This window comes from Citrobacter telavivensis, from assembly GCA_009363175.1.
Classification (GTDB): domain Bacteria; phylum Pseudomonadota; class Gammaproteobacteria; order Enterobacterales; family Enterobacteriaceae; genus Citrobacter_A; species Citrobacter_A telavivensis.
On the sequence record CP045205.1, the window covers coordinates 3,395,248 to 3,509,977 of the forward strand.

General features: G+C 53.7%; 118 protein-coding genes, 1 other RNA gene, 1 pseudogene and 1 other annotated feature (1 of these 121 cut by a window edge). Of the genes and pseudogenes, 57 read left to right on the plus strand and 63 right to left on the minus strand.

Features of this window, described 5'->3' with window-relative positions; all coding sequences use genetic code 11:
* Positions 1–82: 82 nt before the first annotated feature.
* From ydiK to GBC03_18535, 10 genes are all read left to right on the plus strand, one after another.
* Positions 83–1,195, plus strand: a complete 1,113-nt coding sequence (gene ydiK, locus GBC03_18490; protein ID QFS72057.1) for an AI-2E family transporter YdiK — start codon at positions 83–85, stop codon at positions 1,193–1,195.
* A gap of 186 nt (positions 1,196–1,381) precedes the next feature.
* An RNA gene (rprA, locus tag GBC03_18495) (antisense sRNA RprA) lies at positions 1,382–1,489 on the plus strand.
* Positions 1,490–1,640: 151 nt separating this feature from the next.
* Positions 1,641–1,997, plus strand: coding sequence for a DUF1870 family protein (locus GBC03_18500; protein ID QFS74054.1), 357 nt, complete (start codon positions 1,641–1,643; stop codon positions 1,995–1,997).
* 129 nt (positions 1,998–2,126) lie between these two features.
* Positions 2,127–3,344 carry an MFS transporter gene (locus tag GBC03_18505; protein ID QFS72058.1) on the plus strand — a complete coding sequence of 406 codons (1,218 nt, stop codon included), beginning with the start codon at positions 2,127–2,129 and terminating at the stop codon, positions 3,342–3,344.
* Between the two features lie 246 nt (positions 3,345–3,590).
* A complete protein-coding gene (locus GBC03_18510; GenBank protein ID QFS72059.1) occupies positions 3,591–4,835 on the plus strand; it encodes an MFS transporter in 1,245 nt (414 codons plus the stop codon).
* A 174-nt stretch (positions 4,836–5,009) separates the two neighbouring features.
* Positions 5,010–5,933: an IS5 family transposase gene (locus tag GBC03_18515; protein ID QFS72060.1), complete on the plus strand. Its 924-nt coding sequence runs from the start codon at positions 5,010–5,012 to the stop codon at positions 5,931–5,933.
* 63 nt (positions 5,934–5,996) lie between these two features.
* A complete protein-coding gene (ydiB, locus tag GBC03_18520) occupies positions 5,997–6,791 on the plus strand; it encodes a quinate/shikimate dehydrogenase (GenBank protein QFS72061.1) in 795 nt (264 codons plus the stop codon).
* A 33-nt stretch (positions 6,792–6,824) separates the two neighbouring features.
* Positions 6,825–7,583, plus strand: coding sequence for a type I 3-dehydroquinate dehydratase (aroD, locus tag GBC03_18525; GenBank protein QFS72062.1), 759 nt, complete (start codon positions 6,825–6,827; stop codon positions 7,581–7,583).
* A gap of 145 nt (positions 7,584–7,728) precedes the next feature.
* A complete protein-coding gene (locus GBC03_18530) occupies positions 7,729–9,324 on the plus strand; it encodes an acetate CoA-transferase YdiF (GenBank protein QFS72063.1) in 1,596 nt (531 codons plus the stop codon).
* Between the two features lie 13 nt (positions 9,325–9,337).
* Positions 9,338–10,489 (plus strand): acyl-CoA dehydrogenase, encoded by a 1,152-nt coding sequence (locus GBC03_18535; protein ID QFS74055.1) that lies wholly within the window; start codon positions 9,338–9,340, stop codon positions 10,487–10,489.
* An 85-nt stretch (positions 10,490–10,574) separates the two neighbouring features.
* Here the strand turns inward: GBC03_18535 and GBC03_18540 are convergent, their stop codons facing one another.
* Positions 10,575–11,465 carry a helix-turn-helix domain-containing protein gene (locus GBC03_18540; GenBank protein QFS72064.1) on the minus strand — a complete coding sequence of 297 codons (891 nt, stop codon included), beginning with the start codon at positions 11,463–11,465 and terminating at the stop codon, positions 10,575–10,577.
* Between the two features lie 328 nt (positions 11,466–11,793).
* Here GBC03_18540 and GBC03_18545 point away from each other — a divergent pair, with 328 nt between their 5' ends.
* From GBC03_18545 to GBC03_18565, 5 genes are all read left to right on the plus strand, one after another.
* Positions 11,794–12,561 (plus strand): electron transfer flavoprotein, encoded by a 768-nt coding sequence (locus tag GBC03_18545; GenBank protein ID QFS72065.1) that lies wholly within the window; start codon positions 11,794–11,796, stop codon positions 12,559–12,561.
* A gap of 20 nt (positions 12,562–12,581) precedes the next feature.
* The gene (locus tag GBC03_18550) at positions 12,582–13,517 is read left to right on the plus strand and encodes an electron transfer flavoprotein subunit alpha (GenBank protein ID QFS72066.1); all 936 of its coding nucleotides are present in this window, start codon (positions 12,582–12,584) and stop codon (positions 13,515–13,517) included.
* Positions 13,518–13,573: 56 nt separating this feature from the next.
* Positions 13,574–14,863: an FAD-dependent oxidoreductase gene (locus GBC03_18555; GenBank protein ID QFS72067.1), complete on the plus strand. Its 1,290-nt coding sequence runs from the start codon at positions 13,574–13,576 to the stop codon at positions 14,861–14,863.
* The gene (locus tag GBC03_18560; protein ID QFS72068.1) at positions 14,860–15,153 is read left to right on the plus strand and encodes a ferredoxin family protein; all 294 of its coding nucleotides are present in this window, start codon (positions 14,860–14,862) and stop codon (positions 15,151–15,153) included. The genes GBC03_18555 and GBC03_18560 overlap by 4 nt, the downstream gene beginning before the upstream one ends.
* A gap of 86 nt (positions 15,154–15,239) precedes the next feature.
* On the plus strand, positions 15,240–16,868 hold the full coding sequence (locus GBC03_18565) for a medium-chain fatty-acid--CoA ligase (protein ID QFS72069.1): 1,629 nt from the start codon (positions 15,240–15,242) through the stop codon (positions 16,866–16,868).
* Positions 16,869–17,287: 419 nt separating this feature from the next.
* On the opposite strand, the gene ppsA is transcribed toward GBC03_18565, so the two are convergent.
* Positions 17,288–19,666, minus strand: a complete 2,379-nt coding sequence (gene ppsA, locus GBC03_18570; GenBank protein ID QFS72070.1) for a phosphoenolpyruvate synthase — start codon at positions 19,664–19,666, stop codon at positions 17,288–17,290.
* A 333-nt stretch (positions 19,667–19,999) separates the two neighbouring features.
* Between ppsA and ppsR the strand changes: the two genes are divergently transcribed.
* The 3 genes from ppsR to hemP all read left to right on the plus strand — a co-directional run bounded on the left by ppsR (position 20,000) and on the right by hemP (position 22,362).
* A complete protein-coding gene (gene ppsR / locus GBC03_18575) occupies positions 20,000–20,833 on the plus strand; it encodes a posphoenolpyruvate synthetase regulatory kinase/phosphorylase PpsR (protein QFS72071.1) in 834 nt (277 codons plus the stop codon).
* 156 nt (positions 20,834–20,989) lie between these two features.
* Positions 20,990–22,036, plus strand: coding sequence for a 3-deoxy-7-phosphoheptulonate synthase AroH (gene aroH, locus GBC03_18580; GenBank protein ID QFS72072.1), 1,047 nt, complete (start codon positions 20,990–20,992; stop codon positions 22,034–22,036).
* A 143-nt stretch (positions 22,037–22,179) separates the two neighbouring features.
* Positions 22,180–22,362, plus strand: coding sequence for a hemin uptake protein HemP (gene hemP, locus GBC03_18585; GenBank protein ID QFS72073.1), 183 nt, complete (start codon positions 22,180–22,182; stop codon positions 22,360–22,362).
* 4 nt (positions 22,363–22,366) lie between these two features.
* Here hemP and GBC03_18590 read toward each other — a convergent pair whose 3' ends face one another.
* From GBC03_18590 to thrS, 14 genes are all read right to left on the minus strand, one after another.
* Positions 22,367–23,809: a YdiU family protein gene (locus GBC03_18590; GenBank protein QFS72074.1), complete on the minus strand. Its 1,443-nt coding sequence runs from the start codon at positions 23,807–23,809 to the stop codon at positions 22,367–22,369.
* A gap of 61 nt (positions 23,810–23,870) precedes the next feature.
* On the minus strand, positions 23,871–24,584 hold the full coding sequence (locus GBC03_18595; GenBank protein ID QFS72075.1) for an EAL domain-containing protein: 714 nt from the start codon (positions 24,582–24,584) through the stop codon (positions 23,871–23,873).
* A 223-nt stretch (positions 24,585–24,807) separates the two neighbouring features.
* Positions 24,808–25,272 carry an endopeptidase gene (locus GBC03_18600; GenBank protein ID QFS72076.1) on the minus strand — a complete coding sequence of 155 codons (465 nt, stop codon included), beginning with the start codon at positions 25,270–25,272 and terminating at the stop codon, positions 24,808–24,810.
* A gap of 77 nt (positions 25,273–25,349) precedes the next feature.
* Positions 25,350–26,099: a vitamin B12 ABC transporter ATP-binding protein BtuD gene (gene btuD, locus GBC03_18605; protein QFS72077.1), complete on the minus strand. Its 750-nt coding sequence runs from the start codon at positions 26,097–26,099 to the stop codon at positions 25,350–25,352.
* Positions 26,099–26,650, minus strand: coding sequence for a glutathione peroxidase (locus GBC03_18610; protein QFS72078.1), 552 nt, complete (start codon positions 26,648–26,650; stop codon positions 26,099–26,101). Before GBC03_18610 ends, btuD begins: the two co-directional genes overlap by 1 nt.
* 63 nt (positions 26,651–26,713) lie before the next feature.
* Complete coding sequence (gene btuC, locus GBC03_18615; GenBank protein QFS72079.1) at positions 26,714–27,694, minus strand: vitamin B12 ABC transporter permease BtuC; 981 nt, start codon at positions 27,692–27,694, stop codon at positions 26,714–26,716.
* A 100-nt stretch (positions 27,695–27,794) separates the two neighbouring features.
* Positions 27,795–28,094: an integration host factor subunit alpha gene (ihfA, locus tag GBC03_18620; GenBank protein QFS72080.1), complete on the minus strand. Its 300-nt coding sequence runs from the start codon at positions 28,092–28,094 to the stop codon at positions 27,795–27,797.
* A 4-nt stretch (positions 28,095–28,098) separates the two neighbouring features.
* Entirely contained in the window at positions 28,099–30,486 is a 2,388-nt protein-coding gene (pheT, locus tag GBC03_18625; protein ID QFS72081.1) for a phenylalanine--tRNA ligase subunit beta, read from the minus strand.
* A gap of 15 nt (positions 30,487–30,501) precedes the next feature.
* Complete coding sequence (gene pheS / locus GBC03_18630; GenBank protein QFS72082.1) at positions 30,502–31,485, minus strand: phenylalanine--tRNA ligase subunit alpha; 984 nt, start codon at positions 31,483–31,485, stop codon at positions 30,502–30,504.
* 62 nt (positions 31,486–31,547) lie between these two features.
* Positions 31,548–31,671 (minus strand) — a sequence feature (Phe leader region).
* Positions 31,622–31,666, minus strand: coding sequence for a phenylalanyl--tRNA ligase operon leader peptide (locus GBC03_18635; protein QFS74056.1), 45 nt, complete (start codon positions 31,664–31,666; stop codon positions 31,622–31,624). (Overlaps the previous feature by 45 nt.)
* 119 nt (positions 31,672–31,790) lie before the next feature.
* A complete protein-coding gene (gene rplT, locus GBC03_18640; protein QFS72083.1) occupies positions 31,791–32,147 on the minus strand; it encodes a 50S ribosomal protein L20 in 357 nt (118 codons plus the stop codon).
* A 93-nt stretch (positions 32,148–32,240) separates the two neighbouring features.
* Positions 32,241–32,438, minus strand: a complete 198-nt coding sequence (gene rpmI, locus GBC03_18645) for a 50S ribosomal protein L35 (GenBank protein QFS72084.1) — start codon at positions 32,436–32,438, stop codon at positions 32,241–32,243.
* A 96-nt stretch (positions 32,439–32,534) separates the two neighbouring features.
* Positions 32,535–33,077: a translation initiation factor IF-3 gene (infC, locus tag GBC03_18650; protein QFS72085.1), complete on the minus strand. Its 543-nt coding sequence runs from the start codon at positions 33,075–33,077 to the stop codon at positions 32,535–32,537.
* A gap of 3 nt (positions 33,078–33,080) precedes the next feature.
* Positions 33,081–35,009 carry a threonine--tRNA ligase gene (thrS, locus tag GBC03_18655; protein QFS72086.1) on the minus strand — a complete coding sequence of 643 codons (1,929 nt, stop codon included), beginning with the start codon at positions 35,007–35,009 and terminating at the stop codon, positions 33,081–33,083.
* A gap of 362 nt (positions 35,010–35,371) precedes the next feature.
* Between thrS and GBC03_18660 the strand changes: the two genes are divergently transcribed.
* From GBC03_18660 to GBC03_18670, 3 genes are all read left to right on the plus strand, one after another.
* Positions 35,372–35,683: a hypothetical protein gene (locus GBC03_18660; protein QFS72087.1), complete on the plus strand. Its 312-nt coding sequence runs from the start codon at positions 35,372–35,374 to the stop codon at positions 35,681–35,683.
* Positions 35,684–35,710: 27 nt separating this feature from the next.
* A complete protein-coding gene (locus GBC03_18665) occupies positions 35,711–36,520 on the plus strand; it encodes a helix-turn-helix domain-containing protein (GenBank protein ID QFS72088.1) in 810 nt (269 codons plus the stop codon).
* Positions 36,521–36,641: 121 nt separating this feature from the next.
* The gene (locus tag GBC03_18670; GenBank protein QFS74057.1) at positions 36,642–36,749 is read left to right on the plus strand and encodes a hypothetical protein; all 108 of its coding nucleotides are present in this window, start codon (positions 36,642–36,644) and stop codon (positions 36,747–36,749) included.
* Between the two features lie 135 nt (positions 36,750–36,884).
* On the opposite strand, the gene GBC03_18675 is transcribed toward GBC03_18670, so the two are convergent.
* Positions 36,885–37,643, minus strand: coding sequence for a DUF481 domain-containing protein (locus GBC03_18675; GenBank protein QFS72089.1), 759 nt, complete (start codon positions 37,641–37,643; stop codon positions 36,885–36,887).
* A gap of 286 nt (positions 37,644–37,929) precedes the next feature.
* Between GBC03_18675 and pfkB the strand changes: the two genes are divergently transcribed.
* From pfkB to GBC03_18690, 3 genes are all read left to right on the plus strand, one after another.
* Entirely contained in the window at positions 37,930–38,862 is a 933-nt protein-coding gene (pfkB, locus tag GBC03_18680) for a 6-phosphofructokinase II (protein ID QFS72090.1), read from the plus strand.
* Between the two features lie 100 nt (positions 38,863–38,962).
* Complete coding sequence (gene ghoS, locus GBC03_18685; GenBank protein ID QFS72091.1) at positions 38,963–39,253, plus strand: type V toxin-antitoxin system endoribonuclease antitoxin GhoS; 291 nt, start codon at positions 38,963–38,965, stop codon at positions 39,251–39,253.
* Between the two features lie 106 nt (positions 39,254–39,359).
* Positions 39,360–40,220 (plus strand): phosphotransferase, encoded by an 861-nt coding sequence (locus tag GBC03_18690; GenBank protein ID QFS74058.1) that lies wholly within the window; start codon positions 39,360–39,362, stop codon positions 40,218–40,220.
* A gap of 42 nt (positions 40,221–40,262) precedes the next feature.
* Here GBC03_18690 and GBC03_18695 read toward each other — a convergent pair whose 3' ends face one another.
* Positions 40,263–40,799 carry a hypothetical protein gene (locus GBC03_18695; GenBank protein ID QFS72092.1) on the minus strand — a complete coding sequence of 179 codons (537 nt, stop codon included), beginning with the start codon at positions 40,797–40,799 and terminating at the stop codon, positions 40,263–40,265.
* A gap of 137 nt (positions 40,800–40,936) precedes the next feature.
* Here GBC03_18695 and hxpB point away from each other — a divergent pair, with 137 nt between their 5' ends.
* The 4 genes from hxpB (at position 40,937) to GBC03_18715 (ending at position 44,725) form a co-directional block, all read left to right on the plus strand.
* A complete protein-coding gene (gene hxpB, locus GBC03_18700; GenBank protein QFS72093.1) occupies positions 40,937–41,605 on the plus strand; it encodes a hexitol phosphatase HxpB in 669 nt (222 codons plus the stop codon).
* Between the two features lie 148 nt (positions 41,606–41,753).
* The gene (kduD, locus tag GBC03_18705; GenBank protein QFS72094.1) at positions 41,754–42,515 is read left to right on the plus strand and encodes a 2-dehydro-3-deoxy-D-gluconate 5-dehydrogenase KduD; all 762 of its coding nucleotides are present in this window, start codon (positions 41,754–41,756) and stop codon (positions 42,513–42,515) included.
* A gap of 95 nt (positions 42,516–42,610) precedes the next feature.
* A complete protein-coding gene (locus GBC03_18710; GenBank protein ID QFS72095.1) occupies positions 42,611–43,201 on the plus strand; it encodes a metal-dependent hydrolase in 591 nt (196 codons plus the stop codon).
* A gap of 132 nt (positions 43,202–43,333) precedes the next feature.
* Positions 43,334–44,725 carry a cation:dicarboxylase symporter family transporter gene (locus GBC03_18715; protein QFS72096.1) on the plus strand — a complete coding sequence of 464 codons (1,392 nt, stop codon included), beginning with the start codon at positions 43,334–43,336 and terminating at the stop codon, positions 44,723–44,725.
* 52 nt (positions 44,726–44,777) lie between these two features.
* Here the strand turns inward: GBC03_18715 and cedA are convergent, their stop codons facing one another.
* From cedA to osmE, 8 genes are all read right to left on the minus strand, one after another.
* Positions 44,778–45,032, minus strand: coding sequence for a cell division activator CedA (gene cedA, locus GBC03_18720; protein ID QFS72097.1), 255 nt, complete (start codon positions 45,030–45,032; stop codon positions 44,778–44,780).
* Between the two features lie 181 nt (positions 45,033–45,213).
* On the minus strand, positions 45,214–45,972 hold the full coding sequence (gene chbG, locus GBC03_18725) for a chitin disaccharide deacetylase (protein QFS72098.1): 759 nt from the start codon (positions 45,970–45,972) through the stop codon (positions 45,214–45,216).
* An 11-nt stretch (positions 45,973–45,983) separates the two neighbouring features.
* Positions 45,984–47,339, minus strand: coding sequence for a 6-phospho-beta-glucosidase (locus tag GBC03_18730; protein ID QFS72099.1), 1,356 nt, complete (start codon positions 47,337–47,339; stop codon positions 45,984–45,986).
* 118 nt (positions 47,340–47,457) lie between these two features.
* The gene (gene chbR, locus GBC03_18735; protein QFS72100.1) at positions 47,458–48,297 is read right to left on the minus strand and encodes a transcriptional regulator ChbR; all 840 of its coding nucleotides are present in this window, start codon (positions 48,295–48,297) and stop codon (positions 47,458–47,460) included.
* A 13-nt stretch (positions 48,298–48,310) separates the two neighbouring features.
* Positions 48,311–48,658, minus strand: a complete 348-nt coding sequence (gene chbA, locus GBC03_18740) for a PTS N,N'-diacetylchitobiose transporter subunit IIA (GenBank protein ID QFS72101.1) — start codon at positions 48,656–48,658, stop codon at positions 48,311–48,313.
* Between the two features lie 52 nt (positions 48,659–48,710).
* Positions 48,711–50,069: a PTS N,N'-diacetylchitobiose transporter subunit IIC gene (chbC, locus tag GBC03_18745; protein ID QFS72102.1), complete on the minus strand. Its 1,359-nt coding sequence runs from the start codon at positions 50,067–50,069 to the stop codon at positions 48,711–48,713.
* An 81-nt stretch (positions 50,070–50,150) separates the two neighbouring features.
* Complete coding sequence (gene chbB / locus GBC03_18750) at positions 50,151–50,471, minus strand: PTS N,N'-diacetylchitobiose transporter subunit IIB (protein ID QFS72103.1); 321 nt, start codon at positions 50,469–50,471, stop codon at positions 50,151–50,153.
* 302 nt (positions 50,472–50,773) lie between these two features.
* A complete protein-coding gene (gene osmE / locus GBC03_18755) occupies positions 50,774–51,112 on the minus strand; it encodes an osmotically-inducible lipoprotein OsmE (protein ID QFS72104.1) in 339 nt (112 codons plus the stop codon).
* A gap of 217 nt (positions 51,113–51,329) precedes the next feature.
* On the opposite strand from osmE, the gene nadE reads away from it, so the two are divergent.
* A complete protein-coding gene (gene nadE, locus GBC03_18760) occupies positions 51,330–52,157 on the plus strand; it encodes an ammonia-dependent NAD(+) synthetase (GenBank protein QFS72105.1) in 828 nt (275 codons plus the stop codon).
* A gap of 63 nt (positions 52,158–52,220) precedes the next feature.
* Here nadE and ves read toward each other — a convergent pair whose 3' ends face one another.
* The 7 genes from ves to astC form a co-directional block, all read right to left on the minus strand.
* Positions 52,221–52,796 (minus strand): environmental stress-induced protein Ves, encoded by a 576-nt coding sequence (ves, locus tag GBC03_18765; protein ID QFS74059.1) that lies wholly within the window; start codon positions 52,794–52,796, stop codon positions 52,221–52,223.
* A 167-nt stretch (positions 52,797–52,963) separates the two neighbouring features.
* Entirely contained in the window at positions 52,964–53,446 is a 483-nt protein-coding gene (locus tag GBC03_18770) for an ATP-independent periplasmic protein-refolding chaperone (GenBank protein ID QFS72106.1), read from the minus strand.
* Between the two features lie 344 nt (positions 53,447–53,790).
* On the minus strand, positions 53,791–54,759 hold the full coding sequence (astE, locus tag GBC03_18775; GenBank protein ID QFS72107.1) for a succinylglutamate desuccinylase: 969 nt from the start codon (positions 54,757–54,759) through the stop codon (positions 53,791–53,793).
* On the minus strand, positions 54,752–56,095 hold the full coding sequence (gene astB, locus GBC03_18780; protein ID QFS72108.1) for an N-succinylarginine dihydrolase: 1,344 nt from the start codon (positions 56,093–56,095) through the stop codon (positions 54,752–54,754). The genes astE and astB overlap by 8 nt, the downstream gene beginning before the upstream one ends.
* Positions 56,092–57,570 carry a succinylglutamate-semialdehyde dehydrogenase gene (gene astD / locus GBC03_18785; protein QFS72109.1) on the minus strand — a complete coding sequence of 493 codons (1,479 nt, stop codon included), beginning with the start codon at positions 57,568–57,570 and terminating at the stop codon, positions 56,092–56,094. The genes astB and astD overlap by 4 nt, the downstream gene beginning before the upstream one ends.
* A complete protein-coding gene (gene astA, locus GBC03_18790; protein ID QFS72110.1) occupies positions 57,567–58,601 on the minus strand; it encodes an arginine N-succinyltransferase in 1,035 nt (344 codons plus the stop codon). The genes astD and astA overlap by 4 nt, the downstream gene beginning before the upstream one ends.
* Positions 58,598–59,818, minus strand: coding sequence for an acetylornithine/succinylornithine family transaminase (gene astC, locus GBC03_18795; protein QFS72111.1), 1,221 nt, complete (start codon positions 59,816–59,818; stop codon positions 58,598–58,600). The genes astA and astC overlap by 4 nt, the downstream gene beginning before the upstream one ends.
* Before the next feature lie 445 nt (positions 59,819–60,263).
* On the opposite strand from astC, the gene xthA reads away from it, so the two are divergent.
* The 6 genes from xthA (at position 60,264) to GBC03_18825 (ending at position 66,455) form a co-directional block, all read left to right on the plus strand.
* Positions 60,264–61,070: an exodeoxyribonuclease III gene (gene xthA, locus GBC03_18800; protein ID QFS74060.1), complete on the plus strand. Its 807-nt coding sequence runs from the start codon at positions 60,264–60,266 to the stop codon at positions 61,068–61,070.
* A 24-nt stretch (positions 61,071–61,094) separates the two neighbouring features.
* On the plus strand, positions 61,095–61,754 hold the full coding sequence (locus tag GBC03_18805; GenBank protein ID QFS72112.1) for a TVP38/TMEM64 family protein: 660 nt from the start codon (positions 61,095–61,097) through the stop codon (positions 61,752–61,754).
* Positions 61,755–61,756: 2 nt separating this feature from the next.
* Positions 61,757–62,920, plus strand: a complete 1,164-nt coding sequence (locus GBC03_18810) for an ABC transporter substrate-binding protein (protein ID QFS72113.1) — start codon at positions 61,757–61,759, stop codon at positions 62,918–62,920.
* Positions 62,893–64,428 (plus strand): ABC transporter permease subunit, encoded by a 1,536-nt coding sequence (locus GBC03_18815; protein QFS72114.1) that lies wholly within the window; start codon positions 62,893–62,895, stop codon positions 64,426–64,428. The genes GBC03_18810 and GBC03_18815 overlap by 28 nt, the downstream gene beginning before the upstream one ends.
* Positions 64,428–65,057: an ATP-binding cassette domain-containing protein gene (locus GBC03_18820; GenBank protein QFS72115.1), complete on the plus strand. Its 630-nt coding sequence runs from the start codon at positions 64,428–64,430 to the stop codon at positions 65,055–65,057. The genes GBC03_18815 and GBC03_18820 overlap by 1 nt, the downstream gene beginning before the upstream one ends.
* Positions 65,058–65,147: 90 nt before the next feature.
* Positions 65,148–66,455, plus strand: coding sequence for a sulfurtransferase (locus GBC03_18825; GenBank protein ID QFS72116.1), 1,308 nt, complete (start codon positions 65,148–65,150; stop codon positions 66,453–66,455).
* A 2-nt stretch (positions 66,456–66,457) separates the two neighbouring features.
* Here GBC03_18825 and GBC03_18830 read toward each other — a convergent pair whose 3' ends face one another.
* Together GBC03_18830 and GBC03_18835 are read right to left on the minus strand one after the other, a co-directional pair.
* On the minus strand, positions 66,458–67,084 hold the full coding sequence (locus GBC03_18830) for a CDP-alcohol phosphatidyltransferase family protein (GenBank protein QFS72117.1): 627 nt from the start codon (positions 67,082–67,084) through the stop codon (positions 66,458–66,460).
* Positions 67,077–67,646 (minus strand): carboxymuconolactone decarboxylase family protein, encoded by a 570-nt coding sequence (locus GBC03_18835; GenBank protein ID QFS72118.1) that lies wholly within the window; start codon positions 67,644–67,646, stop codon positions 67,077–67,079. Before GBC03_18835 ends, GBC03_18830 begins: the two co-directional genes overlap by 8 nt.
* A 75-nt stretch (positions 67,647–67,721) precedes the next feature.
* Here GBC03_18835 and GBC03_18840 point away from each other — a divergent pair, with 75 nt between their 5' ends.
* The gene (locus tag GBC03_18840) at positions 67,722–68,186 is read left to right on the plus strand and encodes a pyrimidine (deoxy)nucleoside triphosphate diphosphatase (GenBank protein ID QFS72119.1); all 465 of its coding nucleotides are present in this window, start codon (positions 67,722–67,724) and stop codon (positions 68,184–68,186) included.
* Here the strand turns inward: GBC03_18840 and GBC03_18845 are convergent.
* Entirely contained in the window at positions 68,098–68,373 is a 276-nt protein-coding gene (locus GBC03_18845) for a DUF1496 domain-containing protein (GenBank protein ID QFS72120.1), read from the minus strand. The two genes, GBC03_18840 and GBC03_18845, sit on opposite strands and share 89 nt — an antisense overlap.
* A 238-nt stretch (positions 68,374–68,611) precedes the next feature.
* Here GBC03_18845 and GBC03_18850 point away from each other — a divergent pair, with 238 nt between their 5' ends.
* Entirely contained in the window at positions 68,612–69,955 is a 1,344-nt protein-coding gene (locus tag GBC03_18850; protein QFS72121.1) for an NADP-specific glutamate dehydrogenase, read from the plus strand.
* A 20-nt stretch (positions 69,956–69,975) separates the two neighbouring features.
* Here GBC03_18850 and topB read toward each other — a convergent pair whose 3' ends face one another.
* The 8 genes from topB to GBC03_18890 form a co-directional block, all read right to left on the minus strand.
* The gene (topB, locus tag GBC03_18855; protein ID QFS72122.1) at positions 69,976–71,922 is read right to left on the minus strand and encodes a DNA topoisomerase III; all 1,947 of its coding nucleotides are present in this window, start codon (positions 71,920–71,922) and stop codon (positions 69,976–69,978) included.
* A gap of 4 nt (positions 71,923–71,926) precedes the next feature.
* The gene (gene selD, locus GBC03_18860) at positions 71,927–72,970 is read right to left on the minus strand and encodes a selenide, water dikinase SelD (GenBank protein ID QFS72123.1); all 1,044 of its coding nucleotides are present in this window, start codon (positions 72,968–72,970) and stop codon (positions 71,927–71,929) included.
* Positions 72,971–73,119: 149 nt separating this feature from the next.
* Positions 73,120–73,392 carry a DUF202 domain-containing protein gene (locus tag GBC03_18865; GenBank protein QFS72124.1) on the minus strand — a complete coding sequence of 91 codons (273 nt, stop codon included), beginning with the start codon at positions 73,390–73,392 and terminating at the stop codon, positions 73,120–73,122.
* Positions 73,389–73,763 (minus strand): DUF202 domain-containing protein, encoded by a 375-nt coding sequence (locus tag GBC03_18870; GenBank protein ID QFS74061.1) that lies wholly within the window; start codon positions 73,761–73,763, stop codon positions 73,389–73,391. The genes GBC03_18865 and GBC03_18870 overlap by 4 nt, the downstream gene beginning before the upstream one ends.
* A gap of 7 nt (positions 73,764–73,770) precedes the next feature.
* Positions 73,771–74,652: an SIS domain-containing protein gene (locus tag GBC03_18875; GenBank protein QFS72125.1), complete on the minus strand. Its 882-nt coding sequence runs from the start codon at positions 74,650–74,652 to the stop codon at positions 73,771–73,773.
* Positions 74,653–74,707: 55 nt separating this feature from the next.
* Positions 74,708–75,568, minus strand: a complete 861-nt coding sequence (locus GBC03_18880) for an aldose epimerase (GenBank protein ID QFS72126.1) — start codon at positions 75,566–75,568, stop codon at positions 74,708–74,710.
* A gap of 11 nt (positions 75,569–75,579) precedes the next feature.
* A complete protein-coding gene (locus GBC03_18885) occupies positions 75,580–77,313 on the minus strand; it encodes a sulfatase-like hydrolase/transferase (GenBank protein QFS72127.1) in 1,734 nt (577 codons plus the stop codon).
* Between the two features lie 14 nt (positions 77,314–77,327).
* The gene (locus GBC03_18890; GenBank protein ID QFS72128.1) at positions 77,328–78,860 is read right to left on the minus strand and encodes a PTS glucose transporter subunit IIB; all 1,533 of its coding nucleotides are present in this window, start codon (positions 78,858–78,860) and stop codon (positions 77,328–77,330) included.
* A 157-nt stretch (positions 78,861–79,017) separates the two neighbouring features.
* On the opposite strand from GBC03_18890, the gene GBC03_18895 reads away from it, so the two are divergent.
* Positions 79,018–80,292 carry an anaerobic sulfatase maturase gene (locus GBC03_18895; GenBank protein QFS72129.1) on the plus strand — a complete coding sequence of 425 codons (1,275 nt, stop codon included), beginning with the start codon at positions 79,018–79,020 and terminating at the stop codon, positions 80,290–80,292.
* Here GBC03_18895 and GBC03_18900 read toward each other — a convergent pair.
* Complete coding sequence (locus GBC03_18900) at positions 80,283–80,834, minus strand: NAD(P)H nitroreductase (GenBank protein QFS72130.1); 552 nt, start codon at positions 80,832–80,834, stop codon at positions 80,283–80,285. The genes GBC03_18895 and GBC03_18900 overlap by 10 nt on opposite strands.
* A gap of 165 nt (positions 80,835–80,999) precedes the next feature.
* Here GBC03_18900 and sppA point away from each other — a divergent pair, with 165 nt between their 5' ends.
* The 3 genes from sppA to pncA are packed head-to-tail and all read left to right on the plus strand — an operon-like array spanning position 81,000 to position 84,582.
* Positions 81,000–82,856 carry a signal peptide peptidase SppA gene (gene sppA, locus GBC03_18905; protein QFS72131.1) on the plus strand — a complete coding sequence of 619 codons (1,857 nt, stop codon included), beginning with the start codon at positions 81,000–81,002 and terminating at the stop codon, positions 82,854–82,856.
* 57 nt (positions 82,857–82,913) lie between these two features.
* On the plus strand, positions 82,914–83,930 hold the full coding sequence (gene ansA / locus GBC03_18910; GenBank protein QFS74062.1) for an asparaginase: 1,017 nt from the start codon (positions 82,914–82,916) through the stop codon (positions 83,928–83,930).
* A 10-nt stretch (positions 83,931–83,940) separates the two neighbouring features.
* Positions 83,941–84,582, plus strand: a complete 642-nt coding sequence (gene pncA / locus GBC03_18915) for a bifunctional nicotinamidase/pyrazinamidase (protein QFS72132.1) — start codon at positions 83,941–83,943, stop codon at positions 84,580–84,582.
* A gap of 39 nt (positions 84,583–84,621) precedes the next feature.
* On the opposite strand, the gene GBC03_18920 is transcribed toward pncA, so the two are convergent.
* Positions 84,622–85,854: an MFS transporter gene (locus GBC03_18920; protein QFS72133.1), complete on the minus strand. Its 1,233-nt coding sequence runs from the start codon at positions 85,852–85,854 to the stop codon at positions 84,622–84,624.
* 85 nt (positions 85,855–85,939) lie between these two features.
* On the opposite strand from GBC03_18920, the gene GBC03_18925 reads away from it, so the two are divergent.
* A complete protein-coding gene (locus tag GBC03_18925; GenBank protein QFS72134.1) occupies positions 85,940–86,971 on the plus strand; it encodes an IS630-like element ISEc33 family transposase in 1,032 nt (343 codons plus the stop codon).
* A 20-nt stretch (positions 86,972–86,991) separates the two neighbouring features.
* Here the strand turns inward: GBC03_18925 and GBC03_18930 are convergent.
* The 8 genes and pseudogenes from GBC03_18930 to GBC03_18965 form a co-directional block, all read right to left on the minus strand.
* Positions 86,992–87,135 (minus strand): annotated as a pseudogene (locus tag GBC03_18930) (MFS transporter).
* A 190-nt stretch (positions 87,136–87,325) separates the two neighbouring features.
* Positions 87,326–88,084, minus strand: coding sequence for a DeoR family transcriptional regulator (locus tag GBC03_18935; GenBank protein QFS72135.1), 759 nt, complete (start codon positions 88,082–88,084; stop codon positions 87,326–87,328).
* Positions 88,085–88,220: 136 nt separating this feature from the next.
* On the minus strand, positions 88,221–89,204 hold the full coding sequence (locus tag GBC03_18940) for an aldo/keto reductase (GenBank protein QFS72136.1): 984 nt from the start codon (positions 89,202–89,204) through the stop codon (positions 88,221–88,223).
* A 9-nt stretch (positions 89,205–89,213) separates the two neighbouring features.
* Positions 89,214–90,161 carry a sugar kinase gene (locus GBC03_18945; protein QFS72137.1) on the minus strand — a complete coding sequence of 316 codons (948 nt, stop codon included), beginning with the start codon at positions 90,159–90,161 and terminating at the stop codon, positions 89,214–89,216.
* A gap of 4 nt (positions 90,162–90,165) precedes the next feature.
* Positions 90,166–91,002, minus strand: a complete 837-nt coding sequence (locus tag GBC03_18950) for a ketose-bisphosphate aldolase (GenBank protein ID QFS72138.1) — start codon at positions 91,000–91,002, stop codon at positions 90,166–90,168.
* Between the two features lie 79 nt (positions 91,003–91,081).
* Complete coding sequence (locus GBC03_18955; GenBank protein QFS72139.1) at positions 91,082–92,125, minus strand: alcohol dehydrogenase catalytic domain-containing protein; 1,044 nt, start codon at positions 92,123–92,125, stop codon at positions 91,082–91,084.
* A gap of 10 nt (positions 92,126–92,135) precedes the next feature.
* Positions 92,136–93,515: an MFS transporter gene (locus GBC03_18960; protein ID QFS72140.1), complete on the minus strand. Its 1,380-nt coding sequence runs from the start codon at positions 93,513–93,515 to the stop codon at positions 92,136–92,138.
* Positions 93,516–93,541: 26 nt separating this feature from the next.
* Entirely contained in the window at positions 93,542–94,618 is a 1,077-nt protein-coding gene (locus tag GBC03_18965) for a zinc-binding dehydrogenase (protein QFS72141.1), read from the minus strand.
* A 295-nt stretch (positions 94,619–94,913) separates the two neighbouring features.
* Between GBC03_18965 and GBC03_18970 the strand changes: the two genes are divergently transcribed.
* Entirely contained in the window at positions 94,914–96,167 is a 1,254-nt protein-coding gene (locus tag GBC03_18970) for a chitinase (GenBank protein ID QFS72142.1), read from the plus strand.
* A 164-nt stretch (positions 96,168–96,331) separates the two neighbouring features.
* Entirely contained in the window at positions 96,332–96,676 is a 345-nt protein-coding gene (locus GBC03_18975; GenBank protein ID QFS72143.1) for an HNH nuclease family protein, read from the plus strand.
* 53 nt (positions 96,677–96,729) lie between these two features.
* On the opposite strand, the gene GBC03_18980 is transcribed toward GBC03_18975, so the two are convergent.
* Positions 96,730–97,005 (minus strand): DUF1315 family protein, encoded by a 276-nt coding sequence (locus GBC03_18980; GenBank protein ID QFS72144.1) that lies wholly within the window; start codon positions 97,003–97,005, stop codon positions 96,730–96,732.
* 41 nt (positions 97,006–97,046) lie between these two features.
* Complete coding sequence (msrB, locus tag GBC03_18985; protein QFS72145.1) at positions 97,047–97,460, minus strand: peptide-methionine (R)-S-oxide reductase MsrB; 414 nt, start codon at positions 97,458–97,460, stop codon at positions 97,047–97,049.
* Positions 97,461–97,802: 342 nt separating this feature from the next.
* Between msrB and gapA the strand changes: the two genes are divergently transcribed.
* Positions 97,803–98,798 (plus strand): glyceraldehyde-3-phosphate dehydrogenase, encoded by a 996-nt coding sequence (gapA, locus tag GBC03_18990; protein ID QFS72146.1) that lies wholly within the window; start codon positions 97,803–97,805, stop codon positions 98,796–98,798.
* Between the two features lie 74 nt (positions 98,799–98,872).
* Entirely contained in the window at positions 98,873–99,757 is an 885-nt protein-coding gene (locus GBC03_18995) for a D-hexose-6-phosphate mutarotase (GenBank protein ID QFS72147.1), read from the plus strand.
* Positions 99,758–99,878: 121 nt separating this feature from the next.
* Here the strand turns inward: GBC03_18995 and GBC03_19000 are convergent, their stop codons facing one another.
* Both GBC03_19000 and GBC03_19005 read right to left on the minus strand, forming a co-directional pair.
* A complete protein-coding gene (locus GBC03_19000; protein ID QFS72148.1) occupies positions 99,879–100,733 on the minus strand; it encodes an aldo/keto reductase in 855 nt (284 codons plus the stop codon).
* 90 nt (positions 100,734–100,823) lie between these two features.
* Entirely contained in the window at positions 100,824–101,570 is a 747-nt protein-coding gene (locus GBC03_19005) for a MipA/OmpV family protein (GenBank protein QFS72149.1), read from the minus strand.
* Positions 101,571–102,014: 444 nt separating this feature from the next.
* On the opposite strand from GBC03_19005, the gene GBC03_19010 reads away from it, so the two are divergent.
* From GBC03_19010 to GBC03_19025, 4 genes are all read left to right on the plus strand, one after another.
* Positions 102,015–103,949 (plus strand): PrkA family serine protein kinase, encoded by a 1,935-nt coding sequence (locus GBC03_19010; protein QFS72150.1) that lies wholly within the window; start codon positions 102,015–102,017, stop codon positions 103,947–103,949.
* A 129-nt stretch (positions 103,950–104,078) separates the two neighbouring features.
* On the plus strand, positions 104,079–105,362 hold the full coding sequence (locus GBC03_19015) for a DUF444 family protein (GenBank protein ID QFS72151.1): 1,284 nt from the start codon (positions 104,079–104,081) through the stop codon (positions 105,360–105,362).
* A 137-nt stretch (positions 105,363–105,499) separates the two neighbouring features.
* The gene (locus tag GBC03_19020; GenBank protein ID QFS72152.1) at positions 105,500–106,990 is read left to right on the plus strand and encodes a diguanylate cyclase; all 1,491 of its coding nucleotides are present in this window, start codon (positions 105,500–105,502) and stop codon (positions 106,988–106,990) included.
* Between the two features lie 41 nt (positions 106,991–107,031).
* A complete protein-coding gene (locus tag GBC03_19025; GenBank protein QFS72153.1) occupies positions 107,032–107,535 on the plus strand; it encodes a YbaK/prolyl-tRNA synthetase associated domain-containing protein in 504 nt (167 codons plus the stop codon).
* 4 nt (positions 107,536–107,539) lie between these two features.
* Here GBC03_19025 and GBC03_19030 read toward each other — a convergent pair whose 3' ends face one another.
* On the minus strand, positions 107,540–107,644 hold the full coding sequence (locus tag GBC03_19030) for a hypothetical protein (GenBank protein QFS72154.1): 105 nt from the start codon (positions 107,642–107,644) through the stop codon (positions 107,540–107,542).
* Positions 107,645–107,851: 207 nt separating this feature from the next.
* On the opposite strand from GBC03_19030, the gene GBC03_19035 reads away from it, so the two are divergent.
* Positions 107,852–108,298, plus strand: coding sequence for a DUF441 family protein (locus tag GBC03_19035; GenBank protein ID QFS72155.1), 447 nt, complete (start codon positions 107,852–107,854; stop codon positions 108,296–108,298).
* On the opposite strand, the gene GBC03_19040 is transcribed toward GBC03_19035, so the two are convergent.
* A complete protein-coding gene (locus GBC03_19040) occupies positions 108,279–109,073 on the minus strand; it encodes a helix-turn-helix domain-containing protein (protein ID QFS72156.1) in 795 nt (264 codons plus the stop codon). The two genes, GBC03_19035 and GBC03_19040, sit on opposite strands and share 20 nt — an antisense overlap.
* A 99-nt stretch (positions 109,074–109,172) precedes the next feature.
* On the opposite strand from GBC03_19040, the gene GBC03_19045 reads away from it, so the two are divergent.
* A complete protein-coding gene (locus GBC03_19045; protein QFS72157.1) occupies positions 109,173–110,354 on the plus strand; it encodes a CynX/NimT family MFS transporter in 1,182 nt (393 codons plus the stop codon).
* Positions 110,355–110,390: 36 nt separating this feature from the next.
* On the opposite strand, the gene GBC03_19050 is transcribed toward GBC03_19045, so the two are convergent.
* Complete coding sequence (locus tag GBC03_19050; GenBank protein ID QFS72158.1) at positions 110,391–111,098, minus strand: hypothetical protein; 708 nt, start codon at positions 111,096–111,098, stop codon at positions 110,391–110,393.
* Between the two features lie 154 nt (positions 111,099–111,252).
* Here GBC03_19050 and GBC03_19055 point away from each other — a divergent pair, with 154 nt between their 5' ends.
* Both GBC03_19055 and GBC03_19060 read left to right on the plus strand, forming a co-directional pair.
* A complete protein-coding gene (locus GBC03_19055; protein QFS72159.1) occupies positions 111,253–111,762 on the plus strand; it encodes a DUF523 domain-containing protein in 510 nt (169 codons plus the stop codon).
* The gene (locus tag GBC03_19060; protein QFS72160.1) at positions 111,746–112,093 is read left to right on the plus strand and encodes a DUF488 family protein; all 348 of its coding nucleotides are present in this window, start codon (positions 111,746–111,748) and stop codon (positions 112,091–112,093) included. Before GBC03_19055 ends, GBC03_19060 begins: the two co-directional genes overlap by 17 nt.
* Here GBC03_19060 and GBC03_19065 read toward each other — a convergent pair.
* A complete protein-coding gene (locus GBC03_19065) occupies positions 112,079–112,390 on the minus strand; it encodes a hypothetical protein (protein ID QFS72161.1) in 312 nt (103 codons plus the stop codon). The two genes, GBC03_19060 and GBC03_19065, sit on opposite strands and share 15 nt — an antisense overlap.
* 188 nt (positions 112,391–112,578) lie before the next feature.
* Here GBC03_19065 and yoaK point away from each other — a divergent pair, with 188 nt between their 5' ends.
* Positions 112,579–112,677, plus strand: coding sequence for a YoaK family small membrane protein (gene yoaK, locus GBC03_19070; GenBank protein QFS72162.1), 99 nt, complete (start codon positions 112,579–112,581; stop codon positions 112,675–112,677).
* Between the two features lie 3 nt (positions 112,678–112,680).
* Positions 112,681–112,755, plus strand: coding sequence for a hypothetical protein (locus tag GBC03_19075; protein QFS74063.1), 75 nt, complete (start codon positions 112,681–112,683; stop codon positions 112,753–112,755).
* A 62-nt stretch (positions 112,756–112,817) separates the two neighbouring features.
* Here the strand turns inward: GBC03_19075 and GBC03_19080 are convergent, their stop codons facing one another.
* The gene (locus tag GBC03_19080; protein ID QFS72163.1) at positions 112,818–113,066 is read right to left on the minus strand and encodes a GlsB/YeaQ/YmgE family stress response membrane protein; all 249 of its coding nucleotides are present in this window, start codon (positions 113,064–113,066) and stop codon (positions 112,818–112,820) included.
* Between the two features lie 462 nt (positions 113,067–113,528).
* Here GBC03_19080 and GBC03_19085 point away from each other — a divergent pair, with 462 nt between their 5' ends.
* Positions 113,529–114,730: the 5' portion of a formate dehydrogenase subunit alpha gene (locus tag GBC03_19085; protein QFS72164.1), read on the plus strand. The gene runs 946 nt beyond the window's last position; only the first 1,202 of its 2,148 coding nucleotides appear in the window; the start codon lies at positions 113,529–113,531; the stop codon falls past the right edge of the window.

Below are 114,730 nucleotides of genomic sequence, written 5' to 3' on the forward strand. Positions count from 1 at the left end.
GAAATTGCTCATCATTATGAGACGTGTTTCACACGGTCGTGTCGCGTCAACGATCTGACGCACTACATAGGTGAAAGAGTTTATGGTCAATATTCGTCAGCCCAGGGATATCGCACAAGTGCTGCTGTCGGTGCTGTTTTTAGCCATCATGATTGTGGCGTGTCTCTGGATTGTTCAACCTTTTATTCTGGGCTTTGCCTGGGCCGGGACTATCGTCATTGCGACCTGGCCGGTTTTACTGCGCCTGCAAAAATTACTCTGGGGGCGGCGTTCGCTGGCGGTTCTGGTGATGACGCTCTTATTAGTGCTGTTGTTTGTGATCCCGATTGCGCTGCTGGTCAACAGTCTCGTTGATGGCAGCGGCCCTCTGATTCACGCCATCACAAGCGGTGATATGACGCTACCGGATCTGGCCTGGCTGAACAGCATTCCACTGGTCGGCGCGAAACTGTATGCCGGCTGGCATAACCTGCTGGATATGGGGGGGACGGCGATCATGGCGAAGGTCCGTCCGTACATTGGCACCACGACCACCTGGTTTGTCGGTCAGGCCGCTCACATCGGTCGCTTTATGATGCACTGTGGCCTGATGCTCTTATTCAGCGCCCTGCTGTACTGGCGCGGTGAGACGGTGGCGATGGGTATTCGTCATTTTGCCTACCGTCTGGCCGCAAAACGTGGCGACGCGGCGATGCTGCTGGCCGCACAGGCAATCCGCGCGGTGGCGCTGGGTGTGGTCGTCACAGCGCTGGTGCAAGCGGTGCTGGGCGGCATCGGTCTGGCCGTTTCCGGCGTACCTTACGCCACACTGCTCTCCGTGGTGATGATCCTCTCCTGCCTGGTACAACTGGGGCCGTTACCGGTTCTGATTCCAGCCATTATCTGGCTTTACTGGACTGGCGATACCACCTGGGGAAGCGTGCTGCTGGCGTGGAGTTGCGTGGTCGGGACACTGGATAACGTGATTCGCCCGATGCTTATCCGTATGGGTGCAGATTTGCCGCTGATCCTGATCCTCTCTGGCGTTATTGGCGGCCTGATTGCGTTTGGCATGATTGGTCTGTTTATCGGTCCGGTACTGCTGGCCGTTTCCTGGCGACTGTTCTCGGCCTGGGTCAACGAAGCGCCTGTGCCGGGCAGCAAACCAGAGGAACTTCTCGAGGAACTGAGCGAAATCGAAGGCCTTAAAAAATAACACGATAGCAGGCGACTCCGGTCGCCTGATTGTTTAATCTCGCTAATCAATCACGTACTTCTGCTTATCTGTAGCGCCTGTTACCGCTTCGTCATCCCTGATTTGTGTCGCAAATTCTTTACAGTTTTTAAACTATTGAGACGAATCTGATCGACGCTAAAACGCCCGATACCCTACTATTAGGTCACGGTTATAGATCAAGACATTGATTTATAAGTATGGAAATCCCCTGAGTGAAACAACGAATTGCTGTGTGTAGTCTTTGCCCATCTCCCACGATGGGCTTTTTTTTATCCTGAAATCGCCTCCGTCACTTGCCTGCAAGTAATATTCACAGACCGATAACAAAGAATATTGCACAAGATATTGTGACTCTCTTCATGCCGAAATCTGTTTAATAGTGTTATTTATGCCTTATTGTTTTTTAATATGGGGTCATTCAATGATGAACGCTTATGAACTACAGGCATTACGTCAAGTTTATGCAATGACCATTGAAGAGTGCGTGTCATGGATTGCGCCAGATTATAATGTCACCAACTGGCAGCAGTGGGAAAATGGCGAATGTGAACTGCCTCCCGCGATTGTTGCAACACTACTGGAAATGCGCAGAAAAAGAAAACTACGTATTAATGCCATTATAGAGAAGATAAACAATCGCATTGGCAATAATACCATGCGTTTCTTTTCTGATTTAACCGATTTCCAGTCAGTCTACCGTGATGGCACTTTTCTTGACTGGAAAATTTATCAATCCGTTGCTGCCGAACTCTATGCCCACGACCTGGAACGATTGTGTTAGACCACATATTTCCTGCCACCGGCGATTCATACTAAGAAACGTTAAATAAACAGATCGATTGTACTTTTAAGGCACGGGTATTTAACCCGTACCAGGGAAAATCATTAGCAATTTCGCTGAGCAGGCATCATGAAAAATCACTATTTCCCCACCGCGATGGGGCTGTATCTCAATTACCTGGTGCATGGCATGGGAGTCATCCTGATGAGTCTCAACATGGCATCGCTCGAACAACAGTGGCAGACAAATGCCGCAGGTGTGTCTGTCGTTATCTCCTCATTAGGGATCGGGCGCTTAAGCGTCCTGTTTTGCGCCGGATTGCTATCCGACCGGTTTGGTCGCAGACCCTTTATTATTCTGGGGATGCTCTGCTATGTGACGTTCTTTTTCGGTATTCTGACGACCCATAACATCATCATCGCTTATGCGTTCGGGGTCCTCGCCGGCATGGCGAACAGTTTTCTGGACGCGGGCACCTATCCCAGTCTGATGGAGGCCTTCCCTTCTTCGCCGAGCACCGCCAACATCCTGATTAAGGCCTTTGTCTCCGGTGGGCAGTTTTTACTCCCCATCATCATCAGTCTGCTGGTCTGGGCGGAACTGTGGTTTGGCTGGTCATTTATCGTTGCCGCCGCGATCATGTTGATTAACGGCCTGTTTTTACTTCGCTGCTCTTTTCCCCCGCATCCTGGGCGCCGCGTCGCGCCGGTCGCACCGGTACACGAACAGCGCCCGGCAGAAAAACATCGTTGCGCATTTATCGATCTGGCCAGCTATACCCTGTATGGCTATATCTCGATGGCCACGTTTTATCTCATCAGCCAGTGGCTGGCGCAATACGGTCAGTTTGTCGCCGGAATGTCGTATACGCTGTCGATAAAATTGCTGAGCATTTATACCTGCGGTTCGCTGCTTTGCGTATTGATTACCGCCCCGCTGGTACGCAAAACGGTACGTTCAACCACCTTACTGATGCTGTACACCTTCGTCTCATTTATCGCCCTGTTGACGGTGTGCCTGCATCCCACGGTGTATGTTGTGATTGTCTTTGCTTTTGTGATCGGCTTTTCGTCAGCCGGAGGGGTGGTACAGATAGGCCTGACCCTGATGGCAGCCCGCTTCCCGCATGCCAAAGGGAAAGCCACCGGCATTTATTACAGTGCAGGCAGCATTGCGACTTTCACGATCCCGCTGGTGACGGCCCATCTTTCACAAAGAAGCATCGCCGATATTATGTGGTTTGATACCGGCATTGCCGCCATGGGTTTCCTGTTGGCGCTGTTTATCGGCTACCGCAGCCGTCTCGAAACAAAACGCCAGTTGATGATATCGCCTTTAGCGGAATAAGGCTGAATCCGTCGTAAGCAATATTGTTATCGCTGACTGCAATATAATTTGTATAACGTCAATAACATCAGCAAAACGTCGCAGGAGAAGTGGGCTTTCACACTTTCATCTGCAATATACCTGGTAATGAAAACGTCATGTTATGTAGTTCATGCCGTTGCACAGCCGTATATTAATAAAAAATCGCCGGATATAAAAATGCCGACGAAAACAGAATTAAATTAACCGGCAAGGAGCGTTGAAAAAATGTCACAGAATAAGGCCTTCAGTACGCCATTTTTCCTGGCGGTCATCTGTATTTATCTCAGCTATTTTCTCCACGGCATTAGCGTCATTACGCTGGCGCAAAATATGACTTCCCTCGCCGCTAAGTTTTCTACCGACAGCGCGGGGATCGCCTATTTAATTTCCGGTATCGGGCTGGGGCGTCTGGTCAGTATTCTGTTTTTTGGCGTCCTGTCGGATAAATTTGGTCGTCGGGCAATCATTCTGCTGGGCGCCGCGCTCTATATTCTCTTTTTCTTCGGTATTCCTGCCAGTCCCAACCTGATGGTGGCCTTTGTGCTCGCCGTATGCGTTGGCGTCGCTAACTCTGCACTGGACACCGGAGGCTATCCGGCGCTGATGGAGTGTTTCCCGAAAGCGTCAGGTTCGGCGGTGATCCTGGTCAAGGCAATGGTCTCCTTCGGGCAGATGCTCTATCCGATGCTGGTCGGCTATATGCTGCTCAACAACATCTGGTACGGCTATGGTGTGATCATTCCTGGCGTTCTGTTTGTGCTGATTACCCTGATGCTGCTGCGCAGTAAATTCCCTGGCCAACTGGTGGATGCCAGCGTCGCCAAAGAGTTGCCGCAGATGAACAGCAAACCGCTGGTCTGGCTGGAAGGCGTGGCTTCTGTCATGTTTGGCGTAGCGGCGTTTTCCACCTTCTATGTCATCGTGGTCTGGATGCCGAAATACGCTATGGCCTTCGCCGGAATGGAAGAAGCGGATGCGCTGAAAACCATCACCTGGTATAGCCTGGGCTCGCTGGTTTGCGTCTTTATCTTTGCCGCGCTGCTGAAAAAAATGGTTCGCCCCATCTGGGCTAACGTCTTTAACGCCGGTCTGGCGACCGTGACCGCCGCTGTCATTTATCTCTGGCCGTCTCCGCTGGTGTGTAACGTGGGCGCGTTTGCGATTGGTTTCTCCGCAGCGGGGGGGATTTTACAACTGGGCGTGTCGGTAATGTCGGAATTCTTTCCGAAAAGCAAAGCCAAAGTCACCAGCGTTTATATGATGATGGGCGGCCTCGCGAATTTTGTTATTCCGTTGATTACTGGCTACCTCTCCACCATCGGCCTGCAATACATCATTTTACTGGACTTCGTTTTTGCCCTGCTGGCCTTCATCACCGGCATTATCGTATTTATTCGCTATTACCGGGTCTTCAATATTCCGCAGAACGATATCCGTCTGGGCGAACGTTATTTTTCAACAAAAAGTTAAGCGACAATTTAAGGAGTCATGTTATGGATGTAACCGCGAAATATGAACTGATCGGCTTGATGGCTTACCCTATCAGACACAGTCTGTCACCTGAAATGGCTTTGTTGAATAAATCGAACTTTTGCTGAGTTGAAGGATCAGATCACGCATCTTCCCGACAACGCAGACCGTTCCGTGGCAAAGCAAAAGTTCAAAATCACCAACTGGCCCACCTACAATAAAGCCCTCATCAACCGTGGCTCCATAACTTTCTGGCTGGATGATGAAGCTATTCAGGCCTGGTATGAGTCGGCAGCGCCTTCTTCACGAGGCAGACCTCAGCGCTATTCTGACCTTGCCATCACGACTGTGCTGGTCATTAAACGCGTATTCAGGCTGACCCTGCGCGCTGCGCAGGGCTTTATTGATTCCATTTTTTCTCTGATGAACGTTCCGCTACGCTGCCCGGATTACAGCTGTGTCAGCAGGCGGGCAAAGTCGGTTAATGTCAGTTTCAAAACGCCCACCCGGGGTGAAATCGCACACCTGGTAATTGATTCCACCGGGCTGAAGGTCTTCGGTGAAGGCGAGTGGAAAGTCAAAAAGCATGGCCAGGAACGCCGCCGTATCTGGCGTAAGCTGCATCTCGCCGTTGACAGTAAAACACATGAAATCATCTGCGCTGACCTGTCGCTGAACAACGTTACGGACTCAGAGGCCTTCCCCGGGTTAATCCGGCAAACCCACCGGAAAATCAGGTCAGCCGCCGCCGATGGCGCTTACGATACCCGGCTATGTCACGATGAACTGCGGCATAAGAAAATCAGCGCGCTTATCCCTCCCCGAAAAGGTGCGGGTTACTGGCCCGGTGAATATGCAGACCGTAACCGTGCAGTGGCTAATCAGCGAATGACCGGGAGTAATGCGCGGTGGAAATGGACAACAGATTACAACCGTCGCTCGATAGCGGAAACGGCGATGTACCGGGTAAAACAGCTGTTCGGGGGTTCACTGACGCTGCGTGACTACGATGGTCAGGTTGCGGAGGCTATGGCCCTGGTACGAGCGCTGAACAAAATGACGAAAGCAGGTATGCCTGAAAGCGTGCGTATTGCCTGAAAACACAACCCGCTACGGGGGAGACTTACCCGAAATCTGATTTATTCAACAAAGCCACCTGAAATGCAAAATAAGGCGCTAGAGAAAGCCGGATTGCCGTTTACCTATATGGCCTTTGAGGTCGACAACAGCACCTTCGCAGGCGCCATCGAAGGGCTGAAAGCGTTAAAAATGCGCGGTACCGGCGTATCGATGCCCAATAAGCAGTTGGCCTGTGAGTTCGTTGATGAACTGACTCCGGCGGCGAAACTGGTGGGCGCCATTAATACCATCGTCAATGATGACGGTTATCTGCGCGGTTACAACACCGATGGCACGGGCCACATTCGCGCGATTAAAGAGAGCGGTTTCGATATCAGGGGTAAAACCATGGTATTACTGGGTGCCGGTGGTGCATCCACTGCCATCGGCGCGCAGGCGGCCATTGAGGGGATCAAAGAGATTAAACTCTTTAACCGTAATGATGAGTTCTTCCAGAAAGCGCTGGATTTCGCCAAACGAGTGAATGAAAACACGGACTGCGTGGTGACAGTGACAGATCTTGCCGACCAGCAGGCCTTCGCAGACGCGCTGGCGACGGCGGATATCCTGACCAACGGCACCAAAGTCGGCATGAAGCCACTGGATAATGAATCTATCGTCAGCGACGTGAGTCTGCTACGTCCGGAACTGCTGGTCACGGAATGTGTCTACAACCCGCATATGACGAAGTTACTGCAGCAGGCGCAACAAGCCGGTTGCAAAACAATCGATGGTTACGGCATGTTGTTGTGGCAAGGTGCTGAACAGTTCAAACTGTGGACCGGTAAAGATTTCCCGCTGGAATATGTAAAACAGGTAATGGGGTTTGCGGCCTGACGGCCAGGAACTAAGACTGATAAAAGGTATTAAATGAAAACCGTAACCGTAAATAACCTCGTGGTTGGCGAAGGGGCTCCAAAAATAATCGTCTCGCTGATGGGTAAAGATCTCGCCAGCGTCCGCTCAGAAGCGCGGGCCTATCGCGACGCGGATTTCGACATTCTGGAATGGCGCGTTGACCATTTTGCCGATGTCGCCTCTGCCGATGCCGTGCTGGAGGCTATCCGCGCGATCCGTGCCGAGATGCCTAAAACTCCCCTGCTGTTTACCTTCCGCAGCGCGAATGAAGGGGGTGAGCAGGCTATTTCGACTGACGCCTATCTCGCGCTGAATCGCGCGGCTGTCGACAGCGGTCTGGTCGATATTATCGATCTCGAACTGTTTACCGGTGATGAGCAGGTCAAGGCGACGGTTGACTATGCGCACAGCAAAAACGTCAAGGTCATCATGTCCAACCATGATTTCCACAAGACCCCAGCAGAAGAAGAGATCGTGGCGCGACTGCGCAAAATGCAGGAACTCGGTGCCGATATTCCGAAGATAGCCCTGATGCCACAGAGCCATAGCGATGTTCTGACGCTGCTTTCCGCCACGCTGAAAATGCAGGAGCAGTACGCCGACCGTCCGGTTATCACCATGTCGATGTCAAAAACCGGTGTGATTTCGCGCCTGGCGGGTGAAGTCTTCGGGTCAGCGGCAACCTTTGGTGCGGTTAAAAAAGCCTCCGCGCCCGGACAAATATCCGTTAGCGACCTGCGCACGGTATTAACGATTTTACATCAGGCTTAATGCACTAAATAAAGGCGGGAAGAATATCCTCCCGCCATAAAATATAAATTTCACCCCATAGTGAATATTTCACATAAATATTCAGCGGATGCCTACGCCTGAACACCAGCGATGTACGGTTTCTGCCGGGTACCCAGGAGTTAATATGAAACCTGAAAGACCACCCCGCGTGAATGGTCGCGTGCCTGTGCTCTCGGCCCAGGACGCGGTTAATTATATTAAAGATGAAGATGTGCTGTGTATATTAGGTGCAGGTGGCGGTATTCTGGAAGCCACCACCTTAATTACCGCATTAGCCGATAAATATAAACAGACGCAAACGCCGCGTAATTTATCGATTATCAGTCCGACCGGTCTGGGCGATCGCGCCGATCGCGGAATCAGCCCGCTGGCCCAGGAAGGGCTGGTGAAATGGGCCCTGTGCGGACACTGGGGGCAGTCGCCGCGTATTTCGGACTTAGCGGAACAGAACAAAATTGCCGCCTATAACTATCCGCAGGGCGTACTGACCCAGGCGCTGCGCGCTTCTGCCGCTCATCAGCCGGGGATCCTCAGCGATATTGGGATCGGTACTTTTGTTGACCCACGCCAACAGGGTGGCAAGCTCAATGAGGTCACCAAAGAGGACCTCATCAAACTGGTGGAGATTGATAACAAAGAATATCTCTACTACAAAGCGATTGCGCCCACCGTGGCGTTTATCCGCGCCACAACCTGCGACAGCGAAGGCTACGCCTCGTTTGAAGATGAGGTGATGTACCTCGACGCGCTCGTGCTGGCTCAGGCGGTACATAACCACGGCGGCATCGTGATGATGCAGGTGCAGAAGATGGTCAAAAAAGCCACGCTGCATCCCAAATCCGTGCGTATCCCCGGCTATCTGGTGGATATCGTGGTCGTTGACCCGGATCAGACGCAACTGTACGGCGGCGCGCCGGTGAACCGTTTTATCTCGGGCGATTTCACCCTCGACGACAGCACTCAACTCTCCCTGCCCCTCAACCAGCGCAAACTGGTCGCTCGCCGCGCGCTGTATGAGATGCGTAAAGGCGCGGTGGGTAACGTCGGCGTCGGCATCGCGGATGGCATTGGGCTGGTGGCCCGGGAAGAAGGCTGTGCGGATGACTTTGTGCTGACCGTCGAAACCGGCCCCGTTGGCGGCATCACCTCACAGGGCGTCGCCTTCGGCGCGAACGTCAACACTCGCGCCATTCTTGATATGACCTCGCAGTTTGACTTCTACCACGGCGGAGGACTGGACGTTTGCTATCTGAGCTTTGCGGAAGTCGACCGTCATGGCAACGTCGGGGTACATAAATTCAACGGCAAAATCATGGGTACCGGCGGTTTTATCGATATTAGCGCCACCTCGAAGAAAATTGTTTTCTGCGGCACGTTAACCGCCGGCAGTCTGAAAACAGAGGTTGCCGACGGTAAATTAACCATCGTCCAGGAAGGCCGGGTGAATAAATTCATCAGCGAACTGCCGGAAATCACCTTCAGCGGAAAAATCGCGCTCGAGCGCGGACTGGACGTGCGCTATATCACCGAGCGCGCGGTATTTACGCTGAAAGAGGACGGTCTGCATCTTATTGAGATTGCCCCAGGGGTGGATCTGGAACGCGATATTCTGGCCAAAATGGATTTCGCACCGGTTATTTCGCCGAACCTGAAACTGATGGATGAAAGATTATTTATCGACGCCACCATGGGTTTTGAACTGCCGGAAGCGGCTAATTAAAAGGAGTACGATGATGGACTTTTCTTTAACCGAAGAGCAAGAGCTGCTGCTTGCCAGTATTCGAGAACTGATCACCAGCAATTTTCCGGAAGAGTATTTCCGTACCTGCGATCAGACGGCGACCTACCCCAGAGAGTTTATGCGCGCGCTGGCCGACAACGGTATTTCTATGCTGGGCGTACCGGAAGAGTTCGGCGGCATTCCGGCAGACTACGTGACGCAAATGCTGGCCCTGATGGAAGTGTCAAAATGTGGCGCCCCGGCCTTTTTGATCACCAACGGCCAGTGTATTCACAGCATGCGCCGCTTTGGTTCGCCAGAGCAACTGCGCAAAACAGCGGAAAGCACACTGGAAACCGGCGATCCGGCCTATGCGCTGGCGTTAACCGAGCCGGGTGCGGGTTCTGATAACAACAGCGCCACGACCAGCTACACGCGCAAAGACGGCAAGGTTTATCTGAACGGTCAGAAGACGTTTATTACGGGCGCAAAAGAGTACCCGTATATGCTGGTGCTGGCGCGCGACCCGGAGCCGAAAGATCCGAAGAAAGCCTTTACCCTCTGGTGGGTGGAGTCCAATAAGCCGGGGATCAAAATCAACCCGCTGCACAAAATCGGCTGGCATATGCTCAGCACGTGTGAAGTCTATCTCGACAACGTTGAGGTGGATGAAAGCGACATGGTGGGCGAAGAAGGCATGGGCTTTCTCAACGTGATGTACAACTTTGAGATGGAACGACTGATCAACGCTGCGCGCAGTACCGGTTTTGCCGAATGCGCCTTTGAGGATGCCGCGCGTTATGCCAACCAGCGCATTGCGTTTGGTAAACCGATTGGACACAACCAGATGATCCAGGAAAAACTGGCGCTAATGGCTATCAAAATCGACAATATGCGCAATATGGTGCTGAAGGTGGCATGGCAGGCCGATCAGGAGCAGTCGCTGCGTACCAGTGCCGCCCTGGCGAAACTGTACTGCGCCCGGACGGCAATGGAAGTGATTGACGATGCAATCCAGATTATGGGCGGGCTGGGTTATACCGACGAAGCGCGCGTCTCCCGATTCTGGCGCGATGTACGTTGTGAGCGTATTGGCGGCGGGACGGATGAGATCATGATTTATGTCGCAGGTCGGCAGATCCTGAAGGATTATCAGAACAAGTAAACGCCAGGCCGGATACGGTGCTTGCACCGCTATCCGGCGGTTCGTTCGCTAACCGATATTTGCTAACCGATAATGGAATAAAAACTCAGGCGTCAGACAACAGGCAGGCCTGCTCTGCCAGATTGTTTTTAAACTGTTTACGGTAATCGCCTGGCGAACAGCCAACGTGGCGCAGAAACAGCTTCGCGAAGTGGTCGACATTCTCGTACCCAACGCGCCAGGAAATTTCGGCCTGTGAATAATCGGTATTGGTTAGCGCAAATTTCGCTTCGGTCATCCGCCGCTGAATCACATAATTGATCGGCGAAATATGGTACTCGCGGGTAAATTCGTGGCAAATATAGCTGACGCTGGCACGAAATTTTTTTGATAACTGCTCAAGCGTAATTTTCTCCCGATAATTATTATTGAGGTAGACCAGAATATCTTTAATCAGAACATCTTTTTTAATATGGCCCTGTTCCGAACGATAAGCATTTTTAAAGTTTTCGTAAAAGAGAACCGTCAACGCATAGGCAAATGCATCGCACACAGACGACGTCAGCCCATTTTTACTTTGCGGCAGCATCACGCTGAGTTCATTAAAAATACTTTTGATCACCTCTTTACCCTGGCCGACGGCAACCACCGGACAGGAATGCGATTGCAGCAGTTGGTTCTCTTCCCAGTCCTGAAAGCAAAAGCCGTACAGCGCGCAGGTGTAGGTAGTGGCAGGCGCGTTCACATCCGACGTCACGGCATGCAGTCGCCCCCGCTCCACGACGACGATATCATCCTCGTGGGCCACATAAAGTGAAGAATCGATAATTAATCTGACAATGCCTTTTTTAACGTAAATCAGCTCCGTCTCATTATCATGGACATGATGACCAGACTCCCATCGGGGATCATCACTAATGACAAATCGGGAAAATCGCGGGGTCTTACCCTGGTCAAAAAGGCTTTCCATTGCATTATCAAAGCAGCGTTGATACATGACAACCTCCACAAGCAGATAGTAATCCTGAACAATATAATAGGGATAAAATAAAGCGAGTACGGCGGTTATACAACTGCATTTAGTGAGGGCAAAACAAGATTATTTCTCTCACCTGCAAGATAATACGTTTAATTCTCGCAAATTATTTTCTGCTCAATTCTTTTGCATGAGCGATCGCACTTTTTTTGCAAGATACCTGGTAACGAAAACAGATTGCTCCGTCGATAAAAAGCCACCGTCTGTCGCACACTAATTCCAGCCAATTTTCACTTTCCGCCGGGGTGGCCTGACCGTCACTGTCGGTATGCGACTCACAGGAGATGCCATGAAAATAATAACCTGCTTTAAGCTGGTACCTGAAGAACAGGACATTGTTGTTACACCCGAGCAAGCGCTCAGCTTTGACAATGCGGACACCAAAATCAGCCAGTTCGACCTCAACGCTATCGAGGCCGCAACGCAGCTGGCCACAGAAGCGGAAGATGAGATCGCTGCGCTGACGGTGGGCGGTTCATTATTGCAGAACTCGAAAGTGCGTAAGGATGTGCTCTCCCGCGGGCCACACGCACTGTACCTGATGCAGGATGCACAGCTGGAACACGCGCTGCCAAAAGATACTGCGCAGGCCATCGCCGCCACGGTGGAAAAAATCGGTTTCGATCTGATCCTGTTCGGCGAAGGCTCTGGCGACCTTTACGCACAACAGGTTGGCCTGCTGGTCGGTGAGATCCTGCAACTCCCGACCATTAACGCCGTCAGCCGCCTCCAGCGTCAGGGCGATAAGCTGGTTGTTGAACGCACGCTCGAAGAGGACGTTGAAGTGATCGAGCTGTCGCTTCCTGCGGTTCTCTGCGTCACATCGGATATTAACGCCCCGCGCATCCCCTCCATGAAGGCCATTCTTGGCGCCGGGAAAAAGCCGGTGCACACGTGGCAGGCCAGTGATATCGGCTGGAGCCAGGGCGCACCACGGGCAGAGCTGGTCGCCATTACCGTACCGCCGCAAACGGCACGTAAGCACATCATTCTGGATAACGATTCGCCGGAAGCCATCGCCGAACTGGCTGAACACCTGAAAAAAGCCCTGAACTGAGCCCAACGGAGAACACAATCATGAGTCAATTAACCCACGTCTGGGTATTTAGCGATAACGTTGAACGCTATGCGGAACTGATGGCCTGCGCGCGTCAGTGGGGTCAGCAGGTTTACGCCATTGTTCAGGGTTCCGAACAGGCGGCACGCGTTAAGCCGCTCGGTGCTGACGGTATCATCGTGCTGGAGAAGACGTCTGAACTGCAGCGAATTGAAAACTACGCCGAAACGCTGGCCGCGCCGATCCGGGAAAAAGGCAACGGGCTGCTGCTGATGGCGGCAACTAAACGCTGCAAAGCGCTAGGCGCGCGTCTGAGTATTCAACTCGATGCGGCGTTGGTGAACGATGCGACGGCGGTGAGCGTCGACGAAAACGCGCTATTTGCCGAGCATCGTATGTATGGCGGACTGGCGTTTGGCAAAGTAAAACTGAACAGCCCGCTGGCCATTATCACCCTCGCGCCAGGCATACTGGAGCCGGTCGCGGCAAATCCCGCGCATGACTGCCCGGTAGTCACCGCCGAATGGGTTGCCCCGCAACAGGAGATCCTGTGTCAGGAACGACGCGCCAAATCACTCAGCAGCGTTGATCTGAGCAAAGCAAAACGTGTGGTGGGCGTGGGTCGCGGTCTGGCGGCGCAGGACGACCTCAGCATGGTGCGCGAACTGGCCGCAGTGCTGGGCGCGGAAGTGGGCTGTTCACGTCCGATCGCCGAAGGGGAAAACTGGATGGAGCGCGAGCGTTATATCGGCGTTTCCGGCGTGCTGCTGAAGTCTGAACTGTATCTGACGCTGGGCATCTCCGGGCAGATCCAGCATATGGTTGGCGGCAATGGCGCCAAAGTGATTGTCGCCGTGAATAAAGATAAGAACGCGCCAATCTTCAACTATGCCGATTACGGACTGGTGGGCGATATCTACAAAGTGGTCCCTGCCCTGATCGCGCAGCTGCGCTAACTCTCACCTTTACCCACATCTCCCGCTGTGCAAACGGCGGGAAGGGAGCTTTAAGCATGTCGGATGAAAAATTTGATGCCATCGTCGTCGGTGCTGGCGTAGCGGGAACGGTGGCGGCATACATCATGGCGAAAGCCGGACTCGATGTTCTGGTCATCGAGCGCGGCAACAGCGCGGGCAGTAAAAATATGACCGGGGGTCGCCTCTACGCCCACGTGATCGAGCGCATTATGCCCGGTTTTGCCCAACAGGCACCCGTTGAACGTAAAGTCACCCGCGAGAAAATCTCGTTTATGACGCAGGAAAGCGCGACCACGCTGGACTACCATCGCGAACAGGCGGATGTCCCTGGTCAGGCGTCATACACCGTGTTGCGCAACCGCCTCGATCCGTGGCTGATGGAGCAAGCTGAAGCGGCTGGCGCGCAGTTTATTCCCGGTGTGCGCGTGGACGCGCTGATTCGTGAAGGCAACCAGGTGACGGGCGTACAGGCCGGCGATGACATTCTCGAAGCCAACGTGGTGATCCTCGCCGATGGCGTCAATTCGATGCTGGGCCGTTCGCTGGGCATGGTCCCTGCTTCCTCGGCACACCATTACGCCGTCGGCGTGAAAGAGCTGATTGGTCTCTCCCCGGAGCAAATCAATGACCGCTTTAACCTGTCCGGAAATGAAGGTGCGGCCTGGCTGTTCGCCGGCTCCCCGTCAAACGGCCTGATGGGCGGAGGATTCCTCTATACCAATCGCGACTCCGTTTCCCTCGGCCTGGTATGCGGACTGGGCGACATGGCCCATGCACAGAAAAGCGTACCGCAGATGCTGGAAGATTTTAAACAGCATCCCACCGTTCGTCCGTTAATTCAGGGCGGCAAGCTGCTGGAATACTCGGCGCATATGGTACCGGAAGGCGGACTGGCGATGGTGCCGGAACTGGTGGGTGACGGCGTGATGATTGTCGGCGATGCCGCAGGCTTTTGTCTGAACCTCGGTTTCACGGTGCGCGGAATGGATTTAGCCATCGCCTCTGCCGAAGCGGCGGCGCACGCAGCGATTGTGGCAAAAGCGCGCCAGGACTTCTCTGCCCGCACGCTGGCGGAATACAAAAGCGAACTGGAGAAAGGGTGCGTCATGCGTGATATGCAGCATTTTCGCAAGATGCCGGCGCTGATGGAGAATCCCCGCCTGTTCACCCAGTATCCGCGCATGGTGGCAGACATCATGAGCGACATGTTCACTATCGATGGCCGCCCGAATCAGCCGATGCGCAAAATGATCCTGTCGCATGCAAAACAGGTCGGTCTGATGAATCTGCTGAAGGATGGCATTAAGGGAGTCACGGCACTATGAGTCAGGACAATCGCGTTAACGTCGACGTCAAGCTTGGCGTCAATAAATTCCATGTTGATGAAGGACACCCGCACATCATTCTGGCGGCTAACCCGGACAGTAAAGAGTTTCAAAAATTGCTGAACGCCTGCCCCGCCGGACTCTATAAACAGGATGAGGCGGGTACGATTCACTTTGATTCTGCGGGCTGTCTGGAGTGCGGAACCTGCCGGGTACTGTGCGGTGAGACGATCCTCGAAAAATGGGAGTACCCCGCAGGCACCTTTGGCGTCGATTTCCGCTACGGCTGATGGGTACAACTGCCGGATAGTGATGCCTGGCGTCTTATCCGGCCTGCGAACACCTCACTACCCACTTGATTTACCGGGAACCTCCGATGAGTGTCACATTAACGTTTGACGCCGGGCGGCGGGACGCATACCGCAAGCTTGGCTTTTGGGGCGATGCCTCGCTGGGAGACTACTGGCAGCAAACCGCGCGCAGCGTGCCGGAAAAAATTGCCGTCGTGGATAACCACGGTACCGCATTCACCTATACCGCCCTCGACCATGCGGCAAGCTGTCTGGCAAGCTGGATGCTGGCGAACGGCATTCAGTCCGGCGACCGCGTCGCCTTTCAGCTTCCCGGCTGGTGCGAATTTACCGTTATCTATCTCGCCTGCCTGAAAATCGGCGCAGTATCCGTTCCCCTTCTGCCCGCCTGGCGCGAAGCCGAACTGGTATGGGTGCTGAACAAGTGTCAGGCGAAACTGTTTTTCGCCCCGACCGTGTTTAAACAGACGCGTCCGGTCGATTTGATCTTGCCTCTGCAAAATCAGCTGCCGCATCTGCAACACGTTATCGGCGTCGATAAACTGGCACCGGCCACCACCTCACTCGCCCTCAGCCAGATAGTAGCGGACAGCGCGCCGCTTGCCCGTCACATTCCGGTTCACGGTGACGAACTGGCCGCCGTGTTGTTTACCTCTGGCACCGAGGGAGTACCGAAAGGGGTCATGCTCAGCCACAACAATATTCTCGCCAGCGAGCGGGCCTACTGCGCCCGTCTGAATCTGACCTGGCTGGACGTCTTTCTGATGCCGGCGCCGCTGGGACACGCCACCGGTTTTTTACACGGCGTGACGGCACCGTTTCTGATCGGCGCGCGCAGCGTGCTGCTGGATATTTTTACCCCAACGGCCTGTCTTGATCTGCTGGAACAGCAGCGCTGCACCTGCGTGTTAGGGGCTACACCGTTTGTTTACGATCTGTTGTGTACCGTTGAACAGCAGCCCGCCGACCTCTCTTCGCTGCGTTTCTTTTTGTGCGGCGGCACCACCATTCCCAGGCGCATTGCCCGCGACTGTCAGCAGCGCGGCATTAAGCTGCTCAGCGTCTACGGCTCGACGGAAAGCTCGCCACATGCGGTAGTGAACCTTGACGATCCGCCCTCCCGCATGATGAATACCGACGGCTATGCGGCGGCAGGGGTGGAGATCAAGATTGTTGATGAAGCGCGTAACACGGTTCCGCCCGGCGTTGAAGGTGAAGAGGCATCACGCGGGCCGAACGTGTTTATGGGCTATCTCGATGAGCCAGAGCTAACCGCCCGGGCGCTGGATAGCGAAGGCTGGTACTACAGCGGCGATCTCTGTCGGATGGACGAGGCGGGCTATATCAAGGTCACCGGGCGCAAGAAAGATATCATTGTCCGGGGCGGCGAAAACATCAGCAGTCGCGAGGTGGAAGACATTCTGTTACAGCATCCCCGTATTCACGATGCCTGCGTGGTTGCCATGCCGGATGAGCGTTTAGGTGAGCGTTCCTGTGCCTACATCGTACTGAAAGCGCCGCATCATTCTCTGTCGCTGGAAGAGGTTGTTGCCTTCTTTAGCCGTAAACGTGTGGCGAAGTATAAGTATCCGGAGCACATCGTGGTGGTTGAAAAGTTGCCCAGAACGGCATCCGGGAAGATCCAGAAGTTCCTGTTACGCCAGGATATCATTCAGCGGTTAGCGTCGGAATGACGTGAGGTACAAATTGCCGGATGACGGCGTACCGCCTTATCCGGCCTACAGGGGCATTGTGGGTGTATGTATTGCCGGATGACGGCGTATCGCCATCCGGCCTACAGGGACATTGCGGGTGTATGTATTGCCGGATGACGGCGTACAGGGGCATTGCGGGTGTATGTATTACCGGATGACGGCGTATCGCCATCCGGCCTACAGGGACATTGCGGGTGTATGTATTACCGGATGACGGCGTACCGCCTTATCCGGCCTACAGGGGCATTGTGGGTGTATGTATTACCGGATGACGGCGCATCGCCATCCGGCCTACAGGGCATTGCGGGTGTATGTATTGCCGGATGACGGCGTATCGCCATCCGGCCTACAGGGGAATCGCTGTAGGCCTGATAAGCGTAGCGCCATCAGGCATTACCTTACTTCTTCAGTTCAGCCAGGCTCAGCCAGGTCTGGACAACGGTATCCGGGTTCAGCGACAGGCTGTCGATTCCCTCTTCCATCAGCCAGGCGGCAAAGTCTTCGTGGTCAGACGGACCCTGACCGCAAATCCCGACGTATTTACCCTGTTTCTTCGCTGCGCGAATCGCCATCGACAGCAGTGCTTTTACCGCGTCGTTACGCTCATCAAACAGTTCGGATACCACGCCGGAGTCACGATCCAGACCCAGCGCCAGCTGCGTCATGTCGTTAGAACCGATCGAGAAGCCGTCGAAGTATTGCAGGAACTGTTCAGCCAGCAGGGCGTTGGACGGGATCTCACACATCATGATGATCTTCAGCCCATTCTCACCGCGTTTCAGCCCCTGACGCGCCAGCTCTTCCACAACCGCTTTTGCCTGCTCAACGGTACGCACGAATGGGATCATGATTTCGACGTTAGTCAGCCCCATGTCATTACGCACGCGTTTCACCGCGTCGCATTCCAGCGCGAAGCAATCACGGAAGCTGTCCGACACGTAGCGGCCCGCACCACGGAAGCCCAGCATTGGGTTCTCTTCATGCGGCTCGTAGCGCTCACCGCCGACCAGGTTCGCGTATTCGTTAGACTTAAAGTCAGACAGACGCACGATCACCCGTTTCGGCCAGAATGCCGCACCGAGGGTGGCAATCCCTTCCGTCAGGCGCCCCACATAAAATTCACGCGGAGAATCAAAGCCTTTCATCATCTCGCGGATGTCGTTCTGCAGTTTGGCATCCTGGGAGTCAAACTCCAGCAGCGCACGCGGGTGCACGCCAATCATACGGTTGATGATAAATTCCAGACGCGCCAGACCAACGCCTTCGTTAGGCAGACAGGCGAAGTCAAATGCCCTGTCCGGGTTACCGACGTTCATCATCACCTTCAGCGGCAGATCCGGCATGGTATCGACGCTGGAGCTCTTAACGCTGAAATCGAGCAGGTCGGCGTACACGTAGCCCGTGTCACCTTCTGCGCAGGAAACGGTGACCTTCTCGTCATCCTTCATACGCTCAGTGGCATCGCCACATCCCACCACCGCTGGAATACCCAGTTCACGCGCGATAATGGCCGCGTGACAGGTACGACCGCCGCGGTTAGTGACAATCGCCGCCGCTTTTTTCATGATCGGTTCCCAGTCCGGGTCGGTCATGTCGGTGACCAGCACGTCGCCAGGCTCAATGCGGTTCATCTCGCTGATGTCCTGAATGACTTTTACCGGACCCGCACCGATGCGGTGGCCGATGGCACGCCCTTCCGCAATGATTTTGCCCTGCGCATGCAGCGTGTAACGCTCCATCACCTGACCGCGAGAACGCACGGTTTCCGGACGCGCCTGTACGATGAACAGCTTGCCGGTGTGACCGTCTTTCGCCCACTCGATGTCCATCGGACGACCGTAGTGTTTCTCTATCTGCACCGCCTGCTTCGCCAGTTCCTGCACTTCGTCGTTGGTCAGAGAGAAAATGTCGCGGCTTTCCTGCGGCACATCTTCAATGGTGACCTGTTTGCCGTGCTCCTGAGTTGGTGCGTAGACCATGCGGATTTTTTTCGAGCCCATCGTGCGACGCACAATAGACGGACGATTGGCTGCCAGGGTCGGTTTGTGGACGTAGAACTCATCCGGGTTCACCGCGCCCTGCACCACCATCTCACCCAGACCCCATGCCGAGGTGATGAACACCACCTGGTCAAAGCCGGATTCGGTATCGATGGAGAACATCACGCCGGATGAAGCCAGATCGGAACGCACCATCCGCTGAACGCCCGCAGAGAGCGCCACGCCGCGGTGGTCATAGCCCTGGTGAACACGATAGGAGATCGCGCGGTCGTTAAACAGCGACGCGAACACGTGCTTCACGGCGACCAGTACGGCGTCAAAGCCCTGGACGTTGAGGAAGGTTTCCTGCTGACCGGCAAAAGAGGCGTCCGGCATATCTTCCGCCGTTGCAGAAGAACGCACGGCGAAAGACGCATGCTGATCGTCCGCAGAGAGTTGCGCGTAGGCATCGCGGATGGCATTTTCCAGCTCAGGCTGGAAAGGAGTGTCGATAATCCACTGGCGGATCTGTGCGCCTGCCTTCGCTAATGCGGTGACATCATCAATATCCGTCTGATCCAGCAGTTCATAGATGCGCTGGTTTACGCCGCTTTGGTCCAGAAACTGGTTGAACGCATCGGCGGTTGTGGCAAAACCATTCGGTACCGATACACCCATACCGGAAAGGTTAGTAATCATTTCACCCAGGGAGGCATTTTTGCCCCCAACTCTGTCTACATCATTCATGCCGAGTTGGTTATACCAAAGCACCAGCGGTGACGAGCCATTGTTGGACATCGAACAATCCTTTTGTGATAAATGAACGAGTTTAGGAAAAGCTTAATTACGTATTTATCTTTGCATATTTAACCCGCTTAAAAAAACGGTGAATCGTTCAAGCAAATATATTTTTTATTTTTTCGGACAGTTTACCCATTTGCGCAAACCCACGAGTGGCGGGCGATCCCCACAAAATGTGTCGGTATAAACATCTGTTCCAGAAAATGAAATGTACTTTTCATAAAATATAAAAATACCATTTCATTTTTAAAATGAGCGTTATTTTCTACGCTTCAGAGTAATTTTAATTTATGCTTTCAGAGAATTATGACTGACTTCCAGGGTGTGAAAATGGATAATGCTGTAGATCGTCACGTATTTTATATTTCCGATGGTACGGCAATTACCGCTGAAGTATTGGGCCATGCGGTGATGTCGCAGTTCCCCGTCACTATCAGCAGTATCACGCTACCGTTTGTCGAAAATGAGAACCGTGCCCGTGCCGTTAAGGACCAGATCGACGCCATTTTTCAACAAACCGGCGTGCGTCCACTGGTGTTCTATTCGATTGTATTGCCGGAAATCCGCTCCATCATCCTGCAAAGCGAAGGCTTCTGTCAGGATATCGTGCAGGCGCTGATCACTCCGCTGCAACACGAAATGAAACTCTACCCCACACCGATTGCCCACCGGACTCACGGGCTGAATCCGGGTAACCTGATCAAGTATGATGCGCGGATCGCCGCCATCGATTACACCCTGGCCCACGATGATGGCATTTCGTTGCGCAACCTCGACCAGGCGCAGGTGATTTTGTTGGGCGTCTCGCGCTGCGGCAAAACGCCCACCAGTCTCTACCTGGCGATGCAGTTTGGCATCCGCGCGGCGAACTATCCCTTTATTGCCGACGACATGGACAATCTGGTTCTGCCCGCGTCGTTAAAACCCCTACAACATAAACTGTTTGGTCTGACGATTGACCCTGAGCGTCTGGCGGCCATTCGCGAAGAACGCCGGGAAAACAGCCGCTACGCGTCCCTGCGCCAGTGCCGTATGGAAGTGGCTGAAGTCGAGGCGCTCTATCGTAAAAACCAGATCCCATGGTTGAACAGTACTAACTATTCGGTTGAGGAGATTGCCACTAAAATCCTCGACATCATGGGACTAAGTCGACGCATGTACTAACAAACTAGTTCGTGAGTTCTGTTTTTTTGTTATCATACCGTTCTGTCGCGAGGTGTGATCCACCTCGCACTTGAAATCAGCAGGGATTGGTTTAAGGTTGTGCCCATCACTTCCCGGTACCTCTGCCGTAGAAGCCACAAATTTCTGAGAATTGTCATGAACAGAACCGATGAACTGCGTACCGCGCGTATAGACAGTCTGGTTACGCCCGCTGAACTTGCGCAACGGCATCCTGTGTCGTCCGCCGTCGCCAGCCACGTCACCGACTCCCGACGCCGGATAGAAAGAATACTGAATGGCGAAGACCGCCGTTTGCTGGTCATTGTGGGACCGTGCTCCATTCACGATCTTGACGCCGCTCTGGAGTACGCCACGCGTTTACAGGCGCTGCGTACTCAGCACCAGGCGCGCCTGGAAATCGTCATGCGCACCTATTTTGAAAAGCCACGCACTGTCGTCGGCTGGAAAGGTCTCATTTCCGATCCGGACCTCAATGGCAGCTATCGCGTGAACCACGGTATTGAACTGGCGCGCAAACTGCTGTTGCAGGTCAATGAACTGGGCATCCCGACCGCCACGGAATTTCTCGATATGGTGACCGGGCAATTTATTGCCGATCTGATCAGTTGGGGCGCCATTGGCGCGCGAACCACCGAAAGCCAGATCCACCGCGAAATGGCCTCGGCACTCTCCTGCCCGGTCGGCTTTAAAAACGGCACCGACGGAAATACCCGTATCGCCGTTGACGCGATCCGCGCCTCCCGCGCCAGTCATATGTTCCTCTCGCCTGATAAGACCGGTCAGATGACCATTTATCAGACCAGCGGTAACCCCTATGGCCATATCATTATGCGTGGCGGCAAAAAGCCAAACTACCATGCTGAAGATATTGCGGCGGCCTGCAGTACGCTGCATGAATTTGATCTGCCTGAACATCTGGTCGTTGATTTCAGCCACGGCAACTGCCAGAAACAGCATCGTCGTCAGTTGGATGTCTGTGATGATATTTGCCAGCAGATCCGTAACGGATCGACGGCCATCGCCGGTATTATGGCGGAAAGTTTTCTGCGTGAAGGTACGCAGAAAATCGTCAGCGGACAGCCGCTGGTCTACGGTCAGTCGGTAACCGATCCTTGCCTTAACTGGGAAGACACTGAACTGCTGCTGAGCAAGCTGGCCTGCGCGGTTGACAGTCGTTTCTGACCGCTCGCCCATCCTTTCGGGGATGGGCAATTCTTCTCCCCTTTTCGCAAACTACCACATTTAATACTTGTTGTTGTCGCGCACATTATTGATAATAAAAATCATTGTGACATTAATTATTATTAATCAGCCGTGATACCCGTATGGATAACATTGAAGCACCCCGTCTTAAGGAACAAGAAAACGCGGTTCCCCCGCCTGCGCCCATCCGCAAGATCAGCAGTCAGAAACTGTTAGGTGATGACGGTAAGGTAATTATCGATCACGACGGTCAGGAGTACCTGCTGCGTCGAACGCAGGCAGGTAAACTCTTGCTGACCAAGTAGAACATCAGCTTGAACAGCTGACTTCCAGACGCTTTCCCCAGTCCGGCGGACGATGGCTGTAATCATCATCGCGCTCGCGGAAAGGCTCCCGCAGTACGGCGTGCAAGCGATGCAGTTCGCTCATATCGCCTTTTTCCGCCGCTTCAATAGCTCGTTGCGCCAGCCAGTTACGTAGCACCACGGACGGATTGGCGCTTTGCATCAGCGACTGGCGCGTCGCATCGGCGACTTCATCGCGCTGTAAACGCGTTCTGTAGCGCGAGAACCAGTCGTCAAATGCGGCACGGTCGATAAATTCATCGCGCAAGGGCGATGCGCTGCTCTGCTGTTCGGTGACGCTCAGCATGCGGAAGGTGCGGGTGTAGTCACTGCGCTCGCGGGCCATCAGGCTGAACAATTCGTTCAGCAGTTCGTTGTCATCCCTTTGTTCGGTCATGAAGCCCAGTTTCTGCCGCATCCGCTGACCGTAGCGCGTCAATAGCGCCGCCTGGTAGCCGTCGAGGGCATCATTCAGCGCCTCAACCGGGATAAAGGGCGACAGGCTTTGCGCGAGTCGCTGTAGATTCCACAGACCCACCGCAGGTTGATTATCGAAACTGTAGCGCCCCTGATGGTCTGAATGGTTACAAATGAACCCCGGCTCATAATCATCCAGAAAACCAAACGGACCGTAGTCCATCGTCAGTCCAAGAATCGACATGTTATCGGTGTTCATCACCCCGTGCGCAAAACCTACGGTTTGCCAGTCGGCTATCAGTGACGCGGTCCGCGCGACCACGTCGCGAAACCAGAGAATGTACTTATCGGCTTCCTGCTGGAGGTGCGGCCAGTAATGGCGAATCGCGAAATCCGCCAGTTGCTGAACGTTTTCCGGTTCGCGGCGATAATAGAAATGCTCAAAATGGCCGAATCGCATGTGGCTTTGCGCCAGTCGCATCAGCATCGCCCCCGCCTCCACCGTTTCACGGTAAACCGGCGTTTCGCTGGTGACAATCGCCAGCGCCCGGGTTGTCGGTATCCCCAGATAGTGCATCGCTTCACTGGCGAGGCTTTCACGGAGAGTGGAGCGCAATACCGCACGACCATCCCCCATGCGCGAATACGGCGTCAAACCCGCGCCTTTCAGATGCCAGTCCATCGTGCTGCCATCGGCAAGCAACTGCTCACCCAGCAAGATGCCACGCCCGTCGCCCAGTTGGCCCGCCCAGACGCCAAACTGATGACCGCTATAGACCTGCGCCAGCGGAGACATTCCCGCTAGCAGTGTCTCACCGCCCCAGACCCCCGCCGGGCCGTCAGGATGAAAAAGCGAGTCGGGGATACCCAGTTGTTCGGCAAGCGCATCATTGTGCCAAATCAGCCGTGACTTATTCAGCGGCGTTGGCGACAGTGCGGTAAATGTTGCTGGCAGTTCATCGCGCCAGCGGGCTGTAAAAGACAGGGTCATAGGGCCTCCTGCCTGTAGTGTAGACGGTTAATACCGGCATAAACACCAGCAAACAGAAAGGTTATCCGTGGAGTAACTGGGTTACCTGATCCGCGGTGACAGCAGGCCACAGACCGCCCTGCATGGCACCAAAACCGAATGGCATCACGCGGGTCAACATCGCTTCGTTGTCGATACCGGCGATCATCAGCGATTCACAATAAGGGGAAACTTGCGTGAGAATGGCGCGCATGAACGGTTCGAAGGAGAGCTGCGTAGCCCGGCGATGAACAAAATTCCGGTCCAGTATTATGCGTTTAAATAACCCATCGAATATGGCTTTGTTGGCACTTTCTCCTGCACCGAAATTGGCCAGTACCAGAGGAAAACGTTCGACAAGCGCGGTCAGCGTTTTATTCTCTTTTCCGTCAGACAGTTCGGGAAAATTCTCATTAATCATCAATTCCAGAAATGAAAATCGTTTAACGGCAGAAACGCGCTCACTATCCATTAATAATAACGGTACAACTGCCGGGGTTATATAAATCCAGGCGACAAGTTTATGTTGAATAAAAAAGTGTTGGCACGTTTCGAGCAGGGCCAGTTTTTCGACAAACAGTTGGCACTGCTCTTCGGGAGAAAGTCGCGGAAGCACCAGATCCGTAGGGATGCGAACCTTGTAGTCATCACTGACAAAGTTTGCGATAATACTTAAACCGATAAGTTTCCGTTGTACATTCCGGGCGGGCTGAAAATAGAGTTCAGAATGGTACACATTATCCAGTGAAATATTCATCACGGTAGCCCCACACACTGGGAGTGATTCGGCAACCTATTACACAGGATGTCGTCATCCATCTTTTTTAATGACAGAGGGGAAATGTTCATGTTGTCCTTTTCACCCGGAGTCCCGGTTCCTTTGTTTTCAGCTTATCCTGATTATAAACACTTAGCCAGCATTGTTCTTTTCCCGACAATAAAAGCGAGGCGCGCCCTCAATCAGAAATAACACTTTGCAACTAAATCCGTCTCGCCTGCCAAAAGTTTTTCCGCCAGTAAACATTATCCAGCGACGAGCGCATCACGCCACGACTGGTTGACGCATGAATAAATTGACCGTTGGTATCATAAATACCCACATGTAAACCGCTCTCTCCCGATCCGGTTTTGAAAAACACCAGATCGCCAGGCAGTAATTCATCTTTATCGATTTCCGTCCCCAGTTTTGCCTGTTGACGGGTTTCACGCGGCAGTTGCAAAGCGAACTGGTCGCGCATGGTCATCAGCACAAAGCCGGAACAATCCACGCCACCGCGGCTCATGCCGCCGTAACGATACGGTGTACCGCGCCAGGTCTGGAGTTGATCATTTAATCCGGCAATAACGGTGATGGAATCAGAGAGCCGGGCATTGGGCGGCGGCGCTCGGTGGCTACTACATCCTGCCAACAACAGTGCTGTGCAAAAAAGAAACCAGAAACGCATTCAGGCGAATCCTCTGTTTTTCTATTCTTCACCCCATATAGCGGGTATTTACGCGGGTTTTCAAGAAACCATTTCGTTTAAGTGGTTGATATAACCATTCTGTGACCTTCGATGTCAAGACGCCGGAAGTGCAGCCCATAGGCTCGTGTTAAATGCGCCGGTGTCAGCACCTCATCACGCGGACCGCTGGCAAGCAGTTTCCCCTGTTTGAGCAACCATGCCCGATGCGCGTGACGCAAGGTATGATTCAGATCGTGACTACTCATCACGATGGCAATCCCCTGCTCACACAGGCGATTCAGAATGCGATCCAGCGCATTCTGTTGTGCAACATCGAGGCTGTTCATGGGTTCATCAAGTAGCAGCAACTGCCCCTGCGGATTGGTCTCTGGCGCGATTTGCAGGATCACGGCAGCAAGGCGTACACGCTGCCATTCACCGCCCGAGAGTTCCTTCGCATTGCGCCCGAGCTTGTCTGCCAGCCCCAGCGACTCGGCCACCGCAGTAAGCTGGTCAGTCCGCGTTTTGTCCGCCTGATGCAGCGTCAGAAAGTGCCATACCGGCATCGCAAAGGGCGGATTCTGCTGCTGCGCCAGATAAGCGCGATGCCGGGCAAGTTTGGCTGCGGGCCACGACGCCAGCTCAGTACCGGCCAGGGTGATGGTTCCCGCGCCACTGGTTAGGCCAGCCATTCGCGCCAGCAGCGTGCTTTTCCCGGCACCGTTCGGCCCTACCAGATGCAGGATTTCCCCCGCGCGGATCTCCCCACACAAAGGCCCCAACCGGGGGATATCGGCAACATCCTGTAACTGCATCAGTGAAGACATTATTTAGCCAACGCGAGTTTGATACTTTCCATGACGATAGGATCTTCCGGCGTCATATCAGGTGAAAAACGCTGTACTACCTTGCCATCCCGGCCCACGAGGAACTTCTCGAAGTTCCACAGGATATCGCCCGGATTAAGCGGCGCGCGCCCTTTGCTGACCATTCGCTCATAAAAACCGCTTCCTTCAGGGGCCACCGCCGTCGGCGCAGCGGCAATCAGCTTCTGGTACAGCGGATGGCGCCCGTCCCCGTTCACCTCAATCTTGCTGAACATCGGGAAGGTCACGCCCCAGGTCGTGGCACAGTAAGTTTTAATCTCATCTTCGCTGCCAGGTTCCTGTCCGAGGAACTGATTGCAGGGAAAGCCCAGCACGGTAAAGCCACGATCGGCCCACGCTTTCTGAATATTTTCCAGTTGCTCATACTGCGGGGTCAGACCGCATTTTGACGCCACGTTCACCACCAGCAGCACATTGCCCGCATACTTTTCGAGGGTCGTGACCTCGCCATCAATCGTCGTCACTTCAGTGTTCAGAATCGAGTCTTGCATAGCCTCTCCAGGATCGTGAGTGATTCAAATACCAGCATCTAATCATAGACCGTCTTGTCATACCTAACGTCCGGCTTTGAGTAACAGCCAGATAAAGACCGGCGCCCCGAGCGTCGCGGTGACCACGCCAATCGGTAACTCCGCAGAAGCAAGCGCCAGCCGAGCCACTACATCCGCCAGCAGCAGCGCAATGGCGCCCGCCAGCGCGCAGGCAGGCAACAGGACGCGATGGTCCGTTAAGCCGCACAGGCGTAGAATATGGGGGATCACCAGGCCAATAAAACCAATGGCCCCCGCAAGCGCCACGCTCACCCCGACCATCCACCCGGTAGCGACCACCAACAAATTACGCCAGAACCACAGGGGAAGTCCCAACTGTCGGGCAGACGTTTCTCCCAACGCCAGCATGTTCATCGCCTGTGACTGACAGCAGATCCACACCAGTACCGGGATCAGGGCCAGCATCAGCCATGCCTGCTCCCAGTTGACGCCGCCAAACCCACCCATCATCCAGTACATTAACTGACGCAGATCGAATGAGGTTGAAAAATAGATGGCCCAGGTCATCAGGGCGCTACAGATAATCCCCAGCGCCACCCCGGCAAGCAGCAGGCGACTGGTCGAAAGATGACGGCGGGCAAAACGCAAGAGGATCAGGGTAATGACCAGCGCGCCGACAATGGCACACAGTCCGAGCACCCAGTGTGGAAGCACGCCCTTCCCCAGCAGCACTGCGGCGATCAGTCCCACGCCTGCACCGTTGGAGACGCCGAGCAGCCCCGGTTCCGCAAGCGGGTTTTCAAACAGTGCCTGCATCACTGCGCCGGACAAGGCCAGCGCCGCCCCTACCAGCAGCACGGCCAGCGCGCGCGGAAGGCGAATTTGCCAGACAAAGAGTTCACCGCGCGGCGTCAGCCAGTCAGCAGGCGATATCCACTGCTCTCCGGCGCACAGACTTAACAGCAGTGTCAGTAGCATCAGTACCGACAGGCTCAGGATCCAGCGCACATGTTGTCGCTGTTGTTGACGGGCAAAAGTCAGCATGATTTCCGTTCAACTGAAAAAGATGTCATTGATTCTACGGTGCGACATCTTCGCAGAAAAGAAAAAAGGCCGCAAAAGCGGCCTTTTTGGTTAGATCTGATTACTCATCTTTGGGCGAAGCGTTTTCGACTCGGCTCTTTAACTTCTGTCCGGGTCTGAAGGTCACTACGCGCCGTGCTGTAATGGGAATATCTTCGCCCGTTTTCGGGTTACGTCCCGGACGTTGATTCTTATCACGCAGATCGAAGTTACCAAAACCAGAGAGTTTTACCTGCTCACCGTTTTCCAGAGCACGACGGATCTCTTCGAAAAACAGTTCGACCAGTTCTTTGGCATCCCGCTTGCTAAGCCCAAGCTTATCAAACAGATATTCTGACATTTCAGCTTTTGTAAGCGCCATAGGTTCAATCCCTCAATGATGCCTGGAATCGCTCTTTTAATGCCTCTACACATTTGGCGACGGTAGCGGCAATCTCCTCTTCTTCGAGTGTACGGCTGGTATCCTGAAGGATCAGGCTAATGGCGAGGCTCTTATACCCCTCCGCAACACCCTTACCACGGTACACGTCAAATAAGTTTACGCCAACTACCTGATTTACGCCAACTTTCTTACACTCGGATAAAATATCAGCAGCGGGAACGTTTTCTGCGACAACGACAGCGATGTCGCGACGGTTCGCCGGGAAGCGTGAAATCTCGCGCGCCTGAGGCACCACGCGGTCTGCGAGCTTGTTCCACTCCAGTTCGAACACCAGAGTACGGCCATTGAGATCCAGCTTACGTTCCAGTTCAGGATGAACAACACCAATGAAACCAATGCGTTCACCTTTCAGATAAATCGCTGCAGACTGTCCTGGATGCAGTGCAGGATTGGCCTCTGCTCTGAACTGAATGTCGCCGAGTTTATCGGTCAGATCCAACACCGCTTCCAGATCGCCCTTCAAATCATAGAAATCAACGGTCTCTTTTGCCAGGTCCCAGTGCTCATCGTAGCGGTTACCACAGATAACGCCAGCCAGCATCAGATCCTGACGAATGCCCAGGTTGGCCTGGGTATCCGGCACAAAACGCAGCCCGCTTTCAAAAATACGTACGCGGTTCTGCTGACGGTTCTGGTTGTATACCACCGTTGCCAGTAACCCTGTCCACAGCGACAGGCGCATTGCCGACATTTCGATGGAGATTGGGCTTGGCAGCAGCAGCGCCTCTTCACCTGGGTGGAGCAACTGCTGTACTTTCGGATCGACGAAGCTATAGGTAATGACTTCCTGGTAGCCTTTGTCGTTCAGCAAGGTTTTCACACGTTTCAGCGACAGATCCGCTTCACGATGCGTCCCCATGATAAGACCGGCCTGGATGGGTTCGTCAGGGATGTTGTCGTAGCCATACACGCGGGCGACTTCTTCAACCAGGTCTTCTTCAATTTCCATGTCGAAACGCCAGCTCGGCGCAACGGCCTGCCACTCGCCTTCGCCTTCTGTCACATCACAGCCCAGACGACGCAGAATGTCGCTCACCAGCGCATCAGCAATGTGATGACCAATCAGGCGATCCAGTTTGCTACGGCGCAACGTAATGGTGGCACGCTTCGGCAGCGTCGCTTCATCCGTCACATCAATGACCGGACCGGCTTCGCCGCCGCAGATGTCCATCAGCAGACGGGTGGCACGTTCCATCGCTTTGTACTGCAGCGCAGGATCGACACCGCGCTCATAGCGGTGAGAAGCATCGGTATGCAGGCCATGACGGCGCGCACGACCGGTAATCGACAGCGGGCTGAAGAATGCACATTCCAGCAGCACGTTTTGTGTTTCATCGTTCACGCCTGAATGTTCGCCACCAAAGATGCCGCCCATCGCCAGCGCTTTCTGATGATCGGCAATCACCAGCGTATCTGCGTTCAGCTTCGCTTCACTGCCATCGAGCAGCACCAGCGTTTCGCCCTCTTTCGCCATGCGAACGACAATCCCGCCTTCAATGCGGTCTTTATCAAAGGCGTGCATCGGCTGACCCAGTTCGAGCAACACGTAGTTGGTAACGTCAACCACCGCATCAATGGAGCGAATACCACAACGACGCAGTTTTTCTTTCATCCACAACGGTGTAGGCGCTTTCACATTGATGCCTTTCACCACACGACCCAGATACCGCGGGCAGGCGTCGGAGGCTTCTACGGTAATCGGCAGGACATCGCTGACAGTTGCCGCAACCGGCACGATTTCCGGCTCAACCAGCGGCGCTTTGTTCAGCACAGCCACATCGCGGGCCACACCGATGATCCCTAAGCAGTCAGCACGGTTAGGCGTGACGCTGATCTCAATGGTATTGTCATTAAGCTTCAGATACTCGCGAATGTCGGTACCGATCGGCGCATCTACCGGCAGTTCAATAATGCCGCTGTGATCGTCGGAAATGCCCAGTTCGGAGAAAGAGCACAGCATGCCTTCGGACGGCTCGCCGCGCAGCTTAGCCGCTTTAATTTTAAAATCGCCCGGCAGAACGGCACCGATAGTCGCAACCGCCACCTTCAACCCCTGACGGCAGTTTGGCGCGCCGCAGACGATGTCCAGCAGACGCTCACCACCGACGTTAACTTTCGTCACGCGCAGCTTGTCCGCATTTGGGTGCTGGCCACATTCAACCACTTCACCCACCACCACGCCGTTAAATTCACCGGCGACCGCGTCAACACCGTCAACTTCCAGGCCTGCCATGGTGATTTGATTCGACAACGCGTCGCTGTCGATAGCCGGGTTAACCCACTCGCGTAACCACAGTTCACTGAATTTCATTGTTTTATCCTGCCTTTATTTAAACTGTTTGAGGAAACGCAGATCGTTTTCGAAGAACGCACGCAGGTCAGTGACACCGTAACGCAACATGGTCAGACGCTCCATACCCATCCCAAACGCAAAACCCGAGTAGATTTCCGGGTCGATGCCGACGTTACGCAGAACGTTCGGATGCACCATGCCGCACCCCAGCACTTCCAGCCATTTGCCGTTTTTACCCATTACGTCCACTTCTGCAGACGGCTCAGTAAACGGGAAATAAGAAGGACGGAAGCGAATCTGCAAATCTTCTTCAAAGAAGTTGCGCAGGAAGTCATGCAGCGTCCCTTTCAGGTTGGTAAAGCTGATGTTGGTATCCACAATCAGGCCTTCCATCTGGTGGAACATCGGGGTATGCGTCTGATCGTAGTCGTTACGATACACGCGACCCGGCGCGATAATACGAATCGGCGGCTGCTTTTCTTTCATGGTACGAATCTGGACGCCAGACGTCTGGGTACGCAGCAGACGCGTTGCATCAAACCAGAAGGTATCGTGATCTGCACGGGCCGGATGGTGACCCGGAATATTCAGCGCATCAAAGTTGTGGTAATCATCTTCGATTTCCGGACCGGTCGCCACGGTGAAGCCAAGCTCACCAAAGAAGCTTTCAATACGATCGATGGTACGGGTTACCGGATGCAGACCACCGTTTTCAATACGACGACCAGGCAGAGAAACATCGATGGTTTCCGCCGCCAGTCGTGCATTCAGCGCGGCGTTTTCCAGATCCGCTTTACGTGCGTTGAGCGCCTGCTGTACCTGCTCTTTCGCTTCGTTAATCACCGCACCGGCTGCAGGACGCTCTTCAGGTGGCAGCTCGCGCAGAGTCGTCATCTGAAGGGTCAGGTGCCCTTTTTTGCCCAAATATTCGACGCGCACATTGTCTAACGCGGCAACATCTGACGCCTGGTTAATGGCCGCCTTCGCACTGGCTACCAGTTCTGCGAGATGTGACATGGTTTTCCTCATTGTGTCGGTGAAGACACCGGTTCGTTGAACGTAATCTCTCGATTTCGGGCACAAAAAAAGCCTCCATCAGGAGGCTTTTTTGCGCTGTTTTTCGTTTCTTCTTTCACGCGCTAGCCTCCCGGAGTCAGGTGCTAAAGTAAAAAAAGAAGCGGAAAATAGCAGCATTCATGCTTGCGTTACCTTGTGTGGTAAAACCGGAGAACCTTTATTGAAAAGGGTTACGGATCAATTGTCAACTCATTGACGGTACAACAAATAAAAGAGAGGGAGCCAGGCTCCCTCTTTTCACTGGCTTATGCCAGAGCTGCTTTCGCTTTTTCGACCAGAGCGGTGAACGCTACTTTGTCGAATACTGCGATGTCAGCCAGGATCTTACGGTCGATTTCAACAGAGGCTTTTTTCAGGCCGTTGATGAATTTGCTGTAAGAAATACCGTTCTGACGTGCTGCTGCGTTGATACGCGCAATCCACAGTTGACGGAACTGACGCTTACGTTGACGACGGTCACGGTAAGCATACTGACCTGCTTTGATAACGGCCTGGAAGGCAACGCGGTATACGCGAGAACGCGCACCATAGTAGCCTTTGGCTTGTTTCAAAATTTTCTTGTGACGTGCGCGTGCAATTACACCACGTTTTACGCGAGCCATATGTGCTCTCCTGTATCTATTCTGATTTGCCCTTCATCTTTCACCACGGTGAAATCGATTGGGCATTAAAAAGTTAAAAAAAACGTTAACGGCTTATGCGTACGGCAGGCACGCGATAACCAGGCCCAGATCGCCTTTAGAAACAAGGCCTTTTGGACGCAGGTGACGTTTACGCTTAGTCGATTTTTTGGTCAGAATATGACGCAGGTTTGCGTGCTTACGCTTAAATCCACCACCACCGGTTTTTTTGAAGCGCTTAGCAGCACCGCGTACGGTCTTAATTTTTGGCATTTTAATAACTTCCACTTCGCATTGTTAATAAACGAAACATAGGCGAACAACGGCTGTGGAACCCGCAGGCTCCACAGACATTGCTACTTGAAGGCCTTACTGTTTCTTCTTAGGAGCGAGCACCATGATCATCTGGCGGCCTTCGATCTTCGTAGGGAAGGATTCGACTACTGCCAGTTCACTCAGATCGTCACGGACGCGCGTCAGCACTTCCATACCAATCTGTTGGTGGGCCATCTCACGACCGCGGAAACGCAGCGTGATCTTGGCCTTATCGCCATCTTCCAGAAAGCGAATCAGGCTGCGGAGTTTTACCTGATAGTCGCCATCATCGGTACCAGGACGGAATTTAATTTCCTTAACCTGGATAACTTTTTGCTTTTTCTTCTGTTCCTTAGAAGACTTACTCTTTTCATAAAGGAACTTGCCGTAGTCCATGATACGACAAACTGGCGGTTCGGCGTTAGGGCTGATTTCAACTAAATCTACTCCAGCTTCTTCAGCTTTTTCGATAGCTTCTCTCAGACTCACAATACCCAAAGCTTCGCCTTCCAGACCTGTTAAGCGAACTTCCAGGGCGCGAATCTCGCCATTGATACGATTCGGACGTGCCGTTTGAACTCGTTTTCCGCCTTTAATACCTTATTCCTCCAGTTGTTGAAGACTGCGGCTGCGAATCTCTTGTTGCAGCTTCTCAATCACTTCACTTACGTCCAGGCTGCCCAAGTCTTTGCCACGACGGGTACGCACGGCAACTTTGCCGGCTTCTACCTCTTTGTCGCCACAGACCAACATGTAAGGGACACGACGTAAAGTGTGCTCGCGGATTTTAAAGCCTATCTTCTCATTTCTCAAGTCTGCTTTTACACGAATGCCCGCATTTTGTAGTTTCTGCGTCAATTCGTTAACGTATTCAGACTGTGAATCGGTAATGTTCATCACCACTACCTGAACCGGCGCAAGCCAGGTCGGGAAGAAGCCGGCGAACTCTTCAGTCAGGATACCGATGAAACGTTCCATAGACCCAAGAATTGCGCGGTGAATCATAACCGGTACCTGACGCTCGTTGTTTTCGCCCACATACGAGGCGCTCAGACGAGACGGCAGAGAGAAGTCCAGCTGTACAGTACCGCACTGCCATGCGCGATCGAGACAGTCATACAGGGTAAATTCAATTTTCGGACCGTAGAACGCGCCTTCACCCAGTTGGTATTCAAATGGGATATTGTTTTCTTCCAGCGCAACGGCCAGATCCGCCTCAGCACGATCCCACATTTCATCGCTACCGATACGTTTTTCGGGACGAGTGGAAAGTTTGACGACGATTTTCTCGAAGCCAAAGGTGCTGTACATATCGTAGACCATACGGATGCACGCGTTAACTTCATCGCGGATTTGCTCTTCAGTACAGAAGATATGCGCATCATCCTGGGTGAAGCCACGCACACGCATCAGACCATGCAGCGCACCTGACGGCTCGTTACGATGGCAGCTACCAAACTCTGCCATACGCAGCGGCAGGTCGCGGTAGGATTTCAGGCCCTGATTAAAGATCTGTACGTGACCCGGACAGTTCATCGGCTTGATGCAGTATTCACGGTTCTCAGAAGAGGTGGTGAACATCGCATCTTTGTAGTTGTCCCAGTGCCCGGTTTTTTCCCACAGCACACGGTCCATCATGAACGGCCCTTTCACTTCCTGATACTGATACTCTTTGAGCTTGGAGCGCACAAAGACTTCCAGTTCGCGGAAGATAGTCCAGCCGTCGTTATGCCAGAACACCATACCCGGCGCTTCTTCCTGCATGTGATACAGGTCAAGCTGCTTACCGATTTTACGGTGGTCACGTTTTGCCGCTTCTTCCAGACGTTGCAGATAAGCACTGAGGGCTTTTTTGTCTGCCCAGGCCGTTCCGTAGATACGCTGCAACATCTTGTTGTCGCTGTCGCCACGCCAGTATGCGCCTGCGGTTTTCATCAGTTTAAAGTGATGGCAGAAGCGCATATTCGGCACGTGCGGACCACGACACATATCGACATATTCTTCATGATGATACAAACCAGGTTTGTCATCATGGGCAATGTTTTCATCAAGAATGGAGACTTTATAAATCTCGCCACGCTTCACGAAGGTTTCACGCGCTTCGTGCCAGCTGACTTTTTTCTTAATGACATCGTAATTTTTCTCAGCGAGCTCGTGCATCCGCTTCTCGAGCGCATCGATATCTTCCTGGGTCAACGTACGGTCAAGGTCCACATCATAGTAGAAACCATTGTCGACAACCGGACCGATAGCCATCTTGGTATTTGGCCAAAGTTGTTTGATCGCATGACCTAACAGGTGTGCACAGGAGTGACGAATGATCTCCAGCCCTTCTTCATCTTTTGCGGTGATGATAGAGAGCGTCGCATCATTTTCGATCAGGTCAGAAGCATCAACCAGCTCGCCATTAACGCGGCCAGCGAGGGTGGCTTTCGCCAGACCAGGACCGATGTCCAGAGCAACATCCATGGGGCTTACAGCGTGGTCGTAATGGCGTTGACTGCCATCAGGAAGAGTAATAACAGGCATGTTATGTCCTTATTTGCAGTGGTGACCCATACGCAAGATCACATACAAAGAGAAAATTTGTTTGTTTACAGTTAGTTGTGAAGCCATCTAACCAACAATTGCTAAATTGGCACACAATCTGGGACACATCAGCATTCGCTACGAGAGCGCTGCAATGTGGTCGAACGATGGTAACACTAAAAAAAGGGAGAATGCACCCTTCCGTTATATATTGGGATGAGTCACGAGGTTAGCACGCGTTTTTCCCCTCTGACAGAACGACATGTCGATGTCCCCAGCCTCGTGACTGGCGGATTGGTACAATACCGCTCACGTTATCAAACATAAGATCCCGGTTCGATAACAAAACAGGATAACGAGTCATGAGCGATATTTTAAAAGCGGCATTTATTTTTGTTGCGCCTCACGCGGTGGCTGAGACCCATAACGCCTGGGTAAAAACCGAACAGGTGCAGGTGAAAACGATCGCGGTGAGCGATTATCAGCAGGCGGGTAAACTCCTTGATGCGCTCTATGACGAGGGGATCCGGGCGATTGAATTGTGTGCGGGTTTCGGCCATCTTGGTGTTGCACATATGGTGAAGGCGGCAGCAGGCCGAATGCACGTAGGCGTCGTTCGCTTTGACCTTCATCCGGGGCTGGGGAACCAAAGTGGAGACTGTCTGTTTGAATAAGGCATTGAGTCGGAGGTAAACAGCGACATGCAACGACGCCGCGCGCCCAGTCCGGCGCTGGCTGACTGGATAGCCCATTTCTGGTGCTGGCAAATGTCAGCAGGGACACCGTTGCCCACGCTTTTTCCCGGGACCGGAGGCGAACTGCTGCTCAACCTGGGCGATCCTCTGCGCATTGCGACGATACCGCTTGATAGCCAACAGACAGCAAATTACCTTACTGTCCCAAAGGGCGAGGCTGTCCTGCTTCGCCCGCGCAGGTCCAGAATGACATTCATCCCCCAGGGAGAAATCGATTTATTGTCAATCCGACTGCGTTCTGCCACCTGCTTCCCCCTCCTGGGTGTCGCGATGGATGAACTGGATGATGTTCCCGTTTCCTTCACCGATATGGGTTTACGTTGGGCGATCCCGGAACTGATTAATTTGCCGTATGAAATGCGCATCAACCGGTTAGAACGCTGGCTGCTGGCCATTACTGACCGTTGCCATCTGGCAAACACCGCGCTCATTCAGGCGGTGAACCGACTGTATTATGGGGATGCTTTCTTGACGCTCCGTAACCAGTTGGGGTTGACTGAACGGACAATGCTACGACGCGTTCATCAATTTACCGGCGTCGATGCACGCTATTTTTGCCGCACAGCCCGATTTCAGAGAACGCTGCGCCATCTGCTGACAGAAGGCGATGTTCTGAACAGCGCACTCAACCACGGCTACTACGATCAGGCCCATTTCATCAAAACATGTCGCCTCTATACCGGCCTGACGCCGACTGAACTTTTGAAGCTTCAGTACCGGCAGCCTAATTACTATACCAACGCGCTTGCAGAGTAGGTGCTATAGCCCCTTCCTTTTCCTTCCCTGTTGGACGAGGCAAGATGCATATCCATTCACTGATTGGCTGACAGTTTTGTTACACTAGGATTAACCGTCTGGAACCGACAGGAAATAAATGATGCCATCAAATCGCTTCGCCAAAAAACACTGGAAAATGGTGGTCGTCCTGATCGTCATCTGTGGTGCAATGCTATTGCTACGCTGGGCAGCAATGATTTGGGGATAGCGGCGAAACAGCGCCCCGTCGCGTCAGACATCGAGATTCTGGCGAAGTGAATATTCTGGATAAAGACGTGGCGGGTGAATTGTCATCAAACACCGTAATAAAAAAAGCCAGACTGGAGAACAGTCTGGCCTCGGCTTACATCCGGTAGCCCAGAGAGACGGTTGTACGTCTGTCCGTGTGCTCCGGCGCCGTCTCCGGCGGTTCTGAGTTCCACGTCACGTTGTACGCCACTTTCAGGCCAAAATGCTCATTGATTGCCACATTCAGCGCTGTCTCGGAGTTCAACGTTGTATCTTCAGCACCGAACACCGACACGCCTTGCGTAAATTTGGTGTTGTCTGAAATCTGCCATGCATACGCGCCAGAGGCATAGCCCAGCGGCTGGGTTTCCGTCTTGCCATCAGTATGTTCGTCGTAACGTACGCCCGGACCGAATTCAAAACGGAAGCTATGTACGGGACCGTTAAGGAACTGGCGACCATAACCGGCGGTGAACACATCGCGCTCACGGTAGCCGTTATAACGGTCCGTCAGCCAACTCGCCTGGCCGAAAAGGTAGTCATAATCGGTCACATTGTAACGACTACGACCGCCAACAGCATATTTCTCTGAAGAGCGTTCATCATTGGAAGACGTATTGCTCGCATTCCCCCACAGTGACCAGGCCGTTGATTGTCCGTACCAGGTCATGGTCGTGTCCGCGGTCAAAGAAGAACTTTTCGTGTTGCCTGACTGCGCAAGGTAACCGGCGTTGAGATTGCCTTCGAAGGGTTTCTTCGCACTTGAGGGGTCATCCATGACAGTAAAAACGGAATCATCGGCAGTTGCATACATCGACGCAAACACGCCTCCCGCCAGCAGAATGGCAGCGGGAACTGTCTTTAAAAGCTTCATTTATAAAGAGTCCGTACAACAAAAAAAGAGACCATTACGGTCCCGGAAACTTTCAGAGGGATCAATGGCTAACGCCCCAGGAAAGGTAACAAATTATAAAAAGGCTCGAATAACATAGCAATGAATTCTTATTTCATTTTTTGAATAAGAGAGCTCTCAAAACAATTAAATATTTATATAACCTTACGGCAAATAAAATAAATAAACTTTAATTAATCATATTGTTAATGACTTCACTTTAGGGCTATTCGGTGCCAGACTGAACGCAGCCTAACAGGAGGTAACGATGGTACGTATCTATACGTTGACGCTTGCGCCCTCTCTCGATAGCGCAACGATCACCCCGCAAATCTATCCCGAAGGGAAACTCCGCTGTACTGCCCCGGTATTTGAGCCCGGTGGCGGGGGCATTAACGTCGCTCGCGCCATTGCCCATCTGGGCGGAACCGCGACCGCCATTTTCCCCGTCGGCGGCGCAACCGGCGAACATCTGGTCGCCCTGCTTGCCGATGAAAACGTTCCGGTAGCAACCATTGATGCAAAAGACTGGACGCGTCAGAACCTGCATGTTCATGTCGAATCCAGCGGCGAGCAGTATCGCTTTGTGATGCCCGGCGCGGCATTGAATGACGATGAGTTTCGCCAGATAGAAGAACAGGTGCTGGAGATCGAGTCCGGCGCCATTCTGGTGATCAGCGGCAGTTTGCCGCCGGGTGTCAAAGTCGAAAAACTCAGCCAGTTGATTACCGCCGCGCAGAAACAGGGGATCCGCTGCATCATTGACAGCTCCGGCGACGCGCTGACGGCCGCGTTAGCCATTGGCAATATTGAACTGGTCAAACCCAACCAGAAAGAACTGAGCGCGCTGGTTAACCGCGAGCTCACCCAGCCTGATGACGTGCGCAAAGCGGCGCAGGAAATTGTCCGCAGCGGCAAAGCGCAGCGCGTCGTCGTCTCTCTCGGTCCCCAGGGCGCGCTGGGCGTGGACAGCGAAACCTGCGTGCAGGTCGTACCGCCGCCGGTTAAAAGCCAGAGCACCGTTGGCGCAGGCGACAGTATGGTGGGGGCAATGACCCTCAAACTGGCTGAAGGCGCCTCGCTTGAGGATATGGTGCGCTTCGGCGTTGCGGCCGGTAGCGCCGCGACCATCAACCAGGGAACGCGCCTGTGCTCCCACGACGACACGCAGAAAATCTACGCTTACCTTAGCCAGCCATAATGATTTCCCCCTCTTTTCGAGGGGGAATTTCTCCCAAACCTGTCGGCATACGCGTTCACCGTCTATGCTACAAACTCATGAGATTACAAAGGGGTGTCAAATGGCCAGTGGGGATATCACCCGATATGTTGTTACCATCACGTTCCACGAGGACTCCTTAACGGAAATAAATGAACTGAACAACCATCTCACCCGTGCCGGTTTTCTGCTCACTCTCACGGATGATGGCGGGAATGTGCACGAGCTGGGAACCAATACCTTTGGGTTGATTAGCGCCCAGAGTCTGGACGAGGTCAAAGCGCTGGCCGCAGGGCTGGCTGAAAGTGCGTTAGATAGAGCGCCGGAGGTCAGCGTGATGACCTGGGAAGAGTGGGAACACAGCGGACAATAAATGCCATTCCCGCGAAAACACGTCCACGGTGTGCGTTAGTTCGTGTTTTTTAACCGCATCTTTGCGCTAACCTTATGATCTGGCAGACAACATGGGGAGAGACATCATGTGGCAGGCTATCAGTCGTCTTTTAAGCGAGCAACTCGGTGAAGGCGAAATCGAACTGCGTAACGAACTGCCTGGCGGAGAGATTCATGCCGCGTGGCATTTACGCTATGCGGGACGCGATTTCTTCGTTAAATGTGATGAACGGGAACTGCTTCCGGGCTTTACGGCAGAAGCCGATCAATTAGAACTGTTATCACGCAGCCATACGGTGACGGTCCCCAAAGTGTGGGCGGTAGGTGCGGATCGTGATTACAGCTTTCTGGTGATGGATTATCTCCCTCCCCGTCCGCTGGACGCGCATAGTGCGTTTATTCTGGGGCAACAACTTGCCTATCTGCATGAATGGAGCGATCAGCCGCAGTTTGGGCTGGATTTCGATAACGCGCTTTCGACCACTCCGCAACCCAATGCCTGGCAACGCCGCTGGTCAACCTTCTTTGCCGAACAGCGCATTGGCTGGCAACTTGAACTGGCGGCGGAAAAAGGCATCGCCTTTGGTAATATCGACGCCATTGTCGAACATGTGCAACAGCGTCTCTCCTCTCACCAGCCGCAGCCCTCTTTGCTGCACGGCGATTTGTGGTCGGGAAACTGTGCACTGGGGCCAGACGGTCCGTATCTGTTTGATCCGGCCTGTTACTGGGGAGACAGAGAGTGCGATCTGGCAATGTTGCCGTTGCATACCGAACAGCCGCCGCAAATTTATGATGGTTATCAGTCGGTGTCGCCACTGCCGTTAGATTTTCTCGACCGACAGCCGGTGTACCAACTGTATACTTTGCTCAACCGGGCAAGACTGTTTGGCGGTCAACACCTGGTGATTGCACAGAAGGCAATGGACAGACTCCTCGCGGCGTAATAATGGCTGGCATCAAAGGCCGCCGGATGGCGGCCTTTTTGTTCAGACAAATCCCAGCAGCGAAAAGAATACATATCCGAGAACGATGATAATCACCGGCAGGATATAGAGCGGGAAAAACTGCAGAAAAATCGTATGATGCGGCACCACAATGCGCGACTCAATCTGTTCGCGAGACAGTCCTTCGCTGCCCTTGGCTTTCTCCAGAATCAACTGGTCTTCGACGCCTTCACGTAAAAACCGCGCCTGGCGACTCATGCGCGCGCCGGAATCCTGCATCGCCAGCCCGATAAAAATCAGCGCAAAAATCAGCCAGAACAAAATGTTCAGGCTATTGTGAAAATCCGGCGTCGGCGAGTTGTACCAGAAGAGGTTCAGAAACGGGGTATTCACTCGCATCATATCAATCATGACATGGGTAAAATCGAGCATCACCGCGTTAATCCCTTCCTGCTTTTCGCTGTGCGCATACATAAATTTCAGGGCTGAAATCAGCGTGGAGAGGAGTGTCGGGATAAATATCACCCATCCTACGATCCTTTTTAACACTGCTATGCGTCCAGCTTGTTGATACGTCATGAGTTCCCCTTGATGAAGACGCGTCGTTTTGGCTTAAGTCTACCTGCTGATAACCCTTTTCGCCCGATCTTTAAAAACGTTATGATAGCGGCTAACGCTGATTACCCTACATTTAATGCTCAACAGGAGAGGTTGTAATGTCAACCCCGCGTCAAATTCTTGCGGCAATATTCGATATGGATGGATTACTGATTGATTCCGAGCCGCTGTGGGATCGGGCTGAACTGGACGTACTGTCCAGCGTCGGCGTCGATATCACTCGTCGTCATGAACTCCCGGATACGCTGGGGCTGCGCATCGATATGGTTGTTGATCTCTGGTTTGCCCAGCAACCGTGGAACGGGCCGAGCCGCCAGGAGGTCACCGATCGCGTCATTACCCGCGCTATCGCCCTGGTTGAAGAGACGCGTCCGCTACTGCCTGGCGTCAAAGAGGCTATCGCGTTGTGTAAAGCACAAGGTTTGAAGGTGGGACTGGCGTCAGCGTCCCCTCTACATATGCTGGAAAAAGTCCTGGCGATGTTTGACCTGCGGGAGAGCTTCGATGCCCTCGCCTCTGCGGAAAAACTGCCCTACAGCAAACCCCATCCTCAGGTTTATATCGACTGTGCGGCAAAACTGGGCGTCGACCCGTTATGCTGTGTCGCGCTGGAAGATTCCGTCAACGGCATGGTGGCGTCTAAGGCAGCACGGATGCGCTCTATCGTCGTGCCGGATAAAGAGGTGCGACACGATCCGCGCTATATCCTCGCCGACGTCAGGCTCAATTCACTCACGGAACTGACCCTCGCCGATTTACGCGGCTAACCGGGAGCGGGCAATGGCGACATTGCCCGCCTCGTCAGACAGTTAATAAATTTAAAACAACGTTTCATTTTTAATTGTATTCCTTCCGTTCCTCTCCTATCCTTCTTTCAGGGCACATAACAGATAAAAACGGATAGCCGAGGTTACTATGATTCTGGATGCATTTCGTCTCACAGGTAAAGTCGCCATCGTCACCGGTTGTGATACCGGACTTGGACAAGGGATGGCGGTTGCACTGGCGCAAGCCGGTTGTGACATCGTCAGCGTGAACCGCAAAATTCCTCATGACACCGCCGCCAAAGTAGAAGCGCTGGGACGCCGCTTTTTCACCATTCAGGCCGATCTGAGCCAGCAGGAGGTCATCGCGGGCGTTGTCGCCCAGGCGGTTGAGAAATTCGGTCACATCGACATTCTGGTGAACAACGCCGGAACCATTCGTCGCGAAGACGCGCTCAATTTCAGCGAAAAGGACTGGGACGAGGTGATGAACCTGAATCTCAAGTCGCTCTTCTTTCTCTCCCAGGCCGTGGCACGCCAGTTCATCGCTCAGGGCCAGGGCGGCAAAATCATTAATATCGCCTCAATGCTATCGTTTCAGGGCGGGATTCGCGTCCCGTCCTATACGGCCTCAAAGAGCGGCGTGCTGGGCATTACCCGACTGTTAGCCAACGAATGGGCGCAGCATCAGATTAACGTCAACGCCATCGCCCCCGGCTACATGGCGACCAACAATACCCAACAACTGCGGGAAGATGCCGGGCGCAATCAAGAGATTGTCGATCGTATCCCGGCGGGTCGTTGGGGAACGCCAGAGGATCTGCAAGGCCCGGTCGTTTTCCTCGCATCACCCGCGTCGGATTACATCAACGGCTATACGCTTGCCGTCGATGGCGGTTGGTTAGCGCGATAAACGCGCATTATTGACAAAGAGTTACAACGTCACCACTTCCGCCCACTGTATAAAAATCCTATACTGTACGAATTCACAGTTTATCAGGTTTTATCATGACGGCGGAAGGTCACCTCCTCTTTTCAATTGCCTGCGCGGTGTTCGCTAAAAACGCGGAGCTGACGCCCGTGCTCGCACAGGGTGACTGGTGGCATATTGTTCCCTCCGCGATTATGACCTGTCTGTTACCGGACATCGATCACCCAAAGTCATTCCTCGGTCAGCGCCTGAAATGGGTTTCGAAACCGATCGCCCGGGCGTTTGGTCATCGCGGATTTACCCACAGTCTGCTGGCCGTCTTTGCGCTACTGGCCACCTTCTACCTGAAAGTACCGGAGAGTTGGGTCATCCCCGCCGACGCCTTACAGGGCATGGTGGTGGGCTATCTGAGTCATATTGCTGCAGACATGCTGACGCCAGCGGGCGTCCCCCTGCTCTGGCCCTGTCGCTGGCGCTTTCGCCTGCCGATTCTGGTCCCGCAGAAGGGTAATCAGCTGGAGCGATTTCTCTGCATGGCACTGTTTGCCTGGGCGGTATGGATGCCACAAACCTTGCCCCAGAACAGTGCAGTTCGCTGGTCATCCGATATGATTAACACGCTGCAATGGCAGTTCAATCGCTTTATAAAACATCAAATCGACCAGTAAAACAGCGGAAATCGCGTTTTTGGCATAAACAATTCCATTTGAATATAAGAGCCAGGTCACAGTTCTGCTAACCTTGCGACAACAGGATCGCTGTGACACAGCGGGACGAATAATAAAATCAGGAGAACGGGGATGAATTTTCCATTAATCGCGAACATCGTGGTGTTCGTCATTCTGCTGTTTGTGCTGGCGCAAGCCCGTCATAAACAGTGGAGTCTGGCAAAGAAAGTACTGGTTGGTCTGGTCATGGGCGTGGTCTTTGGCCTTGCGCTGCACACCATTTATGGTTCTGACAGCCAGGTGCTGAAAGATTCCGTCCAGTGGTTCAACATCGTCGGTAACGGCTACGTTCAACTGCTGCAAATGATCGTTATGCCGCTGGTCTTCGCCTCGATTCTGAGCGCGGTCGCCCGTCTGCATAATGCCTCTCAGTTGGGAAAAATCAGCTTCCTGACCATCGGTACTCTGCTGTTCACCACGCTGATTGCCGCGCTGGTCGGGGTGCTGGTGACCAACCTGTTTGGTCTGACCGCCGAGGGCCTGGTACAAGGTGGCGCAGAGACGGCACGTCTGAATGCCATTGAAACCAACTATGTCGGTAAAGTGGCCGATCTCAGCGTTCCACAGCTGGTGCTTTCGTTTGTACCGAAAAACCCGTTTGCCGATCTGACCGGCGCAAACCCAACCTCTATCATCAGCGTGGTGATTTTTGCCGCCTTCCTCGGTGTCGCGGCACTGAAATTGCTCAAAGATGACGCGCCAAAAGGCGAACGCGTGCTGACCGCTATCGACACGCTGCAAAGCTGGGTGATGAAACTGGTTCGCCTGGTCATGCAGTTAACGCCATACGGCGTCCTGGCGCTGATGACCAAAGTGGTGGCCGGTTCCAACCTGCAGGACATCATTAAGCTGGGCAGTTTTGTTATCGCCTCTTACCTCGGTCTGGGCATTATGTTCGTCGTCCACGGCGTGCTGCTTGGCGTAAACGGCGTGAGCCCGCTCAAGTACTTCCGCAAAGTGTGGCCGGTTCTGACCTTCGCCTTCACCAGTCGCTCCAGCGCGGCCTCTATCCCGCTGAACGTGGAAGCGCAAACCCGCCGTCTGGGCGTGCCGGAATCTATCGCCAGCTTCGCCGCCTCCTTCGGTGCGACGATCGGCCAGAACGGCTGTGCCGGTTTGTATCCGGCCATGCTGGCCGTTATGGTGGCGCCGACGGTTGGCATTAACCCGCTGGATCCGCTCTGGATTGCGACGCTGGTCGGTATTGTTACCGTCAGCTCCGCCGGGGTAGCCGGTGTCGGTGGCGGTGCCACTTTCGCTGCGCTGATTGTACTGCCGGCGATGGGCCTGCCTGTCACGCTGGTCGCGCTGCTCATCTCCGTTGAGCCGCTGATCGACATGGGTCGTACCGCACTGAACGTCAGCGGTTCGATGACCGCCGGTACGCTGACCAGCCAGTGGCTGAAGCAAACCGATAAAACCATTCTGGATAGTGAAGACGACGCCGAACTGGCGCATCACTAAATACCCCAAAAAACAGAAAACCGCCCTTCGGGGCGGTTTTTTTATACCGGAATTAATCTGCTATTTCGTTTTCCTGACGAACCTGATTTGCCCAGCGCTGGGCCGATTCCGCCTCGCTAAACGTCGGCGATCTCTGGAACGACTCCCCCATTAAGACAAACGCGACATACTTTCCGCGCAAGATCCACACGTCACGAAACGCGTCCATTTTTATCGCATGTTCGGGCGGTGCAGGTTCGACATGCGGAACATAGCTAATAACCGGGCGATTTTGTTGGCGAAGAGGTTTCATCATTAATTGCTTCACTAAGACAAATTCAAAAATCAGAAAAGAACTATCTTAGCCGATTTTACCCCCGCACGTCCTGCTCCGGGCGTGCGTTTGCGCAGGCGTTGACGAAATTAACAGGGCGAGAGAGGGATAATGAAGACAAGGACGCTACAGCAGGCAAAAAAAAGCGGCGCACCACGCGCCGCAAACTCAGGAGTCAGACATCAAGAAAACTGCCCAGACGGTAGCCGCGTTCCGCAATCGCATACTTGAGCGATGCCGAGGTCAGTACGTCCAGCTCAGTCAAACGGGGGTAACAATAGGCGCTCTGACGGATGGTATCGTCGATAAACGCCGGGTGACACATCACTTCCAGTGAGGATTCTCCAAGCCTTGCGGATTCGTCGAGAACATGCAGAAACAGCGCTTCAGTAATTTCTTCCCCATAAAACTCGCTGCTGAATCCCTGTGAACTGCGCAGCGTCGCCGGAAGATCCCCTGCCTGAAACACCGGCTGGCGATCGATGCGTAGCGCAATATTGCGCTCTGCGGCAAAACGCGCAACGAGGGGGAAGATCTGCGGGAACATATGCACATGGTGATGGCTATCCAGATGCGTAGGCTCCCGCCCGAACAGGTCAATGAAACGCTGATACTGACAGGCAAGCTCACGGGCGATTTCGTCCAGTGGCAACGTATCTTCCTCTGCCATCTGCCAGATCCATTTTCCCAGACGTCCTTCACGGGTTAATCCCGGCATCTCGGTCAGGGGTTTTCCCAGCGTCAGAACAAAGTGCATACCCACCGCCAGCGTTGGCAGATCGCGACTTAACGTGACTGCATGCTCAATGGCATCACCGTTCACCAGCGCCGTAGTAGAGGTCACTACACCGTGGCGACAGGCCTCCACGATGCCGTAGTTTTGCCCTTTGCTCAGGCCAAAATCGTCCGCGTTTACAATCAATAAGCGTTCCATAGCCAACCTCTTTAGTGTTGTGCGCCTTTCAGCTTCGCAATGCACCCGGCAAAGTTTGGCAACCACTTTTCGTGTGCCAGTATCAGTTCACGCGCCAGACCTTCTGCGTCGTGATCCGAATGCACCAGCGGACTCAGGTTCAGCGCCAGCAGCACGTCGTTAAACTCACCGCTCAGCGCCGCGTTGCTGGCAGCCACTTCAAAGCCTTTGATGGTATAGATCAATCCCAACACTTTCTCGTCAAAATGGGTGATGCGTGGCGTCGGCGTCGCCCCGTCGCGGCCCAGCGTGCAGGTCATCTCAACCGCCCAGTCAGCCGGAATATTATCAACGTGACCGTGATGCGGAATGTTGACGTAATGCTCGGTCTGCTTGTCATTGAAAATCGCATTAATAACTTCACAGGCTGCGTCAGAGTAGTACGCACCACCACGCTGTTCCAGTTCCTTCGGCTTAACGTTCAGTTCCGGGTTCTTATACAGATCGAACAGCTGCTTCTCGACCTGCTGCACGACCTGTGCCCGCGCACCGCCCTTGTAGTATTCCCCCATCTCAATCGCCAGCATCTCTTTTTGCTTGAAGTAGTACAGCAGATACGAGCATGGCAGCAGATTCAGGGAGCGAATCAGCCCTTCGCTGAACGGCAGATCAAAAATGTTTTTCACCGTAGATGCTTTAAGCTGGCCCGAGGCTACGCCATCCAACAGTTCGGCAAAGCGTGACTGGCCATTAACGATCACATCTTTGATGAACACCATATGGTTGAGGCCGAACAGGTCGATAGACAGGTCGTCACTCTCTTTCAGCGCCAACACATCGTGGATGAACATCTTCATCCCTACCGGAATGTTGCACACACCAATAAAGCGTTTGAAGCTCGTATGGCGATAGACCGCCTCAGTCACCATGCCAGCCGGGTTAGTAAAGTTAATCACCCATGCATTCGGACACAGCGCTTCCACATCTTTAATGATGTCAAAAATCACCGGGATGGTGCGCAGTCCTTTAAACAGGCCACCAGCACCGTTGGTCTCCTGACCCAGATAACCGTGGCTCAGCGGAATACGCTCATCCAGTTCACGCGCTTTCAATTGTCCTACACGCAGTTGCGTGGTTACGAAATCGGCATCTTTCAGCGCTTCGCGGCGATCCAGAGTCTTAAACACCTTCATCGGTACGCCAGCTTTTTCAATCATGCGCTGGCAAAGTTGGTAAATAATATCCAGTTTTTCTTCGCCGCCTTCGACGTCAACCAGCCACAATTCGGAAACTGGCAATTCGTGGTAGCGCTTAATAAATCCTTCCAGCAATTCCGGGGTGTAACTGCTCCCGCCACCAATGGTGACGACTTTTAATTTCTGGCTCATCGTATCTCCCTTCAGTGCTTAACACTGGCGTGAATGATGCTCTGCCCTCTGTCAGGTATGACGCAAGCGTCCCGCGTCAATAATGGGCAAGCGTAAATCTGGTTATTGAGTAAAATAATTACTGATTATATTGCGTGAGTTTTTTTCTGTAGCTATTAGGCGTAAATGACGTCATTTTTTTAAACGTTTTAATAAACAGGCTTGGACTACTGTATCCCGCTTCATAGGCAATATCCGTTACGGAGTAGTTCGTCATCTCCAGCTGTTTCTTGGCAAAGTTGATGCGAATTTCATTAATCAATTGCATCGGCGTTTTGCTGTAATAACGCTGGGTCGCTCGCGTCAGGTATTCCTGAGATTTTGCGGACAGGGAAACCATATTTTCCAGAGCATTTTCACCAAACTGCGCTTTATTGTGCATGGTTTCCACGGTGGCTTTCAGCCACTGTGGAATATCATCAAGAACCTGTTCTTCACGATAATGACGCAGACGGTTGATAATGTAAAAGGTGACCACTTCGACAAACTCTTCCAGTCCGGTATCACGAAAGTTGAGCGACGCGATAACCGTCTCGACATAGGTTAAAAATGCGCTGTTGGTGCGATAGACCTGCGATGCCACAAAACAGAACGGCATGAGCGGGCTGTAGTGCTGTTCAAAAAAACGTTTACTGATGCCAACGTTGAGAATACGCGTCGCGCCGAACTCGTAGAAGCTCTGATGGTGCGAACCGAGCGGGACAAACACAAAATCACCCCGTTCCAGCAGCACGCGTTTACCGTTGATCTCCTGGTAATAGCGCCCCGTGAGCACCAGCGTAAATTCATAGTAATCGTGCTGATGCAGACCGCAGGCGCTCTCTGTCTTGTTGTAGATAAAGACATGGAAATTTTTACCGTTAAACAACTGCTGTTCACGGGCAATGGTGATTTCCGGTGCGGTAGCCTGTAGTTGCATCGTCAACTCCTTACTATTTCAGCTTCTCGTGAAGCTCAATCAACTCTGCCACCAGTTCGCGTGCCAGCATTGACGTCATCAGGTGATCCTGCGCGTGAACCAGAACCAGACTGACTTTCATTTTACCTTCGCCCTGATCGCCTTCAATCAGTTTCGTCTGCACCAGATGCGCTTCATTCAGCGCCATGCGCGACTGCTCCATCATCGTTTTCGCCGCGTCGAAGTCGCCCTGCTTCGCCTGCTTTAACGCCGCGTAGGCCAGGCTGCGCGCCTGCCCGGAGTTGATGATAAGCCCCATCACCACTTCTTCGAGCTCTTCGGCTTCGGCCTGCGTATCGGTAATATTATCGAGATCCATCATAAATCATTCCTCTTTGACGACCCGGCATGCGTCGCCACATGCCGGGTTAAACTTAAAATTTCAGTGCATTAGCGATATCTTCTTCGCTCTCTTCCTTGTCGATAGCGTTCTGCGCTTTGTTCGCAACCACTACGAACGGCAGGTAAATCAGCGTTGCTATCCCTAAGTTGAACAAGGCGACCAGCAGAGCAGCAACGCTGCCGTTGGTGTTAAAGAAGGCCCCCAGCCCGGTTGGCATGGTCCACGGCGCGATGTTAGTAATCGGCGGGATGATACCCAGGTAGTAAGCTATCAGCGTAATCGCGGCCAGAATCGGTTGTACCAGAATGAACGGGATGAACATCACCGGGTTCATGATGATCGGCAGACCAAACAGAATCGGTTCGTTAATCTGGAAAAGACCAGAAGGTAACGCCAGCTTCGCCACCTGGCGATAATCCGCACGGCGAGAGGCGATGAAAATCGCGATGATCAGACCCAGCGTTGCGCCGCTGCCGCCGAGGAAAATATAGGAGTCGAGCATCGGCTTGGCCCAGACGTGGAACGTCTTACCGGCAGCCAGCGCGGCATCCACTGAACCGTACTGCTGATAGATAGAGATGTTTTCCAACGCCCACGGCGTCATGATGCCGCTGTCGAGCGCCGTCAGCGCCAGTGAACCGTGGATACCGAAGAACCACAGCAGCGGAACAAAGAGCACGTACGCCCAGCCAACCACACTGCCCAGCGATGCCAGCGGTGTAGAGATGGTGTCCATAATGATCTGGTGGAAGTTGGTTCCCCAGGTCGTCAGCGCCCAGGCAATGATCCCCATCACCGAGAGGATAATAAAGCCCGGAATCAATGCAGAGAATGAACGGGAGACGGATGCCGGTACGCTATCAGGTAATTTGATGACCCAGTTGCGATGAACAATAAAGGTAAACATTTCCGCGACGACCAGACCGATAATAATACCGGAAATGATATTCGCGCCGCCCAGCCAGTTCGCCCCTACCGCATAGGCTTCGCCCACGCTATAAGGCGTTACGGTCATAAAGGCCGCAACCGATAGCAGACCGGCCGCCAGGGCGTCGACTTTGCGTTCTTCCGCCAGCGCCATACCGATAAAGAATGGCGCCATCAGTGACATAATGCCCAGCGTACCGTTATAAACGTTTCCGCCGATGCCTTTCAGACTATTGAGGTTTTCAATGGTTGAAGCATCCAGCCGAACGCCGAGGGAATAAAAAAACGACCCCTCCCCAAAGCTCAGGAAAACGTTATTAATTAATACAAACATGGCCCCCGCGAGGGTTAATGGCATTAAGCGAATAAAGCCGTTTTTGATTGCATTAACGTGTGGCTGCTTTCCTATTTTGACAGCAAAAGGAAGGAGTACCTTTTCAAGTGAAGCAATGACGTTACTCATAGAAAAATACCCTTAAAGACCGCAATTAATTATTGCGGCATATGTAAATGAAATAACTCTTTGACGGGAAAATTTAAAATATTAATTTGCAGCGGCTTTTTTAATTGCTGCAACAGCAGCCTTAAGCACGCCTAAACCATCGACTTTGCCATACAGCAGCGAGTCAATCACTTCTACAGGTTTGTTCGGTAACAAACGCTGAATTTCGGGCAACATATAAGCAATTTGTGGACCTAATAATACCACGTCGGCGTTGGGTCCTTTTTCACCGGCAAGCGTTTCCGGGAATGCATCAATAATAACCGGGACTTCATACTTTTCCGCCTGCGCGCGCATCTTTGACACTAACAAAGAGGTAGACATACCCGCAGAGCAAAACAGATAAATGTGTTTCTTTTCCATTTAGACCTTCCTCATGTGCGATTATCTGTCAACCAGACACGCCGCAAGTCTCAACCTGCATCCATGCTCTGGACAACCTGCGTAACCGAAAAACTTATTTCTGTGTCTGAAATGAGTATACGGCATCACACCCGCTGATGGTATTTCCTTGACCAACTAAATTGTCTCTCATTGACCTGGCGTTATGACCCCCCTCACACTTCGGGTAAATAATTCGCATCAATAAATAAGATCATCTTCGTTACAAAAAAACCGGCGCAGTGGCCGGTTTGTTGAGTTGTTCAGGCAGTAGACAGTTATGACTACTTCGCCGCCTGCGGGTCGGTGTCGTACTCAGCGCAGCTCTGGTAGCCTGAGTTGACAACATGACCGGTATCATCCAGCGCCACGAAATAGGTTTCAGCTTTACCATCACGTTGACCCAGGATGTAGGTCTGACAGGTACCGCGAGCATGGATCATGCTCACTTCAGACGACGGTTTCCCGGCAATCTGTGCAACCTGCGCGCGACTCATGCCTTTTTTCACATCTTTGACCACAGGCTGGACAAATTGGTCTTTGGTACGATCGTACGCCGTACACCCTGCAAGCATTGTTAATACCGCTGCTGCACTGAAAATTCCTGCAATAGTCCTGTTCATTTTTCGTCCTCTTTTTAATCAGCATGTTATATAAGCCTGGAATAGAATCTGTTATTTTTCAAGCTAACGCTTAGCACGCGAATATTTCGCCAGATTCCGTTCAGGCGGCAGGATGTCGTTTTAAGCGCCACTCAGCCTGTGTTCTCTTGTCGTTTACACAGCAAAGGGTTAGCTTAAACACGGTCTGATTTTATTCTTTTATATTGGGAGGGGGTAAATGACTCTGCAACAAGAGATCATCAAAGCGCTTGGCGCAAAACCGCACATTAATCCAGAAGAGGAAATTCGCCGCAGCGTGGATTTTCTGAAAGCGTATCTGCAACGCTATCCCTTCCTGAAAAGCCTTGTGCTGGGCATCAGCGGAGGGCAAGACTCGACGCTGGCAGGAAAACTGTGCCAGACCGCCATCAGCGAGCTGCGTGCTGAGACCGGTAACGACGCGCTGCAATTTATCGCCGTTCGTCTGCCCTATGGCATTCAGGTTGATGAGCAGGATTGTCAGGACGCCATTGACTTTATCCAGCCGGACCGCGTGTTGACCGTTAATATCAAAGGTGCGGTGCTGGCGAGCGAACAAGCTCTTCGGGAAGCGGGTATTGAACTGAGCGATTTTGTCCGTGGCAATGAAAAAGCCCGTGAGCGCATGAAGGCGCAGTACAGTATCGCGGGCATGACCAGCGGCGTGGTGGTCGGCACCGATCATGCAGCAGAGGCCATCACCGGTTTCTTCACCAAGTACGGCGACGGTGGTACGGATATTAACCCGCTATTTCGCCTCAACAAGCGCCAGGGGAAACAGCTGCTGGCGGCATTAGGTTGTCCGGAGCATCTTTATAAGAAAGCGCCCACCGCCGATCTCGAAGACGATCGCCCTTCTCTGCCGGATGAAGCCGCGCTGGGCGTGACTTATGAAAACATCGATGACTATCTGGAAGGAAAAGCGGTGGATGCCGCCATCGCGAAAATCATTGAAGGCTGGTATTTGAAGACGGAGCATAAGCGCCGTCCGCCGATTACCGTGTTTGATGACTTCTGGAAACAGTAAGGATGAACCCGCCAGAGGGTATCCCCCTCTGGCCTGTGCACAGACGTCAGCCATGCATCGCGGTCATTGAACGGCGTCCGGGGAGTGCCCCTGCAGCCAGGTTATCTCACTAAACAACAGTTTTCCCTCCGCTTTCAGCAGCCGGAGCGTATGTTTTCCATCATGCCAGCAGGCGCCCTGATCGGCAGTCAATAATTTATCGCCCAGTTGCCAGGCACCGCTAATGACAAACACCACACCGCCGCGCGAGCCAAACGTCGTGAAGGTGCGATCGGCCACCCGAACTTTCGCCTGGCAGGCGTCACGCCGGGTCATGATATTAAAATCCATCGACATCTGCCCTTCCGTGAGTTTCGCTTTCACCACGCGCTCGCCGGCAAAGGTAAACGGCTGATGTTGTTTGAGTGTGTGGCTGAACGCCCCTTGGCTTTCCAGCGTCACTTCACTGCCTTCCAGTAGAGTGATCACCCGCTCAATACCGGGAAAGAGCGAAAACTCACCATTACCGGCGATAGAAGCAATGCTGGCTCGCCAGTGAAAGTCGCGGGTCGCCGGAGGAAAACAGCAAATTTCACGCGTTTCACCGGCACCGTTGCGCCAGAGATTGACCGGCATCTTGCGGATATCAAAGTATTCCATCATCGCTCCTGATAAACATCATGCAGCATAATAAGGCACAACGTCGTTATCGGCAGCCACGATGATTTTCCTTAGGGTCTGAAAAAGAAAAAACCGCCGATCCTGCCCATCGCCTCAGTGGAGGGGATGGACAAGACCGGCGGTCTTCGAATAGGTCTGCTAAGTGATTACTCAGCAGGTACAGACATTTTACCGTCACGCGCCGGACGTTCTGTCAGACGCTTCTCAAAATTGGCATTAAACTGCTTTTTCTGTTCCGGGGTCAGAATGTTGTAGATCTTATTCTGCGTTTCCATGTGCGCCAGCATGTTGGCTTTGCGCTGTTCTTCCATTTTCGCAATCTGCGCTTCGGCCTTCGCTTTATCGAAGGTGTCGCTGGCGATGATGTCGTGCATTGCGCGACGTTCTTCAACTGGTGGACGCTTCATCTGGTCACGTTTGTCCTTCATGATGTCGCGGATCTGCTGCTTCTGAGCATCGGTCAGATTCAGGTCTTTAAACATCATGTCATGATGTGGACCAAATTTGCCTTTATGCTGCATCATCGGTTTGGCGTCTGCCGGGGCGGCGGTAGTATCCGCTGCATGAGCCAGGTTCGCAGCGCCCAGCGCCAGCCCAGAGGCAACAAACAGTGCAGTTAATTTACGCATAATCTTTATCCTTCCTTTCAGTTATTTTACGGCTTTCTTGTCACCTCCGAAGAAGTACAGTGCCGTGTTGACGAGATTAACTTTAACGACTTAATCGTCAATTAGTCAGAGCATCGGTAAAACAATGAAAGTGTAAAAAACATTTTTTCGCCAATTGTGGAGAAAAAAAGAAATTAAGGTGAAAAGTTGAAAGGAAAAATGACAACATCATGATTTTTCAGGGAATATGAAGAACCATATCTGATTGCTGATGATAAATAAAGCTGTTCACCAGGAATAATCCGGATTAATTCTCCGACGCACAAAAAAATAAAGCCCACAGGCCCTCGCCTGCGGGAAATACGTTAGTTCATTTTCTCCAGCATCAGACCTGCACGTAATCCCAGCGCCACGCCGGGATTGGGGAATAGAACGTACTCCACGTCATGTGTGACGACAAAACGCTCGGCGCCATCTTCCGCCAGTAGTGTCCCTGCGGTAAACGGTGTGAAGTTGAGCGTCTGGCTGTCCATGTGCAGCACAAACGCGTCGCTGCGCCGGGTTATCTGTGACGCGACCTGATAGCGGACCGGCGGGGTGCCGTCGGCCTGGTCAATTTGTCCCGTCAGTAAACAGGTCAGCGCGGCAGACGTCGGGGCAAACTGGCGAAGATCGTTGTGACCGAACGGCAACGCTTTGCCCAACTCCAGCGTGCAGGCGAGCGCGCCGAAGTGTTCAGCGCTGAAATGGGTAAAGGTGCCCCCCGGCGTTTGATGGAACACCAGCGCTTCCAGTCCTGCGGCACCCAGCCAGCCAAGAAACGCCTCATCCCAGGGGATGGGGCGTTGGGGCAACACGCCAAAGCGCAAATGGTGAGAGCCACGAATGGCGGTGTGCAGATCCAGATGCCAGCGAATCGACTCCGCGCCCGTCGTAAAGAAATCTTCCAGACACTGCTCAAGTTGACGTGCGCGCTGTGTCTCGACGCTTTCGGCAAACAGTTGCCAGCGCCCGCCAAACATCCGGTTCATATCGCTGTGGCAGTAGCGCTGGCCGTCTGCCAGCGCCTGCGGATTGCCGAGGATCACCAGCAGTCGCCAGTGCAGCGTAATTTCCCCCGCCGACAGCGCCAGCAGCAGGGCATTAAGTATCTCGACTGGCGCGGTTTCGTTGCCGTGAATACCGGCGGAGATCACCAGTGCGCGATCGGTCGCGGTGAGCGGCGTAAGTTCGAGGATACCGGCGTCAACCCAGCACCAGCGAAAGCCCGCCCTTTGCCCCTCCCGGACATCCGGCATCGAACCCGCCAGCGTGGCGGTGAGGAAATCATCCATGTCCGCCTCCCGATTGCTGGAACGGATAGACAGAACCAAGCTGCAACAGTTGTGTCAGCGTATCCAGCGCTTCGCGCCCTTCACGCAACAGTTGCGGGTCGGCGAGATCCGCGGCGGTCAGGCGGTCGCGATAGTAGCGATCCACCCAGTCGTTGAGCGCATTAAACAGCACGTCATTCATCATCACGGCCGGATTGACCGCCTGGCGTTCTTCTGCGGTTAGCACCACCCGCAAGCGCAGACAGGCTGGCCCGCCGCCGTTTGACATACTTTCACGCAGGTCAAATACCCGCATGTCGCGGATTGGATTATCCGCTTCCAGCAGGTTCGTCAGATAGCGCCACACGCCCGCGTGTTCGCGACACTCCTGTGGCAGAACCAGCATCATCGAACCGTCATCCCGGCTCAACAACTGGCTGTTAAACAGATACGTCGCGACCGCATCCGGCACCGACACGTCAGCCGTTGGCACCACAATGGGGATAAAACCTGGCACCCGGGCGCGCAGTTGATTCATGACGTCGTGCTGTTTCGCGAAGGACTGCTCATGGCAGAACAGCACCTCCCGGTTCGAGACCGCAATTACATCGTTGTGAAACACGCCGAGGTCGATGACCTCCGGGTGCTGCTGGGCAAAAATACACTGCTGGGGATTCACCTGATTCAGGCGGGCCACCGCTTCGCAGGCCTCACGGGTCTGACGCGCCGGATAGCGAGAAGGCCGCGTATTGCCCCCCTCTTCGCGCCCGTAGACAAAGAGCTGCGTCCCCGGCTCGCCATATTCTCCGCCGAGGCGATTATGGTTAGCCGCCCCTTCATCGCCGAGCATCGCCACCTGCGGCAGCGCGGAATGCACTGCGAAATAGCGTTCATCACGGAAGATCGCCCGCAGCAGCGTTTCTGTGGTGGGCGCTTCGAGAGAACGGTGGAACTTGTTATTGAGGTTTGCGACCGTCAGATGCACTTTGCCATCCAGCGTATCTGCCGACGGTGCCACCGTCGCCGCGTTTGCCACCCACATCGGCGATGCGGAGCTGACGCTGGAGAGCCAGTGTGGTGCCTGACGCGCCACTTTCTCAATCACCTGCTCATCGCTGCCGCTAAACCCCAACTGGCGCAATGCAGGAATAAACGGCCGTTCATGCGGCGGGATCACCGCCTGTGGGTATCCCGCATCCGCCAGCGCCTTCATTTTAAGCAGCCCCTGCTTCGCCGCCAGACGCGGGTTCGAAACCTGAAAGCGATGACGGGTGGACGCCTCGTTGCCGAACGACAGCCCGGCATAATGGTGCGTCAGCCCCACCAGTCCATCGAAGTTGACCTCGCGTGCTTTCATACGGACTCCTCACGCGAGAAGTCGAGGCCCGGACTCAGCGCTGCAGGCAGCGTCAACGCCGGAGATTCCAGACTCGCCATCGGCCAGGCACAATAATCGGCGGCATACCAGGCGCTGGCGCGATGGTTTCCGGAAGCCCCTACGCCACCGAACGGCGCGGTGCTGGCGGCACCGGTTAACGGCTTATTCCAGTTAACGATCCCCGCACGCGCTTCCAGCAGTAGCTGGTCGAACTGCGCGCGGTCAGGCGAGACCAGCCCACAGGACAGCCCAAAGCGAGTGTTGTTGGCCATCGCGATCGCCTCGTCGAAGCGTTCATAGCGCCAGACGCCGAGCAGCGGACCAAAGACCTCCTCATCGGGAAGATTCGCCACGCCCGTCAGTTCAATAATACCCGGCGATAACAGCGAGGTGCCTGCCTGCAGCAGGCGCGGTGCCAGCAGCGTCCGCCCGCCGAGCGACTCAAGTTGTTGCCAGGCCCCAAACACATGACGCGCCGCCTGTTCGGAGATAAGCCCGCCAATAAACGGTTGCGGCTCATCGTCCCAGCGGCCTGGCTGGATGCGCTGGCTGACGTCCACCAGTCGCGCGAGAAACGCATCGCCCTGCGCACCTTTCTTCACCAACAGCCGACGTGCGCAGGTACAGCGCTGACCGGCGGTGACAAACGCGGACTGAATAGTCAGGTGCACCGCCGCATCGATATCCGCCGGATCCTCGATAATCAACGGATTGTTACCGCCCATTTCGAGAGCAAGGATTTTTTCCGGCTGTCCTGCAAGCTGGCGATGCAGCTGATAGCCCGTGTTCGCGCTGCCGGTAAACAGCAGCCCGTCGAGGGCGTCCAGCGCGCTCAGCGCCTGTCCCGTTTCCCGCCCACCCTGCAGCAGATTCAGCACCCCATGCGGTAAACCGGCCTGTTCCCAGAGTCGGATCACCGCGTCTGCGGTCCACGGCGTCAGTTCGCTGGGCTTAAAGAGTAAGGTGTTGCCCGCCAGCAGCGCGGGCACAATGTGCCCGTTCGGCAGGTGTCCCGGAAAGTTATACGGACCAAACACCGCCAGCACGCCATGCGGACGGTGGCGAAGCGTTGCCGCGCCGTCGGGCAACGCACTCTGTTGCTCGCCAGTACGGGCGTGGTACGCATTAACGGAAATGGCGATTTTGTTAATCATCGCCGTCACTTCCGTCACCGCTTCCCAGCGCGGCTTGCCGGTTTCGCGGGCAATAATGGCGGTCAGTTCGGTTTTATTGCTCTCCAGCAATCCGGCAAATTTTTCGACAATCGCCTGGCGTTCGCTGAAGGGGCGTCGGGCCCAGGCCGGGAAAGCCGCGCGCGCGGCACGCGCCGCCAGCTTCACCTGCGCGGCATCGGCATCGTGACCTTCCCAGAGCACATCACCCTGTACCGGATCTTTCTTCACCCGATGTTCACCCTGACCGGTCACCCAGTCGCCGTTAATCCATAAAGTCATAGCGTTTTCTCCTCAGCGCAGAGACGGACAAAACGAACCCGATCTCCTGCATGACATTTCAGGGCATCCAGTTGCGCGGCGGTCAGCACCAGACGTTGTGTATTCGGATCGGCGCGTACCAGCATGACGCGGAAGTGACGATAGTTCTCATTCGCCACCAGACAGGCCGGGAAATCACCGGTCGCGGGCTGTCCTTCGCCAACCTCTATCAGCCGACTTTTGCGGATCGCCCGCACCCGGTCAATGTCACACTCCAGTGTTGGACCGCCATCGAAAATGTCGATGTAATGGCGATAGCGGAATCCTTCTTTCTCCAGTACGGCTCGCGCCGGGGCGGTTTGCGGATGAACTTCGCCAATCACCGCCTGCGCCTCGTCGGAGAGAAAGTGGGTGTAAATCGGATGCTTCGGCATCAGTTCAGCAATAAACGCTTTCTGTCCGGTACCGCAGAGAAAATCGGCTCGGGAAAACTCCATCGAGAAAAAGCGTTTCCCCAGGCTTTGCCAGAACGGGGAATAGCCGTGCTCGTCAATCACGCCGCGCATTTCCGCGACCACCTTTTCATTAAAATGGTCGCGAAACGCCGCCATAAACATGAAGCGCGATTTAGACAACAGGTAGCCGTTGCCCTCTTTGCGCCAGTCGGGGTCGAGGAATAACGTGCACAGCTCGCTACTGCCCGTATGATCGTTACTGAGAAACAGCGTCGGCAGCGCGTTATAGACGTTCAGCTCTTTTGAGGCATGCACCTGTGTCCCTACGCGATAGTTGTACCAGGGATCGTTAAGCCCCACGGCAACTTCGATCGCGCAAATCCCCGCTACGGTGCCGGTGTTCAGATCCTCCAGCACAAAGACATAACCCTGTTCACTTTTCGGCAATTCGCCCCGCCAGGTTTTCAGGGAACGGTCGATACGCGCCGCCAGCGTGGCTTCATTGGCCGGCAGCGAGGTCAGTCCACCGCCGGTTTTACTGGCCATCTGCATCAGCGCGCTGATATCAGCGTGCTCGACAGGACGGATCACCATCATGATGAACCTCCGGCTGTAATCTGTTCGCAGGCAAGCGCAAAACGGTCAAGTCCGGTAGCCACCTCTTCTTGTGTGACGTTCAGCGCCGGAGCGAAGCGCACCACGTTGCCCCCGGCAATCAGCACCATCACGCCCGCTTTCGCGGCTTCCTGAGAAATCTGTTTGGCTTTGCCGGCAAACTGATCGTTCAGTACACAGCCAATCAGCAGCCCCAGCCCGCGAATTTCACTGAACAGCCCGGTGTGCAGATTGATGGCGTTCAGACGCTCCACGAACCAGTCATGGCGCTGTTTCACACCGTTCAGCATCGCGGGCGTATTGACGATATCGAGCAATTTTCCGGCGACGGCGGTTGCCAGTGGGTTACCGCCATAGGTGGTGCCGTGTGTTCCGACGGTCATCACGCTGGCGCATTTTTCACTGGCCAGCAGTGCCCCGATCGGGAAGCCGCCGCCCAGCGCCTTGGCGGTGGTCAGGAGATCTGGCGTAACGCCGTAGTGCATGTAGGCGTACAGCTCACCGGTACGGCCCACGCCGGTCTGCACTTCATCAAAAATCAGCAGCGCATTATGTCGATCGCACAGCTCGCGCAGCCCTTGCAGGAAGGCCTGAGTTGCCGGCAGCACGCCGCCTTCACCCTGCATGGGTTCGACGATGACCGCGCAGGTGGTATCGTCGATCAGCGTGCTGGCAGAGTTAATATCGTTGTAGACGGCGTGACGGATCTCCGGCGGCAGCGGCGCAAAATCCTGCGAATAGGCAGGTTGTCCCCCGGCGCTGACGGTGAACAGCGTACGACCGTGAAAGGCATTCTTAAATGCCACGATGCCGCTTTTATTGCTGCCGTAGTGGTCGTGGGCATATTTGCGCGCCAGCTTCAGCGCCGCCTCGTTGGCCTCAGCACCGGAGTTGCAGAAGAAGATACGATCGGCAAAGGTGGCGTCGATTAACTTTTTCGCCAGTCGCAGCGCCGGCTCGTTGGTATAGCCATTGCCGGTGTGCCAGAATTTACTCGCCTGGTTATTCAGTGCGTCACGCAATTCTGGATGCGCGTGCCCCAGCGCATTCACCGCAATGCCCCCCGCGAAGTCGATATACTCTTTACCCTGCTGATCCCACAAGCGTGAACCTTCGCCACGAACCGGAATAAAAGGCGCCGGTGCATAAACGGGCATCATCCATTCATCAAAATTTTCACGCGTAATTGACTGAGACATAGCGACCTCATCGGTAAATAAAAAGTTATTTATATGTTAATAAATAGTGGTGTTTGCGCTGTAAATGTAGATTGCAGTCTTCATGCCAGCCAGCGAAAAAAATGCATAAATGGCTACCTTAGACGGGAAATCAATGAGTTATAACCCAGCGATATTCACTACGTGTGCATAAAAAGTGAATATGTTTGCGTGAAAGAGGAGTAAATAGAGGAAAAACCGCAATATTATGCACAGACCAAATATAATTCTGGAAATGTGATCCTATGCGAAATTTACAGGAAATTGCTGCGCCATTCTGACGCAATCTGCCCTAAAACAGGGCAAAGGTTGCCCCATTGTTAACACCATTCGCACTCATTGCCGGAATCTCACCATTATGAGCAGTCAGTTTGCGGAAATTCTGCTACCATCCATGCACTATTCATCCAGCAAAGTGGCAGCGACTATGAAATTTGTCTCTTTTAATATCAACGGCCTGCGCGCCAGACCTCATCAACTGGAAGCCATCGTCGAAAAACACCAACCCGATGTTATTGGCCTGCAGGAGACAAAAGTTCACGACGACATGTTCCCGCTCGAGGATGTCGCAAAACTCGGCTACAACGTTTTCTATCACGGTCAGAAAGGTCACTATGGCGTGGCGCTGCTGACCAAAGAGACGCCCATCGCCGTGCGACGGGGTTTTCCCGATGATGGCGAAGAGGCTCAGCGCCGCATCATCATGGCGGAGATCCCCTCTCCACTGGGCAACCTGACGGTGATCAACGGCTATTTCCCGCAGGGCGAAAGCCGTGACCATCCGATTAAGTTTCCGGCCAAAGCGCAGTTTTATCAGAACTTACAAAACTATCTCGACAACGAACTGAAGCGTGACAATCCGGTACTGATCATGGGGGATATGAATATCAGCCCGTCCGATCGGGACATCGGCATTGGCGAAGAGAACCGCAAGCGCTGGCTGCGCACCGGCAAGTGTTCGTTCCTGCCGGAAGAGCGCGAATGGATGGACCGCCTGCTGGGCTGGGGTCTGGTTGACACCTTCCGCCATGCGCACCCGGAATCTGCCGACAAATTCTCGTGGTTTGATTACCGTTCGAAGGGATTCGATGATAACCGCGGTCTGCGTATTGATCTGTTGCTGGCAAGCAATCCGCTGGCGGAGCGCTGTGTGGAAACCGGTATTGACTATGACATTCGCAGTATGGAAAAACCGTCTGACCATGCACCGGTGTGGGCAACGTTTAAGGTTTGATGTTCAGTCGTGAACGCCAGAAAGATGGGGTTAACAGGCGCACTGATCCTCTGTCTCGCCGGGGTGCTCTGGGCGTTGCCCCCCGGCCTGCTCACGCTGGAGACGCTTAAGCACCATCATTCACTGCTGGCGGACTGGCAGCGCCAGTCCCCTTTTCTTTGCGCCAGTCTCTATTTTCTGCTCTATACCGCTATCGCGGCGCTGTCGATTCCCGGCGCGGCGCTGCTGACGCTGCTCGGCGGCGCGCTGTTTGGCCTCTGGCAAGGTACGTTGCTGGTCTCTTTTGCTTCGACGCTTGGCGCGACGCTCGCCATGCTCACCAGTCGTTATCTGCTGCGTGACTGGGTGTCGCGGCGTTTTGCCCGGCACATGGCAACGGTGAATAATGGGATGGCGCGAGACGGCGCCTTTTATCTCTTTGCGCTCCGCCTGATGCCGTTGTTTCCGTTTGTTGTCGTCAACCTGCTGGCAGGCCTCACCGCCGTCAGTGTGCGCCGTTACTGGTGGGTCAGCCAGTTGGGGATGCTACCTGCCACCGTGGTTTATCTGAACGCCGGACGCCAGTTAAGCCAGTTAACATCAATACGCGACATTATCTCTCCCGCGATGCTGGCCGCGTTTGCCCTGTTGGGGTTATTACCGCTGGCCTCCCGTTGGCTGGCAACACGTTTTTTTCAGGAGTAACGATGCGTTGGGGATTACTACTTGCGGGCCTGTTGCTGACCGCTCAGAGCCACGCCGAACAGAACTGGCAGCAGATCAAAGATGAAGCCAAAGGCCAGACCGTCTGGTTCAACGCCTGGGGCGGTGACACCGCCATTAACCAGTACCTTGACTGGGTCAGCGGCGAGATGAAAACGCACTATGCGGTCAATCTTAAAATCGTGCGCCTCGCCGATGCGGCTGATGCCGTGAAGCGTATCCAGACGGAAGCCGCCGCCGGGCGGAAAACCGGCGGTTCTGTCGACCTGCTGTGGGTCAACGGTGAAAACTTCCGCACGTTGAAAGAGGCGGGATTGTTGCAGACCCAGTGGGCGGAAACGCTGCCCAACTGGCGTTATGTCGATACGCAAAAACCGGTACGTGAAGATTTCTCTATTCCCACTGACGGGGCCGAATCTCCGTGGGGCGGCGCGCAGTTGACGTTTATCGCGGACAGCAACGTGACGCCGCAGTCGCCGCAGAGTCCGCAGGCGCTGTTGGCATTTGCCCAGGCGCATCCCGGTACCGTCAGCTACCCTCGACCACCGGACTTTACCGGCACGGCGTTCCTGGAGCAGTTACTGATCTCGCTGACAGACTCTCCGCATGCGCTCACCGTCGCACCGGATGCCACCACCTTCGCCCGGGTGACCGCGCCGCTGTGGCGCTACCTTGACGCGCTGCATCCCGCGCTGTGGCGCGAAGGCAAGGATTTCCCGCCATCTCCGGCGCGGATGGACGCGTTACTCAACAGCGGGACGCTGCGCCTGTCGTTAACCTTTAACCCCGCGCACGCTCAGCAAAAAGTCGCCAGCGGTGAATTGCCGAAAAGCAGCTACAGCTTTGGCTTTAGCGAAGGAATGATTGGCAACGTTCACTTTGTCACCATTCCGGCTAATGCCCTTGCCAGCGCCGGAGCGAAGCTGGTCGCCAACTTCCTGCTCTCGCCTGACGCCCAGTTGCGGAAGGCCGACCCGACAGTCTGGGGCGATCCGTCGGTCCTGGATGCGAAAAAACTGCCCGCCGCGCAGCAGGCGGCGCTGGAAGCACGCATGCCGGATGGCCTGCCCGCCGTCCTGCCCGAGCCTCATGCGGCCTGGGTTAACGCGTTGGAGCAAGAATGGCTGCGCCGCTACGGCTCGCGCTAATGCTTCTTGCCTGGCTGGGCATGGCGACAATATACGCGCCAGTACTGCCGGCCAGCGTGCTGCTAATCGCCCCCGCGCTGTCGTTGGCGAACTGGCAGGCGCTTTTTGCCGATCCCCAACTGCCGCAGGCGTTGCTGGCAACCGTGGTTTCAGTGTTCATCGCCGCCGCTGGCGCGCTGTTTATTGCGCTAACGGTTGTGGTGGCGCTCTGGCCAGGCATACGCTGGCGGCGGTTGAGTACCCGCCTGCCGTGGCTGCTCGCCATTCCCCATGTCGCGTTTGCCAGCGCCGCGCTGCTGCTCTTTGCCGAAGGCGGACTGCTCTGGCGCGCGCTGCCGTTTTTCTCGCCCGCGCTCGATCGCTACGGCATTGGGCTTGGCGTGACGCTGGCGGTGAAAGAGAGCGCGTTCGTGCTGTGGATTTTATCTATTTTACTGAGTGAGAAACGACTGGCTCAGCAAGTCATCGTCCTGGATTCACTGGGCTACAGCCGCCGACAGGCGCTCTGCTGGTTGTTATTGCCCACCATTGCCCCCGGGCTGGGTATCGTGATGCTGGCCGTGGTGGCGTGGACGATTTCGGTGGTAGATGTTGCCATTATCCTGGGTCCCGGCAACCCGCCAACGCTGGCGGTCCTCTGCTGGCAGTGGCTTAGTCAGGGAGACAGTGAACAGCAGATCAAAGGCGCGCTGGCGAGCCTGCTTTTACTGGCGCTACTCGCCCTCTTTATCCTCGCAGGCTACCTGCTCTGGCGCGGTTGGCGACGCACGCTTCCCGACATCCGCGGCGTGCGTCAACACCGTGTTCCACCTCTGACAGGGAAAACACTGTCGCTGTCGCTACCCGCAACGGGTGTGCTGTGCACGGTATTGTTGACCCTTCTCGCACAGCAATCCGCGCTTAATCCCGAGGCATTAACCCACAGCGTAATGGCAGGACTGGCCGCCAGCGCGCTGGGGTTGGTCATTTTGCTGCTATGGCTGGAATGGGGGCCGCAGCGCGGACATCGTTGGGTCTGGCTGCCGATCCTCCTTCCGGCGCTGCCGCTGGTGATGGGGCAATATGCGCTGGCGCTGCACCTTGAACAGGACGGCCAGTTTGCAACGATCGTCTGGGGGCATCTGCTGTGGGTAGCACCGTGGATGTTGTTCGTCCTGAAACCGGCCTGGCAACGCATCGATCCCCGTCTGCTGCTGATTGCCCGCACGCTGGGCTGGTCGCCGATGAAAATCTTTTGCACCGTAAAATGCCCGCTGATTTTACGTCCTGCACTGGTGGCGCTGGCGGTGGGTTTCTCCGTCAGTATCGCGCAGTACATGCCGACGCTGTGGCTGGGCGCGGGCCGTTTCCCGACGCTGACGACGGAAGCGGTCGCCCTCAGCAGCGGTGGCAGCACCGGTATCCTGGCCGCGCAGGCGCTCTGGCAATTGCTGTTACCGCTGTTAGTGTTCGCACTGATGGCCGGGCTTTCATCATGGGTCGGCCACCGCCGGCAAGGATTGCGCTAATGCTCACCGTTCGCCATCTTACTCTGTTTCTTAACCAGGCCCCGCTGTTTGGCCCGTTAACCTTCGACGTTGCAAAAGGTGACATTGTCACATTAATGGGCCCCTCCGGCTGCGGCAAGTCTTCACTACTGGCCTGGATGGTGGGTGCGCTGACACCGCCACTGCACGCCAGCGGTGAACTGTGGCGGGATGAACAACGTCTGGATGTGCTCCCGACGGCCCAACGCCAGACCGGCATTTTATTTCAGGATGCCCTGCTGTTTGATCATTTTACGGTGGGGCAAAACCTGCTGCTGGCGCTCCCCGCCGGTCTGAAAGGCCCGGCGCGCCACGATGCGGTTCATCACGCGCTTGAACGCGCGGGCATGGCGGGTTTCTCTTCTCGCGATCCCGCCACGCTGTCTGGCGGCCAGCGCGCGCGGGTCGCGCTGCTTCGCGCCCTGCTGGCACAGCCCAGAACATTGCTGCTGGACGAACCCTTCAGCCGTCTTGATACTGACAGACGGGCAGACTTTCGTCAGTGGGTCTTTGACGAAGTGCGTCGACTGGACATTCCGGTCGTTCAGGTGACCCATGACGCGCAGGATGTTCCGCCGGGAGGCCACGTTTTGCAGTTATCTCCCGCATAGTGAAACTGCGCACATACTGCGTTAACGCAAAGTTTTTCAGCTACAGCGAGCACAGAATGACGCCTCCTTATCTCAACGTCGGGCAATTCGATGAAACGTGTTTCTCAAATGACCGCGCTGGCACTGGCTTTAGGGCTCGCTTGCGCTTCCACCTGGGCTGCTGATATGGCGCAGGCGCTCAACTTCAAACAACTGACGCAAAAACAGGGTACAGCCATCGATACCCGCCCAAGCGCGTTCTACAATGGCTGGCCGCAGTCGTTAAACGGCCCTTCCGGCCATGAACCCTCCGCCCTGAATCTCTCTGCAGGCTGGCTCGACAACATGAGCGACGAACAGCTCAACGCCTGGATCCAGCAGCATCAACTGAAATCCGCCGCCCCTGTCGCGCTGTACGGCAACGACAGCGATGTGCAGGCGGTGAAAAGTCGACTGCAAAAAGCGGGACTGCAGCAGGTTGCCACGCTGAGCGACGCGCTGCAGGAGCCCGCCCGTCTGCAACGACTGCCGCATTTCGAACAGCTGGTTTATCCGCAGTGGCTGCATGACCTGCAACAGGGTAAAGAGGTGACCGCGAAACCCGCCGGTGACTGGAAAGTGATCGAAGCCGCCTGGGGCGCGCCGAAGTTTTATCTGCTCAGCCATATTCCGGGTGCGGATTACATCGACACCAACGAAGTGGAAAGCGAGCCGCTGTGGAACAAAGTCTCCGACGCCAGCCTGCAGGCGATGCTGGCGAAACACGGTATCCGTCACGACACCACGGTTATCCTGTACGGTCGCGATGTTTACGCCGCGGCACGGGTGGCGCAGATCATGCTGTATGCCGGGGTGAAAGACGTTCGCCTGCTCGACGGTGGCTGGCAGACCTGGTCTGATGCCGGGCTGCCGGTCGAGCGCGGTACACCCGCGAAGGTGAAACCGGAGCCCGATTTTGGCGTGACCATTCCGGCGCAGCCGCAGTTAATGCTTGATATGGAGCAGGCGCGCGGGCTGTTGCACCGTCAGGATGCGTCGCTGGTCAGTATTCGCTCCTGGCCGGAATTTATCGGCACCACCAGCGGCTACAGCTACATCAAGCCAAAAGGTGAAATTGCCGGCGCGCGCTGGGGACATGCCGGCAGCGACTCGACCCATATGGAAGACTTCCATAACCCGGACGGCACCATGCGCAGCGCGGAAGATATCGCCGCAATGTGGAAGCAGTGGCACATACTGCCGGATCAGCAGGTCGCCTTCTACTGTGGCACCGGCTGGCGCGCGTCAGAGACGTTTATGTACGCCCGGGCGATGGGCTGGAAAAACGTCTCAGTCTATGACGGCGGCTGGTATGAGTGGAGCAGCGATCCGAAAAACCCGGTCTCCACAGGCGAACGCGGCCCGGACAGCAGCAAATAATCTCACCCATTCTGACGCTGAAGCCCTTTCAGCGTCAGATAACCACTCCAGACGCGCGTCAGCGTCGTCATCCAGCACAGCGTGCCGAAGATCCACGCCAGTACGGCGAAGTACGCCGGGAAAAGGCAGCCGAGCACAAAGAGTGCGATCGTTTCCGTTCCCTCCGTCAATCCGCCCAGATAGTAAAAAGACTTGTGTGCGTAGCCGGGGTTATCGATATTGTGCTTTGCGGCCAGCGCAGCAAAGGCGAGAAAGCTGCTGCCGGTGCCGATAAACGCAAACAACAGCCAGCTTCCCGCCAGCGCGTTATGCTGCGGATCGGCCAGAATGAAGCCAAACGGCACCAGCGCGTAAAACAAGAAGTCGAGCGCGATATCGAGAAAGCCACCCGCATCGGTGAGTCCTCTGCGTCGCGCCAGCGCGCCGTCAAGACCATCCAACAGCCGGTTCAGCGCAATCGCCACCAGCGCCGCCAGATACCACCCCAGGGCCAGAAACGGCAACGCCAGCGCGCCGAGAGCAAATCCAACGAGCGTCAGCCCGTCCGGAGAAATCCCCGGCCTGTCGAGCACGCCCGCGCAGCGGTGGAGCAGCGGTTTGAGCCGCGGATGAAGATGCCTGTCAAGCACGCGGCGCTCCTTTGAGACTGTCGCACAGCCCCTGCGAAGGAATGTCCAGCGCGGCGTTGAAACGCGCCGAGAGGTTCTGGAAGGCCAGCAGCGCGGTCATCTCACTAATGACCTCATCGCTGAAATGCTGCTTCATTTGCGCTTTCAGGGCATCGTCTACCTGCGGCGGCGTGGCGGTCACGGCGTCAGCATAGGCCAGCGCAATGCGCTCTTCTGTCGTAAAAAGCGACGATGCCTGCCAGTTCGCCACCGCCAGTACTTTTTCCATCGCGCCACAGCGCTCTGCCAGACGCAGGCTGTTGGCGTCCACGCAGAATGCGCAATGGCAGACCTGCGACACGCGCGTCATCAGCAGCGCCCGCATCACCGGCGTCAGACGGGCGCGTTTACGTTCGAGAAATCCCACAAACAGCGCCACCAGCCAGAACAAAAACGGCATCCGCCCCCACCAGCGCGTCGGATGTAGTACCTCGCCGTAGTGTTTTTTTTGCGTCATCACGAGAGGGCTAAGAGAGGCAGGGAGGCGGGTCAGCGGCGTTACCCACGATTGCGGATCGTTCAAGGGGGACTCCTGGGACTTCAGGTCAATCAAAGATGACGATAGTATGTCACTTTCTGCTGTTGAACATTGACGAATATGATGAAAACCCTCGACGTTGTTGCCGCGATCGTTGAACGTGATGGCAAAATTTTGCTCGCCCAGCGCCCGCCACAGGCGGACCAGGCGGGACTATGGGAATTTGCCGGTGGCAAGGTGGAAGCGGGCGAAACGCAGCCACAGGCGCTGGTCCGCGAACTGCGTGAAGAGCTAGGGATTGAGGCCACGGTAGGGTGCTATATTGCCAGCCATCAGCGTGAAGTCTCCGGGCGGATGATTCATCTGCATGCCTGGCATGTCCCCGCGTTCAGCGGAGAGGTGATAGCGCATGAGCACCAGCAGCTGGTGTGGTGTGAACCGCAGGCCGCGCTGGACTATCCGCTCGCCCCCGCCGATGTTCCTCTGCTTAACGCCTTTATGATTTTACGCGCCGCCAGACCAGCGGATTCGTGCCGATCGTTTTCTCATCGCGCTGACACTGCAACAGCACGCCATCGGCTTTAATCACCGCCCCTTCTGAATAATTCTGATCCTGATAAATGCAGCACTGATTACAGGGCTGCGCGCGCTGCCCACCGGAGCTGAAGACCTCCGGCGGTACGTTCACCTGAACATCCGGGCGAATATTTTGATTCGCCAGGGTGGATAAAGAGAGTGTCATCAGCGCTGCCGCCATCGCGATAAAACGCATAGGGTTTCCTTACTATTTCGGGACTGTTCTCAGTATAACGGTAACCCGCGCGGGAAACTTTACTCTCTTGCGTCATCGCTTTTCGTTATGACAGCCGTTTCGTTATTAATTTGTCTGGCTCCGGCATTTTTTCCTTGCTATCCGTCACATTCCTGGTGGTATAGTCAAAATCTGCAAATGCACTTAATACAAACAACATAAATACAACCACATTAAAATATAAGAGGTTTTTATATCTATGGATCAGACACGCTCTCTGGAATCATTCCTCAACCATGTCCAAAAGCGCGACCCGAATCAAACCGAGTTCGCGCAAGCCGTCCGTGAAGTCATGACCACCCTGTGGCCGTTCATTGAGCAAAACCCGCGTTATCGTGAAATGTCGTTGCTGGAACGTCTGGTTGAGCCAGAGCGTGTGATTCAGTTCCGCGTCGTGTGGCTGGACGATCGTAATCAGGTCCAGGTTAACCGTGCATGGCGTGTACAGTTCAACTCGGCGATTGGCCCGTACAAAGGCGGGATGCGCTTCCACCCTTCCGTGAACCTGTCGATCCTGAAGTTCCTCGGTTTTGAGCAAACCTTCAAAAATGCGCTGACCACCCTGCCGATGGGCGGCGGTAAAGGCGGAAGTGATTTCGACCCGAAAGGGAAAAGTGAAGGCGAAGTGATGCGTTTCTGTCAGGCGCTGATGACTGAACTGTATCGTCATCTGGGGCCGGATACTGACGTTCCTGCCGGAGATATCGGCGTGGGCGGTCGTGAAGTGGGCTTTATGGCCGGGATGATGCGTAAGCTTTCCAACAACAGCGGCTGTGTGTTTACCGGCAAAGGACTCTCCTTCGGCGGCAGCCTTATCCGTCCAGAAGCAACCGGCTACGGTCTGGTCTACTTCACCGAAGCGATGCTCAAGCGTCATGGTCTGGGCTTTGAAGGGATGCGCGTGGCGGTTTCCGGCTCCGGCAACGTGGCGCAGTTTGCCATTGAAAAAGCGATGGAATTTGGCGCTCGCGTGGTGACGGCCTCCGACTCCAGCGGCACCGTCGTGGATGAGAGCGGCTTTACGAAAGAGAAACTGGCGCGTCTGTGCGAAATCAAGGCCAGCTGCGACGGTCGCGTGGCCGACTACGCCCGTGAGTTTGGCCTGACCTATCTGGAAGGTAAACAGCCGTGGTCAGTGCCGGTCGATATCGCCCTGCCGTGTGCAACGCAGAACGAACTCGATGTCGACGCTGCCCGTCAGCTTATCGCCAACGGCGTGAAGGCGGTGGCGGAAGGGGCAAACATGCCGACCACCATCGAGGCAACCGACCTGTTCCTCGAAGCCGGCGTGCTGTTTGCACCGGGCAAAGCAGCGAACGCCGGTGGCGTTGCCACCTCCGGTCTGGAAATGGCGCAGAACGCTGCGCGTCTGAGCTGGAAGGCGGAAAAAGTGGATGCCCGTCTGCACCACATTATGCTTGATATTCACCATGCCTGCGTCGAGTACGGTGGCGAAAGCAAGCAGACCAACTATGTCCGTGGGGCGAACATCTCAGCCTTCGTGAAGATTGCCGACGCCATGTTTGGCCAGGGTGTGATTTAATTCACCGCGGCACGAGCGTATTACACGCCCGCCTCTGCTTCTGCTGATGGCGGGCTTTTTTTCGCCGCGCGTTTGCGGGGCGCGCTCTTTTTCTTATCTGCATCGCCGGGTGCCACAATGCCACGGAAGCGGCGTACCGGCGTACTCCGCGCCTGATCGATCAGTTGATACAGCGTCCCCACCAGCGGCTGCATAAAATCCTGATAGCGGCACTGCTTTTCGCTGATTTGCGTCAGTATCGACTCCCAGTGGGCGGTCATGTCAGGACGGGTCGCCATCTCCGGCAGCGAGTGGAACAGCGCTTTCCCGGCATCGGTGGAGTGAATGTAACGCCCTTTCTTGACCAGAAAGCCGCGCTTAAACAGCAGTTCAATGATCCCGGCGCGGGTGGCTTCGGTGCCCAGCCCATCCGTTGCGCGGAGGATCTTTTTCAGATCTTTATCCTGCACGAAGCGCGCGATCCCGGTCATCGCCGACAGCAGCGTGGCATCGGTAAAGTGGCGCGGCGGCTGGGTCTGGCGTTCAACAACCTCCCCCTTTTCGCACAGTAATTCATCGTCTTTCGCCACCACCGGCAGCGGCGTGCCGTCGTTCTCTTCATCACGCTCTTTACTGCCGAGCAGCGTCCGCCAGCCCGCTTCTGCGAGGAACCGGGCTTTAGCAACGAATTTACCCTTCGCGATGTCCAGTTCAATCACGCATTTACGGAATACCGCATCCGGGCAGAACTGCATCAGGTACTGACGGGCGACCAGGTTGTACACCTTCGCTTCGTTCTCCGTCAGATTGATGTTGTTACTGCGTGCCGTAGGGATAATGGCGTGGTGCGCATCGACCTTTTTGTCATCCCAGCAGCGATTGCGGGTATCGGGATTCACCGCCGGTTGCGGCAGTAGATCCGGCGCATGCACGCTGATGGCGTTCATCACCGCATGACGTCCGGCAAAGTGCTCTTCCGGCAGATAGCGGCAATCGGAACGCGGGTAGGTAATGAGTTTATGGGTTTCATACAGTTTCTGGCAGATGTCGAGCACGTTCTGCGCGCTCAGACCAAAGCGCTTTGCCGCTTCAATCTGCAATGTGGAGAGCGAAAACGGCAGCGGTGCGGATTCTGATTCCCGTTTATCGTTATAGCTGGTGACAATCGCCGGCTGTCCGTTGATGCGGTTGACCACATGCTCCGCCAGCGGACGATGTAGCAAACGCCCCTCTTCGTCCTGATACGGTTCACACGCTTCGCTTGGCTGCCAGATGGCGGTGAAACGTTCATCCGCAGGGGTCACGATATGCGCTTTCACTTCAAAGAAATCTTTGGCAACGAAGTTTTCGATCTCTTCGTCACGGCGTACCACCAGTCCAAGCACCGGCGTCTGTACGCGTCCGACGGAGAGTACCCCCTGATAACCGGCATTACGTCCGAGGATAGTGTACGCCCGGGTCATGTTGATGCCGTACAGCCAGTCCGCGCGGGCGCGAGCCAGCGCTGACACGCACAATGGCACAAATTCACTGTTTGAACGCAAACGTTCAATGGCGCGCTCAACGGCCTGCGGGTTGAGATCGTTGATCAAACAGCGCTGCACCTGATGACGCTTTTCCGGTGCCAGTTGCAGGTAATCCAGCACCTCATCGACCAGCAGTTGCCCTTCGCGATCCGGGTCGCCCGCATGGATAACCTCACTGGCCTCATGCAGAAAGCGTTTGATCACGTTGAGCTGTTTGGTTACGGAAGGACGCGGCTGCAATTGCCACTTTTCCGGCACGATCGGCAGGTCGGCCAGATTCCAGCGCGCATAACGGCTGTCATAGACATCGGGCTGCGCCTGTTCAAGCAGGTGACCAATACACCAGGTCACCACCTGACCGTTACCGCATTCAATAAAACCATCGCCTTTGCGGTGCGGTTTAGGCAGCACATCGGCAATGGCACGTGCCAGACTCGGCTTTTCGGCAATAAACAACCGCATCGAATTAACGGATCTCAACCATGGCGCGTCCGCCACGGGCTTCAACCAGTTCGCCAATCGCCGTCAGTTCGATACCAAACTCGGCGGCTGTCGCTTTAACTTCCTCTTCGGCGTCTGGCATCACCGCCAGCAGCAGGCCACCGGAGGTTTGCGGATCGCACAGCAGGGAGCGCACCGCCTGCGGCATTTCTCCCATCAGGTGTCCATAGCTGGCAAAGTTACGCTCAGTGCCGCCCGGCACGGCGCCCAGGCGGATGTACTCTTCCACTCCCGGCAGTTTAGGGATGTCCTGATAACAAATCTGCGCCTGCACGCCTGCGCCCTGGCACATCTCGCTGAGGTGGCCCAACAGACCAAAGCCAGTCACATCGGTCATGGCTTTGACGCCGTCGATGTTGGCAAATGACGCCCCGGCAATATTCATCCGACACATCACTTCCGTCGCCAGCCCCTGGTGTTCAGGTTTCAACAGCGATTTTTTCTCAGCGGTGGTCAGCACGCCGATGCCCAACGGCTTGGTCAGGAAAAGCTTACAGCCGGCCTGGGCAGTGCTGTTTTTCTTCACCCGTTCAGTGGGGACGATGCCGGTCACCGCCAGACCAAAGATTGGTTCCGGCGCATCAATCGAGTGACCGCCCGCCAGCGCAATGCCCGCCTGACGACAGGCAAAACGTCCGCCTTCGGTCACTTCGCGGGCGATTTCTGGTGACAGCTTACTGATTGGCCAGCCCAGGATCGCGATCGCCATAATCGGTTTGCCGCCCATCGCGAAAATATCGCTAATGGCGTTGGTCGCCGCAATGCGGCCAAAATCAAACGGATCATCGACAATCGGCATAAAGAAGTCAGTGGTACTGATGACGCTGGTGCCATTGCCCAGATCGTATACCGCCGCGTCGTCACGGGTTTCATTTCCCACAAGCAGGTTCGGGTCGACAAACTTCGCCTGCTCGCTGTGCAGGATGGTTTCCAACACTTTCGGGGAAATTTTACAACCGCAACCCGCTCCGTGGCTGTACTGCGTTAAACGAATAGCTTGCTCGCTCATGGACATCTCCTGTCATTGCAATCGGGCTATGGTAGCGCTCATTCCATGAAGTGATAAGAGAGAGTGTCCGAATTCCGGCGTCTTTGCTCAGAATCTATGCAAACAGATGGGCTATTACGCCGTAATCCCGCGTTGAACTGGCGATTTTCTTACCAACCCGCCAAATACTCTCCCTGGTTTATCAGCAGTATTACCCCCGAAAGCACCACGAGCAGAGAAATCAACATATAGCGACCACGAATGATTCCACAGAGTAACGTCAACGTCCCTATCAGTAAAAGTATCCCACTGAGGGCATAAAGCACATGACCACTTCGTATCCAGCCACGCAGGCAGAGCAATGCCGGAATGAGCATCGACCACCCGGTGCGACGCCAGGCGAGTTCGGTACGTTCCGGTTGTAGACCCGAGTCACGACTCATCCTCCCCGCCCTTGCCAGAGAAGCACCGCAAGCAGTATTGCCAGCAGCAGCATCAACCCCGATAAGAGCAGAAGCCCCGACGTGTACGGCAAATCGTTATCCAGACGCATTGCGTATTCGTTTTGTCGCCAGCGCCGCCAGGCCATCACGCCTGTGCCCGTTGCCGCAACGAGCAGTAGCATCGCCAGTGTGGTTCTGAGCTCTGCGCTGGAGAGCGCTGGGGAGAATTGTTCGATCCCGACGGCACCCGCCATCAGCGCCAGCGCGGTACGGATCCATGCCAGAAACGTACGTTCATTCGCCAGTGTAAAACGGTAATCGGGCGTTTTGCCTGCCTGCCACCATTTGCCATTTAGGTTATCTGTAGACAGATTTGTATTATCCCGTTGACTCACGTTTAATCCTTTCTTTTATCAGTAATTCTTTGATCGACAATCCCGTCGACGCGCTGTCTTTAAAATTGTGCCGCGTGATTTCGGTGCACAGAAACTCAATAATGAACAGTTGGGAGATGCGCGTGGCGATAGAATCTCCCTGCCACGGCCCGGCGCTCCCGCTAGTGAGCACATAGCGATCAGCCATTTCGGTCAATGGCGAATGCGGGCTATGGGTGATCGCCAGACACTGCGCGCCAGCCTTTTTTGCCAGCGTAAAAGCATTGACGACTTCCGGTGTTTCCCCCGAATGAGAAAACGCCACCACCAAATCCTCCGGCTTCAGATTCGCCAGTTTTAGCGTCATGGTGAAGCGGTCCGTGTAGGCTTCCGAATCGATACCCTGACGATTCATTTTGTCGCGCGCCTCCATCGCTGCGAGGCCTGACGCGCCAAAACCGACAAAGAGTACCCGGTTGGCCGTCATAAGTTGTTGCACCACAGGATGCACTACCCGCATATCCAGCAAGTCAATCGTTTCTTTCAGAGTGGTTTCCACCGTCATCGCAATCTTCTGCGCAACATCTTTGCGTGAGTCATCAAGAAAAATATCCGGGGAAACCGGCAACGTCTGTTCGCTTTCTTCAAGCAGTTCCCGTTTCAGGGCGCTTTTGAGTTCTAACAAACCGGTATAACCGATTTTTTTGCAAAAGCGCACAATGGTTGCTTCACTCAGTTGCACCGCCTGCGCCAGTTTACTGACAGGCATTTGAGCTACCTGCGCGGGTTGGCGGAGGATGAATTGTGCGATCTGCCGATCGGTCTCTCCCAGTCCCCCCATTACATTGCGGATGTAGACCCGAACATTGTCCCGATTCACACTCATGATGACTCCCTGCCGTTGTCGCGAAAAGAATTGCCGTATTCTGGCAATCCCTTCCTCACTCGTCCACAGCAAAACCGACGCGAGTCTCAAAACACTGACATTCACCAGGAACAAGACACCGCATTCCTCGCTTATTCATCACCTGTCCCTGAAATTCAGGATCGTCCGTCGTTCCTGCCAACGGCTCAATGCAGAGCAGATCGCTTCCCGGAACGCCCCACAGCACCAGCCACCCCTGCATACCCGTTTCCAGCGTCAGCGCGATCTGGCCTTGCGGGGAGCGCACAATGACTCTCTGCTCCTGACTGTTGCCAAAATAAACGGCACCAGATTTAAAACATTCTGCGGTTAAGAGAAAACGCCACGTCTCAGGTGGATTATCAGGAACGACAAGGGTTCTGTCGCGAGTGTAAAACGGTCCATGGACTGGCTTGCCTACAAATTCCACTTGCCAGCCAGGTCTGGTTATCGGTAAGGAAAAACCGGGATGCCAGCCGAGTGAAAACCAAAACGGACGAACGTCATCATTAAATACCCGCTGACAAACGCGGATCCCCGTATCGTCCAGCGAAAATGTCACCTGAATTCGCCACCGCCAGGGCCAGACAGAAAGCGTTTTATCCGTCGCCATAGCTTCCAGTGTTAGCCAGTCGTGGCATCGCTCCACGCAGGTAAACGTTTGATGGCGCAAAAAACCGTGGTCAGGCAGCGCATAAAAGTCTGCCCCCTCCCACACTCCCTGGTGGATCAAACGCCCGGTCACCGGAAACAATTGCGTTGCGCTGTTATTCCAGACGCCGGGCGTGGCTTGCCATAACCACTCTCTGTTCTGTCGACGATCCCAGATGCGAGTCAGTTCTGCGCCTGATGCGTTGATATCGACACAAAAACGCGGATTTTCCAGTTGCCAGATCATCCTTATTTCCCTTATTCCGTTCTCAGCAACAGCCGGGTCTGATAGATCAAGGCTTTGTGCCTGTCACCCGCAAAATGCTGGTCAATAAGCGCTAAGATATCGGCTTCGGTGAACAGATGCCCTTCGGCGAAATGCGCCAGCACTTGTTGCGCCTGGTCTGCAAATGCCGACAGCACAAACCGCAATGCTTCCTGCACGCCTGGCGTTTCACAGTGATTATTGCCGTTTTCTCTGCGTAGTGTAAAAGACGCCTCCCTGGCACGGGATAGCACGTCAAGTTCGAAACGGGCGTAAAGTTCCGGCGGTGCATCATGATCCTGCATCAATTGCTTCATCGCCTGCGCCAGATGAAATGCACGCTCACTGTCGTGCAGAGAATCTTTCTGTTGCGGATCGCCGGACAGTTCGAAAAGCTTATCGCCAAAACGCCACGGATTCAGATAGCCGAACGTCGCCGGGATCTGCATCAGTTGCGCACCCTGGGTAAAATCAAACCCCGGATGGATGCGAATATTGTTTAATTCACCGGGTTTAAACATGCTGTCGATTCGCGTCGGCATCAGCGTGTACTCGTACAGTCCTGCGTTGCCCTCTTCACGCGGGCAGCGCATGTACACAGACTGACCGTCGGTGATATTGATATGGCCGCCAAAATAGCCATACAGCGCATAATCGCGCACCGGAGAATCGCTCTCGACTGCCGGACGTAACGGCCTTCCGGTCATTGACGACGGTAAGGGAACCCCGAAGTACTCCAGTAATGTCGCGGGGATATCTATCGTCTGAGCCAGTGCGCTACGCCTTACACCTTCTGCATTACAACGCGGATCGCGAATAAAAAACGGCGTGTTGGCTATTTCGTTGTACACCGGCATGATGTTTTTGCCCCACCACTGGTGCTCACCCAACAGGAAGCCATGATCGGTACAGACGATAAACAGCGTATCCTCCCACAGATCCAACGCCTTCAGTTTGTCCATCACCTGTCCGAGGTAGTCATCACACATGGTGATCAATGCCTGGTAAAATTTTCTGACCTTGTCATCATTCGCACTGCCCGGAGCACCGCAATAATAGGGCACCCAACCATCAAATTCTTCCGGCTTGCAACCATATTGAGCCAGATACTTCTCTGGTACGAAAAACGGTTCGTGGGGATCGAAGCACTCAATCTGCAATAGCCAGTTATCCTGATGCCGATTGGTCTCCAGAAACTCGATACCTGCGCTGATGGTGCGGTGGGTGAAGTGTTCCTCTTGCGTGGGCATAGCGGCACGATTAATCAAATCCTGGATCATCCTCCCGCTACGACGACGCAATGTCTCTTCGTCTTCTCTACCCTGCCAGTGAATAAGAGGTTTCTCCACCTGACCTTTCCAACTGTCGCCTTCCTGACCACGAATAAATTCAAAGGTGGAGTAACGTGGATGATAGGTCGCCCCGCCGTCACGCCAGTAATGCTTGTGATCGGTCACCAGATGCGTGTGAATGCCCGCCTGACGCAGCGTCTGAAAAGCCGAGAAATCGAAAGGTTCCAGCGGGCCCCAACTGCGATGCAAAAAGTTATAACGCCCGGTATGCAGTTCACGTCGTGCGGGCATACACGGCATACTGCCGACGTAGAAGTTGTCAAACTGCGCTGACTCCTGCGCCAGGCGAGTGAAATTCGGCGTGATCGCATCTCCACCATATGGCGCAAGATGATTACGGGTCAGCGTATCAAACATCAACATAACTGCTTTCATAAGACGTCTCTTCTTTATGAACCAATAAATTCTTCAACTTCGTTCTTAATCAGCGTGACGTGCGGACCGTAGACCACCTGGACGCCTTCCCCCCGGATAAACGCGCCACGACTGCCCAGCGCCTTAAATGCTTCGACCGCAACATGCTGAGGATTTTTAACGGTGACGCGCAGTCGCGTGGCGCAGCAATCCACCTGAACAATATTCTCTCTGCCGCCCAGCGCCTGCACGATACCCGCGGCACGTTCGTCACCCGCCACTGCAACCGTCTCTTCCATTTCCTCTTCGCGACCTGGCGTTTTCAACTGACGCCAGTTGATCAGGAAGCGGAACGTGAAGTAGTAAAGACAGAACATCACCGCCCCCAACGGCAGCATCAGCACCCAGTTAGTTTTGGCATTGCCCTGTAACACCCCGAACAACAGGAAATCAATTAAGCCGCCGGAGAAGGTTTGCCCAACGGTAATTTGCAGGATGTGGGTCAGCATAAAAGCAACGCCGGTCAGTACGATATGAACGCCATACAGCAACGGCGCGCAGAACATGAAGGCGAACTCCAGCGGTTCGGTGATCCCGGTAACAAAGGCGGTAAGTGCAGCAGACAGCATCAGACTCGCCACTTTTTTTCGGTTCTCAGGACGTGCAGAGTGATAGATGGCAAGCGCAGCACCGGGCAGACCGAACATGAAATCCGCGAAGCGTCCCGCCATAAAGCGTGACACGCCGATATAGTATTGCGTGACGGACGGATCGGTCAGTTGCGCAAAGAAGATTTTCTGCGTTCCTTCTACCAGGTGCCCGTTCACCATCGTTTCGCCGCCGACGCTGGTTAACCAGAACGGAAGATAAAAAAGATGATGTAATCCTAATGGGATAAGACATTTGAGGATCATGCCGTAGAACAGCGTGCCGACGTAGCCGGTTTTTTCAACCAGTCCACCAAGATGGGTGATCCCCATCTGAATATGCGGCCAGACCCAGAACAACGCGACGCCGAGGAAAATGGCAAAAAACGAACTGACAATCGGTACAAAACGTGAACCACTAAAAAAAGCCAGCAGATTCGGCAGTTCAGTTTTACCAAAACGTTTTTGTACCCAATACGCCAGCAACCCGCTCATGATCCCGCCCATCACCCCTGTTTGCAGCGTGGTGATGCCCATGACGCTGGCCTGACCTGCCGCCGTCAGATTGTCGACCGCCAGTGTCCCGGAAAGGAGTAAACAGGCGTTGATCGCTTTATTCATGACGATAAAACAGAGTACGGCAGCCAGTCCCGCAGTACCTTTGTCGCTTCGCGCCATTCCGACCGCGATACCCACGGCAAACAACAGCGCCAGATTATCAAAGACCACGCTGCCACAAAGTTTCATTACGGTAAAAATAGCCTGAAACAGTTCATTGTTCAGAAGCGGGTAGGTCGACAGGGTCACCGGATTGGTAAACACACCGCCAAATCCCAGCAGCAGCCCGGCCGCAGGGAGGACCGCAATCGGCAACATGAACGACTTACCCAGGTTTTGTGCTCCAGCAAACAATTTGCTCATAAGAATCCCTGATGTTGATGTTATGCAATTTAAATTTCATGTATAGTGTTTTTTATGAAATTTATATTTCGATCATTGCATGACAAAGTCAAAACGTGATGTCAGAAAAAGTGAGCAATATCACTAAAAATTAATCGAACGTCCGTCAGGAGTACGTATGAACCGTTTTTTTCATCTGATGGCAAAACCCGTCAGCTACCAATGCAATATTGCCTGCGACTACTGCTTTTACCTGGAAAAAGAACAAGGGACGCTCAAACCCGGTAAAGCGTCGCGGCATATGGATGATGTCACACTGGAAGCTTTTGTCCGGCAATACATTGAGGCCAATCCTGGATCAGAAATTGAGTTTACCTGGCAAGGTGGTGAACCGACCCTTGCGGGTATCTCCTTTTACGAGAAGGCGTTACAGCTTCAAAAAAAGTATGCAGGCGGAAAACGCATCAGCAACAGCCTGCAAACGAACGGCGTGTTGATTGATGAAGAATGGGCTCAGTTTCTGGCGGAGAATGACTTTCTGGTGGGATTATCTGTTGACGGACCAGCCTGGTTACATGACACCTGGCGTAAAACCCGCAGCGGGCACTCTGTATTTAGCAAAGTGATCAACGCTATGTCACTTTTGCGCCAGTACCATGTTGCAGTAAATGTCCTCAGCGTAGTTAACAACGTCACGGCTGAACATCCGCAGGAGATTTATCGATTTCTGACCCACGATCTGGGTGCTGAATTCGTGCAGTTCATTCCCGCCGTAGAACAACGTCCGGTGAATGAAATGTACGGCGAACTGCTCTATCCGCAGTCCTTGTCAGGACGCACTATCACTGAATGGTCGGTGTCAGGTGAACAATGGGGACGATTTATCAACGGCGTTTTTGATGTGTGGGTTCGAGAGGATGTGGGTCGGGTTTACGTGCAGTTATTTGACAGCGCACTTGCCGCGTGGCTAGGAGAGAAGCCGTCGCTTTGCGTGATGCAGTCCTCCTGCGGATTTGGCCTGGTTGTCGAACAGAACGGCGATGTCTACAGTTGCGATCACTATGTTTATCCGGAACACCGACTGGGCAACTTGCGCCGTGACAGCCTGGCGAAAATGGCGACCAGCAAGCAGCAGCGTAAATTCGGCATGGTGAAAACACAAGTTGCCGCAGAGTGTGAGCGCTGCGAATGGCGCTTTGCCTGCCATGGCGGTTGCCCGAAGCATCGAATCCATAAACGTGGTGAACGATGGCACAATCACCTCTGTGACGGATATAAAGCGATTTTCAGCCACTTAAATCCTTATATGCGTTTCATGGCGGAACAAATTCAGCACCAGCGACCACCAGCGGCCATTATGCAAGTGGCCGCCAGTATCGCCGTCCGGGAAGCTGAGTCCCCGGGAATGCACAATAACGGCCAGATAACAGCCGGATCTGACATTCAGAAATAACTGACAAACGGCGCGGTGTCCGGCACGTTAATGGTGGTGGAGGCTTTCAGTTGCGGCGTACCGAGATAGAGGAAGCCGACGATCTTATCCTGCGTGCGGCAGTCAAACGCGTCGCGCACCACCGGGCTGTCGGTTAGCGCCCCGGTACGCCAGATACCGCCGAAGCCTTGCGCGATAGCCGCCATTTGCATCGCCATCACCGCACAGCCAGCGGACATTTCCTGTTCCCAGACCGGGACCTTATGATTTTCGTCACATTTCGCGACCACGGTGATGATAAGCGGCGCGCGAAACGGCGCGGTGCGCGCTTTTTCGATCCCTTTATCATCGCTCCCGGCGGCAATTGCCCCCTTCTCCAGCACCGCGCTGAAGCGTTCGCGCCCTTCGCCTTCAATGACGAAGAAATGCCACGGTTGCAGGGTCTTATGATCCGGCGCGCGCATCCCCGCGCGGAGAATATTTTGCAATTGCTCACCGGCAGGTGCAGGCTCGGCCAGGCGAGAAGCGCTGCGGCGGTTAACAAGTAATTCAAGTGCATCCATTTGGTTAACTCCTGTCAGGGTGAATATTCACAAAATTAACACGAGAGCAGATTTTGTTACAGCGCCGACGGTGATTCCTGCTGACAAGAGACGGCAGGGTCATTAGGATAGCCACATCTCTTACACCTGACCCAGGTGTAGTATTTGTAACGGTAGGGAGAATACATGCGAACCCTGTGGCGATTCATTGCCGGTTTTTTTAAATGGACGTGGCGACTGCTTAATTTTGTCCGCGAGATGGTGCTTAACCTGTTCTTTATCTTCCTGATCCTGGTCGGTGTGGGAGTCTGGATGCAGGTCAGCAACAATAATACCAGTGATAAAGTCGGTCGCGGTGCCCTGCTGTTAGATATTTCCGGGGTGATCGTCGATAAACCGTCCAGTACCAGCCGTCTTAGCGCGCTCAGCCGTCAACTGCTGGGCGCCAGCTCCGATCGTCTGCAGGAAAACTCCCTGTTCGATATCGTCAATACCATTCGTCAGGCCAAAGACGATCGCAATATCACCGGTATTGTGATGGATTTGAAAAACTTCGCCGGTGCCGACCAGCCGTCAATGCAGTATATCGGCAAAGCGCTGCGTGAATTCCGCGACAGCGGAAAACCGGTCTATGCCGTCGGCGATAACTTTAGTCAGGGCCAGTATTACCTCGCGAGCTTCGCCAATAAAATCTGGCTGTCGCCGCAGGGCTCGGTCGACATCCACGGTTTTGCCACCAACGGACTCTATTACAAATCCCTGCTGGATAAGCTGAAAGTTTCCACCCACGTGTTCCGCGTTGGAACCTATAAGTCTGCCGTCGAGCCGTTTATTCGTGACGATATGTCGCCTGCGGCCCGGGAAGCAGACAGCCGCTGGATTGGTGAACTGTGGCAGAACTACCTGAATACCGTTGCCGCCAATCGTCAAATCCCGGCAGGGCAAGTCTTCCCTGGCGCACAGGGCGTTCTGGATGCGCTGACGAAAGCCGATGGTGATACAGCGAAGTACGCGCTCGACAGCAAACTGGTCGACGCCCTGCTTTCCAGCGCCGAAGTGGAAAAAGCGCTGACCAAACAGTTTGGCTGGAGCAAAGCCGAAAATAACTATCGCGCGATCAGCTATTACGACTATACGCTCAATCCGCCTGCGGATACGGGCAGCTCCATCGGCGTCGTCTTCGCCAACGGGGCCATCATGGATGGTGAAGAAACGCCGGGGAACGTCGGCGGGGATACCACCGCCTCGCAAATTCGCGATGCACGTCTGGATCCGAAAGTGAAAGCCATTGTCCTGCGCGTAAACAGCCCTGGCGGCAGCGTGACGGCCTCGGAAGTGATTCGCTCAGAACTGGCCGCCGCGCGCGCTGCCGGCAAACCGGTGGTGGTGTCGATGGGCGGAATGGCAGCGTCTGGTGGTTACTGGATCTCCACGCCGGCCAGCTACATTGTGGCCAACCCGAGCACGCTGACCGGTTCGATTGGTATCTTCGGGGTGATTAACACCGTCGAAAATAGCCTTGATTCAATTGGTGTGCACACCGACGGCGTGGCCACCTCACCGCTGGCCGATATTTCGCTGACCAAGGCCCTGCCGCCGGAAGCGCAGCAAATGATGCAACTGAGCATTGAGAACGGCTATAAGCGTTTTATCACCCTGGTCGCTCAGGCGCGTAAATCTACGCCTGAGCAGATTGATAAAATTGCGCAGGGCCACGTCTGGACCGGCCAGGACGCCAAAGCGAACGGTCTGGTCGACAGCCTTGGCGACTTCGACGATGCGGTCGCTAAAGCGGCTGAACTGGCGAAGCTCAAGGCGTGGCATATCGACTATTATCAGGATGAGCCGACCTTCTTCGATATGGTAATGGACGGCATGTCAGGCTCCGTTCGCGCCATGCTGCCGCAGGCGATTCAGGCAATGCTCCCTGCACCGCTGGCCTCAGCGGCCAGTACGGTCAAAGCGGAAGGCGATAAGCTCGCCGCATTCAACGATCCGCAAAACCGTTATGCGTTCTGTCTGACCTGCGCTAACGTGCGTTAATCCCCAATCCCTCTTCCTGCGAAGGGGGATTTTTCCTTGAGCGACAAGATAATAGCCATGCAGAAGAAATCGATTTACGTTGCCTATACCGGCGGGACCATTGGTATGCAGCGCTCCGAACAGGGTTACATCCCGGTCTCCGGACATCTTCAGCGGCAGTTGGCGCTGATGCCCGAATTTCACCGCCCGGAAATGCCCGACTTCACCATTCATGAATATGCCCCGCTGATGGATTCGTCAGATATGACGCCGGAAGACTGGCAGCATATCGCCGACGATATCAAAACCCATTACGACCAGTACGACGGTTTTGTTATCCTTCACGGCACCGACACGATGGCGTTTACCGCCTCCGCACTCTCATTTATGCTGGAGAATCTGGGCAAGCCGGTCATTGTGACAGGGTCACAAATACCGTTGGCGGAGCTGCGTTCTGACGGACAAATCAATCTTCTCAACGCGCTGTACATCGCAGCAAACTATCCGATCAACGAAGTCACCCTGTTCTTCAACAACCGCCTGTTTCGCGGCAACCGCACGACAAAGGCGCATGCCGATGGCTTTGACGCTTTCGCCTCCCCTAACCTCCCGCCGCTACTGGAAGCGGGTATCCACATCCGTCGTCTGGGTACGCCACCGGCCCCGCGAAGTGAAGGCGAACTGATTGTTCACCCAATCACACCGCAGCCGATTGGCGTCGTCACTATTTATCCGGGGATCTCAGCCGATGTGGTGCGCAACTTCCTGCGCCAACCGGTAAGAGCGCTGATTCTGCGCTCCTATGGCGTGGGTAACGCGCCGCAGAATAAAGCGTTTTTGAAAGAGCTTCGCGAAGCCAGCGAGCGTGGCATTGTGGTGGTGAACCTCACGCAGTGCATGTCGGGGAAAGTGAACATGGGCGGCTATGCCACCGGCAATGCGCTGGCACATGCGGGCGTGATTGGCGGCGCGGATATGACCGTTGAAGCGACCCTGACCAAACTGCATTATCTGCTGAGCAAAGGGCTGGATACGGATGCGATTCGCAAGGCGATGACGCAAAATCTGCGCGGCGAACTCACGCCGGACGACTAAGGAGATACTGATGACGCATCGTGCGCTGTTACTGGTCGATTTACAAAATGATTTCTGCGCTGGCGGCGCGCTGGCGGTCCCGGAAGGCGACAGCACGGTTGATATCGCTAACCGCCTGATCGCATGGTGTCAGACGCGCGGCGATGCGGTGATCGCAAGCCAGGACTGGCATCCTGCGAACCACGGCAGTTTCGCCAGTCAACATCAGGCCCAGCCTTACAGCCAGGGGCAACTGGATGGTCTGGCGCAAACTTTCTGGCCCGATCACTGCGTGCAGGATACCGACGGCGCGGCGTTTCATCCACTGCTGAACCGCAAGGCGATAGATGCCGTTTTCCATAAGGGCGAGAACCCGCTTGTCGACAGCTACAGCGCCTTTTTTGATAATGGTCGCCGACAGAAAACCGGGTTGGACGCGTGGCTTCGCCAGCACAACGTGAGTGAACTGATAGTCATGGGCCTGGCGACCGACTATTGCGTCAGGTTTACGGTTATGGATGCGCTGCAACTGGGCTATACGGTGAATGTGATTACCAACGGCTGTCGCGGCGTGAACATTCAGCCACAGGACAGTGCCCATGCCTTCATGGAGATGGCCGCCGCAGGTGCTACGCTCTATACCCTCGCCGACTGGGAAGAAACCCAGAATTAGCCCACAGGAGGATGGCGATCCCCTCACCATCCTCCCACGTTAGTTCAGACTGGAAATTTCCTCGAGCGATACCATTCGCGTTTCAATACCAAAGAAAAACAGAATTAGCGCACAAACCACCAACATAGCGCCCAGCACAATAAATACGGTGACTGAGCCGTATTGCGTCAGTAATACCGCCACGCCATACGGGGTAAAAACCGCCACGATCCGGCCTACCGCATTTACAAATCCTGAACCGCGCAGGCGTAAATGCGTCGGCCACAGCTCCGGAACATAGACCGCAGAAGCAAAGCAGACGTACATATACAGGAAAAAAATCATCACCAGACCATAGCTCAGAATGGCCCATTCCGCAGTCTGAATCGAATAGAAATAGCCCAGCAGCGCAATGATGACCAGCAGCAACGAACCGAATAACCGCCGTGGATAACGGTCAATAATCAAAGCGGCGATAAAGATACCGACGGGTGCGCCAATCATAATGATGGCGGTCATAAAAATAGACCTGGTGACATCAATCCCTGAGTTAACAAAAATCGTTGGGATCCATACGGTAATGGTATAAAGCGAAATATTCATCGCGATAAGTACGGTAATGGCCACCAGCGTGCGGCGCAGCATCTGTCCTTTAAACAGCAGCCAGAATGACCCATGCTCCTCACTGACTGAATGCGATTCCGGTTTGCCCGGAGGTGGAGACAAGGTGATGTTCTTCTCTTTTTCAATCTGTATTTCAACGTCGCGCAGATGTTTTTCCGCAATACATTGTCGACCTTTGCCCGCCAGCCAGCGTGGCGATTCAATAAAGTATTTTCCGGAAAGGTACCATGCCAGCAGCATGCCAGCCCCACCAAGGAGAAACATCACTCGCCAGCTCAACAGGGCAATAACGACAACGCCAATGGCCGCAGACAGCATCGGTGCCCAGTTACCGACAAAAGAGAGCCTTGCAGACCATTTTCCTCTGACTGTCGCCGGAATGAACTCCGTAAATGACGCATAGCCCACCATGATAAGCGCCCCCATACCTGTCCCCATGAGACAGCGAAAGAAGATAAGCCAGTACATATTGGGAACAAAGGAAGCCGCGGTTGCGGAAATGCCCACAATCAGCAGATTCATTCGAAACGCTTTCCGGCGTCCAAGATAATCGCCAATAAACCCGCCGGTCAAAGAGCCGATGAAATAACCGAACATCAATGCCGAGGTAAATGCCGCATTGAGGAAATTATTTGACCATCCATTACTTACTAAATAGCTGCGCGGAATAGTAGATCACTGAAAGGGAACTCAGCCCGGATTGTGCGATCTGATCAATCGCCAAACCAACCAAAACCACCAACCGGACTGAGCGATGCCGATCATAGCACCAATACCCCGTGGCGAACGACGCCTGATGCAGAAAGCTATTCATAAAACGCGCGATAAAAATCATGCCCGCAGACTCACGGCCATGCTGATGCTTCATCGGGGTGAACGGGTCAGCGATGTTGCCAGAACTCTCTGTTGTGCCCGTTCATCCGTTGGTCGCTGGATTAACTGGTTTACGCACTCAGGTATTGAAGGCCTGAAATCCTTACCCGCAGGGCGCTCCCGACGCTGGCCTTTTGAACATATCTGCACCCTGTTACGTGAGCTGATAAAGCATTCTCCCGGCGATTTTGGTTATCAACGTTCACGCTGGAGCACCGAATTACTGGCAATAAAAATCAATGAGATAACCGGTTGCCAGTTACATGCAGGAACCGTTCGCCGCTGGTTGCCATCTGCGGGGCTTGTATGGCGCAGGGCCGCGCCAACTCTGCGTATCCGTGACCCACATAAAGATGAAAAGATGGCGGTAATCCACAAAGCGCTGGATGAATGCAGCGCAGAGCATCCGGTATTTTATGAAGATGAAGTGGATATCCACCTTAATCCTAAAATCGGTGCGGACTGGCAGTTGCGCGGACAGCAGAAACGGGTAGTGACGCCGGGGCAGAACGAAAAATACTATCTGGCCGGCGCACTGCACAGTGGCACGGGTAAAGTCAGCTACGTGGGCGGCAACAGCAAAAGTTCAGCGCTGTTTATCGCTCTGCTGAAGCACCTGAAAGCCACTTACCGGCGGGCGAAAACAATCACGCTGATCGTTGATAACTACATTATCCATAAAAGCCGCGAAACACAGCGCTGGTTGAAAGCAAATCCCAAGTTCAGGGTAATTTACCAGCCGGTTTACTCGCCGTGGGTGAATCATGTGGAACGGCTATGGCAGGCACTTCATGACACGATAACCCGTAATCATCAGTGCCGCTCAATGTGGCAGTTACTGAAAAAGGTCCGCCATTTTATGGAAACCGCCAGCCCATTCCCCGGAGGAAAACATGGTCAGGCAAAAGTGTAGCGGTATTAGGCACAGCTATTTAGTTTTGCCAGTACCACATTGCCGGAATAGCTGAGAAAGCCGGTCAATAATAAGCTAATACTGATAATGCCAAAAATGCGAAAATGAAACCGGGCTAAAGGCAAGCGGTCCAGTCTTGCACCGATATGATCATATTGTTCCATCTGGATACCTCAAACACTCATCATTCCCCGACAACCCGAAACTCGCAGAATATAATCTGTATTTTGAACCCGGAAGAGATGAGCATATTAAGTTGTGATTCAGCGGCAAGTTCGACGTTGCCGCATCATTCATCATCACTTTGTATTTAGCATTCACCAGGTGTGAACTAAAAATATTAGCCGCATAAAACTAAAAAATGAGCTGAATATTATTTTTTTTGCAAAATGTAATCCATTCCGCACCGGGTGCTTTATTCGTTATGATATAATTGATATGGCTTAAATCTACTAACTGGACAAAGGCTTTGCGATCAAATTTCGAATGATCCACCAGCAGCGCCACTTCCGTCGCTTGCCGAATCATGGTTTTCTTGATCTCGGCTTCTGCCTCGTTAGAATCAAGCGCCCCACTTTCCCTGTCCAGACCTTTACAGCTCATCACCATAATGTCCACATGGTAACGACTGATAATTTCTTTGGTGATCCGTCCCTGTAATGAAAGCGTGTTCTTATTTAACTCACCACCGGTCGAAACCACATTAATATCCGATTGTGCCAACTCATGAAACGCCTCTGCTGAATTGGTTAATAACGTGAGATCGTTTCGTTCCTTTAATAGCTTCAACAATTCCATGGCAGTACTGCTGGAGTCTGCTGCCATCGTGGTCTTATTTTTAATAAATGGTAGTGCGTTACGCGCAATAATCTGCTTCTCCTCATAGAACGATTTTGCCCGCTTATAAAAATGGATGTTGTCAGATAACGTCGTTGTATTTAATACCGCGCCGCCATAAGTGCGTGTTAAAAAGCCTTCATCCTCGAGTTTTTCCAGATCGCGGCGAATGGTCTCTTCGGTCACCTGGAATATTGTACTTAAATTAGAAACCACCACTTTCTTGTCATTGGCAACCATTTGCTTAATTGCCTGAATTCTGTCTTTTGCCGCCACAGTTACACCTCTGTTTCCTTCAAAGTCATGATAAGTGCTTAGTATCTCACAGGCCATGTTTATTTTCAAAAGAACATGTCTGAATCACAGATTTTCGTGTTCTTTTACACAGAAACAGAGGTGGTGCTTATCGCTCTTATTTATTATTTAATGCTTCCGCCATTTCCCTCATCAATAATGCGTCGTCATCTGTTAAGGCGATAGTTAGCGCTTCAACATTCTCGCGGACCTGCTCCGGTGCGGTTGCTCCACTGAGTATTGAAATTAAATCACTCTGTTTCAATATCCATGCCAGCGCCAGCGTGGGTACAGAACAGTGATATTTGTCGCACAGCGGCCGCCACTGTTCCAGCATATCGATAACACGTAGCATATTCTCACGCTGGAACCAGACTTTATTCGCCCTTGCGCCGCCAGGGATGTAGTCGCGCGTTATCGTGCCGGTGAGTAATCCCTGCTCCAGCGGGGAGTAGACCTGTACCACGATGCCATGCTCACGACATAGCGGCAGCAACTCGATTTCCAGCGCCCGATCCAGAATGCTGTACTTCGCTTGCACAATATCCAGCTCACCGTGTTTAAGGTATTCGCGGATATGAGAGGCATCCACATTCGCCGCTCCAATTGAACGAATCTTCCCTTCGGCCTTTAGTTCGTTAAGTACAGCGACAGTTTCCGCAATCGGAGTGAAAAATGGCGGTACCGACTGCCAGTGGGTCATATAAATATCGATGCAATCAATCCCCAGACGTTGCAGGCTGGACTCAACCTCTTCACGGATAGAATCCGGGGAGAGATTTTTATACAACTGACGATCGCCGACCTTGTTGAATAAGCTTCCTTCGCGCTCCCACACAATACCGCACTTGGTCTCAACAACGATTTCTCTGCGCGGTAACTGCTTTAGTGCCTGGCCGACAATCACTTCGCTATTGCCAAAATTATATCCTGGCGCAGTATCAATCAGGTTGATACCACAGCGGTGCGCTTCAATGATGGTATCGATACATATCTGTAGATCGAGATCGCCATTCCACGCCGGACCGCCGCCGATGGCCCATGTGCCCAGCCCCATTCGCGAGAGCGTAATATCAGTACTGCCTAAAGGTATCATTTTCATCTGCCGCTATTATCCTTCGTATTCATCCAGGAGTTGTTCCACCAGCTTTCTGTTTTGCACACCCGTTGTCGCCCCTACGCTTAAGACCGATATCGCTGCCGTCGCGTTAGCAAACAGTGCGCATTCACGCAGCGTTTTTCCCTCAAGTAGTGCAGAGATAAATCCCGAGGCAAAATTATCGCCGGCCCCGATCGTGTCGATGGCGGTAATCCCGGAAACTGCAGGTACCTCCATTCTCATATCAGCACCTTTGATAAAGCAGCCTTTCTTGCCGGTTTTTATCACCACCGTTTTTACGCCACACTGGAGAAAGCGATCGGCGATTTCATCCAGCGTCTCTTTCCCGGTGAGTTTTTTAGCCTCATCAAAATTAGGGAACAAATAATCGACAAAACTCAACGCTTCCTGAATATCCTCCAGCGTTTCATTAAGCCGGGGTTTGATCATGTCAGCACAAATAATCAATTGCTGCGCCTTCGCCCGGGTAAAAATTTCCGTTAATGCTTTGCCATCCAGCAAAGGGCTATTGAAAATGCTTGCCAGCGATAACAGTTTGACCTGAGAAAAACGGTCAAAATCGATATCGTTGATATTCAACTTCCACAGGCTGCCATTGCGGTTGGTGACAAATGTCCGTTCACCATCCGCAGTAACCAGACCAACGTTAATCGAGGTATCAATTTCAGCGTCCAGTTTCAGGCTTTGAATATCAATATTCTCTTTGCGACAGTGCTCGAGAATAAAATGGCCTGCCGCATCATCGCCAATGCGACTCATCAATGCCGTACGATGTCCAAGGCGGGAAATAATGGTGGCCTCATTGATGGCATCCCCTCCTGTGGTCATGGCGATTCGTTCTAAAGGATAAGAATCTACATCAAAGATATTTTTACTGACCGGTTGCAAAGGAATATCGACAATTGCCGCACCGATGCAAAGCACTTCGATCTCGTCCATATCATCATTCCGCTTTGCCGTCTGAACCAAACAATTTGATTTTTTCCAGCGCTCGCGCTTTGACGGCTCTGCGCACTTCGCGCTCCAGGTGCAGGAACGGTTGATCCTGATTCTCTTTCACCGCCACCATCGCCGCCTGGCACAGCTCAGTATGAATATTGATCTTGGCAATACCGAGTGAAATGGCCTTTTTAATATCAGCATCGCTGATACCCGAAGCCCCGTGCAGTACCAACGGCACAGAAACGGCCTGACGTACACGTTCAACCACCTCGAAGTTCAGCTTTGGTTCGGAGGTATAGACACCATGCTGATTACCAATGGCGACAGCCAGTGAATCACAGCCGGTCCGTTCAACAAACTCTGCCGCCTGGTTGGGATCGGTATAATGGTATCCTGCCAGCGCTTCCTCATAGACCGTTTCATTCCCCACGTGTCCCAGCTCGGCTTCAACCGGAATACCCAACGGATGAAAGAAATCAACGGCCTCTTTGGTCAGGCGGATATTTTCTTCAAAGTCAAAAGCGGAGGCGTCACGCATTAGCGAATTCATCCCGTGAGTCCAGGCATTATGGATAATCTCCATGCTGCGCCCGTGATCCCAGTGGGTAATCACCGGTACCGATGCTTTTTTCGCCATCGAAACCATCATATGCGAAAAGTCTTCAAATGATGTATTCCCCACGAACCCGGTGCCAAAAGAGATAATCACCGGTGATTTAGCCTCTTCCGCCGCATCGATTACGCCCATCAACATTTCTGCGTTCCACACGTTAAAGTGGGCAATCGCATAATGTTTATTTTGTGCGTCGTTTTCCCAATATTTAATATCTGCCAGCATTGTTATTTCTCCCGTTTAAATTAATCACTACCCCCGCCATAATTCAGGTTGCAGATGTGTTGGCTGCAACTCGAATTATCTAGGGCATAACCTTAATTACACCCTTAATAATGTCGCGTTTGTTATTTACCGACTCATCAAATGCTCGCTGAACCTCTTCATAGTCATAAATATGCGTCACCATCGATTTCACATCGAAACGACCTGAGGAAATCGCTTCAATAGTGACCGGATAGCGGTTGGCGTAGCGGAAAACGGTCTGAATTGAGACTTCACGGTTAATTTTGAGGAAATTAATCGCAGAGTCTCCCGGCACCGTGCCAACAATCATGATTTTCCCGCCGCGCATCACCAGATACGGCGCCTGCTTAACCGTGACGGCGGAACCTGCAGTTTCAAAAACGATGTCAGCCCCCATCTCCCCGGAAAATTGCTGACAGCGGGCAACGGTGTCTTCTTTGGCGCCATTGACGACGAGTGTTGCGCCAAGCTGTTCAGCCATTGCCAACCGTTTTTCCAGGACATCGACCACGGCGATGTCAGTAGCGCCAAGGCATTTACAGGCCTGCAATGTCATCAGACCAATGCAGCCCGCACCGAGAATGACAATTTTCTTCCCGGGCTTCACGTCCGCCAGCATTGCCGCATGCATCCCAACGGCAGCAGGCTCCACCAGTGCCCCCTCCATGGTGTCCATGTTGTCCGGGAGCTTATAGGTGAAGCTTTCCGGATGGCACAGGTAGTGCGTTAAGGCACCGCGATAGTTGGGCTGGGTCGCCATAAAGTCGACATCCGGGCAGATGTTGTATTTGCCTTCCAGGCAGTAGCGACAGTGACCGCAGGGCACGCCCGGCTCAATATTCACCCGATCGCCCGGTTTAAACTTGCTGACACGGTTACCCACGGCCACCACCGTCCCGGCACACTCATGGCCCAAACCGATTTCCTGATTCGGGTCTTTTGGCGGAATAAACGGCCCCGATTCAAAACCGTGAACATCCGAACCGCAAATCCCGACATACTCGACTTTGATCAGGACTTCATGCTCTTTTGGCACCGGCATATCGGCGGCAATAATGTTCATCGTCCCCGGTGTTTTTAATATCGCTTTAGAGTTTTGCATTTTCATTCCTTTATTTATTCGTTACCGCATCAATACCCAGACTCTCGACCGAGACACCTTTTGTTTCTATTCCGATAGTGGCAATAGCAACAGCGACAATAATTGAGACGGCGCCCAGCAGGATGAAGACGCCCGTCACACCATAACCGTTAAGCAACACCGCGACGGCGTAAGGTGCGGCAATCCCGCTGATTCGACCAACGGCATTCGCCAGGCCTGATCCTCTAAGCTTCGCTTCCGTAGGCCAGATTTCCGGTACATAAACGGCCGAAGCGTAGCAGACATACATATAGACAAAGGTAATCAGGAAAAAGCCAATTAAGGTAATCAGCAACATGCTGGTTTGCAGTGAATAGATATACCCGAGCACGGCAATCAATATTAATAAACCTACACCCATCGTTTTACGGGGGATTTTATCCATCACCAGCATGGCGATGAAAATACCAAACGGCGCGCCGAACATACTCATCGTATTTAATACAATGGAGTCTTTCAGATTGATTCCCTGGGTCATAAATATTGTCGGCAACCAGTTAATTAACGTGTATTGCACGACGTTCATGGCAATCAGCACACAGGAACCCAAAATAACGCGCTTCAGTAATACACCGGTCAGCAATGCGGAATACGGTACTGAACGTGGCGGCTTACCGTTGTCTTCGATAATGACCGGTGGCAGCGGCTTACCCGTTTGACGCATCACCCCCTCTTCAATCGCCTGCATGACTTTTTCGGCGTCCTGATAGCGTCCGCGTGACTCCAGCCAGCGGGGTGATTCAGGGAACCAACGCCAGGCAAGTGCAGTGGCAATAAGTGATAATACGGCCGGGATTAACAGCTGCACGCGCCAGTTCCACTCTGCGCTAATCAGCGGTGTGAGTCCCATCGCGATGAGCGAACACAGCGGATACGACCAGTTACCGATAAACGAAACCCGACTTGACCAGGTGCCCCGGTTTCTTCCCGGCATATACTCCGTAAATCCGGCAAAGAGAGTAACCAGCAACGCCCCTAACCCGATGCCCATAACAAAACGGCAGGCGATCAGGAAATCCATATTTGGCGAAAATGCGCCAACCACCATGGCGGCAATATGAATCGCTTCGTAGAGGATAAACGCATTTCTGCGTCCGGTTTTATCACCGATGATCCCACCAACCAGGGCGCCGAGGAACATCCCCGCCGTGGTAATCGCGGAAAAAGTGGCGGTTGTGGAATTATCAGTCCAGCCTAACTCTTTTAGCTGCGCGAGGATCAACCCACCAACGGCATTACTCCAGCAGACAAGTAACCCAAAGGCAACCATCGCAAACATTGATGTATGCCAGCGACAATCCGGCAGGCGATCCAGTCGGGCGCCGCAATGTGGCTTTGTTATCTGTTCCATTCGATAACGTTCCTTTAGCAGAAGGGTTATTCATCAAAGTCGTAGGTCATAATCACTTTGATCGCCGTTTTATCGACCATCGCGTCGAAACCGTCACGCCACTGTGACAGGCCAATACGATGCGTAATCATCGGTTTGACCTGGATTGCGCCACTGGCGAGTAAGCGAATGGCATTACGCCAGGAGGTGGAATCGTAGGCCATATGTCCGATAATGCTTTTGTTCCACGCAGTGATGTCGTTAATGGAGAAATCGAGCGGTTTGAACCCCATACCAACGCGCACCACTTCACCGTTAGGACGCAGCATTTCGATGGACTGCTTCAGGGCAATGTTGGCGCCAGAACACTCGATCACCAGGCCAAGATTGTCTTTGCCGCAGATTTCCTGACAGCGTGCGACCACATCTTCCGTGGAGCCGTTAACGACCGCCGTCGCACCCAATTCTTTCGCCACCGGGAAACGAACAGGGACATCCTCTTCCAGGCCGACCATCACAATATTGACCGCGCCCATGATGCGAGCCATCTGCACAGAGAACAGCCCTAGCGGACCCGTGCCGATCACCACCACGTCCTGACCCGGTAAAAATTTGGATTGCTGAGCAATAGATTTATAGGCGTTGCAGATGGGATCCAGCACTGCGGCCTCTTCGTAATCAACGTTTTCCGGGATCTCCCACAGGGCATGGCGATGAATTTTCAGGATTTCACCCGGCACCAGGCAGTATTTCGAAAATCCACCACCCCAGGTGTTATTATCCAATCCCAGATTCACTTTTTCTGTGCAACACAGAAAATCCCCCTGCTCACAGGCCGGGCAGACGCCGCAGACATGCCCACTGTTGTCTGAAACCACGCGCTGACCCACCTTCCAGTCTTTAACCTTTTCCCCAACCTGCGTAATACGTCCTGCAAACTCATGGCCACGAATGGAGTTAAACCAATCGGAACCGCTATCAACGTTGTAATGTTTCATGTCTGCGCCACAGATTGCTGCCGCTTTGATTTCAATCACCACATCGTCAGGTCCGCATACAGGTTGCGGTACGTCAATCATCTTGTAGCCACCAAAGGCCTTACCAAATCTTGCCAGTGCTTTCATTGCTTTTTCCTTTGTGTTTAGTTTTGCATCAATGCCCATCATACTTACCCACAAAATCTTTGAGGTCAACATTGAATCTTTAAAACACAGACAAACATCTGCATTTCGCAACTCAGATCACAAATACGAAGAAACTGATCCGTGAAAACAAAGGAATGTGGAAGAGGCTTTGCAAAAATGCCGTGAACACCTTCGTAGTTTTTCCTGCACGAAGGTGCTAGTTTGTTCAGGTTGTTTTTTCGCCACGCCATTTCAGTGGCGTGTTTGTTTTTTTTTAATGTCAAAGAGGATCGCTATGAAACGTTTGCCCTTGTTGGCAGCATTACCCCTGCTATGCGCGTCTGTCGCGTCCGCCAGTTCTATGATGTCCGTCGGCTACTTCAACGGCGGCGGAGATGTCACCGCCGGACCGGGCGGCGATATCAACAAACTGGATGTCCGCCAGATTACCCACCTCAACTACTCGTTCGGCTTGATTTACAACGCTGAAAAAGACGAAACCAACGCCGCGCTAAAAGATCCGACGAAGCTTCATCAGATCTGGCTGTCGCCGAAAGTGGAGTCTGACCTCGCCCTGCTCCCGGTACTGCGTAAACAGAACCCGCGTCTGAAAGTCCTGCTTTCTGTCGGCGGCTGGGGGGCGCGCGGATTCTCGGGTGCCGCCGCGACGCCGGAAACACGTGCCGTGTTTATTCAGTCCGCCATGGAGATAGTGCAGAAATACGGACTCGACGGTATCGATCTGGACTGGGAATACCCGGTCAACGGTGCCTGGGGACTGGTTGCCAGTCAGCCCGCCGATCGTGAGAATTTCACGCTGCTGCTGAAAGAACTGCGTCAGGCGGTCGGCAACCAGAAACTGGTGACGATTGCCGTCGGGGCGAATGCGGAAAGTCCGAAAAGTTGGGTGGATGTGAAGGCGATTGCGCTGCTACTCGACTACATCAACCTGATGACTTACGACATGGCCTACGGAACGCAATATTTCAACGCCAACCTGTATGATTCGAAAGACTGGCCAACCGTGGCAACTGCCGATAAGTACAGCGTCGACTTTGTGGTCAACAACTACCTTGCCGCTGGCCTAAAACCCCAACAGATGAATCTGGGGATCGGTTTTTATGGTCGCGTCCCCAAACGTACGGTGGAGCCGGGAATTGACTGGACGAAGCCGGACGCACAAAAAAATCCGGTCACTCTGCCCTACTTTGGCGAACCGGAAATCACACTGTTTAAATCGCTGGGGGTCGATCTGACCAAAGACACCTACGTGAAGTACAACGACATTGTCAAAACGTTTCTCAACGATCCGCAGAAGCGTTTTACCGAACACTGGGACGCTCAGGCGATGGTGCCGTGGCTGTCCGTTCAGTCGGCTGACGGTAAGCCCCTGTTTGCCCTCTCTTACGAAAACCCCCGCTCGGTGGCAATCAAAGCGGAGTACATCAAGAAGCGCGGACTGGCCGGCGCAATGTTCTGGGAGTACGGTGCGGACGACAATAACCAGCTTGCGAAACAGCTGGCGGAATCCTTAGGCATTCAACACTAAGCGCCACCCATTGCTGATAATGCCCTGTGCGCCCGCACAGGGCATTTTTTTCACAAGCTGCGGGATCGGTGTGTTACGCGAAACGGAATCGGTTATGATGGCCCCAGGCCGTTGCGTCAGTGTTTGACGTCACGTTTCATTTTCAACTGGAGGCATGGGATTGTATGGCTTTTATCCCTAAAAATTACGCCCGTCTGGAAGTTGGCTACCGGGAAAAGGCGCTAAAACTCTTCCCGTGGGTCTGCGGCCGCTGTTCCCGCGAATTTGTCTATTCAAATCTTCGCGAACTGACGGTGCATCATATCGATCACGATCATTCCAATAATCCGGAAGACGGCAGCAACTGGGAGATGTTGTGCCTGTACTGCCACGATCATGAGCATTCCAAATACACGGAAGCCGATCAATATGGTTCCACAGTGGTGGCTGGAGAGGATGCGCAAAAGAGCGTTGGCGAAGCCACGTACAACCCTTTTGCCGACCTGAAGGCAATGCTGAATAAAAAATAATCCGCCGCGTTAGCCCGGCAATACTGTAGAATGCCGGGCCTCACTGCGCGCTATCAGGATTTAAACGTCGCAATCGGTTCTGGCGTAATGCCAAAATCGACCTTCAGTTGCTGCTTGCTCTTCATCACCATCTGCCCGTTGGTATCAATCGTCATATGCTGAGCGTCAGTATTGTGGCGCGCCTGCCAGAGCATCACCAGTTGCAGACTGTTATCTTTTTGCTCCGGAGTCAGCGCCACGCCATCCGGCCATTTTCCCAGTTCAACGGCGGTTGATAAGCGCTGATACACTTCCGGCGTCATGCTGTTAACTATCTCATCAAGATTCATGATAAGTCCGCTCCTATGGAATAAATTGCTGAATCGTTTTTTCAACCTTTGGTCTGGTCACCGTTTTCATCATCGGTAAAGCTCAGAGAAGCTGAATTGACACAGTAGCGTTCGCCGGTAGGTTGCGGACCATCGGGGAAGACGTGTCCCAGATGCGCGTCGCAGTTTCCACAGCGAATTTCAATACGTTGCATGCCGTGCGAGAAGTCCTTGATGTAGCGGATCGACTCTTCACTCACCGGTTCGTAAAAGCTGGGCCAGCCGCAGCCGGAATCGTATTTGGACTGGGAGGTAAACAGTGGCGCATCGCAGATCAAACAGTGATAAACGCCGTCTCGCTTGTTATGCAGCAACTGCCCTGTAAATGGCGGTTCTGTGCCGTGATTCTGCGTCACGTAGAACTGCATTTCAGACAGGTTTTTTTTTAGATCTTCCGTAGAAGGTTTGTTCGCCATTTGCTCACATCTCACTTTTCATGACGCTGACATTGCACGACAGATTCTAACAAAACATTAACACCTGAGTGCAGACTTTTGTTCTAAACTTGATCCTTGCGAAATGGCAGCTTGTGAATCGTGATGCAAATCACGTTTTTATCTCAGTTGCCCTTTAAAATTCGGGGCGCCGCCCCCATGTGGTTTCAAGCCCAATGGAAGAGTGAGGCGAATCAGCTGCGCAAAGCTTGTGCAGAGGATTGATTTGTCGCAATGATTGACACGATTCCGCTTGACGCTGCGTAAGGTTTTTGTAATTTTACAGGCAACCTTTTATTCACTAACAAATAGCTGGTGGAATATATGACTATCAAAGTAGGTATCAACGGTTTTGGCCGTATCGGTCGCATTGTTTTCCGTGCTGCTCAGAAACGTTCTGACATCGAGATCGTTGCAATCAACGACCTGTTAGACGCTGAATACATGGCTTACATGCTGAAATATGACTCCACTCACGGCCGTTTCGACGGTACCGTTGAAGTGAAAGACGGTCATCTGATCGTTAACGGTAAAAAAATCCGTGTTACCGCTGAACGTGATCCGGCTAACCTGAAATGGGACGAAGTTGGTGTTGACGTAGTGGCTGAAGCGACCGGTATCTTCCTGACCGACGAGACTGCTCGTAAGCATATCACTGCTGGCGCGAAGAAAGTCGTACTGACTGGTCCGTCCAAAGATGACACCCCGATGTTTGTTAAAGGCGCTAACTTTGACAAATATGCTGGCCAGGACATCGTTTCCAACGCATCCTGCACCACCAACTGCCTGGCTCCGCTGGCTAAAGTTATCAACGACAACTTCGGTATCATCGAAGGTCTGATGACCACTGTTCACGCAACCACCGCAACTCAGAAAACCGTTGATGGCCCGTCTCACAAAGACTGGCGTGGCGGCCGTGGCGCGGCTCAGAACATCATCCCATCCTCTACCGGTGCGGCTAAAGCCGTTGGTAAAGTACTGCCAGAACTGAATGGCAAACTGACGGGTATGGCGTTCCGCGTTCCGACTCCGAACGTATCCGTTGTTGACCTGACCGTTCGTCTGGAAAAAGCTGCTTCTTACGAAGACATTAAGAAAGCGATCAAAGCTGCTTCCGAAGGCCCGATGAAAGGCGTTCTGGGTTACACCGAAGACGACGTTGTTTCTACCGATTTCAACGGCGAAGTTTGCACTTCCGTGTTCGATGCCAAAGCCGGTATCGCACTGAACGACAACTTCGTGAAACTGGTTTCCTGGTACGACAACGAAACCGGTTATTCCAACAAGGTTCTGGATCTGATTGCTCACATCTCCAAATAAGTTGAGATGAAACAGTAATCTGTAAGAGCGACTTCGGTCGCTCTTTTTTTTGCCTGAAGAGAAAGGATTACATCATGATCAATAAAATTTTTGCACTTCCGGTAATCGAACACATTACCCCTGTCCTCTCCCGTCGTCAGCTCGACGAACTCGATGTGATTGTCGTCGACCACCCCCAGGTGAAAGCGTCTTTCGCGTTACAGGGCGCGCACCTGCTCTCCTGGAAACCGGCGGGAGAACAAGAGGTTCTGTGGCTGAGCAACAACACACCGTTTAAAAATGGCGTCGCACTGCGCGGTGGCGTGCCAATCTGCTGGCCGTGGTTTGGTCCGGCGGCCCAGCAGGGTCTACCGGCGCATGGATTTGCCCGTAACCTGCCGTGGACGCTGAAGGCGCATAATGAAGACGACAACGGTGCGGTGCTGACCTTTGAACTGCAAAGCAGTGAAGCGACTCGCCAGTACTGGCCGCATGACTTCACCCTGCTGGCGCGCTTTAAAGTGGGTAAAACCTGTGAGATCGAACTGGAAGCGCACGGCGAATTTGAAACAACCTCCGCGCTGCATACCTATTTCAACGTTGGCGATATCGCGGCGGTGAAAGTCAGCGGTCTGGGCGATCGTTTTATCGACAAAGTGAACAATGCAAAAGAAGATGCACTGACCGATGGCGTACAGACTTTCCCGGATCGTACCGACCGCGTCTATCTGAACCCGGAAGCCTGCAGCGTGATTCACGATGCTGCACTGAACCGCAACATCGACGTCGTGCATCATCACCACCTTAACGTCGTCGGCTGGAACCCGGGCCCGGCGCTGTCCGTAAGCATGGGCGATATGCCGGACGATGGCTACAAAACCTTTGTGTGTGTGGAAACGGCATACGCCACCGCGGCACAGAAGACCACCGAAGAGAAACCGTCCCGCCTGGCACAGACTGTTCGCGTGACCAGACGTTAAGTAATAAGTGATGCCGGAGTTTCTGTAGGCCGGATAAGATGCGTGAGCATCACCATCCGGCAATCAATGCCAGATGGCGGCTAACGCCTTATCTGGCCTACAAAAATAACATCCGGCATCGTCACACCATGTCCAGCGCCGTTTTCCCCTTCGGCGCGGGATACGCCTTATCCAGCGCGGCGAGTTCCTGGGCTGAAAGCGTAATGCTCAGCGCCGCCGCATTTTGCTGCACATGCTCGACACTTGCCGCTTTCGGAATTGCCATCACCCCCTGATGACTGATGACCCACGCCAACAGGATCTGCGCCGCTGACGCACTGTGCGCATGCGCAATCTCATTGACCACGGGATGGTTCAGCAAGCCGCTGCGAAGTCGTCCGGCTTGCGCCAGCGGGCTGTAGGCCATCACGGGGAGTTGATGCTGCTGACACCACGGTAGCAGATCGTACTCAATGCCGCGTGAAGCCAAATGATACAGCACCTGATTGGTCGCGCACTGCCTGCCGCCCGGGACCTGCCACAGCGCCTGCATATCGTCAACGTCGAGATTGGACACTCCCCAGCGACGAATTTTGCCCTGGGCAATCAGTGTTTCCATCGCCTCAACCGTCTCGGCAAAGGTGAAGTTACCCGACCAGTGCAATAAGTAGAGATCCAGATAGTCGGTTTTCAGGCGGCGCAGGCTGGCCTCGCAGGCGGCAATCGCTTTTTGTCCCCCCGCGTTCCACGGATAGACCTTCGACACCAGAAAAACGCGTTCACGTAAGCCGTTCAACGCCTCACCGACCACTTCTTCCGCTCCGCCATCGGCATACATTTCGGCGGTGTCGATGAGCGTCAGCCCCAGATCGACGCCCGCACGGAGTGCAGACACTTCCGCCCGGCGATGGCCGGGATTCTCACCCATATACCACGTCCCCTGCCCGATCGCGGGCAGAACAACCCCACCGGCAAAAACAACCTGTTTATCTGTCATCACATCCTCCTTTGTTGTGCACCACCGTAATGCAAAACAGGGCGCAAGCGCCCTGTTTTGATGCACAAATTGCACAGTAATAATGCACAATCAGAACTTATAGGTGATCCCGGTCGAAATCAGGCCAGTCCAGGATTTGTCGATCATCGGGCTGTCGGTAATTTCATCCGACAGACGGGTGTAACGTGCAGTACCGTAAACGCTCCAGTCACCGAGGAAGTTGTAGTTCGCGCTCAGCTCCAGGTACGGGTTCCAGCTGTCGTTCGGGTTATAGCCACGCATACCGCTTCTTGCGGACTCTTTACGAGACACACCGTAGTAGTAGTCGTTCTGATTCTCACTGTTCCACTCAACACCAATACCCGGCGTCAACGTCAGGCCGCCATTGGTGTAGCGATACAGCCAGGCCAGATCCCAGACGATACCGTTGCTGTTGTCCAGCGTATCCCCGGCGAGCGTGGTACGCAGAAAACCGTATTCGGTATTATGGACGTAAGATAAGCCCGCCATCATGGTGCTCTTACGCTTATCCAGACGACGCATCTGACGATCGTCGCTGTCGCCCGGTTTGAAATACATCGGGGACCAGTAGGCCGTGATCGACAACTTGTCTGCAGTGTCGTTCCATAGATAGTATCCACCGCCCAGACCACGGAACCAGAAGTTGTCGCCTTCGTAGTTGATCACCGGAACCGGGTAAACATCTGCGTCGTAATCTTTATAAGGGTGTTCAACCACACCAACGCCAGCGCCAAGCGTCAGGTTGCTTTCAGCGTGCACCACGGTAGCAGACGATGCGATAAACACGCCAAGTGCCAGAAGTTTGAGTTTGGTCACAATCCATCTTTCCTTATTCAATTGTTCAGCGGCAAAAGTGTAACCGCCAATACGTTACAACCCAACCATTTTACAAATTAATGAAAGAATGTAACCGTCTAATTTTGCAGGCTGAGATGACACGCGGCTTACAGTGGGATGAAAACGGTGTGATCTCCTGCCACTTTATTTACATTAACTATGCATTTTTTGCGGATGAGTTATTGATATGCCATTGAAAATCATTTGCGAGCGCATGCAAGTTTTGCAAATGCCATCTACGCTTTAATTTAGAAGTTGTATCGCCGGGCACGTTGGTCTCACGCTGTACAAGCTGGCATGAGAGTTGCTGTTTTTTTGATACGAGACAGTAAATGACGTCGTTCAGTCTACCTCTTCCGGGAGCCTCTACTATTCATATGAACGGCTCTTAACCTGTGCTAAAAAACGAAAGGACGGCATATCATGAATATATTCGATCACTATCGCCAGCGTTATGAAGCTGCCAAGGACGAAGAGTTCACACTGCAGGAGTTTCTTACCACTTGTCGGCAAGATCGCAGTGCTTATGCCAACGCGGCAGAACGGCTATTGATGGCTATTGGTGAACCCGTCATGGTTGATACTGCCCAGGAACCCCGACTTTCTCGCCTCTTCTCCAACCGGGTTATCGCTCGTTACCCGGCGTTTGAAGAGTTTTACGGCATGGAAGACGCGATCGAACAGATTGTCTCTTATCTGAAACACGCGGCTCAGGGGCTGGAAGAGAAGAAACAGATCCTGTATCTGTTGGGGCCTGTAGGGGGCGGGAAATCGTCGCTTGCCGAACGACTGAAGTCGTTGATGCAGCGCGTCCCGATTTATGTCCTGAGCGCCAACGGTGAGCGCAGTCCGGTGAACGATCATCCACTGTGTCTGTTTAATCCGCAGGAAGATACCCAGATTCTGGAAAAAGAGTACGGCATTCCGCGCCGTTATCTCGGCACCATTATGTCGCCGTGGGCTGCCAAACGCCTGCATGAGTTCGGTGGGGATATCACCAAGTTCCGCGTGGTAAAAGTCTGGCCGTCAATCCTTGCGCAAATCGCGATTGCCAAAACGGAGCCCGGCGATGAGAACAACCAGGATATCTCCGCGCTGGTCGGGAAAGTGGATATTCGTAAACTCGAACACCACGCCCAGAACGATCCGGACGCGTATGGCTATTCCGGCGCGCTGTGCCGGGCGAACCAGGGGATTATGGAATTTGTCGAGATGTTTAAAGCACCGATTAAAGTGCTACATCCGCTGCTGACCGCCACTCAGGAAGGGAACTACAACGGCACCGAGGGGATCTCCGCCCTGCCGTTCAACGGTATTATTCTCGCCCACTCGAACGAGTCGGAATGGGTGACTTTCCGTAACAATAAAAACAACGAAGCCTTCCTCGATCGTGTTTATATCGTGAAGGTACCGTACTGCTTACGCATTTCTGAAGAGATTAAAATCTACGAGAAATTGCTTAACCACAGCGAGCTGACCCACGCGCCCTGCGCGCCGGGAACCCTGGAAACGCTGGCGCGCTTCTCGATTCTTTCCCGTCTGAAAGATCCGGAAAACTCGAGTATCTACTCGAAAATGCGCGTCTATGACGGTGAAAGTCTGAAAGATACCGATCCGAAAGCGAAGTCATATCAGGAGTACCGCGACTACTCCGGCGTTGACGAAGGGATGAACGGCCTGTCAACCCGCTTCGCGTTTAAGATCCTCTCGCGCGTCTTTAACTTTGACCATGTCGAAGTTGCCGCTAACCCGGTTCATCTGTTCTATGTACTGGAACAGCAGATCGAACGTGAACAGTTCCCACAGGAGCAGGCAGAACGCTATCTCGAGTTCCTGAAAGGGTATCTGATCCCGAAATACGCCGAGTTCATTGGCAAAGAGATCCAGACCGCCTATCTGGAATCCTACTCGGAATACGGACAGAACATTTTCGACCGTTATGTCACGTATGCCGATTTCTGGATTCAGGATCAGGAGTACCGCGATCCGGATACCGGTCAGTTGTTTGACCGTGAATCGCTGAACGCTGAGCTGGAGAAAATTGAGAAACCCGCGGGGATCAGTAATCCGAAAGATTTCCGTAATGAAATCGTCAACTTTGTGCTGCGCGCGCGCGCCAACAACAGCGGACGGAATCCGAACTGGACCAGCTATGAAAAACTGCGCACGGTCATTGAGAAGAAAATGTTCTCCAATACCGAAGAGCTGCTGCCGGTCATTTCGTTCAATGCCAAAACCTCGACCGATGAGCAGAAGAAACACGACGACTTTGTCGACCGGATGATGGAAAAAGGCTATACCCGTAAACAAGTGCGTTTACTGTGCGAATGGTATCTGCGCGTACGTAAATCGTCTTAACAGCAAACGGCCCGGCGACGCATTGTGCCAGCCGGGCCCACAACGACAGCGAACCGTAGGCCGGATAAGCGAGGCGTATCTGGCACTACAGGTGCCGCATAAAGTTGGCAAATGCAGTACGGGGGACATATGACCTGGTTCATTGACCGACGACTTAACGGTAAAAATAAGAGCACGGTTAACCGCCAGCGCTTTTTACGCCGTTATAAAGCACAAATTAAACAGTCGATCTCCGAGGCCATTAACAAGCGTTCGGTGACCGATGTAGACAGCGGTGAATCTGTCTCCATTCCGACGGAAGATATTAGCGAACCGATGTTTCATCAGGGACGCGGCGGCCTGCGCCATCGCGTTCATCCGGGAAACGACCATTTCGTGCAGAATGACCGTATTGAGCGCCCACAGGGTGGCGGCGGTGGATCCGGAAGTGGACAGGGTCAGGCCAGTCAGGACGGTGAAGGCCAGGATGAATTCGTCTTTCAGATCTCCAAAGATGAATACCTGGATCTGCTTTTCGAAGACTTAGCGCTGCCTAATCTGAAGCAAAATCAGCAGCGTCAGCTTACGGAGTATAAAACGCATCGTGCGGGCTATACCGCCAACGGCGTTCCGGCCAATATCAGCGTCGTGCGGTCGTTGCAAAACTCCCTCGCCCGGCGTACGGCCATGACGGCAGGCAAACGACGCGAACTGCACGCGCTGGAGCAGGATCTCGACACCATCAGCAAGAGCGAACCGGCGCAACTTCTGGAGGAGGAACGGCTACGCAAAGAGATTGCCGAACTGCGGGCCAAAATCGAGCGCGTGCCGTTCATCGACACCTTCGACTTACGTTATAAAAATTATGAGAAGCGTCCCGATCCTTCCAGCCAGGCGGTCATGTTCTGCCTGATGGATGTCTCCGGCTCCATGGATCAGTCGACGAAGGACATGGCCAAACGCTTTTATATTCTGCTCTATCTGTTCTTGAGCCGAACGTATAAAAACGTGGAAGTGGTCTACATCCGTCATCACACTCAGGCGAAAGAGGTCGACGAGCATGAGTTCTTCTACTCTCAGGAAACCGGGGGAACCATTGTCTCCAGCGCCCTGAAGCTGATGGATGACGTCGTGAAAGAGCGTTACGATCCTGCGCAGTGGAACATTTACGCCGCACAGGCATCCGATGGTGATAACTGGGCGGATGACTCCCCGCTGTGCCATGAAATTCTGGCGAAAAAACTGTTGCCAGTGGTTCGCTATTACAGTTACATCGAAATTACCCGCCGCGCGCATCAGACATTATGGCGCGAATATGAGCATCTGCAGTCCACCTTTGATAATTTTGCGATGCAGCATATTCGCGATCAGGATGATATTTATCCGGTGTTCCGCGAGCTTTTTCAAAAACAAGGTACCACCAGCGTCAATTAAACCGCAACCAGCCAGGTAAATAATCTCCTGGCTGGTTCATTTCATGCCTTTTGTACTAACTATTCCCGTTGGTCGGTAGGTTGCACCTGTGACGTGTGATAAAATAGATTATCTGACCAGGAGGGTTGCTGTTTATCATGAAATTGCCTCATAAAGCGCTCAGGCTCTTTATTTCCGCAAGCGTTGTCGTTCTGACATCTTCCTTTTTGATCTACGAACTTATTGCCAGTCATAAGGCAATGAATGGCTATATGCGCTATATCATCGAAAAAGCAGACTCCTCGTTTCTGTATGATAAATACCAAAACCAGAGTATTGCCGCTCATCTGATGCGCACACTAGCCTCGCCGGAGAAAATGGTCTCTGTCGAAGCGCGCAATACCCTTTGTCAGGCGTTTGAAAGTGCCAACTCGGTGTATGGTCTGAATCTGACAAGGCATAATTATCCCGCGCTCAACGGTACGTTACAGACTTCTGTTGCGGACTGCGCGCGTATCACGGACGATGTACTCCTGCTCCCTGCCTTTGACCAGGCCGTGAAGGTTAACCGGGAACAGGTTGATTATGGAAAAGGACTCGCCACCTCAGAAGAGAAATTTCATTATTATCTGGATTTACAGAATCAATATATTTACTTCTATGATTTGATCAATACGCATCAGTTTGCCATGCATCATTGGGCTTTTTTACAGAAAGGCTCATTAGGTATTCATCAGGCTGATATTGATGAATTGTTTTCTGGCCGGACCGTGCTGTCGAGTATCTATCAGGACGATCGTACTGAACTTAATGTGATGAGTTTTTTAACACCGGTCTATCTGAACGGTAAGCTAAAAGGCATCGTGATGGTGGATATTAACAAACACAATTTGCAAAATATTGTGTTTACCCACGATCGTCCCCTGGTCTGGCGTTATCTCAATGCCAGCGTCACCGATACCGACTCAGATAAAACAATTATTATTCATCAAAGCGAAAATAACCTTTTCCCGTACGTCAATTACATCAGCAATCTTCCCGGTGGCCTGCACGTCGAGCTGTCACTCGATATTTTGTATTTCATTGTTTCTTCCTGGAAATTGTTTCTGTTTTACCTGCTGGCGACCGCCCTGCTCCTCAATATGGTCAGACTGCATTTCCGCCTTTACCACAATGTCACCCGCGAAAATATCAGTGATGCGATGACGGGGCTGTATAACCGTAAAATTTTAACCCCGACGCTTGAGCAACGATTGCAACGATTGGTCAGCGCCGGTGCGCCGGTGACCTTTATCGCCATCGACCTCGATAAGCTGAAGATGATTAACGATACGCTGGGGCATCACGCGGGCGATCGGGCGATCACGCTGCTGGCGAAAGCCATCGAGGCATCGGTACGTAAGAGCGATTACGCCATCCGCCTGGGCGGTGATGAGTTTTGCATCATTCTGATAGACGCCGAGCCAGACATGGCTGCTCGTCTGCCGGAACGGATTGCCAGCCATCTGCGAACCGTCGCGCCGGAGAGGGATATTCGTTTTTCATCAGGAAGTTACAGCATGCAGCCGAACGATACGCTGCATGATGCCTACACCGCGTCTGACGAGCAGCTTTACCTCAACAAGCACCAAAATCACCAGCGTTCGTGATAATCTGTCCCGTGTTTTTTTCGCGCGAACAGGAGTGAAAGATGAGCAAAATGGAAAAAGGCAGCGACACCCATCAGCGTTTACTCGATTTATTATCTCTGGAGGGCGCCCGTTATCGCGTCGTCAGCCATGAGGCCGTGGGCAAATGCGAGGCAGTGTCAGAAATTCGGGGCACCGCACTGGGTCAGGGAGCAAAGGCGCTGGTCTGCAAAGTCAAAGGCAATGGAGTGAATCAGCATGTACTGGCGATTTTGCCCGCCGATCAACAAGCCGACCTCGGTCAACTGGCTACCTATCTTGGCGGCCTGCGAGCCTCTCTCGCCAGCCCGGCAGAGGTAGACGAGCTCACCGGTTGCGTGTTTGGTGCGATTCCGCCCTTCAGTTTTCATCCGCAGCTAAAACTGGTTGCCGATCCGCTGCTCTTCGAGCGCTATAGCGAAATTGCCTTTAACGCTGGTGTGCTCACGAAGTCGATCATTCTCAATACTGACGATTATCTGCGCATTGCTCAGCCTGAACGGGTGGCATTTCACCGCGTATCGTAGGCATTCAGCTACCGCGTTCGAGAATTAACACAGAGATCACGATAACGGCGGCAATGGCGAAAAAGGATGAGCTAATAATTAGCGTCTCAATAAACATGTGATCGTTCATGGCTACACCTCATAATGAGAGATACCTGCTCACCTGTTATTGATAGCCCGCGATAATGGCAATTTGATGACAAAACACCAAAATCGCCTGTTTTTTCGCCATCATGCATTTGCCTGAAAATAGCGACCTGATTCTAAAAAAGTCTGTTCTGCATTGCGTTTGAGCGTAGAGTAAACAGGCTTAACTTTTTTTGGCAAGGAAACAACGATGTTTGATGTCACTCTGCTGGTTCTGCTTGGACTGGCAGCTCTGGGCTTTGTCAGCCATAACACCACTGTCGCCGTTTCAATTCTGGTGCTGATTATTGTCCGCGTTACTCCGCTCAATACCTTTTTCCCGTGGATTGAAAAACAAGGGCTAACCATCGGGATTATTATCCTGACGATTGGCGTCATGGCGCCGATCGCCAGCGGGACGCTGCCGCCTTCTACATTGATCCACTCTTTCCTTAACTGGAAATCACTGGTGGCGATTGTGGTTGGCGTGGTGGTGTCGTGGCTCGGCGGTCGCGGTGTGACGCTGATGGGTAGCCAACCCCAACTGGTCGCCGGGTTGCTGGTCGGTACGGTGCTTGGCGTGGCCTTGTTTCGCGGTGTGCCTGTCGGGCCGCTTATCGCCGCCGGTCTTGTCTCGCTTATTGTGGGAAGGCAGTAGTCAACCCCGCCAGATAACGGCCTGGCGTCTGGCCCAGGCCTTTTTTGAACATGGTGATGAACGCGGTGGTCGAGTCGTATCCCAACAGTTGCGCTGCCTGCTGCACGTTGTGCCCCCCGACAAGGGCCTGTAAAGCCAGAATAAGCTGGAGTTGATGACGCCAGCGACGAAAGCTGAGCCCTGTCTCCCTGACGACCAGCCGGGCGAGATTGCGCTCGCTCATCGCAAATACACTGGCCCACTGCCCAAGCGTCTGCCACTGCGCCGGTTCGCGCGCCATCGTTTCAACCATCCGGCGGATCTTCGGGTGCGCAGAAACCGGCAGTTGCATCTGCTCCTGTGGCTGCTGCGGGAGTTCATCGAACAACACCTGCGTCAGGCGCTGCGTCTGCGGTTCTGCCCGCTGACCGTCGCTACGCGTCGCCAGAGAAAGGATCAGTTCCCGACAAAGCGGAGATATTTTTAACGTACAACATCTTCCCGGCAAAGTGACCGCATCCGGTTCGATAAACAGAAAGCAGAGCTCCGCGCCTGCCGTAACATGGTTACTGTGAGGAACGCCGCCGGGGATCCAGACTGCGTACTGCGGCGGCACCATCCACATAGCGCACTCAACATCACAGGTGACGGCCCCGTGCAATGCCATAATCAGTTGCCCTTTACGATGCTGATGCTGTGCACTGAACAGCTCGTCCGGGCGGGCGCGGATACGAAACGCCACGGCGGCATCGTGGTGAAGATCGGGGTCGTATCCGTCGAGTCGCAGGCTGTACATTATTTTGTCCGAAATTAGCGATAAACTGTCATTTTAGCTTGATTCGTTACGCAGATAAACGCGGTAAGGTACGGCCTCACCTGTTGATATGAGAGAACAATGACTTCTTCACCACCACGCGGCAACCACGGAGCCCTGTTGATTGCGGGTATCCTGATGATTGCCACCACGCTACGCGTGACGTTTACCGGCGCCGCCCCTTTGCTGGATGCGATTCGCACGGATTATGGTCTCACGACGGCCCAGACAGGGCTATTAACCACCCTGCCGCTGCTGGCGTTCGCGCTGGTTTCTCCCCTTGCCGCAGGCATTGCCCGTCGTATTGGTATGGAACGCAGCCTCTTTGTCGCGATGTTACTGATTTGCGCCGGGATTGCCGTGCGTTCTCTGTCATCCGCCTCATTGCTGTTTCTCGGCACCGCCATCATCGGTTGTGGTATCGCCCTCGGCAACGTGTTGCTGCCGGGTCTGATCAAGCGCGATTTTTCGCAGCACGTCGCCAGACTGACCGGCGCTTATTCCCTGACGATGGGGGCCGCCGCCGCGCTGGGCTCTGCGCTGGTGGTTCCACTGGCGCTGAGCGGATTCGGCTGGCGCGGTGCGCTGCTGCTGCTGATGGTGTTCCCACTGCTGGCATTTCTGGTCTGGCTGCCGCAATGGCGCAATACCGCCCACGCGAACGTGACCACCTCGCGCACTTTGCATGCGCGCGGCATCTGGCGTTCGCCGCTGGCCTGGCAGGTGACGTTATTTCTTGGGATTAACTCGCTGATTTATTATGTGATCATCGGCTGGCTGCCGGCTATCTTAATCAGCCACGGTTACAGTGAGGCACAGGCCGGCTCGCTGCACGGTTTGCTCCAGTTGGCGACCGCCTCTCCCGGTTTACTCATTCCGCTGGTGCTGTACCGTTTTCACGATCAGCGCAGCATCGCCGCGCTGGTGTCGTTCATGTGTGCAGTGGGTGCGACAGGGTTCTGGTTTATGCCGGGTCAGGCGGTGCTGTGGACGCTGCTGTTTGGATTTGGCTCCGGCGCGACGATGATTCTGGGGCTGACCTTCATCGGCCTGCGCGCCAGTTCAGCACATCAGGCGGCAGCACTTTCCGGCATGGCGCAATCCGTCGGCTATTTATTAGCCGCTTGCGGGCCGCCCCTGATGGGCAGGATCCATGACACCCAGGGAAGCTGGCAGATCCCGCTGCTGGCCGTTGCAGCGTTGGCGGTCGTGATGGCGGTCTTCGGCCTCTATGCCGGGCGTAATAAAGAGATAACAGACTGAACGATTCAGGGCAGACTCACCGCTCTGCCCTGATGATTAGCCTTGCGCGGCGCGCAGCATCGCCTGTACAAGAGGAACCGGTTTACCCGCCAGCGCGCCCCGTTCGTGCTGAAACAGGGTCGCCACATAGAAGGGATGCGTGACCAACTCCACCGCCCGAATCTCGCCGTTATCATCCCAGCCTGTCACGCGCAGATCGCCGCTTTCCAGTTCAGCCGCGAACGCCTCTGCAATGCCATAGTTGCAGTGATAGGCTTCTGAAATCACCGGCTGGCCATACGCTTTGGCAATCAGAGTGTTGGGTCGCAGTTCGATAGCGTCGGTTTTTTCCACCAGCGAACAGATGAGTGGCGCAATGACCATCCGGCCTGTCGTGTCAGTTTCCGCATGGGCGGCATCCGACCACCCCAGCACGTTACGAGCGTATTCGAGGATGGCATGTTGAAAACCGCCGCAGGTTCCCAGGAAGGGAATGCCGTTTTCGCGGGCATAACGGATGGCAGTCAGCGCGCCTTGCGTATTTTTGTATGGACTACCGGGTACTACCCAGATGGCGTCATAGCCGACCAGATCTTCTGCGCTGGTGATTTCGGTGCTGGCCAGCCAGTCGTAATCCGCCACCAGTTCCAGAACCGCAGCGGCGTCATCGATGGCCAGAGGAATCGCCTGATGGGCCGTGATGCCAGCGTTGTAATCACCCACCACCGCAATCCGCAGCGTATCTTTTACAGAGGATATTTCCATGGAGAATTCCTTACGTCAGAACAATTGGGGACAACATAAGGAACCTCAGCCTACCGATCTTTTACTGCCATCACAATACCTTAATTTAAGGATGGGCACGCGCAAAGTGATATAGTGATCGGGTGCTGTTTTTCTGCTTGTCGAGGCAAATGCGATGAAAAGTAAGGTTCTGGTGAGCGCCTGCCTGATGGGGCTGAAGGTGCGTTATAACGGCAGCGAGAAAGCCCGGCCAACGGCGATGTTAGCTCACCTACAGGCGGAACAGCGCCTGGTGATCCACTGCCCGGAGCTGGCCGCAGGATTGCCGACGCCTCGACCACCGGCGGAGATTGTTCAGGCCGATGGCAACGACGTCATGCAGGGGCGTGCAGCCATTGTCGAACAGAGTGGTCATGATGTCACGGCGCACTATCAGCTTGCCGCCTGGTTGGCCCTTCGTACTGCGCAAGAGACCGGCTGTGACGTTGCGCTTCTCACCGACGGCAGCCCAACCTGCGGCAGTCAGTTTATTTACGACGGCAGCTTCAGCGGTCAACGTCATCCCGGAACGGGTGTTGCCGCAGCGCTGTTACGCCAGCACGGGATAACGGTTTTTTCCGACCATCAGCTCGATGAGTTTTGCGCCTGGATTGAGGAGAGAGACAATCATGAATATTCAGTGTAAACGCGTCTACGACCCGGCAGAAAACGACGACGGCTACCGGGTGCTGGTTGACCGGCTGTGGCCGCGCGGGATCAAAAAAACGGATCTCGCGCTGAATGAGTGGGTCAAAGACCTCACCCCTTCAACAGAACTGCGCAAAGCCTTTCACGCAGAAACGATCGATTTTCATCATTTTACTGAGTTGTATCGCGCAGAACTCGCCACGCAGAAGCAGGAAGGTGAGCGACTGGCGCAGATTGCCCGCCAGCAGACGCTGACGCTGCTGTATGCCGCCAAAAACAGCGAACAGAATCACGCCCTTGTGCTGGCGGACTGGCTACGTGAGTTGTAATTTGCGGATATTCGTCGTTTCAGGCTGAATATCCGGCAGCAGCGGCATCAGGTGTTCCGCTCTCACCCAGGCAAAACCCTGCTGCCCGCTTGCCGACACCACCTCCCCCGTCACCAGCCAGAGCGCACGCGGCGTCTCTTTCGGTAGCATCGTGGTAAATCCATTCACTGGATTAATAAATACCTCACCCGGTTGGCAGAGATGAAATAATTCAACCGACTTGCCAATGTTGCCGCGCCCGGCAGGCGTTTTCGCACCAATGATTAGCGCCAGGGAACCCGGCTTTAGCTGGAACATACTTCTCTCATTGCGCTCTCGCGACTCTGGTTAAGACAATTCCGAGAAATAATAGCCTGCCGGGTGCCTGCGTGTCACGCCCTGGCCGCTCGCAGAATAAGCGAAAAGCGCGAGGATAAAACCCCTTTTGTCCCCCATTAACCCCTGTTATCCTTGCAGCTCTTTGCATAATTCAGACAGGTGATCGCATGAGACTGGGCGTACTGTTTCCCGTCGTCATTTTCATTACGGCCGTGGTTTTTTTGGCCTGGTTTTTTATCGGTGGCTATGCCGCACCGGGGGCGTAAATCATGAAAAAAACGACGCTGATTATGATTGTCGTTGCGGTAGTTGTGGTGCTGGGTACCGAACTGGGCTGGTGGTAACACCTGGCCCAAAATGACAAAGGCCACCCTCAGGTCGCCTTTTGTCAGTCAATTTTTGCGTCTTAGCTTTTGATTTTTCTGTAGATAAACAGCACTACGATAGCACCAATAATCGCCACCGCGAAGCTGCCGAAATTAAAGCCGTCCACTTTCCCAAAGCCAAGCAGGGTACTGATCCATCCCCCCACCACGGCACCGACGATCCCCAGAATGATCGTCATAAAGAATCCACCACCATCCTTACCAGGCATAATCCACTTCGCCAGAATACCTGCAATCAGACCAAAAATAATCCATGAAATAATGCCCATTTTTTCCTCGCTTATCGATTTTACGTTAGCGGTTTATTCGCCGTTAAAAAGGATAGCACATCGTCAGGAAATTGAAATTTGTGATGTACATCACCTTATTGAGCTTTCTGATTTCTCCCACAAAAGATGGGGTTGCAAGTTTAGATGATAAAGATTATCTTTCTCATTACTGAATAGTTGAGTAAATAACTCAGGTATTTAGTACGACATTGCTCACATTGCTTCCAGTATTTCTTGCCCGCCTTCGTGCGGGCTTTTTTTTGACGCCAGCTCGTCATTTATGTCGAATTCACTGTCATTTTTCCTGTCGGCTCTGCCTGGAGTCGCGTCAACGCTGACTTTGCCACTCTGGCACGTATTGTGCTTATCCTCTGCGTCATGACGACAACCCGAAGCTTCAGCGGCTCCGCGCTGGCTTCGTCACAATTTGCGCTATTTCAGCTTTTAACAGGTCTGTTATTGATGAAAAAAATCACCAGTGTCTGTCCCTACTGTGGGGCCGGGTGCAAGCTTAAGCTTGTTGTTGAAAATAACAAAATCATCCGCGCCGAAGCGGCTGAGGGCGTTACCAACCAGAACCAGCTTTGTCTGAAAGGGTACTATGGCTGGGACTTCCTCAACGATACCCGCCTTCTGACCCCTCGCCTCACCCGTCCGATGATCCGCTACCAAAAAGGCGGCAAATTTACCCCGGTCAGTTGGGATGAAGCGATCCGCTATACCGCCCGACGTTTACTGGAAATTCGCGACAGCGAAGGCCCGCGCGCCATTATGACTACCGGTTCCTCACGCGGCACCGGCAATGAAACCAACTATGTAATGCAGAAATTCGCCCGAGCGGTCCTCAACACCAACAACGTCGACTGCTGCGCCCGCGTGTGTCACGGACCTTCAGTGGCCGGACTCCAGGAAACGCTGGGCAATGGCGCGATGAGTAATTCCATCAGCGACATAGAAAACTCCAAATGCCTGCTGATCTTCGGCTACAACTGTGCAGACTCTCACCCGATTGTGGCGCGTCGGGTGATCAACGCGCGTCAGAATGGCGCGAAGATTATTGTTTGCGATCCTCGCCGCATAGAAACCGCCCGCATTGCTGACCAGCATCTGCAGCTGAATAACGGTTGCAATATGGCGCTGGTAAACGCCTTTGGTTACGTCCTCGTTGAAGAACAGCTTTACGATAAAGAATACGTACACAAGCATACGCAAGGGCTGGATGCCTATTGGCAGACGGTTAAGGACTATTCGCCGGAAGCCGTCGAGCACTTAACCGGCGTTCCGGCCTCACAGGTGCGTCAGGCGATGCGGACCTTTGCCGCAGCCCCTTCCGCAACCGTAATGTGGGGGATGGGCGTGACGCAGTTTGGTCAGGCCGTCGATGTGGTACGCGGATTATCGAGCCTTGCGCTGTTGACCGGTAACCTCGGTCGTCCTCACGTGGGTGTCGGCCCGGTTCGAGGACAGAACAACGTCCAGGGAGCCTGCGATATGGGCGTATTACCTAATCTCTTTCCCGGATATCAGGATGTTACCGATGCGGCCGTCAGAGAGAAATTCGCCAGCGCCTGGGGAATCGACGCCAGCCGGATGGACGACAAGGTCGGCACACGCATCACCGAAGTTCCGCATCTGGCGCTGGAAGGCAAAATCAAAGCCTACTA

Bases quoted from the DNA above. Each gene is read 5' to 3' on its own strand.
- ydiK (QFS72057.1), top strand. From the start codon at position 83: ATGGTCAATATTCGTCAGCCCAGGGATATCGCACAAGTGCTGCTGTCG.
- GBC03_18500 (QFS74054.1), top strand. From the start codon at position 1,641: ATGAACGCTTATGAACTACAGGCATTACGTCAAGTTTATGCAATGACC.
- GBC03_18505 (QFS72058.1), top strand. From the start codon at position 2,127: ATGAAAAATCACTATTTCCCCACCGCGATGGGGCTGTATCTCAATTAC.
- GBC03_18510 (QFS72059.1), top strand. From the start codon at position 3,591: ATGTCACAGAATAAGGCCTTCAGTACGCCATTTTTCCTGGCGGTCATC.
- ydiB (QFS72061.1), top strand. From the start codon at position 5,997: ATGCAAAATAAGGCGCTAGAGAAAGCCGGATTGCCGTTTACCTATATG.
- aroD (QFS72062.1), top strand. From the start codon at position 6,825: ATGAAAACCGTAACCGTAAATAACCTCGTGGTTGGCGAAGGGGCTCCA.
- GBC03_18530 (QFS72063.1), top strand. From the start codon at position 7,729: ATGAAACCTGAAAGACCACCCCGCGTGAATGGTCGCGTGCCTGTGCTC.
- GBC03_18535 (QFS74055.1), top strand. From the start codon at position 9,338: ATGGACTTTTCTTTAACCGAAGAGCAAGAGCTGCTGCTTGCCAGTATT.
- GBC03_18540 (QFS72064.1), bottom strand. From the start codon at position 11,465: ATGTATCAACGCTGCTTTGATAATGCAATGGAAAGCCTTTTTGACCAG.
- GBC03_18545 (QFS72065.1), top strand. From the start codon at position 11,794: ATGAAAATAATAACCTGCTTTAAGCTGGTACCTGAAGAACAGGACATT.
- GBC03_18550 (QFS72066.1), top strand. From the start codon at position 12,582: ATGAGTCAATTAACCCACGTCTGGGTATTTAGCGATAACGTTGAACGC.
- GBC03_18555 (QFS72067.1), top strand. From the start codon at position 13,574: ATGTCGGATGAAAAATTTGATGCCATCGTCGTCGGTGCTGGCGTAGCG.
- GBC03_18560 (QFS72068.1), top strand. From the start codon at position 14,860: ATGAGTCAGGACAATCGCGTTAACGTCGACGTCAAGCTTGGCGTCAAT.
- GBC03_18565 (QFS72069.1), top strand. From the start codon at position 15,240: ATGAGTGTCACATTAACGTTTGACGCCGGGCGGCGGGACGCATACCGC.
- ppsA (QFS72070.1), bottom strand. From the start codon at position 19,666: ATGTCCAACAATGGCTCGTCACCGCTGGTGCTTTGGTATAACCAACTC.
- ppsR (QFS72071.1), top strand. From the start codon at position 20,000: ATGGATAATGCTGTAGATCGTCACGTATTTTATATTTCCGATGGTACG.
- aroH (QFS72072.1), top strand. From the start codon at position 20,990: ATGAACAGAACCGATGAACTGCGTACCGCGCGTATAGACAGTCTGGTT.
- hemP (QFS72073.1), top strand. From the start codon at position 22,180: ATGGATAACATTGAAGCACCCCGTCTTAAGGAACAAGAAAACGCGGTT.
- GBC03_18590 (QFS72074.1), bottom strand. From the start codon at position 23,809: ATGACCCTGTCTTTTACAGCCCGCTGGCGCGATGAACTGCCAGCAACA.
- GBC03_18595 (QFS72075.1), bottom strand. From the start codon at position 24,584: ATGAATATTTCACTGGATAATGTGTACCATTCTGAACTCTATTTTCAG.
- GBC03_18600 (QFS72076.1), bottom strand. From the start codon at position 25,272: ATGCGTTTCTGGTTTCTTTTTTGCACAGCACTGTTGTTGGCAGGATGT.
- btuD (QFS72077.1), bottom strand. From the start codon at position 26,099: ATGTCTTCACTGATGCAGTTACAGGATGTTGCCGATATCCCCCGGTTG.
- GBC03_18610 (QFS72078.1), bottom strand. From the start codon at position 26,650: ATGCAAGACTCGATTCTGAACACTGAAGTGACGACGATTGATGGCGAG.
- btuC (QFS72079.1), bottom strand. From the start codon at position 27,694: ATGCTGACTTTTGCCCGTCAACAACAGCGACAACATGTGCGCTGGATC.
- ihfA (QFS72080.1), bottom strand. From the start codon at position 28,094: ATGGCGCTTACAAAAGCTGAAATGTCAGAATATCTGTTTGATAAGCTT.
- pheT (QFS72081.1), bottom strand. From the start codon at position 30,486: ATGAAATTCAGTGAACTGTGGTTACGCGAGTGGGTTAACCCGGCTATC.
- pheS (QFS72082.1), bottom strand. From the start codon at position 31,485: ATGTCACATCTCGCAGAACTGGTAGCCAGTGCGAAGGCGGCCATTAAC.
- rplT (QFS72083.1), bottom strand. From the start codon at position 32,147: ATGGCTCGCGTAAAACGTGGTGTAATTGCACGCGCACGTCACAAGAAA.
- rpmI (QFS72084.1), bottom strand. From the start codon at position 32,438: ATGCCAAAAATTAAGACCGTACGCGGTGCTGCTAAGCGCTTCAAAAAA.
- thrS (QFS72086.1), bottom strand. From the start codon at position 35,009: ATGCCTGTTATTACTCTTCCTGATGGCAGTCAACGCCATTACGACCAC.
- GBC03_18660 (QFS72087.1), top strand. From the start codon at position 35,372: ATGAGCGATATTTTAAAAGCGGCATTTATTTTTGTTGCGCCTCACGCG.
- GBC03_18665 (QFS72088.1), top strand. From the start codon at position 35,711: ATGCAACGACGCCGCGCGCCCAGTCCGGCGCTGGCTGACTGGATAGCC.
- GBC03_18670 (QFS74057.1), top strand. From the start codon at position 36,642: ATGCCATCAAATCGCTTCGCCAAAAAACACTGGAAAATGGTGGTCGTC.
- GBC03_18675 (QFS72089.1), bottom strand. From the start codon at position 37,643: ATGAAGCTTTTAAAGACAGTTCCCGCTGCCATTCTGCTGGCGGGAGGC.
- pfkB (QFS72090.1), top strand. From the start codon at position 37,930: ATGGTACGTATCTATACGTTGACGCTTGCGCCCTCTCTCGATAGCGCA.
- ghoS (QFS72091.1), top strand. From the start codon at position 38,963: ATGGCCAGTGGGGATATCACCCGATATGTTGTTACCATCACGTTCCAC.
- GBC03_18690 (QFS74058.1), top strand. From the start codon at position 39,360: ATGTGGCAGGCTATCAGTCGTCTTTTAAGCGAGCAACTCGGTGAAGGC.
- GBC03_18695 (QFS72092.1), bottom strand. From the start codon at position 40,799: ATGACGTATCAACAAGCTGGACGCATAGCAGTGTTAAAAAGGATCGTA.
- hxpB (QFS72093.1), top strand. From the start codon at position 40,937: ATGTCAACCCCGCGTCAAATTCTTGCGGCAATATTCGATATGGATGGA.
- kduD (QFS72094.1), top strand. From the start codon at position 41,754: ATGATTCTGGATGCATTTCGTCTCACAGGTAAAGTCGCCATCGTCACC.
- GBC03_18710 (QFS72095.1), top strand. From the start codon at position 42,611: ATGACGGCGGAAGGTCACCTCCTCTTTTCAATTGCCTGCGCGGTGTTC.
- GBC03_18715 (QFS72096.1), top strand. From the start codon at position 43,334: ATGAATTTTCCATTAATCGCGAACATCGTGGTGTTCGTCATTCTGCTG.
- chbG (QFS72098.1), bottom strand. From the start codon at position 45,972: ATGGAACGCTTATTGATTGTAAACGCGGACGATTTTGGCCTGAGCAAA.
- GBC03_18730 (QFS72099.1), bottom strand. From the start codon at position 47,339: ATGAGCCAGAAATTAAAAGTCGTCACCATTGGTGGCGGGAGCAGTTAC.
- chbR (QFS72100.1), bottom strand. From the start codon at position 48,297: ATGCAACTACAGGCTACCGCACCGGAAATCACCATTGCCCGTGAACAG.
- chbA (QFS72101.1), bottom strand. From the start codon at position 48,658: ATGATGGATCTCGATAATATTACCGATACGCAGGCCGAAGCCGAAGAG.
- chbC (QFS72102.1), bottom strand. From the start codon at position 50,069: ATGAGTAACGTCATTGCTTCACTTGAAAAGGTACTCCTTCCTTTTGCT.
- chbB (QFS72103.1), bottom strand. From the start codon at position 50,471: ATGGAAAAGAAACACATTTATCTGTTTTGCTCTGCGGGTATGTCTACC.
- osmE (QFS72104.1), bottom strand. From the start codon at position 51,112: ATGAACAGGACTATTGCAGGAATTTTCAGTGCAGCAGCGGTATTAACA.
- nadE (QFS72105.1), top strand. From the start codon at position 51,330: ATGACTCTGCAACAAGAGATCATCAAAGCGCTTGGCGCAAAACCGCAC.
- ves (QFS74059.1), bottom strand. From the start codon at position 52,796: ATGGAATACTTTGATATCCGCAAGATGCCGGTCAATCTCTGGCGCAAC.
- GBC03_18770 (QFS72106.1), bottom strand. From the start codon at position 53,446: ATGCGTAAATTAACTGCACTGTTTGTTGCCTCTGGGCTGGCGCTGGGC.
- astE (QFS72107.1), bottom strand. From the start codon at position 54,759: ATGGATGATTTCCTCACCGCCACGCTGGCGGGTTCGATGCCGGATGTC.
- astB (QFS72108.1), bottom strand. From the start codon at position 56,095: ATGAAAGCACGCGAGGTCAACTTCGATGGACTGGTGGGGCTGACGCAC.
- astD (QFS72109.1), bottom strand. From the start codon at position 57,570: ATGACTTTATGGATTAACGGCGACTGGGTGACCGGTCAGGGTGAACAT.
- astA (QFS72110.1), bottom strand. From the start codon at position 58,601: ATGATGGTGATCCGTCCTGTCGAGCACGCTGATATCAGCGCGCTGATG.
- astC (QFS72111.1), bottom strand. From the start codon at position 59,818: ATGTCTCAGTCAATTACGCGTGAAAATTTTGATGAATGGATGATGCCC.
- xthA (QFS74060.1), top strand. From the start codon at position 60,264: ATGAAATTTGTCTCTTTTAATATCAACGGCCTGCGCGCCAGACCTCAT.
- GBC03_18805 (QFS72112.1), top strand. From the start codon at position 61,095: ATGGGGTTAACAGGCGCACTGATCCTCTGTCTCGCCGGGGTGCTCTGG.
- GBC03_18810 (QFS72113.1), top strand. From the start codon at position 61,757: ATGCGTTGGGGATTACTACTTGCGGGCCTGTTGCTGACCGCTCAGAGC.
- GBC03_18815 (QFS72114.1), top strand. From the start codon at position 62,893: ATGGCTGCGCCGCTACGGCTCGCGCTAATGCTTCTTGCCTGGCTGGGC.
- GBC03_18820 (QFS72115.1), top strand. From the start codon at position 64,428: ATGCTCACCGTTCGCCATCTTACTCTGTTTCTTAACCAGGCCCCGCTG.
- GBC03_18825 (QFS72116.1), top strand. From the start codon at position 65,148: ATGAAACGTGTTTCTCAAATGACCGCGCTGGCACTGGCTTTAGGGCTC.
- GBC03_18840 (QFS72119.1), top strand. From the start codon at position 67,722: ATGATGAAAACCCTCGACGTTGTTGCCGCGATCGTTGAACGTGATGGC.
- GBC03_18845 (QFS72120.1), bottom strand. From the start codon at position 68,373: ATGCGTTTTATCGCGATGGCGGCAGCGCTGATGACACTCTCTTTATCC.
- GBC03_18850 (QFS72121.1), top strand. From the start codon at position 68,612: ATGGATCAGACACGCTCTCTGGAATCATTCCTCAACCATGTCCAAAAG.
- topB (QFS72122.1), bottom strand. From the start codon at position 71,922: ATGCGGTTGTTTATTGCCGAAAAGCCGAGTCTGGCACGTGCCATTGCC.
- selD (QFS72123.1), bottom strand. From the start codon at position 72,970: ATGAGCGAGCAAGCTATTCGTTTAACGCAGTACAGCCACGGAGCGGGT.
- GBC03_18865 (QFS72124.1), bottom strand. From the start codon at position 73,392: ATGAGTCGTGACTCGGGTCTACAACCGGAACGTACCGAACTCGCCTGG.
- GBC03_18875 (QFS72125.1), bottom strand. From the start codon at position 74,652: ATGAGTGTGAATCGGGACAATGTTCGGGTCTACATCCGCAATGTAATG.
- GBC03_18880 (QFS72126.1), bottom strand. From the start codon at position 75,568: ATGATCTGGCAACTGGAAAATCCGCGTTTTTGTGTCGATATCAACGCA.
- GBC03_18885 (QFS72127.1), bottom strand. From the start codon at position 77,313: ATGAAAGCAGTTATGTTGATGTTTGATACGCTGACCCGTAATCATCTT.
- GBC03_18890 (QFS72128.1), bottom strand. From the start codon at position 78,860: ATGAGCAAATTGTTTGCTGGAGCACAAAACCTGGGTAAGTCGTTCATG.
- GBC03_18895 (QFS72129.1), top strand. From the start codon at position 79,018: ATGAACCGTTTTTTTCATCTGATGGCAAAACCCGTCAGCTACCAATGC.
- GBC03_18900 (QFS72130.1), bottom strand. From the start codon at position 80,834: ATGGATGCACTTGAATTACTTGTTAACCGCCGCAGCGCTTCTCGCCTG.
- sppA (QFS72131.1), top strand. From the start codon at position 81,000: ATGCGAACCCTGTGGCGATTCATTGCCGGTTTTTTTAAATGGACGTGG.
- ansA (QFS74062.1), top strand. From the start codon at position 82,914: ATGCAGAAGAAATCGATTTACGTTGCCTATACCGGCGGGACCATTGGT.
- pncA (QFS72132.1), top strand. From the start codon at position 83,941: ATGACGCATCGTGCGCTGTTACTGGTCGATTTACAAAATGATTTCTGC.
- GBC03_18925 (QFS72134.1), top strand. From the start codon at position 85,940: ATGCCGATCATAGCACCAATACCCCGTGGCGAACGACGCCTGATGCAG.
- GBC03_18940 (QFS72136.1), bottom strand. From the start codon at position 89,204: ATGAAAATGATACCTTTAGGCAGTACTGATATTACGCTCTCGCGAATG.
- GBC03_18945 (QFS72137.1), bottom strand. From the start codon at position 90,161: ATGGACGAGATCGAAGTGCTTTGCATCGGTGCGGCAATTGTCGATATT.
- GBC03_18950 (QFS72138.1), bottom strand. From the start codon at position 91,002: ATGCTGGCAGATATTAAATATTGGGAAAACGACGCACAAAATAAACAT.
- GBC03_18955 (QFS72139.1), bottom strand. From the start codon at position 92,125: ATGCAAAACTCTAAAGCGATATTAAAAACACCGGGGACGATGAACATT.
- GBC03_18960 (QFS72140.1), bottom strand. From the start codon at position 93,515: ATGGAACAGATAACAAAGCCACATTGCGGCGCCCGACTGGATCGCCTG.
- GBC03_18965 (QFS72141.1), bottom strand. From the start codon at position 94,618: ATGAAAGCACTGGCAAGATTTGGTAAGGCCTTTGGTGGCTACAAGATG.
- GBC03_18970 (QFS72142.1), top strand. From the start codon at position 94,914: ATGAAACGTTTGCCCTTGTTGGCAGCATTACCCCTGCTATGCGCGTCT.
- GBC03_18975 (QFS72143.1), top strand. From the start codon at position 96,332: ATGGCTTTTATCCCTAAAAATTACGCCCGTCTGGAAGTTGGCTACCGG.
- GBC03_18980 (QFS72144.1), bottom strand. From the start codon at position 97,005: ATGAATCTTGATGAGATAGTTAACAGCATGACGCCGGAAGTGTATCAG.
- msrB (QFS72145.1), bottom strand. From the start codon at position 97,460: ATGGCGAACAAACCTTCTACGGAAGATCTAAAAAAAAACCTGTCTGAA.
- gapA (QFS72146.1), top strand. From the start codon at position 97,803: ATGACTATCAAAGTAGGTATCAACGGTTTTGGCCGTATCGGTCGCATT.
- GBC03_18995 (QFS72147.1), top strand. From the start codon at position 98,873: ATGATCAATAAAATTTTTGCACTTCCGGTAATCGAACACATTACCCCT.
- GBC03_19000 (QFS72148.1), bottom strand. From the start codon at position 100,733: ATGACAGATAAACAGGTTGTTTTTGCCGGTGGGGTTGTTCTGCCCGCG.
- GBC03_19010 (QFS72150.1), top strand. From the start codon at position 102,015: ATGAATATATTCGATCACTATCGCCAGCGTTATGAAGCTGCCAAGGAC.
- GBC03_19015 (QFS72151.1), top strand. From the start codon at position 104,079: ATGACCTGGTTCATTGACCGACGACTTAACGGTAAAAATAAGAGCACG.
- GBC03_19020 (QFS72152.1), top strand. From the start codon at position 105,500: ATGAAATTGCCTCATAAAGCGCTCAGGCTCTTTATTTCCGCAAGCGTT.
- GBC03_19025 (QFS72153.1), top strand. From the start codon at position 107,032: ATGAGCAAAATGGAAAAAGGCAGCGACACCCATCAGCGTTTACTCGAT.
- GBC03_19030 (QFS72154.1), bottom strand. From the start codon at position 107,644: ATGAACGATCACATGTTTATTGAGACGCTAATTATTAGCTCATCCTTT.
- GBC03_19035 (QFS72155.1), top strand. From the start codon at position 107,852: ATGTTTGATGTCACTCTGCTGGTTCTGCTTGGACTGGCAGCTCTGGGC.
- GBC03_19040 (QFS72156.1), bottom strand. From the start codon at position 109,073: ATGTACAGCCTGCGACTCGACGGATACGACCCCGATCTTCACCACGAT.
- GBC03_19045 (QFS72157.1), top strand. From the start codon at position 109,173: ATGACTTCTTCACCACCACGCGGCAACCACGGAGCCCTGTTGATTGCG.
- GBC03_19050 (QFS72158.1), bottom strand. From the start codon at position 111,098: ATGGAAATATCCTCTGTAAAAGATACGCTGCGGATTGCGGTGGTGGGT.
- GBC03_19055 (QFS72159.1), top strand. From the start codon at position 111,253: ATGAAAAGTAAGGTTCTGGTGAGCGCCTGCCTGATGGGGCTGAAGGTG.
- GBC03_19060 (QFS72160.1), top strand. From the start codon at position 111,746: ATGAATATTCAGTGTAAACGCGTCTACGACCCGGCAGAAAACGACGAC.
- GBC03_19065 (QFS72161.1), bottom strand. From the start codon at position 112,390: ATGTTCCAGCTAAAGCCGGGTTCCCTGGCGCTAATCATTGGTGCGAAA.
- yoaK (QFS72162.1), top strand. From the start codon at position 112,579: ATGAGACTGGGCGTACTGTTTCCCGTCGTCATTTTCATTACGGCCGTG.
- GBC03_19080 (QFS72163.1), bottom strand. From the start codon at position 113,066: ATGGGCATTATTTCATGGATTATTTTTGGTCTGATTGCAGGTATTCTG.